The sequence below is a fragment of the Funiculus sociatus GB2-C1 genome (assembly GCF_039962115.1).
GTDB classification, from domain to species: domain Bacteria; phylum Cyanobacteriota; class Cyanobacteriia; order Cyanobacteriales; family FACHB-T130; genus Funiculus; species Funiculus sociatus.
The window spans coordinates 57,672-149,573 of the sequence record NZ_JAMPKJ010000007.1 but is presented as its reverse complement, the minus strand read 5'-3'; the positions used below and the strand labels follow the sequence as shown (position 1 = coordinate 149,573).

Sequence of the window (91,902 nt, the reverse complement as noted above, 5' to 3'; positions counted from 1 at the left end):
CTGTAGGCTTTGAGCGACTGATTGGGTTGATGAATTTATTGAGAGGAGCCGTTCCCACCACTGTGTCAGAGCCAGGTTTCTTATTTTCCTCTGCCTAGAGTGATGAAAGAGCGTTAGTCTCTAGTCATTAGTCAGAAAAGAGCTGTCAAGTTTAAAGCTTGAAACGTTGTCAGGTTATAACAACTTTCCAACTTTCCAACTCCAACGGACTAATGACTAACAACTTAAAACTAATGAGTTATGACTCTTTTGTATTGTGTCATCATCCCATAGAGAGAAGCCTTTTCCGGAAAAGTAGCGCCTTGGTTAATGCGATCGCCTTCGAGATGTCGATTTCGTAGTAGCTTCACAGCCGCGCCAGACACCCACTAACACACCCTGCACCTGAACGCTAGTTGCCTTCACCTTAATCGGGTCGTATTTGGGATTAGCTGGTTTAAGCGTAATCTGCTCTCCCTGGCGGTGATAGCGTTTTAACGTTGTGCCGACTCCTTCCACTCGCGCCGCGACAATGGTGCCATTTTTTACCCGATCTGGCTCTGGTACGGGTCGCATAATGACCATATCACCTTCGGCAATTTGGTCTTCTATCATGCTGTCTCCCACCACGCGGAGAGCAAAATAATCTGGCTGACGGAATAAGTCAGATATATCCAGATGCTCTACAGTGTCGGTGAAGGGTTCTACAAGACCGCCAGCAGCGATCGCTCCCAAAACTGGCACTCCATTCCCACCACGGACAATCCTAATTGTGCGCGCTTTTCCCTCCGCCCAATCGATATAACCTTTCGCACGCAAATGTTCCAGGCGGCTCTGAACTGGCGCTGGTGACTTTAGTTTCATCGCCAGCATCATCTGCCGAATTGAAGGCGCGTGTTGATGTTGACCAATGTAATCCACCAGCCAATCATAAAGTTGTTGCTGAGCATCAGTGAGAGATTCCATAAAACAAACTAACGGAATTAGTAATGTACGTCCTATAGAACATTCGTACTACTAAAACTTGCGTCTGTCTAGTAGTTAATGGCGTTTGCACAATTACCAATTAGGAATGATTCCATTATCCGCAATCAATCTGCGCCCAAGAGACTGACTAACAAAGCTTTTTGAGCGTGCATTCGATTTTCCGCCTGATCCCAAACCCGCGACTTTTCACCTTCCATCACCTCATCAGTAATTTCTTCTCCCCGATGAGCTGGTAAACAGTGCAGCACAATTGCACTAGGATCGGCAATACTCAACAGTTCATCGTTTACCTGGTAAGGTTGAAAAACTGGAATTCGAGCATTAGCTTCATCCTCTTGTCCCATACTTGCCCAGACATCGGTATAAAGCACGTGAGCGCCTTTAGCTGCTGCTTCGGGGTCGTTAGTAATTGTAACCTCAGCGCGATCGCCTGCAATTTTCTTCGCCTGCTCTACAACTGTCGCATCCGGTTGATACTGCTGTGGTGTCGCAATTCTTACATTCATCCCCACCAGCGCGCCACCCAAAAGCAGCGAGTTAGCCATATTATTGCCATCTCCCAGATAAGTCAAAGTCAGCCCAGCTAGACTCCCAAAACACTCCTGAAGCGTTAACAAATCAGCCAAAACCTGACAGGGATGCTCTAAATCCGACAAAGCATTAATAATCGGAATCTTGGCATAATTAGCAAAGGCTTGTAGATCCTCCTGCTTAAACGTCCGAATCGCCAGGATATTCAAATATCGATCCAACACCCGCGCCGTATCCGCCAACGGTTCCCCCCGGCTCACCTGAGTAACGTTAGGATTAAGGTCTATCACCTGACCGCCTAGTTGGTACATCGCCACCGAAAAGCTGACGCGAGTGCGTGTAGAAGCCTTGTAAAACAACAACCCCAGCACCTTATTGCATCGCAGATTCACTGTATGGGACTTCAGCCCAGCTGCCAGATGCAAAAGTTCCTTAATTTCCTCAGAACTGAGGTCTGCCAGGCTCAGTAAATCTCGTCCTTTCAATGCTTCCATGTTTATACCCGATGATTAAAGTGAAATACGTAGCAGGAGCCTCTGCTCTCGCAGAACCGGCTTCGGTGAGTACCAACGTATCGCGCCGTCTTGACTCAGCTTGGTGTTATTTATACCGTTTTAAAACCCTACCAGATTTTTATCGAATCAGTTCTGTGAGTCTCTGGTTAAGAGTCTCTGGCTGGGAATGCTGAGAATTGGTTAGTGTAAGCGGTGCTGTTTCTAGTTGTTGAGGAAGCGATCGCCTCCCTAACGCGCGTTCTCCGTCTCTTACTGGTAACGAGAAAAACAATCCAAAATCGATAGCGAAGACGCATCTGCCCAAAAATTCCGACCTCTGCAAAATCCCAAATCGATTGACTGAGGAATATAAAATACAAGAAAAACAAAATCAACCACAATAAAAGCGTTGCTACAGTCGCGATTAGCTTGAGTTTCTACCATCAACAAAAAACTGCCCTAATCCTCAGCTTATTTACCTTGGTTAAAAAAATGGTTGCAATAATTAACAAGCTGAAATATTGTCGATTAGGTCTGTTACGCATAGAATTTTTAATATATCAATTTAATAATTGAAGTTTATTTACTAAGCTGTTGTGCATTTAAGAGGACTAAATATAGGCTAGGGAAAGAGGTTTATTGTCCGCAGTCAGTGGCAACGGGCAATAAAAACCGGACGAAGGAGAAAAACGCTTAGTTAATATGACAATTAAAATACGTGACAGCTTATAACAGGCTAGTTTTGAAACCTAATTATACTTTTCAAATAATTCTAAATTTTATGGGATAGCGTTATGAGATTTCCCTTTGCTTTGAAGATAGGAATGGCTATCTCGATTCTGTCGGTAGGGGTTACTAGCACTAGCGTCTATTTTTATTATGCTAAGACCAAACAGATTGTTTTAAATCAAATGGCAGAACGGCTTAGAGATGTAGGCCGATCTGCTGCCTTTTTAGTTGATGATGAAGACAAAAAAAAGATTCAACGGCTAAGTTTGGCTATCGAGCGAGATTCTCTTCCCATAGAAGAGATAATTACCCAGCTAAAACCAGGAGATACTGCCGAATCATTGCCACCGGAGATTGCCCAAAAATATATGCAGTCTCAGGACTTCCAAGACATTATGCAAGTCTTGAAAAACATTCAAAAAAGTAGCAGTGAAAAAGTATATCCTCTGACATTTTTTAAGGAATTAACAGAAGATACATCTGATATACCGTTAATAAAATCAACTTCTCTTATAGTTAAAGTAGGGAAATCACAAAATGGTGATGTGGTAAAGTTTATTGCCGATACCGATCGCGAAGAAAGCCAAGACAAAAAAGGAAAAATTATTGGTCAGTTATACGCAACTAAGCAAGAAGAACTGCAAAAAGCTTTTGATGGGAAACCACAAGCGGGAAAAAAGTTTTACACAGATAGATGGGGACAATTCCTGACAGCAGCTATTCCGATTAAAGATGAAGATGGGAAAGTCATCGCAGTTATGGGATTAGAGTACGACGGGAGAATCGAAGCAAATCAGGTACAGAGATTGCGCTATATCTATCTTACTATTATTAGTAGTAGTTTTCTTCTTTCACTGTTAATAGCATTTTTACTGGCGCGTTGGCTGGGACACCCGATTGATAAATTACGCGAAGGCGCGGAAAAAGTACGCGATCGCAACTTTGACATATTTATTGATGTTCAAAGTAAAGACGAGTTGGGACTGCTAGCTGATGCCTTTAATTCGATGGTAGCTGAAATCCACGATTATGCCCAAAATCTGGAATTAAAAAATAAAACATTGTTACAAATAAATCAACTTAAAGATGAGTTTCTAATCAATACTTCCCACGAACTGCAAACACCTTTAGATGGAATAATCGGCATTGCCGAGTCTATGCTAGATGGAGCCGCTGGGCAGCTATCAGAAATCCAAAAGCAAAATTTATACATGATTGTACAAAGCAGTCAGCGACTGGCAAACATGGTAAATGATATTGTTGATTTGGAAAAACTAAAGCACAAAACGCTGGAACTGAAAATCAAACCTGTGGGAATGCGAGAAGTCACCGATATTGTTTTAGCACTCTCCAAACCCCTCACAGCAAACAAATCTTTGCAGTTAATTAATCAAATCGATCCAGCCGTCCCACTGGTAGAAGCTGACGAAAATCGAGTGCAGCAAATTTTGTATAACCTAGTCTGCAATGCGATTAAATTTACAGAATCCGGTGTTATAGAAGTTTCAGCTAGCATTAGGGCTGGGGATAGGGGATTGGTGATTGGTTCGATTCTTCCCCAGTCCCCAGTCCCCAGTCCCCAGCCGCTAATGCTAGCTATTACAGTTTCTGATACTGGTATCGGTATCCCAGAAAATAAACTGGAGAAAATTTTTGATGCTTTTGAATTTGCGGAAGAATCGACAAATAAACGTTACTTGGGGACGGGCATCCGCCTTGCTGTTACAAAACAACTGGTAGAGTTGCATAGTGGCACAATTCGCGTAGATTCTACTGTAGGGAAAGGTTCGCGGTTTACCTTTACTCTGCCACTGTCTCAAGTTCAATCTACACAGAACCTAGACCCTAAGCCAAAGGAACAGCTTAGCATAGGAAACAAGAATGAATCCCTGAACGGAGTTTCGCCTCCATTCAAAGCAAATTACCAGCAAGAGGCAAACAGTGTCTACAAACTGCGTACCACCGCCAAGGGAATACCCATAGGATTGCTGGCGTTGAGGCAAGTAGCTAACGAGTGGCAAGATTCTTCAAATTTGCCTTTTCCCTATTGCCCCTTGCCTGCCAAAAGTGAAACTTCTGTTGCTTCTTCCCCTAAAAAGAAAGTCTCTTCCGGCAATTTTACCATCCTGATTGTGGAGGACGATCCGGTTAATCTTCAGATACTGACTAACTATTTATCTTTAGAAAATTATACTGTTTTTCAAGCTAGCGATGGTATAGAAGCACTAGAAGCAATTGAAAATGGTTTGAAGCCTGACCTGATATTGCTCGATGTAATGATGCCAAAAATGTCTGGTTTTGAAGTTTGCAAAAAACTTCGCAAAACTTTTCCTGCTAATGAATTGCCGATTTTTATTGTTACATCTGCTAATACGGTTTCAAATGTAATTGAAATATTTGAGTCTGGCGCTAATGATTATTTGGTTAAACCTGTGGCAAAAAATGAGTTGTTAGCTAGAATTAAAACTCATATTGAACTTTCTAAAATTAATATTGCTTACAGGCGATTTGTCCCCCATGAATTTATCAGTTTATTGGGAGAAGACAGTATTGTTAATGTTCAACTTGGCGACCAAGTACAGAAAGAAATGACAATTCTCTTTTCTGATATTCGCGCTTTTACCACTCTTTCTGAGGGAATGTCGCCCAAAGAAAATTTTAATTTTATCAATTCTTACTTAAGTCGAGTTAGCCCGGTTATTCGCCAGAATAACGGCTTTATTGATAAATATATTGGAGATGCAGTGATGGCGCTTTTTCCGCAAAGTGCTGAAGACGCTTTGCAAGCAGCTATTGAAATGCAAAAACAGGTGAGTCTATATAATGTAGAACTCATAAAAAACGGTTCTCCGCCCATAGCCATCGGCATTGGCATCCATAGCGGTACTTTGATGCTGGGTACGATTGGGGATGAACAGCGTATGGAAGGAACGGTGATTTCCGATGCGGTGAATCTGGCTTCTCGCCTAGAAGATTTGACCAAAGTTTACGGAGCTTCTATCATTATTAGTGAAAAGACTTTGCTTGGTTTGGAAGATCCCACAAAATATAATTATAGGTTTTTAGATAGGGTTAATATTAAAGGGCGCAAAGATTTATCGCCAGTTTTTGAGGTTTTTGATAGTAATTCTGCGGAAATAAGAGAGGTAAAAAGCGGAACTAGAAGCCATTTTGAATTTGGCATTCATCTTTATTACAGTAAAAAGTTTGCTGAAGCTGAGCAAGTTTTTAGTAATGTTTTACAGCAAAATAACCAAGATAAAGCGGCTAGATTATATGTTAAACGTTGTCAAAGATTGCAAAAGCGGGGGACAGATGAAGGATGGCACGGGGTTGAGCCTTTTGATGAGGAATTTTAGGGACGGCTATCCACTTAAGCCGGGACAGTCCTTGGTAGGACTCTCGCCTTGCAGGGGAGGGCAGTTTCAGCCTCGATTTGAGGCGAGGCGGAGTCTCCCGGTTGGCATTCCCAAGCAGAGCCTGGGAACGAGAAAGTTTATTTTATCTTTAGCGTTAGCAATACCTGCAATAATTGCGGCGATGCCTAGCCGCGTGTTGGGAGCTGAGCAAATATTTATTTCCTTAGGCCCTTTGCAGTTGACTCTGCCAGTTTCGGCTTTGGAAGTGTATGCCAGGGAAGGCAAAATTAATGATGATTTAGCTTTTTATGCTAGGTATATAAAGCCCGAACAGCTGGCGCAGTTACGAAATATTTTGCTAACTCGCGCTGATGTGAGTCCTGTAGCTGTGGCACAATTTCTCTACACGCCGCAGGGAGAAGTGATACTGCGACGGGTGGGCGAGGTTATCCAAACGAAAGCTTTTCAACCGGGTTTTTATGCGATTCGAGCGGCTTTGATTCAAGCTGCGGCCGATCCGGAAGGCTTGACGCTGCTGAATGTGCTGCGGAATTTTCCGACTTACGCGGTTCGGATCAATTCAGAGCGTGGCTTTGAGATTCTTGGCGATTTGACAAATGCGATTCGGGAAACGCAGGTAGCGATCGCATCGGTGGAACAGCAAGCGATCGCTGAAGCATCAACTACACCATCAGATGAGAGGATATCTGCGCCGTTACCAACGGCGACATCCTTAAATTCCAGCCAAGGGCAGGATTTGCAACAACAAGGCCCTTTGAAATGGGAAAAGCAAACACTGCTTCTTAATGACTTTAGCCGCTCTCGCGCTTACGCGGTTGATGTTTACTTACCCCAACTGAGCGGACGTTCAGCACCCGTAATTGTGATTTCCCACGGATTGGGAAATGACCGCGCTTCGTTTGCTTATTTAGCTGAACACTTGGCATCCTATGGCTTTGCGGTTGCTGTACCGGAGCATCCAGGTAGTAATGCTGAACGAGTGCGAGAGTTATTTAGCGGGCTGGCTAATGAGGCGGGCCCTCCTTCTGAGGCGGTTGACCGACCTCTGGATGTAAAGTATTTGCTGGATCAACTGGGAGCAACGTATCAAGGGCGAATCAATTTGCAACAGGTCGGCGTTATCGGTCAGTCTTTTGGAGGTTACACGGCTTTGGCGCTGGCTGGGGCAGAAATTAATTTTGAGCAACTGCAAAAAGATTGTCCGGTATTGAATGAGACTTTGAATCTGTCGCTGTTGCTTCAGTGTCGGGCAATCAAGCTGCCGCCAGTTGATTATAATTTGCAGGACGGGCGAGTGAAAGCTGCGATCGCTATTAACCCTGTTACTAGCACCATCTTTGGAAAATCTGAGCTTGCTGATATCAAAGTTCCGGTGATGTTCGTTGCCAGCAGCAATGATACTGTCACTCCACCCTTAGCAGAACAGATTCTTCCCTTTACTTGGCTCACTACACCAGACAAGTATCTGGTTCTGCTCAAAGAAGGAACCCACTTTTCTACTATGGCAGAATCAGTTGCCAGTGGTGGTGTGATCCCGATTCCGGTATCAGTTATTGGGCCAGATCCGAAAATAGCTTTTGACTATATGAAACTATTGAGCCTTGCCTTTTTTAAAACATACGTTGCTGGAGAGCCAGATTATCAGCGTTACCTGAATGCTCAATATGCTCAATCTATTAGTCAAGAAGTGTTGCCTTTGAGTCTGCTTCAATCGCTGACGGCAGAACAGTTGAATATGAGAACTAACAGGCGACAGAGAACAGAAAATAGGGTTTCTCCAACTCCACAGGCAACACCTTAGAATTTATAAATTGTCTAGCGTATGGAGTCACGCGGCTATACAGACAAAACCCGCTTGTGCGGGTTATAAAGTCCGCCTACGCAGACTTCGTTTGTCTAATCGCAATTTCTAATCGCCGCGTACTTTACTTTTATAGGATTATTTTGTGCAAGGTTTTTTAAATTTAAACAAACCAACTGAATTTACCTCTCACGATTGCGTTGCTAAGGTGCGAAAACTTTTGCGCCTCAAGCGGGTGGGACATGGGGGAACTTTAGATCCTGCTGCTACGGGTGTTTTACCAATTGCGCTGGGAAAGGCGACGCGACTGTTGCAATATTTGCGGACAGATAAGGCTTATTGGGGAACGATTCGGCTGGGCGTGAGGACGACAACTGATGATTTGGAAGGGGAAATTATTAGCGCTGAACCTGTACAGGAATTAACCGTAGAACAGGTGAAAGCAGCCCTTGGGCAATTTGTGGGAAAGATTCAACAAATACCACCCAGTTATAGTGCGATTCAAATTGATGGAAAACGACTTTACGATTTGGCAAGGACGGGGGAAATAATAGATGTTCCAGCGCGACAAGTTGAAGTTTACAAGATAGAAATTTTGGAATGGCGAGAAGGCGATTTTCCAGAATTGGATGTAGCGATCGCGTGTGGTGCTGGAACCTATATTAGAGCGATCGCTCGCGATTTAGGAACATCTCTCAACATCGGCGGTACCCTTGCCGCTTTGACTCGCACTTCCAGTAGCGGCTTCAATCTAACAGATAGCCTAACTTTTGAAGAATTAGAAGCACAGCTAAAATTAGAAACCTTTAAACCGATTCCAGCAGTAGCAGCGCTGTCCCATCTTTCCACCCTCACCTTATCAGCAAAAGACGCTAAAGCATGGTGCCAAGGGCAACGGGTTTTTCCTCCAGATGCGCCTATTGGGGATGGCAAACCACTGCGGGTTAATGATGAAGATGGACGCTTTTTAGGCATTGGTTGTTTAGGGGCAACAGATGCTGGCTATCTGCTAATTTCCCAGATGGTTTTTGAGCCAATATCGTAGGGAATCGGTAGTAATAATATAGCAATTAAAATTTATTTATGAACCTCTTTCTTCTCTTTTCCTCTGCGTTTGGGCGGTTCTTCAAAAAAAATAGCTTTCCCAAATCAAATAGAATCGGCTTATCAATAAAAACATTATTAATTTATTGTGCCATCGTTACGAGTGTTTTTTTCAGTATAAATAAAGCTTCTGCTCAAGATAATCAATCTTTTGCGGAATTGAGTCAGCAAACCATTAGCAGATTAAACGGTAACTGTCAGGGTTCCACGCAGCTAAAGTATCAATCCCAAATTTTAACATCACCCGATAGTCTGAAATCAGTTTATATTAATATGGTTTTGAGGAGGGTGGGTCAGTACAGAAGCCGCAACACCAATGAGTTTTTAATAAAATGTAATTCCAATATTGCCGAAAAGATTGCCGAAGAATTAGTAATTCAAAACGCCGATGGTTCAGTTCAAATAAAGCTGGCTGCGGCTTTGGGAATATCAGAAAGATTGCAAAATTACTATGTTGTAGCTAATCCTATTTCTTTTTCACCTGATAACAGATATTTGATTGTACGGCTAGATGTTTTTGATGGTTTAAATAAATCATGGGTTAATCATATAATATTGGATACGCTCAACAATTATAGTGTTTTAGCATTTTCTAATTGCAACGGATTTGAAAGTAATTCCTATTTAGGATTTATTTCTTCTTCAGAAGTAGTTTTTGCCTGCGAGAATACCAGCGAACCGGGGCCAATTGAGGTAGTTGATTTGACTAAGCGATCGCGTCAGAAAATTTCCACCAATACCAATTCCAAAGAATTATTAAAAATTCTTGACCAAGTTCGCTCCTATGGTTTGGTTTCTGGTGAATTTGTCATTGTGAATGAGCAGCAATTTCCTCCAAGATAGTTATTAGCCTGACAATAAACAACTGACAAAAACATGACGCAGCAAGTAAAACCCTATGGTTCTTGGAAATCTCCCATCACCTCAGACTTGATGGTTTCGGAAACGATAGGATTGGGGCAAATTGCCATAGATGGCGAAGATGTGTACTGGATTGAGGGGCGACCTGCGGAAGCTGGACGGACTGTAATTGTGCGACGTACCCCCGACGGACAAACCATTGATATTGCGCCACCTCCCTTTAATGTCCGCACCCGCGTCAACGAATACGGCGGCGGTGCTTACTGCGTCGCTGATGGTATCGTGTATTTTTCCAACTTCGCGGATCAGCGCCTTTATCGCCTGATTCCCGGTTCCCAACCGCAACCTCTGACACCGGAGGCTAAAATGAGCTATGCGGATGCAATAATTGACCGACAGCGAAAGCGTCTGTATGCTGTGCGAGAAGACCACACGGGCGAGGGTAAAGAAGCTGTCAACACCTTAGTTAGCATCAATTTGGAAAATGGCGAAGATGTTCGGGTGTTGGTTTCTGGCAATGATTTTTACTCGTCGCCGCGCCTGAAACCAGATGGTTCTCAACTTGCTTGGTTAACTTGGAACCACCCGAATATGCCTTGGGATGGTACTGAATTATGGGTAGCCCAAATTAACCCAGATGGTTCCTTGGGGGAATCTCAATTGGTGGCTGGTGGTGCAGATGAATCGATTTTTCAGCCAGAGTGGTCGCCAGATGGCATTTTACACTTTGTTAGCGATCGCAGTGGCTGGTGGAATCTTTACAAAAAAGCCCCTCCCGTTGAAGGCGAAGGGTTGGGGTTAACTGAACCTTTGTGCGAAATGGAGGCGGAATTTGGACTTCCTCAGTGGATTTTTGGGATGTCCACTTATGCTTTTGAATCTGCTAATCGCATCATCTGTACTTACACCCAGCAGGGAATTTGGCATTTAGCGAGTCTCGACACGACGACCGGAAAACTACAGCAAATTGAAACGCCTTACACTGAGATTACTTCTTTAAAAGCTGTTGCTGGTCGTGTTGCATTCATTGCTGGTTCGCCAACAGAATTTAGTTCCATTGTCCAGCTGGATTTGACTACTGGACAGAGGTCGGTGTTGCGGCGTTCGAGTAAGTTGGAAATTGATACTGGGTATTTGTCTATTGCACAACCGATTGAATTTCCGACGGAAAATGGGTTAACAGCATACGGCTTCTACTATCCGCCCCAAAACCACGACTTTATGGCCCCAGAGGGCGAATTACCGCCCTTGGTAGTGAAAAGTCACGGTGGCCCGACAGCAGCAACTTCTAGCCAGTTAAATTTACGGATTCAATACTGGACAAGTCGCGGCTTTGCGTACCTGGATGTAAATTATGGTGGTAGCACTGGCTATGGAAGGGCTTATCATCAGCGTTTAGATGGGCTGTGGGGTGTTGTGGATGTGGATGATTGCGTCAATGGGGCGAAATATCTTTCCGAAAAAGGTTTGGTGGATGAAAATCGGATGGCGATCGCAGGCGGTAGCGCTGGGGGTTACACTACACTCTGCGCCTTAACTTTCCGCGATGTCTTCAAGGCGGGTGCGAGTTATTACGGTGTCAGCGACTTAGAAGCACTTTTAAGAGATACCCATAAATTTGAATCGCGCTACTTTGATCGCTTGATTGGGCCATACCCAGAACGGCAAGATATTTATCACGAGCGATCGCCTATCCACTTTACAGATAAGTTATCGTGTCCGATTATTTTCTTCCAAGGACTTGAGGATAAAGTTGTCCCGCCCAACCAAGCAGAGATGATGGTTGATGTGTTGCGTTCCAAGGGTTTACCCGTTGCTTATGTAGCCTTCGAGGGCGAACAGCATGGTTTCCGCCGCGCCGAGAATATCAAACGTGTCATCGATGGAGAGTTTTACTTTTATTCCCGCGTCTTTGGGTTTGAGTTAGCCCATCCGGTAGAACCAATAGCGATCGCTAATTTGTAAAAATGAATAGTGAGTCTATTGGCATCGAGAGGGGACACTATGACAGACGAACCAATTTTCAGAATTACCGAAGAGTTATTTCAGACACTTGTCGAATTCCAGCAGGAAATAGAAGAAAGTGGAGATGAGCCTCCCCAAATTAGCATAGAATCTCTTGAGCGTGCTTACTTGGCTGAAATTCCTAATAACACAGACGATTAAAAAGCAGTAGGGTGGGTTTTCATCCCACCCTACTAAATTTGAATAAAAACGTGCCTCTAACTCACAATGTTATTAACATAATATGTAAGATAAAATCTTTTCTCCCCAACCAGCAAAGGAAGATTATGTCTCCTCTGTATCCCGACGAAGAAGATCAAGATGATTTCCGCCTCATACCCCCCCACCGTCGCGAGACAACATGGACTGGGAAGCTACGGAAATTTCACAGTCAATTCGACAGCAGCATCCGTGCTAAGTTTCGGGATTGTCTATTTCGAGAAATAGAAGAAGACGGGGTAGTCACTTTCCAAATCCTTTGCCCTAATGAAGCGGTACAAAAACGCCTTATCCAGAAAAAACAGAAAATTGGCAACACGGTTAGATGGATCTGGCTGCAAAAAATTGACCGTTTGGCCATATGTGTAGATAATGGAGGATTGCAATGCCAAGTCTTTTCCCTCCAGAAATATCTGATTGAATAGTAAATGCAGAAAAAGCTGAAATATCCTCACCTTGTCGGTTCCAAATGGACAGCCCAACAAAAAACGTGGGGTTGGAGACACTTCCAAGTAGTTAATCGGAAAAACCAAGGCAAGTTTGTCTTTGCCGAAATGGTGGCTTCCTGCGACCCCAATGTGCGTTTCTGGACTAACGCCAAAATTTTGAAAAATCCTTCTGAGTGGCAAGCAGGTTGGCAAACCTTACACGAAATGAGGGAAACTGAAGAAATAATGGGAGAGTATTGAGGAGTTAACTTTTATTTTTGAGTTATAAATTAGGGAATTGGAAGTTAAGAATTTTAAATTCTTAGTTGTTACTCCTAAGTTCTAATTTTTAGCTCAAAACTCAGAATTTAAAAAAAATAGTAATTATGACTGCCGTTTCCCTGCAAAACGTCCACAAATTTTACAACAAAGTTCCCGTCGTCAACGACCTCTCCTTTACCATTGAATCTGGAGAAATGTTTGGCTTACTTGGCCCCAATGGTGCGGGGAAATCTACTACAATTCGGATGCTAACAACGCTCACAAAACCTAGCGATGGACGAGTTGAGGTAGCAGGTTATGATGTGGTGCGCCAACCGTTGCAGGTAAAGCAAAATATCGGCGTGGTGTTGCAACAAACCAGTGTGGATATGGATTTAACCGTGTGGGAAAATATGGAACTGCACGGACGAATGCACCACATCCCCACGAAGAAGCGTCAGCAGGATATCGATCGATGGCTGGAGTATGTGGAGTTGCACCAGAGGCGAGATAGTTTGGTAAAAACCCTCTCTGGCGGGATGAAGCGACGGTTGCAAATTGCGAGGTCGCTGTTACATGAACCGAAGATTTTGTTTTTGGATGAACCAACGGTAGGACTAGATCCGCAAACCCGCCGCCGCCTCTGGGAAATTATTCTGGATTTGAATAAGCAGGGGATGACGATGCTTTTGACGACGCATTATATGGATGAGGTGGAATATTTATGCGATCGCATTGGGATTATGGATGCTGGTAAACTGATAGAACTTGGCACCCTGGAGGAGCTACGCTCTAAACATGGTGAAGGGTTGGTGATGAAACAAGTAGGCGATCGCTTAGAATATCAGTTCTTCCCCAACTTAGAACAAGCTAACGCCTACCTTGACACCGCACCCAACAAAACTGGTATGATGGTTCGCCCCTCCAACTTAGAAGATATTTTTGTCGAACTCACCGGACGCCAACTAGACTAATTTTTTGTCAGTTGGCAACGGACAATTGACTAATGATGATGCCTAGCCTCGCTACGAAAATTGAAGCTATTCTCTACCTCAAAGGTAAACCCGTCTCTATTGCCGAAATTGCCGAGTATGCAGGATGCGATCGCGATGATGCTGAAGATTCGATTATTCAGCTTATGACCGATTACGCGCACCGTGACAGCGCCCTGGAAGTAGTTGAAACGCCTGAAGGCTACACCTTGCAATTGCGATCGCCTTTTCAATCCTTAGTCGAGACTTTAGTGCCGCTAGACTTAGGAATAGGCGCATTGAGGACATTAGCAGCGATCGCCCTTAAAGGTTCCATCACCCAATCTGAGTTAGTAGACTTGCGCGGATCGGGAGCATACCAGCACGTTCAGGAACTCGTCGAGTTCGGTTTTGTCACCAAACGCCGACAAGATGATGGGCGTTCCTACTGGCTACAGGTGACAGAAAAATTTCATCAGTATTTTGAAGTGGAACAACTTCCCCAACTGAGTCAGCTGGATGTCCCTACAGCCGTAAAGAATGACGAATTTCGGTAGTAATGCGCCGTTGCTGAATACTTTGGCGCGCTACCAGGATACTGTAAAGCACCCTACCCCTGAGAGTTGCTACGTCTTTTTTGAGCCAAAAATCTCTCCATCGACTTAGACAATCCGCGCTAAAGTACGACGTTGCAAAACAACACAATCGTTTAAAGTAGATAAAAGCCAATGAAATCCTGAGAAAATTCCAATGGTATTCAACCCCGATTTGCTCAATGGCGAACCTGAAGATACACAAGTCAATCAGTTGCTGAAATATATTCAGCACCAACCTCCTGAAGTTTTAGCGCGGGTTGCTAAATCCGTCACTCCTGAAATTAAGCAAATTATCTCCCAGAACGTTCAAGGGCTGGTGGGAATGCTACCTTCAGAAAATTTTCAGGTACAAATTACCACCGACAGAGAAAATTTAGCAGGTTTATTGGCATCAGCGATGATGACTGGATATTTCTTGCGCCAGATTGAACAACGCATGGAGTTAGAGGAAACGTTGACTGGATCTTCTACCTTGCCTAAGAAATCTTCCGGCGGCGAAAAATCCGCTGATTAAACCCGATCAATTAGTAACGCCCAAGCGAATAGCTGCTTTTAGCAGCATCTAGCAGCGATCGCGCTTCTATCTAGATTAAGGGTGCTGTTTTTTTGAAGTGCTAACAAACAGCTAGCGCCAGGGGTTTTTTCTAGGCTAAAGCCATCGCCCTCTTGTGGACGTAGGCCGCTTGCTATTCCAATTCAGCCCCCAGCAGCAAAGGCACTCAAAATCAACACAGAGAGTAAAATCCCAGGAGAGAGCATCAACACTAACGTTAACAGTTCATGCGGGGTCATCTTCTAACACACTACCAACGCTAATTTATCTGATTGCTATCCTAGCACGGCAGAAATTTTAGGGAGAGTAAACCCGATGAAGAATGATGTCAAATATTAAGGATAAAACTGGTTTGTTGATGGAAAGCCTTGTCCAATTTTGCAGGTAAATAGAAATTATATACATTGAATATTCAATAAATTAAAAATTTTTTATTTTATTTTAATTTTGGTATTTCTAATAGTTAATACCGGAGAATTCCAATCCTTGTAAAAACGGCGAATAAAATTCGTCTGCTAGATTTGCACGCATTAGGATGCTGCTACCGGGATTTTGTGCTACGCGCGATCGCTTACTGGATATCCCTACCCGATGTCTATGCTTGTTAAGTAATTGCACCTATACCAGTAGGCATAACTTGGACTGGATGTAAATATTTTATCTATAAGAATTTGCAATTCTTAAAACTTATTGTTAAATTGCAGAGAATATTATAAAAAGTCGCAGCCAGCCATGACTAACTTTTTCGGAATTATTCCTTCACCGCCACCAATCGCCGCCCAGTCTCGCGTGTTTGATCTGAAAGCACGACTGGACTGGGGCGAACCAGCGCTAACGATTATTGATGTAAGCGATCGCAGCTTTTTCAACATCAGCCATATCATGGGAGCTATTCCCATACCGATGAACGAATTAGTAAACCGCGCCTTATCTAGTTTAGAACTACATCGCGATATTTATGTATACGGCGAAACCGACGATGAAACAGCAGCAGCAGCGACAAAACTGCGTGCGGCTGGGTTTGAAAATGTGTCTGAACTTAGAGGCGGTGTAGCGGCTTGGAAGGCGGTTGGCTATCCAGTAGAAAGAAATCTATCTATAGATGTTTAAGCTTGACTAGAAAAGAACACTGCTATATCAGTGTTCAAAAATATCTTTATATTGCAGTAAATCTAGAGCTACTATAGTGGGCAAACACTTAAAGCACTCTTGGGCAATTTCCCAACGTTCTTCTCGTTGCAGCATAGCAATAAGTTTCTGCCGCACGCTCACTAGGTAACGCACATCATTCGCAGCATAGCGCAGCTGATCCTCAGAAAGATTCTCTGCATTACCCCAGTCGGAACTTTGAGAACTTTTATCAAGTTCCACCTTTTCTAATTCTTGCACCAATTCCTTAAGACCGTGGCGAGGGGAATAGGTTCTAGCAAGTTTGCTGGCGATTTTTGTGCAGAAGATCGGCTGAACGTGGATGCCGAGATGATAACGCAGCTGGGCGACATCGAAACGAGCAAAGTGGAAGATTTTCAGGACGCTTTGGGCTTCCATTAGCTTTTTTAAATTGGGTGCGTCTGTTTGTCCTTTGGCAATTTGCACTACTGTTACTCTATCTTTAGAGTCGCACAGCTGCACCAGACACAAGCGATCGCGCTGCGGTAACAATCCCATTGTTTCCGTATCCACAGCGATCGCTTCCTCTTGCAGATACTCAGAAAGTATATTGTCGGGAAAGTCGCGATCGCAAACCTGAAAATCTTCCAATTTCCTCTCCTTACACCATTACTGAATTAAACCCAACCAATTCCATTATCCAAAACCAAAAATACTATTACCCGCGTTTGATAAAAATCTGCGTCAAGTAATACTCACCCTTAGCATTCTGGACAACACCAATCCCAGTTAAATTAAAATCACCTTGAATATTTTTCAGATGACCGGGACTTTTTATCCAACCCTGAACCGCTTGGGTAACCGGATCGCTGTATCCTTGATTGTACGCCACATTCTCCGCCGCACTGCGATAGTTTATCGACGTGCCAATTTCCTTAACTCGCCCTTCAAAACCATCGTGACTAAAAGCAACTGTACCATTTGCCATTGCTTGACTGTGCGCCTTAGCCTCTTTGCTGATTTCAGCATTCAGAGTTAAGGGGGGCAAATTCTGGGACTGGCGATACTGATTTATCTGTTCGTGAACAGACTGTTCCAAGGTTGTGTAAGAACCAGAATTTGAGGTTGGTTGAGTCGCAGGCGTACTGGGTGGCGGCTGATTATTGAAGATATCGCAGCCACTCAGCCCAGCAGCCAGAAAAAGCATTCCCAAGGCTATCCGTGCGGATAATGGCATTACTTTTCTAGTGATTCCGTGTCTTTGAGCAACTTCGCGACTGTTTGTACATCCTTGTCACCGCGCCCAGAACAGTTGATGATAATGCGGGGATTGCCACTTAGTTGAGAGCAAAGAGTATCGAGGTATGCGATCGCGTGCGACGTTTCCAGCGCCGGAATAATCCCCTCCAACTGAGACATTCGCTTAAACGCCTCCAGCGCCTCAGCATCAGTCACGCTGTAATATTCTGCCCGACCTGCATCCTTGAGATAACTATGCTCCGGGCCAACACCAGGATAATCTAGCCCAGCGCTAATCGAATGGGCCTCCACAACCTGACCATCCTCATCTTGCAGCAAATAGCTCATTGCGCCGTGCAATACACCAACTCGCCCTTTTGTCAAGGTCGCTGCGTGTTTTTCTGTATTCACACCCTCACCAGCAGCCTCCACACCAATCAGCCGCACGCTAGGCTCATTCACAAACTCGTGAAATAGGCCCATTGCATTCGAGCCGCCGCCGACACAAGCTAGGAGAATATCTGGCAACCCGCCCCATTTTTCCATCGCTTGAGCGCGAGTTTCCTGACCAATTACCCTATGGAAATCTCGCACCATCATCGGGTAAGGATGCGGCCCCGCCACCGAACCCAAGATGTAATGAGTAGTTTCTACATTCGTCACCCAGTCCCGAATTGCTTCCGACGTGGCATCTTTGAGCGTTCCCGTCCCCGCTGCCACCGGGCGAACTTCCGCCCCCATCAGCCGCATCCGAAACACGTTCAGGGCTTGCCGTTCCATATCGTGAACGCCCATGTAGATGATGCAATCTAGTCCAAACCGGGCGCAAACCGTAGCTGTAGCCACGCCGTGCTGACCAGCACCCGTTTCGGCAATAATCCGTTGCTTGCCCATTCGCTTCGCCAACAATGCCTGAGCCAAAGCATTGTTAATTTTATGAGCGCCGGTGTGGTTCAAATCTTCTCGCTTCAGATAGATTTGCGGCCCCGTACCGTCTGGCTTAGCATAATGAGAAGTTAGCCGTTCGGCAAAGTAAAGTGGGCTTGGTCGTCCCACATAGTCCCGCAACAGTTCTGTGAGTTCCTGTTGGAAAGCTGGATCTTGGCGATATTCCTCAAAAGCAGCTTCTAGCTCCAAGAGCGCAGGCATCAGTGTTTCCGGCACGTACTTGCCGCCAAAACGTCCAAATCTTCCCAGCGCATCGGGTTGTTGTGCAGAGGCGTTGGCACTTTCTTGAGGATTGGGAGAAATGGGAGTACGTGTCACAGTTATTAAAGGGAATCACAGCATAAACTTCATTATAGTTGTAGGGTGGGCAAAAAAAGGCTCTGATGCAAAAGGTAAAAGGTAAAAAATAATTCTCGATTTTTCCCTTTTTCCTTCTCAACCCCCACTGTACTTAATGGTTAAAGAACCTCATTCCTAACTGCGATGTCCTCTTCTAACCGCAAATCCTCCGATTCCCAATCTGCTCAAAAGCGCGTTGTCTACTCGGAATTTGGCAACGGCGATAATTCTGCTGCTTTTGAAAGACCAATTGCCGAATTACCCTCAAATCAGCAAAATCTGAAAGTTCAGGCTTCTCGTAAAGGGCGCAAGGGAAAAACTGTGACGGTGATTAGTGGCTTTCAGGTGAAACCTGAAACTCTAGAAGCTCTCCTGAAGCAGCTAAAAACTCAGTGCGGCACTGGTGGCACTGTTAAAGATAATACTCTCGAAATTCAGGGCGATCATACGCAGAAACTCGTTGAGATTCTCACTAAATTAGGCTATAAAGCCAAAATTAGTGGCGGCTGATTTACTTAATTATATAAATTCAGGTGGTGGATAGAGGTTAGTAGCGATCGCTACTAACTTCTATCCGCATACCAATTTTTTGCGTTTATTAACAAATATTAAAATAATTCTAATTATTTAGGTATTTCATGGTAACTTTGCGAGTAAAACAGCTTGGGAGCTGCTTAAAATAGGTATTTTCTCTGTTTCAATTTTCCATCGCATCAGTATAAATATCTAATTAGGGAATTTACCTGTTCCTGCTAATTAAAAAAGGTATTTTTTGGTATTTTAATAACCATGAATGTTCCAGACAATGCGGAACTGCTACAATTGCTGGCGGAACACACCCCAGCAGCGATCGCGATATTCGACCGCGATATGCGTTACCTGATAACCAGTCGTCGCTGGCTAACAGATTATGGCTTAACAAACCAAGATATCATCGGTCGCTCTCATTACGAAGTCTTTCCCGAAATTCCCGATCGTTGGAAGCAGATCCACCAGCGCAGTTTGGCAGGAGAAGTTCAAAAGTGCGAAGCAGATCCCTTTCCCCGTGATGATGGCACAATTGATTGGGTGAATTGGGAACTGCATCCTTGGCGGCAATCTTCGGGTGAAATCGGTGGCATTTTGATGATGACACAGGTAATTACTGAAAGTCCTGCTGTTAAAGCCGTTAACACTAGCACAGAAGCAGCGCTAAAACAGGCAAAGGAAGCGTTAGAAATTATTGTTGAGGAGCGTACTGCTGAACTCAACAATGCTATTGATCAATTGCAAGTTGAAATTGCCCAACGGGCGCGGGTGGAGGAAGCACTAAAAGAGAGCGAACAGCGACTACAGGCAATTTTGGATAACTCCCCAGCCTTAATCTACCTGAAAGATACGCAAGGACGATACCTTTTGGTCAACCGCCAATACGAAGCTGTGTTCCACATCAACAAAGAAGAGTTAGAAGGTAAAACTGATTACGATATTTTCCCCAAGGAAATAGCAGACACATTTCGATATAACGACCAAAACGTGCTAGCAGCCAAAACTCCAATGGAGTTGGAGGAAGTTGCTTTGCAAGATGACAAACTTCACACTTACCTGGCGCTGAAGTTTCCCCTCTGCGACGAGAACAGTGTTCCCTACGCTCTGTGCGGCATTTCCACCGATATAACAGAACGCAAAGCTGTTGAGGAAGAATTAATCAAAGAAAGGAACTTCAGCCGCACCCTGATGGAAGCGTGTCCGGCTTTTTTTGTCACACTAAGCGCAGATGGAAAAGTTCAGATGATGAACCCAGCGATGCTAAACACATTGGGCTACACCTTAGAGGAGGTAGTGGGTAAAGATTACTTGCCGATGTTCGTCCCCGAAACTGAGCAGGCGGGAGTTTTAGAGACTTTAGAATGTCTCCTAAACTTTCGTGGATCAAACGTACATACAAACGAGGTACTAACCAAGACGGGTGAAAAGCGGTTGGTAGAGTGGCATGGTACGTTGGTCTTTAAAGAGACAGGCGAGGATGGCTGTCCCACAGTTGACTTTTTTATGGCGGTAGGGATTGACATTAGCGATCGCCAACAAGCTCTTGATGCACTTCGAGAAAGCGAGGAGCAATTTCGATTCACCTTTGAGCAAGCAGCTGTTGGCATCTGCCATATTTCTCTAGATGGACATTGGCTATTTGTCAATCAAAAAGTTTGCCATCTGCTGGGTTACACCCAAGAAGAACTAAAGGCGCTCACCTTTAAAGATGTCACCCACCCGGATGACCTCAATAGCGATTTGGAGTACATTCGCCAGCTGCTGGCTGGGGAGATTCAAAGTTACTCGATCCAGAAGCGTTACATCCGCCAAGATGGTTCCCTCGTCTGGGTGCAGCTAACTCCGATGCTGGTGCGCGAGGAGTCTGGCAAACCCAAATATTTTATTACCGTTATTCAAGACATTAGTTCGCGCATTGCCCTAGAAAAAGAATTAGCCTTACGCCAGAGATTATTTGATACCTTTTTCAACGCTGCACCCGCCGGACTTGGGATTTTTGACGATCAGCTGAGATACGTACAGATCAACGAAGCACTGGCAGAGATCAATGGAGTATCTAGACAGGAGCATTTTGGCAAGAGTTTAAGGGAAGTTGTACCAAGTGTCGCGCAAGCTCTAGAGCCAATGTATCAGCGGATATTAATCCACGGCGAATCATTTATCAACCAGGAAGTCAGCGCCAAAACACCAAAACAACCTGATGTAGTGCGGCATTGGATAACTTCTAATTTTCCCCTGTTTGGAGAAGATGACAGACCGCTAGGCGTTGGTGTAGTCGTCTTTGAAATTAGCGATCGCAAACGCGCGGAGGAAGCATTGCAAAAGAGCGAATATAGAAATCGCGCCTTGATCCAAGCACTTCCAGATTTGTTATTTCGCATGAGCTTTGATGGTACGTATCTCGACTTCCACGCGCCGACAGAAGATTCCCTCTTAATGCCTCCCAGCTTATTTATGGGCAAAAAGATACATGAGGTGATGCCCCCAGAGGTAGCTGAGTTTACCATGCAAAATCTTTTAACAGCGATCGCTACTGGTGAACCTCAAATTTATGAGTATCAGATACAGGCGATTGACGGCAAAATGCGCGATTACGAAGCTCGGTATGCCGCCAGTGGGGAAACTGAAGCCCTGGTAATTGTGCGCGACATTAGCGACAAGAAAGCCGCCGAACACGCCTTAAAAGCATCGGAAGCGCAATTGCGAGAACAGGCGCAAGAGTTACAAAAAACTTTGCGAGAATTGCAAAAAACCCAATTCCAGCTGATTCAATCAGAAAAAATGTCTTCTCTCGGTCAGCTAGTAGCAGGTGTAGCTCACGAAATTAACAACCCGGTAAGCTTCATCTATGGCAACATCACCCCCGCCACTGAATACGCTGAAGATTTGCTGCGCCTGCTGCAACTTTATCAAGAACAATATCCCAATCCCACAAGAGAAATCACAGAAGAAATAAAAGCTATCGACTTAGATTTTCTCAAAGGAGACTTTCCCAAAGTTCTCTCTTCAATGAAAATGGGAGCTACGCGCATCTGCGACATCGTTCTGTCATTACGAACTTTCTCCCGCCTCGACGAAGCCGAAATGAAAGAGGTAGATATCCACGAAGGTATCGAAAGTACGCTGATGATTCTGGAAAATCGCCTGCGAGTTCAACCAAATCGTCCCGAAATCCAAGTAATCAAAACTTATGGTAATCTGCCCAAAGTTGACTGCTACGCCGGACAACTCAATCAGGTATTTATGAATATTATTAGTAATGCTATTGATGCCTTGGAAATCGGGACTAGGGACTGGGGACTAGGGACTGGGGAAACAAGAATAGACCAGGAAGAAGAAGCCTTCTCCTCCTTATCCTCAGTTCCTACGATTCGGATTTGTACTGAAGTGCGAGGTAGCAATTATGTATCGATTCGGATTGCAGACAATGGTTCGGGAATAAACGAAGAAGTGCGACGACGAATTTTTGATCCCTTCTATACCACCAAACCTATTGGCAAAGGCACTGGTTTAGGATTGTCGATCAGTTACCAAATAGTAGTCGAGAAACATTCTGGATCTTTGCGCTGTTTTTCTCAGATGGGGAAAGGTACGGAATTTGTTATTAAAATTCCCATCCATCAGGTTCATTGTTAGTTATAAAGCAATACAGTTCACTTAGAAGCTGAAAATTTCAAATCTGCGATTTGTTGGGACAGGTGGATCAAACCCCAAGCACCAAGCTTCTGAATTGTAGGTTTAAAGCCTGAAATCAAATGTTTTATGGCAATATCTTTAGATACTCTATAACCCATAATTTACCTTTTTAAAGTTCTGAAGGTTTTAGCGGCAAAGACACTGTAAAACAAGTTTGATTTGCACTACTTTCCAACTGAATCGTACCTCCTAAAAGTGCCACTCGCTTTTGCACCAGCGCCAGTCCTAATCCAGTTCCCCCCTGCTTCCAAGGATCGGTGCTGGGGATGCGGTAGAATTTCTCAAAAATCCTCTCCCTCTCGCTTGCTGGAATTTCCACCCCAGTATTATTCACGCTCACTTCTATTCTTGCTTGTGCGGCACGAGCTGTGACGACAATCTTTTCTTGGGTTGGCGTGTACTTGCAGGCATTGGTCAGCAACTCGCTTAAAATTCGCCCTAAACTGGCGTGGTCGCAAACTAAGGGAGGCAGTTCCGGCTCGATGTTAATTTCTAAGTTTAGCTGGCGTTCTTGAGCTTGCTGAACAAAAGGCTCGATGACTTTGGGAAGCCATTCGAGCATTTCAATTGTTGTCAGCACTAGGGGTTGAACTTCGGTATCAAGTTTTTGCCATTCCAAGAGGTCATTAACTAGGTTGATTTCTCGTTCGCATTCGTTATGTAAAATATGGAAGTAGCGAGCTACTTTGTTTCTTTTTGCTGGTGGCTTGGATAGCTCTGCGAACAATCCGTGGTCTTTATTTAAGGCAATGCCTAACATCTGAATTGCCATTTTCATGTTAGCGACAGGCGATCGCAATTCATGGGGAACGGTACTTAAGAAGTCATCTTTGAGGCGAGTGAGTTTTTCCAGTTCTACTACTTGGCTTCGAGTTGCTTGGTAAAGTCGAGCTTGGCGAATTGCGATCGCGCACCCAGAAGCGACTTGCTGCGCTAATCTGATTTCTAACTCGTTAAAAGCCTCTTCGTGCCGCTTGTATAACCACAGATCCCCCAACACCCCTTGGTTATCAAAAATCGGACAAGCTAAGATAGCCACTTGTCCGCGAATCCCTGGCACTAAGTAACAAAACTGGAAATACGCACCTTGCAACAATTGAGTATCTTCGGCAAACAAGTGGGCAATTGATACGACTTCCCCTAGAGCGGACGGCAATCCTATTGTGTACTCATGGGTAATAGTCGCCGTGTGATCAGCATTGTATAAAGCTGTATCGCAGCCTTCAACACCCAGCACCAGAGTTAATTCCTGTACGGCGGTTTGCAAAATCTGGTTTTCATCGAGAGTATCGCGCAATTTGTCGGTAATAAGTTTAAGCATTGCTTCAAACTTGAGCGCCTGTTGTAGCGCCCAAGTGCGACGCAAAAGGGTTTGGCGAAGTAACATATTGTGGGGCGCTTGGCACTCTGTTACATCCGCTAGTTCGCCTTCCGGTTCTAGGGATTCTGCAAGCAAGTTTTCTAAATCTTCTTGGACGCACTCCAGCTTTCTTTGGTTAAGACAAACCACCGGATTGTATTTAGTCTCAGTAATATCTTGCAGGAACCAGCGCAATCCCACCACCTGATGAGGTTGCTGCACTTGGCGCACTGGCTCCACACTTAATACACCAGTAAACAGTTCGCCTTGGGCTTTGGCTAAGCCGATTTCCCAATTTTTGACAACCGCCCCTTGTTGCAATGCGCTAAGCTGAGCATGAAAGTCACCACGAGCATCGGCGGCGACAAACTCCACTAAAGAGTTACCCAGCAGGCACTCCTGAGAATTGTCCAACAATTGTGCTGCTGTCCGATTGGCTTCTAGAATTACCCCTTGTGGATTTGTCACCAGGTAGCCAATATCATTACTCGACGCGATCGCTACTATTGGATCATCGGAATCCGCTTGACGATGTAACTCCCGATCAGATTGATAATGCTGTCCTTGTGCGACGAGTTCTACACGAGTGTTGGTAGCCAATCTTCTTTGGCGCAATTGGTAGCGTGTCACTACTTGCATTTCTTGCAGTTGGCTGGATAATTTCTCTAGAACTTCCACTAGCGGCTGCTTTTGCGACTCCGATAACTCTTGGGTATACTGCCACAACTCCTGCAAGCGTTGTTGGGAGTCCTCTAAGAGCTGGTCAAGGTCATTTATCATTGCACCCCTCACTCGCTTGAACCAGGCTGCTCTAACAGCAGAATTACTCATAAAAATGACCGTTCGAGTTAACCGGATATCCTGAAATGATATCCAATGCGATCGCCACCTTAATTTGTCAACAGGATAACTTCATATTTTGCGATCGCGCCACTCACCTAAAATGACGACCCTCTACCAGCGAAAAAGTTCATTATTATAACTAATATTTATACTTTTTTACTTCACCAGCCATCCACAACATTTATTTTATGGCATCGCTCGGCTGTCGGGTATTTAATTTACCTTCAATAAGCGCCCGAAGGGAAAAGCGACCACTGGCTTTTACAGTTTTTAATTTTTAATTTCTTAGTTTGGCGTTGCTGAAAGAGGAATGAACTAGGCTAGCAAAGAAACTGTCCGATATTTCAAATAGTGGAGCAGCAAGCGGAGGGAACACTTCAACATCTCAACTGACTTGGAGTAGCACAAGGTTTTACGGTGCAGCCGTGCCTGGTAATGCCGCAAACGAGTATTCTCTCCCTCAACCCTCGTCATGTAGGTCTTGCTGACAATTTGATCACCCTCCTCAATGAACATGGGATATACCTTCCAGCCATCGATAACATAAAAGAAACATTGCCAGCATTTGACAAGACTCCACAAACACTTGAAGGTGGCACCACTGCGGTCGCCTATCACCCAGGCCAAAATTCCCGCTTGGTTGTGATTGACTGCGGTCCAAATCCACAGCTTGTTACGCTTGTTCCCCACAAAGGAAAAGCAGTTCGTCCAGCTCAGTTACCTCTGGAATTTCTTCAGATTCTGGGGCATCGCGCAGTTGATGTCCAGCCTCTCGAATCCAGTGCATCACAGTTGTATGGTGGATCTCGGTAACTCGTTCGATACCTCGTAGTCCCATGCCGTTGAGGTACATTTTGAGACAGAGTTGTTTGACATCGTTGGAATACTGCCAGGGGCGGTAATGCTCCAGGAACTGGCGACCACAGTGCTTGCATTTGTAGCATTGCCGCCCTTTACGATGACCATTCTTAGAAACCTCTGTTGCGTTACAGTTGGGGCAATTCATTTCAGCCAAATTCAGACAAAGAAGTATACCCTAGCTTATCCATTTTACAGGGAGAAACATTACTCTTTCAGCAATGCCCTTAGTTTTAATTGCTTAGAGCTGCTTTTCTATCTCAATAGAGATGGCTCAGCCCAGTATCGATGCTACTGTTGAAAAGTATCAACCATAACTCTTATACGGAGGGTATTATGGATTTTTTCCGCATACTCATAGCCATTTTTATTCCACCTCTTGGAGTTTTCTTGCAAGTAGGGATTGGCACAGACTTTTGGATTAATCTCGTTTTGACTTTTCTAGGTTATGTACCAGGGATTATCCATGCAATATGGGTTATTGTCAGAAAATAGCCATAATCCCTGCTTTTTCCTAACATTTGCATACCCACAATAAAACCAAAAAGGAGCCTTAAACGATCAGGCTCCTTAAATTAAGTTTAATTTCCAGCCAGGAAGGAAACTTAATCAACCGCACCAGGTAGCTTCGGTGCCACTAAAGCTTGAGAATACAGAGGTGCTTGTTTTTGGGCAACCAGCGTCAGCACATTACGCGCCTGCGCTGCAACTGCAACAGTCTTAACATCATAGGTTTGAGTCGCCACCTTGGGATACAAACCAATTCCGATGATGGGAATTAACAAGCAAGCAGTGATAAACACTTCGCGAGGCTTAGCATCCATCGCCACTAATGTCGCCAATTCTGGATTAGACTGCCCGTAGAATACTTGACGCAGCAAATCCAGTAAATACATTGGTGTAAGAATCAATCCCACCGCCGCCAGCAGCACCACCACAACTTTGAAAATGGGGCTGTAAACATCGCTTGTCGTCAAGCCTAAAAATACCGTCAGTTCGCCCACAAAACCGCTCATTCCCGGTAACGCTAGGGAAGCCATCGAACCCACTGTGAACAAGGCAAACACCTTGGGCATTTGTTTGGCAAGTCCCCCCATTTTATCCATCATCAAGCTGTGGGTGCGGTCGTAGGTAACGCCTGAGAGGAAGAATAACGCCGCCGCAATTAAGCCGTGGGAAACCATTTGCAGCACCGCACCATTCAAACCCAAATCTGTGAACGAGGCGATACCAATCAGCACAAAGCCCATGTGGGAAATTGAAGAATAAGCCAACCGCCGTTTCAGATTGGTTTGGGCAAAAGCGGTCAAAGCGCCGTAGATAATGTTAACCATGCCCAGAATTACTAGCACTGGCGCGAAGTAAGCATGGGCATTGGGTAGCATTTCCATGTTCATGCGAATCAGCGCATAGCCGCCCATTTTCAGCAACACCCCAGCCAAAATCATCGATACGGGGGCTGAAGCTTCGCCGTGGGCATCTGGTAGCCAAGTGTGGAGGGGGAAAATCGGCAGTTTGACACCAAAGGCAATCAAGAATCCAGCATAAGCGGCTAATTCTAATGCTTTGGGGTAATGCTTGGCTGCTAGCGCCGCCATGTCAAAGGTGACTGTATCGCCTGAAAATGCCATCAAGAAGTCTGATACCAGAATGAATACAGACGCCAAGGCGGTGTAGAGGATAAACTTGGTGGCTGCATATCGGCGCTTTTCTCCGCCCCAGATGGAGATCAGCAGGTACACTGGCACTAACTCCAGTTCCCACATCATGAAGAATAAGAGCATATCCTGGGCGGCAAAGACACCAATCTGCGTGCTTAACATCACCAGCATCAGGAAGTAAAACAAGCGCGGCTTTTTGGTAACTTTCCAACCCGCAAATATAGCTAGGGTGGTGACTAAGCCAGTTAAGACAATTAGTGGCATTGACAACCCATCGACCGCCATTGACCAGTTCAGTCCCAGTTGCGGTACCCAGGCGTAGTTTTCTACCAGTTGAAAGCCTGGGTTATTTAGGTCGTAGTGATACCAAAAGGCATAAACCATCAGGGCAAAGTCTACAAACGCTACCCCAAGGGCGTACCAGCGAACAGTTTTGCCTTCTTTATCAGGTAGTACCGGGATGGCAAAAGAAGCTAGTAAGGGCAGCAGAACAATAGTGGTTATCCACGGGAATTGTGCGTTCATTATCTAGAACCTACGCAAGATTGAGGGGTATACCAGGGGTTTCAGGTTGCGTATGGCAGGTACTTGCTTTGGCTACCTGTACTTGTCCCGTAAAATTTTCCTTAATTGACTGAACTAAAAAGTGACGTCTTAGGAATAAATACTTACAATATGAATATATACCTTAACTAACTAAAGTAACAAGCTGTTAATTTAAATAAATTTATGTTAAGCATCAAACGATAAAAAAAAGACGTGCACCTTGACACCCCACACCTCCTAACTTCTATGCTCTGCATGGGAATTCCTTTACAGTGTGAGCATTCTGATGAAGTAGTGTATGGGAGTAGAGCCTAGATATTCTATGTATGCGTTCCCAGCCTCACCCTAGAAACGAGACAAATGTGATATTTAGGAAGGTCAACCGTTAGCATCACGAAGAACAGGCTTTCCTGTAGATATAGCCTGTTCAATAATATCGGCAGCTCGACGAACTCCTCCAGCACGGTGAATCGCTGCTTGTAACCTGGTAGCATTCTGCTTGTAAGAATCTTGAGTCAGCACCCGTTGTATAGCTGCTCGTAACTTGGGAACGCTCAACCGAGACAACTGCACAACTTCGCCACAACCCGTCCAAGCTATACGCGCTGCTACTCCCGGCTGATCGTTGGCAATTGGAATCGCTACCATTGGCACCCCATTACTCAAAGATTCCAAAGTAGTATTCATGCCTGCATGGGTAATCGTCAGGGCGGCGTTTTGTAGTAATTCTAGTTGGGGTGCATATTCTACAACCAAGGGTGAACCAGGCAGTCCTGGGAGCGATTCTGGGCTAGTTGAACCACCCAAAGAAAGCACTAACTGAGCATCCAATCCTTCACAAGCTGCGGCAAGATCGCGGAAAATATCCAGCAGGCGATTTTGTACAGTTCCCATAGAGGCGTAAATGAAGGGTTTTCCCGTTAACTTTTCAAAGGGAAAAGATACAGGTTCTCGGCTGGCTGGATTGTGATATGGGCCAGTAAAATGAAAGACTTTAGGTAAATTCTGCCTTGGGAATTCAAACTCAGCTGGCTGTTGACTCAATTGCGCTAGTTGCGAGTATTGATCGTTCGAGTGAAAGTAGAGGGGTAAATTCCACCTTTGGCGATACTCGCTTATCACGTCTCGGACTGGCTTAGTGATGCGATTGAATAGATTGTAAGCTGCTTTGTTCCGCAGACGCGCCCACAATGCAGTGTTATAACTCCAAGGTGAAGAAAATGGGGGAACGCCGTCTTCTTGATTAACCATCATGGCGCTGCACACAGTAATGAAAGGAATCTCTAGGAATTCTGCTACCGTCCCTCCCCCATATGAAATTTGGTCTACTAACAATGCTTCTACGCCTGCTACTTTGAGGGCTGCCGGAGCCTCCTGAAGCAGCATAGCAGCACTCTGTTGGATCAGACTGATGGTATAGCGCAAGGCAGCGAGTCCGCTTAGTTTCCCCAGTTCTCCCAAAGATTGCTTAGTTATCCCGTGTGGGAACTCGGATTCTCCAATTGCCCAAAAGTCCAATCCGGCTGCAAGTGCCTTGGGTTGGGCATCCTCAATCCCGAAGACAGTGACGCGATGACCGCGAGAAAGCAGTTCGCGTCCTAAAGTGGTCATTGGGTTGAGGTGTCCTGTTGCTGTAGGACAGATGATGCCATAGTGAGTCATATCAAATAGTGGTAATTGGTAATTTGTATTAGCTACTCATTTGTTGCAGCACTTGTTTTATCACATCCCGTGGCACTTGGTCGGTTACAATTGCTGCTCCAATTTGCGTCGGGAGGACAAAGCGCACTTTTCCGGCTTTAACTTTTTTATCGGTCGAGAGAGCGTCTACAATTGCTTCAATATCTAGTCCTGGTGGTAACGCAGTAGGTAATCCGGCTTTTTGGATTAAGGCGTTTTGACGCTCTGAGGCTAACTTATCCCACATCTGTAGGGTTACGGCAATTTCACCCGCTGCTACCATGCCAATAGCTACAGCTTCACCGTGATTAACTACGCGGTATTCGGTTAAGCTTTCGACTGCATGACCGATGGTGTGACCGTAGTTGAGAATTGCTCTGAGTCCAGCTTCTTTTTCATCTTTGCTTACTACATCAGCTTTGGCTTGGCAAGAGCGAGTCAGGATTTCTTGTAATAAACCTGGGTCTAGATTGTCCAGACAGTCGAGATATTGCGATCGCTCCATCTGAGAAAATAATTCTGCATCCCAGATAATCCCGTACTTAATCACTTCTGCGATTCCAGCCCGAAACTCGCGCACTGGCAAGGTTTTCAGCACTTCTGGATCGATTAAAACTTCTCGCGGTTGATGGAAAGCACCAATTAAATTCTTCCCTTGGGGATGATTAACTCCCGTTTTCCCCCCAATTGACGCATCAACCATCGCCAACAGCGTTGTCGGTACTTGCACAAAGTTAATCCCGCGCAACCAAGTGGCAGAGGCAAAGCCAGTCATATCGCCAATTACGCCGCCGCCCAAAGCTACCATAGTTGAGGAACGTTCTAAACGATTTTCTAAGGCAGCGTCGTAGATTTTTTGTAGTGAGTCGAGAGTTTTGTAGCTTTCCCCAGCTGGGAGAGTAATTTGTGCGACTTCAAAACCAGCTTCTTTGAGGGATGCGATCGCCACTTCCCCGTAATATTGAAAAATTACCGGGTTAGAAACGACTAATACTTTCTTACCCAGGTTTAGCGAGATCATTCTGTCGCCGAGTTTTGCCAGATTGCCAGATGCGATCGCAATCTCGTAAGATTCCTGTGGTAAATTAACCCCAATAACCGATTCCATAAGTCTTCCCCATCAAAGAGCGATCGCTTGTCGGCTGTATTCTACTCCAGTTGATGATTCAATAGTTCATAGTCGATATTAGGTTAACGCGAAAAATGGATATCTCTGCTGCGATCGCTTACATTTTGATTTTGGGTGCTGCCTTTGGTGCAGCTTTAGCGCTATTTTTCGGTCTTCGCGCCATCAAGCTGATTTAACTAGGGCTGGGGACTGGGTAAGATTCTTTCCAATTCCCAATCCCCTATCCCCAATTCCCAATTTTCCTCAAACTTTCACTAGCCTAGAATCCTGCTTTCTACTCTCGCATCGATTCTGAGTAGCCAGACGCGCCATCTGGATTGTTTTTGGGAAAACTCCTACCAACTGAGCCAAAATTTCATCCGGCATTTGGATAGTTGCTTCGGGTCCAAAGTATCTCTCAAATAGCCTTAAAATCGCCACGGCACGGTGCAACGGTACGCAATGCTCCATCGCTTTTTGATTCAAGCGAATCCATTGCTGCCGGATGACATAAGCTTTTTGACGTTCTGCAAGAGACTCTGGGTAAACCACAGACGGATTGCCGATGGGGATTACCCGACGGCAATTGATATCAAACAAACTGCCAACAGCTGCGCCTGGGCCTGCCATTTCCGCATGATGCCGATGGCAGATGATTAAAGCACTACCAGGAAAACCGTTGACCTTAAGCAGTTGCCCACTCTTCAACTGATTTAAGATTTCTGTGGGTTGAGCGATCGCGATGGGGACGAGAGCTTTGTCTGGCATCGTAGGTCACAGAATCTTCTATTTTTAGTTTTATACATTTCTTTATATACGGAAGTGATTAAAACCGTGTGAGGGGTGTGATACCTATCTTTTCTTTAAGTGATCCTCCTCACAACATTTTTGTTACAAACAGACTATTTGTGCAAGAAATGCAGTTAGCAAGGGAATTATGCCGCCCAACCTGTACTCGTCTCTACATGATGCCGAGGACGCGCGAAAAACTATGCCTGTGTTCTCTCTCTGATTAAGTTCGTCTGGCGGCATCCAAGAGCGCCTGAAATTACTCTATTGTCGCCAGAGGTAATATTGCTGTTTTAGCGTTCTGGTTGAGGAGCAGTTTGCCTGTAGCACTGACACTAAAATCTTTTCCTGGCGTGAATCCTTTGCCAATCAACTGCTTGCAGACAGCGACTGAAGTAATTCTGCGGATTTGTTGCATAACATCGCTAGGAATCAGATGTTTTATAGTCCAGATAACTGATTCGGTGTCAAACCACATCAAACGCTCAATACTCACCAGCATCACACCAGCTACATCTTCAAGCGTCATCTGAGTTTTGAGATTGGCGATTAGGTCTTCCCCTATCTGGCTGTTACGGGTCATCATTGCCGCAGCCATCTTGCCAATTTCTTGTTCCAACTCTAAACAGTTCATTTCTGCCATTTGAGTTTTCTTCCTGATTGTTTTCGCAGTTCTGCCAAGTATACCCAAAGAAAGACGTAAATATTCCGTTAGATGGATGTAAAGAAAAGTTTTTTTTCTATAATTATATGAACCCTGTTTATAATTCGACCTAAAAAAGCAAACAGTAGCCTTTGACGGCAGAAGCGATCGCTTAGTGCATAGATTGGCATAAATGTCAAAGCTTCCTGAGCGAGAAGGGAATTGGGAATTGGGAAAAAGTCTTACCTAGTTCATAGTTCCTAGTCCCTAATCCCCAGTCCCCAGCCCCCAGTCCCCAGCCCCCAACCCCCTTAGTTAAAAAAAAACCCCTGGTTAGGGGTAGTTGTTGTCTCTACTGGTGAATACTTATCAATGTTGAGTCCCAGGTACTGTGGAGTAAGTCTAATCTGAGTTTTTAATCAACATCACTTGTAAAATCGGGACAATGGAACAAACTCATCGCAGTCTTCTTACCCGAAGTGGGTATTAGCGTGTTCTACACGGTCAATGCTGACGATTCCGAAAATCTGTAACCGTTGAGTGCGACGCGAGTGTTGAGTGCGTACAACTCAACTGTCAAATACGGTGAGAACTGTCTAGCGAGAACCGAATTGCCGTGTTGGGAAATTGTCGTCAGATTTTTCCATCTTTTCGATGGCTGTCAAACCGATGTATGAACCCGCCAGCAGCAATCCTGCTGAAACTAGATAGGCGTTTTCAATAATCCGAAGTGCGGTTTCAAAGGTAATGTAGGTAGTCATTGGTTCGTCTTTTCAGCTTTGGGCTGTTGTTTATCTTCCCTTATTACTCCACACCTTGGCTATGAATTTCCTCAGAAAGATCACTAGATTCTGCTTCAAGCCAAAAAATTTCCCCGTAATTATACGGCTAAGACTTGACTGCCTGAGAAGTAAAGGTAATATAAGCTAGCTATAAACTACGTAAAAACACTGAGGTGAACTACCAAGGGAGTGCTTTCCTAAAGCAGCATCGAAGAGAGGCTTTGCACTTTTATACCATCTCGTTACTAACTTTCGTCTCAAAAAAAAGCGTTCCCAGGCCACACAGCCCAGGAACGAGAGCAAAGGTAAAGGCTGAGACTGGGAACCAGAGGAAGGAGAATGTTTTCCTTTTCCTTCTATACCAAGCACCTTTCGATAGTCGCTAGGACAGACTCAGATAGTGCCGAGAGATCATAACCGCCTTCAAGACCAAAAAGGATGCGACGAGTTACTTGCAGACAATAATCTGTGAATACGCCAAAATCTTGCGGTTTCAAGTTAATGCTGGCTAACGGATCGTCTGCATTTGCGTCGTAGCCTGCACTGACAATCAACAAATCTGGCTGAAAGTCGGTTAAAAAAGGCAGGATTTTTTGTTCAAAACGCGGTTTATAATCAGCGATCGCGCTGCCGGGAGGTAATGGTAAATTTAGTACGTTGTTGTAGTTTCCTCGTTCAGAGGCTTTTCCAGTGCCGGGATAGCAAGGATATTGATGCAGGGAACAGTAGGCAATTTTGGGATGGGTTTCGACAATATCTTGCGTACCGTTGCCGTGATGAACGTCCCAGTCGAGGATGGCAACGCGGTTGATTCCTGGTTGTTCAAGGGCGTGGTAAGCTGCGATCGCGGCATTCGAGAACAAGCAAAACCCCATCCCGGCGATTCTCTCGGCATGATGTCCAGGGGGACGCGCTAGCACAAAGGCTGGGTTTCCGGTTTCGAGTACCCTATCCACTCCATCCAGCCACGCACTCACGGCTAATAAGGCGACATCGTAACTCTGGGGGGAAACCAGGGTATCGCCGTCCAAGTGTCCGCCGCCGTTTTCGGCGATACGCTGGACTCTCTCGATGTGATCTTGAGTGTGAACTTGTTGTAATATAGGCGCGATCGCCCTATCTTTCACTGGTGTCGGCAGCTGCCAATCAATTTGAGATGCCCAAGGAGCAGCATTTATTGCTTGTACAATTGCTGTTAGGCGTGCTGGTCTTTCGGGGTGAAATCGTCCAGTGTTGTGATTGAGAAAGTCATCCGAGTAGATTACTGGCAGCATAGTCGGAGAAAATTAGGCAGCATTGATGCTTTTTGGCATTGTATCTATCCTAATTATTTGTCTTCCTCCGATAAATCTTGTTTATAAATATTGTCTATCATATCTGTTCCGCCTGGGTCGTTAAGCGATTGCATTTGCGGTGCCACAGCCGGGTTATTGATCAGGTATTGTGGATCTTCTTCCATCAGAGTTTCGTTGATTGATGGAGGCTGTTTAATTTTAGCGATCGCTTCTTTGACTTCTGGCTCTAATTCTTTGTCTTGTTCGTTCATGTTTTCTTCTTGTGCGCTCATAGCTAATTTCAGGCTTCTATTTGCATTTCTCTGTTTCAGCTTAAGCTTGCCTCTGGTAAGGCACCCACTACCTTGAGGCTTAAATTGAAATCTTTGATATCCTTAGATTCAATAAATCCAGGGATTACACGCTTGGGTATTGCAGCGACTTGGCATTTTCCTCGGTACACTCTAAACAACATTGATGATTTTGCCTAGGCTATCCTGTACGGGATGATTGGGGCGATCGCTGCATGGGTGTTTATGGCAATTTTTCGCGGCTGCGATCGCATCTTTGCCCGCATCGCTGGCCCGATTTATCTCCGCACCACACTCGCAGGTCTGGGATTGGGCATCTTAGCGGTATCTTTCCCCCTAACTCGTTATTTTGGACACGAAGAGTTAGATACCGTCTTGGTGGGTAACTTTTCTGCTGTTTTCCTCTTTACTCTAACTTTGGCAAAGATGGCTGCGATCGGCGTTACTGTCACTGGAGGTTGGCGGGGTGGGTTTATCATCCCTCTGTTTTTTACAGGTGCGTGTTTGGGGAAAGCGATCGCAATTTTAATTCCCGCACTCAATCCTTCTCTAGCCATGATTTGCACAATGGCAGCGTTAAACGCAGCAGTGACGCGAACACCGATAAGTACCACTTTATTGCTGACGAAACTTGCCAATATCAGCCCTTTAACGCCAATCTTGTTCGCTAGTTTGATTGGCTTCTTTCTCGCACCCAAAGCACCTTTGATTGCTTCTCAACTCAAGACTCAACAAGAAGCGATCGCAGAATAGTCATTGGTCAATATTCATCAGCAGCTATTGCTTTGTCAGTATGAGATCGCGCATTAGGCTGATCACTTTTCTCGCCATAGCGACCAATCAATAAAAACCCTCATTCCCCGCACGCACAGCGGACGTAAGATAATCCTGTTCGGTTCCTGTTTCGGGGAGGGTTGGGGAGGAGTTTTTCGACACACCAATTGTCAATGACTAACGCCCAATAAAAGCCAAAATGTGATAAAATTTTCATATAATTTGTCATTCTTTAGAATTAAGGCTGAAATAATCGCAATTTTTTGCGTATTATCTGCCATTCTTCTACATTTTTGGAGCTTTTTCATAGTATGACCACTTCCCAGGAGCGGATTATCCCAACGGATTTAGGGAATGAGATGTCCCGGTCTTACCTGGAATACGCAATGAGCGTAATTGTCGGTAGGGCGCTGCCAGATGCCAGGGATGGTCTGAAACCCGTACATCGTCGCATTCTCTACGCAATGCACGAACTGGGGCTTACCCACGATCGTCCTTTCCGCAAGTGTGCAAGGGTGGTGGGAGAAGTGCTGGGTAAATACCACCCCCACGGTGATACTGCGGTATACGATGCTTTGGTACGGATGGCGCAGGATTTCTCCATGCGCGACCCCCTGATTAACGGACACGGCAACTTTGGTTCAGTTGACAACGATCCGCCCGCGGCAATGCGATACACTGAATGCCGCCTAAGATCCCTCACAGGTGCCGCCCTTTTACAGGATATTGAGTCGGAAACTGTAGATTTTGGGGATAACTTCGATGGTTCCCAGCAAGAACCGCTGGTATTACCGTCGCGCATTCCCCAAATGTTGCTCAATGGTTCCAGTGGTATTGCGGTGGGGATGGCAACGAACATTCCACCGCACAATCTGGGAGAGTTGATTGATGGGTTAATGGCGCTAATCCAGAATCCAGAAATTACCGACCTCCAGTTGATGCAGTATATTCCGGGGCCAGATTTTCCCACAGGAGCGCAGATTCTGGGAGTATCTGGGATTAAGGAAGCTTATACAACTGGGCGCGGATCGATTACGATGCGGGGTGTCGCTGAAATAGACACCATTGAACATCGGGGACGACCGGATCGGGAAGCGATTATTATCACTCAGTTGCCTTACCAAACGAATAAGGCAGCGTTGATTGAGAAAATCGCCGACATGGTGAATGATAAGAAGCTGGAAGGAATTGCAGATATTCGGGATGAAAGCGATCGCGATGGGATGAGAATCGTGATCGAACTCAAGCGAGACGCTTATCCCCGCGTTGTCCTCAATAACTTGTACAAGCAAACGCCCCTGCAAGCCAACTTTGGGGCGAATATGCTGGCGCTGGTGAATGGGGAACCCCAAACGCTCACAATCAGACAGTTCCTCACTGTTTTCCTAGATTTCCGGATTGAGTGCATCACCCGCCGCACCCGCTACGAACTGCGGAAAGCAGAAGAAAGAGATCATCTGCTGCAAGGGTTACTGATTGCCTTGTTGCACCTAGATGAGATGATTGAGTTGATCCGCCGCGCCGCCGACACACCAACGGCAAAGACGCAGATGATTGACAACTACGGGCTTTCTGAGGCGCAAGCGGATGCAATTTTACAGATGCAGTTGCGGCGACTAACTGCACTGGAAGCTGAGAAAATTCGCTTAGAACACGATGAGTTACAAGCGCAGATTGCCGATTTGCAAGATATTTTGGCACGTCGCGAACGTATCTTAGAAATCATCCAAACCGAGGTGACGGAAATCAAAACCGTCCACGCGACACCTCGCCGCACCGTCATCGAACACGCGGAAGGTGAAATTGACGACACCGACTTAATCGCCAACGAAAAAGCCTTGATTCTGCTAACAGAACAAGGTTATCTCAAGCGGATGCCAGTTAACACCTTTGAAGCGCAAAGCCGCAACACCAGAGGTAAAAAAGGTACTGGCATGAAAGAGGATGATGGGGTTGAACATTTCCTCACCTGCTGTGACCACGATAGCGTTTTATTCTTTAGCGATCGCGGGGTTGTCTACTGCCTCAAAGCTTACCAAATCCCAGCTTCTTCTCGCACAGCACGGGGTATCCCCATCGTGCAAATGCTGCCCATCCCCCGCGACGAAAAAATTACCTCAATCGTGTCGGTGAGCGAATTTAGCCGGGAAGAATACCTGGTAATGCTAACTAAAGGCGGCTACATCAAAAAGACAGAATTAGCTGCTTTCAGTAACATCCGCTCCAATGGCTTAATCGCCATCTCCTTAGAAGAGGGAGATCAATTGCGGTGGGTGCGACGCGCTAGAGTGGATGATAGCATCATCATCGGATCGCGCCAAGGCATGGCAATTCACTTCCGCACTAATCACGAGCAACTGCGTCCCTTGGGTCGCGCTACTCGCGGAGTCAGAGCAATGGCTCTCCGCACTGGAGATGAACTGATAGGCATGGATATACTGCCAAGTCAAGTAGTCGCCAAAATAGCGGAGATTGAAGAAGCGGAACCAGCGGAAGACGCTCCCATCCTCAACGGTAACGGGCCGTGGGTGCTAGTAATTACAACAGGCGGATATGGGAAACGGGTGCCAGTTGGTCAATTCCGGCTGCAAAATCGCGCTGGGATGGGATTAGTTGCTACTAAGTTCCGCAAGCCTAACGATAAACTAGCTGCTCTGCGAACGATCAATGAAGGTGATGAGCTAATGATGGTGACAAGCCGAGGCATTATCATCCGTCAAGCAACAGATGCGATTTCCCTGCAATCAAGAATGGCAACAGGGGTGAGAGTGCAACGACTTGATGAGGATGATGCGATCGCGGCGGCGGCTTTAGTTCCCCCCTCTACTGGTGATGAGGAAGAAGTTCCAGAAGAATAAACCATGAAGGAGGAAGGATGAATGATGTTAAACATATTTCGCCTTCCTCCTGCTTTGACAAAGCGCATTTCTTGGCGTTCACTCATTGCCTTAGCTAGTGGTATCTTGATGGGGTTAACCACCGCACCAGTAGGTGCGTGGTTTTTTGCTTGGATTGCCTTAGCGCCCCTGTGGGTTTTGGTTGTCGAAGAACGGAAAAAGTTAGAAGTAAAAGAGCAAAAGAAACGAAAATTCTTTCTTTTACCTTTTGCAGCCCCTCTTTTTAAGGGGGGTTGGGCGGATCTCCTTTTGCCTTTACTTTGGGGAATCGGCTATCACGGCGTAGCTTTATTTTGGATTACCGGGATTCACCCGATGACGTGGTTAGGAGTTCCGTGGCTGGCGAGTTTAGCGATCGCATTCTTCTGCTGGACTTTTATCACCCTTTGGGGAGCCGCATTAGTTACAACTTGGGCAACTTGTCAAGCTTGGATTAATCGAAACTCAAAAATTTCTGCTTTACTTCGTGTTCTAATTGGAACAGCTTTGTGGTGCGGACTTGAAAGTCTTTGGGGTTCCGGAAGCTTGTGGTGGACTTCCCTTTCCTTCACCCAAAGCCCTCACAATCTGGCAATTTTACACCTCGGTCAAATCTCAGGCCCCAACACAGTAACAGCAGCAATCGTCGCAATAAATGGCTTAATTGCGGAAGCCTTCATTAACCGCAAACAACGCCAAGAAAAAACTAATTCTACCTCTTCCTCTATATCTTCTGCGCCTGGAAGGTTTCTTCTCCACCCAGGCTATTTAGCTATTGCGGTTGGAATATTTGTAGGATTGCATCTCATAGGATTTGGATTGTACAGCCGTCCCCTACTTAAACCGCCAGCAGCAGCATTAAAAGTAGGAATTATTCAAGGAAATATTCCTAATAAAATTAAATTTGATCGGGCTGGTTGGGAGCGTGCTATAGAAGGATACACCAGCGGTTATAAAGCTTTAGCACCAGAAGTTGATGCAGTTATAATCCCAGAAACCGCATTGCCCTTCGTATGGAATCAACCAGAAAGAGTTGGCAGTTCCTTCTACTCAGCTATTAAGGAAAACAGTGTCGTTGCCTGGGTGGGAGGATTTGGTAAACAGGGAAATAACCTGACAAATAGCTTATTTACTATCACTGGCAAAGGTGAAATTTTCAGCCAATACGACAAAGTTAAACTGGTGCCTTTGGGAGAATATATTCCCTTCGAGCAATTTTTAGGAAAGATTATTGATAAACTTTCCCCTTTAGATGCTCAGCTAATTCATGGTAAACAAAACCAAATATTTAATACACCTTTTGGTAGTGCCATCATCGGGATTTGTTATGACTCCGCCTTCCCCGAACTTTTCCGACATCAAGCAGCTGCGGGTGGGCAATTTATTCTTACAGCGTCTAACGATGCTCATTACACCTCAACGATGATGGGTCAACATCATGCCCAAGATTTGATGAGGGCGATTGAAACTGATCGCTGGGCTGTCCGCGCTACGAATACTGGATTTTCTGGCGTCATAGATCCCCACGGCAGAACTCAGTGGATTTCTAGAATGAATACCTATGAGATTCACGCACATACAATTTACCGCAGACAAACGGAAACTTTGTATGTGCGTTGGGGTGATTGGTTAACACCATTTTTGTTGATTGGGGGCGCGATCGCGTGGTTACTCAACACCTTCTGGCGAAATAATTATCGTCCGAGAGACTGATGCCAAACCAAAGTTTTGAAAGGCTACTATCGAAGTGCGATCGCATTTCGTAGATGAGAGGCAGTGGCATGAGTGACTTAGATCGACGGAAGCTTTTATCTGGGCTATGTCATGGAGCAATCTTTTTGAGTTCCACTATCGTATCTATCGGCATACCCATTGCAATATTGTTCATCATCGATGATCCAGTGGTCAAAGAGAACGCCAGAGAATCCCTCAACTTTCACATCAATCTTTATATTTATTCAGCCATTTGTCTGATGCTGAGTTTTATCGTAATCGGTATACCACTGTTTATTTTGCTAGGCATTGCAAGTTTTGTGATGCCAATTATCGCTCTTGTCAAGGTTCTCAGCAATCCTAATAAACCCTACCGTTACCCGTTGATTTTTCGCTTAGTGCAGTAGCAAATAATAGCGAAGCGATCGGTGTAGATCCAGATTTACTAGCTTAAAAAAAGACTTTTGGTAAACCGCGATCGCTTACTTCCTCAACCTTATGTATTACCGCTAATAGAATTTCCTTGGGCATCCGCCATCTGCTGCACATCAGCAATGATTTGCCTAACCTTCTCTACACCTGGAGACGTGAGTTGTTGAAAAACTGCTAAAGATTCCTGCAAGTAGGTTAGCGCTGTGGTGAAATCTCCCTGTTCATACGCCAATAACAACCCAATCAGCAAAAACACTAATGCCTGAGCTTGATGATTGTCGAGTAATTTGTACAGTTCGAGAGACTGCTGATAAAACTCAATGGCTTGCTGGTACTGCTCTAGAGCATTGTAAACACCGCCCAGATTATTGAGAGTTATGGCTTTTAATTCACGATCGCCGATTTCTCGTGCAATTGCCAAGCACTGCTGATAAAACTCAATGGCTTGCTGGTACTGCTCTAGGGCATTGTAAATACCACCGAGATCATTGAGAGTTATACCTTCAATTTTACGATCGCCGATTTCTCGTGCAATTGCCAAGCACTGCTGATAAAACTCAATTGCCTGCTGGTACTGCTCTAGGGCATTGTAAACACCGCCGAGATCATTGAGAGTTATGACTTCAAATTTACGATCGCCGATTTCTCGTGCAATTGCCAAGCACTGCTGATAAAACTCAATTGCCTGCTGGTACTGCTCTAGGGCATTGTAAACACCGCCGAGATCATTGAGAGTTATACCTTCAATTTTGCGAGTACCGATTTCCCTTGCAATTGCTAAGGACTGCTGATAAGACTCAATAGCTTGCTGGTACTGCTCTAACAAAGAGTAAGCCTTGCCCAGATTATATAGAATTATGACTTCAAGCAGGCGATTGCCAGCTTCCCTGGCAATTAAGAGTGACTGTTCTATAAGGGCGATCGCTTGCTCATCTTGATTATGAAGGGCGTAGGCAGCTCCTAATTTATACAGAACAGTAGCTTTTTCATTCTTTAAATCCTCATTTTTATTTACTAATTTAAGTGCTTTTTCTAAGCATTCTGCCGTTTTTGTGAATTCACCTCGGCTGTGATAAGCCTCTCCTAACTGAGTCAAAATTTGCATTTGTGTCTGTAAATTTTCTTCTTTTTCATGACAGCCAGAAGGACTGTATTCCATCAAAAGTCTCTGTAACAAATCAATTCGTTCTTGCTTTTCAGTGAACTCTAATTCATGGAGTATTTTATCAGAGTGGAGAGTTTTGAAAAGGGCATCATCTTTAGTAGATTGAACTGTATTAAAATGAAAAACGCCTGATTTCCACGCCCAAAAATCAGGTGCAAATTTAGCTAGACGAGTAATCGCATAATCTGGTAAGCAAAAAAGAATAGGATGAGGGACGCTCTTAGTAAAGGAATCCCGAACAAAGTTGAGATCCTGTAGCACGGGTGGGTATTCCCCAAAAATCCCAATTGATTTTTCTAACCCTTGCAGGATTAAAACTAATTTTTTCTCAGGGTCAATATTTATATTTGGAAGCCTTTGGATTATTGCATCTCTCAAAAAGCGCAGTTCCGGGTTGTTAAAATTTAGCAACTCAAACTGAATATCTTTGAATTTAGGATGCTTTTTGAGTGCTTCCATCAAAGTATCTAAATCTTTTGAAAAGTTAATTTCTATAAACCCAATTATAAAACCTTCTGCAAAATCTATAAATGTCAATAGTTCAGATAATTGCTGCTGATTTATAGAAATAAAACTATTGAAATTTGAAGCTAATTCAGATAACTTCAGGTAAGCATTAAGGATATTGGAGACCTTGTTTAAGAGCTTTTTGGAAGGCATCTATTTGCTTAATCACTGGGTTAACGTAGTTCCACCGATTGTTGCCGTTATATTCTAAAACAGATGTATTAAACAGCATCAATTGCCCTATTTCGTCTTTATTAATATCTTTATTTATGCAAACTTGTGCTAAGAGAGGATAGTGTTCTGTAGGAATAACCCGCTCAAAATTAAATTGTTCCTGTTTAACTGCATAGGTGACATCTTCAACCGTAATTTTATTGTGACCGCGAGTGCTAGCAGTTTGGCAAGCAGTTCGCATCATCTGCATTAACTGGCGGACATGACCACCGCTGGCTTTTGCCAAATTTAGTAAGGGTTCGCGGGATTCAAATACAGCCTCAATTTCGACTCGATGCTCAATCAAACTGGCAACCGCGTCTAGTGCTTTTTGGTTATAGTCTAAATCTACGCGATCGCGTTCAAATTCATAAATATTTACCATTGGCACAATGTTGGGTTTATCGAAAACGTTATTTAAGTTTTTTTCTGAATAAAGTATAGAAATAGGTACCGTGTAGATAATCGTGCAGTGTAGTTCTTGCAACTGTGCTGCATAATCAAAAAACAAATGATTGCCAACATTCGGTGGTACTCGATCTAAATTGTCAAAAATTATCAAAAATCCTTTGGAATGCGGAAATTTAGTTCGTAATTTTTTATAACCATCAATCACTAAAAGATTAATATCACTTTTGAGGCGAGAAATATCTCTTTCTAGAGCTTCTCTAATTGATATCTTTTTCTTTTCAGAACCTTTAATTTGAGCAGTTATTTTAGCTAATAATTTAGCAATAAAAGGAATTTCTGCACCGGCTTCTGCTGTTGTTTCTATACCAACAGAGTTTTCTATAGTTGTTTCCGTCTCCTCAGTAATATCTTTAAACCAGGACTCAAAGCTATTTAGAAGTTGAGCATCAAACTTTAAACCCAAAGTGCGTAATTCATACTCAACAAGCTTGATAATCACCAAATACAAATCTGTATAACGAGCATCGTTAATATCAATTTCTTCATCTGATTCTAAGTAAATCACCCGATAATCAGATTCCCATCGACTCTTAATGCGTCTCAGCTCTGTACTCTTACCGCAGCCTCTATGCCCTGTAAATAAAAGTGTAGTAAATTCTCCAGCTTCTTGAAAGTCTAAAATGGTGCTAACATCTTCAACCGCCTGAGTTTTCCGTACCGTTGATAGGTGAACATAGTATCGCTGGATGTTTTCACCTTCTAGCGGGCGTACATCACAAACCCGATACGCAGCTTTAAGAGTCGTAGCACGATTGGGAGGAAGTGGAACCATCGGGTTAGCCTAGTTGTAGTAACTGAATAGAGCTATAAAAATTTATATAGCCAAATTCTAGGCGATTTACTGTGCCATCTCAAACCCTATCGTGTCTTGCGGCAAAATCTACAATAGCGATGAGCAAGTAGCGCTTGCATACATACGCTTCGCGATCGCTCCTTCCTCAAAATCTAGCAAAGAGCGATCGCACTCTCCCAAAGGAAAATGCGATCGCTCTTTAGTTATTGCCCGATGCTACTGGTTCATCTGTGTCCCAGGAGTCATCTGCGTCCCAGGAGTCATCTGGGTTCCACGGTTCATCTGCGTCCCAGGAGTCATCTGGGTTCCACGGTTCATCTGCGTCCCAGGAGTCGTCTGGGTTCCACGGTTCATCTGCGTCCCAGGAGTCGTCTGGGTTCCACGGTTCATCTGCATACCCGGTCTTGCAGGGGTATCATCGTTTCTTCCAGCAAATGTGTTGCGTGTCATCGTCGCCGCCATTTGCAAATGGCCCTGCACCCTTGGCAAAATCCTAGCAGCAAAAGTTCTCAGATCCGGATCTTGTCCCAGCAGCACTTGACGCTGGTACACAGCCTGACTTTCCATGTGACCGTTAAGCCCGCCCTCCATCATATAGGCTTTATCGAAATTCTCTCCAGACAACTGCTGAAGCTGCATCATTGCTGCTTCATATTTTGGCCCGGGAGTGGTTGGAGGAGTGATACCCTTCTGGGCAGCCAAGCTCATAAGTTCTTTATTGGCTCGCGTATGCTCGTCAATCATCCGCTGTGCGAACTGCTTTACCTCAGCGTTCGTTGACTTTCGTAACGCCAGTTGCCCAAGTTGTACTTCTGCTATTCCCCCGTGAGCAGCATCGATAACAAATTGCCTGTCTAAGGCGCTAAGTTGGCCGTTTCTTTGCGACATTCCAGGTGCTGGTGACATCCCAGGTGCTGGTGACATCCCAGGTGCTGGTGACATTCCAGGTGCTGGTGACATTCCAGGTGCTGGCGACATTCCAGGCGCTGGTGACATCCCAGGTGCTGGCGATGTGGGTCGGCTTGTTTGAGCTACGGCTGAGTAACCCAAAGACGCAAATAATCCGGCTGCCACCAGGGCGGCAGTTGCTGTTGCCCGTCTAATCATTGTCAAAGTTCCTTACCTTTCTGAGTTTATATGTGTCCTAATACATTAATTAATCTGGTGAGAGACTAACAATTTTAGGACGGTTTTAAAGCGCCATTTTTTTGTTTTCTACCCAGACTAGGAGGAACATCTGAGCAGTCAACCATCTATTGTTAATGATGCTTTACTTTTGATAAATTCCCTCTTTCTTTAGGTATGTGTGTTTACAAATTAAAACTAAAACTTAATTCTAAAGATAACTATTAAACACCTAACTATAGATAGATGAAGGTTTATCAAAAGGCGAAATCAAAAAAACCTTTAAAAGCAGTGCTTGGGCAATATCCAAGTGACAAAGACGCTCTTGTGTAGCGAAAAGCTTGCATTGAACAATTTCGGAGTGGTAGCGTCACAGAGCTAGTTAAATTTACATGGAAGCTGCAATATAGCCCAAATGATGAAGCGATCGCTCCTTAGCCTCACTATCGGCTTAACTTTCCTAGAATCAGTCGTTCCAGTCGCCTTGGCCGCGCCACCCAGAAGCCCAGACCAAACTGTAGAATGTGAAATTTTGGTTGCGGGCGGCGGACTTTCCGGTGCCGCAACAGCATATGAAGCCTTGCTATCCGGGCGAACAGTTTGCTTAACTGAGATTACCGACTGGGTAGGCGGACAGATTTCCGCCCAAGGAACTTCGGCACTAGATGAACGCCCCACCCAGCGCCAGCAGCTATTTTATTCTCGCGGTTACTTGGATTTGCGGCAGCGGATCAAGAGTAAATATGGAGAACTCAACCCAGGCGACTGTTGGGTAAGCGAATCCTGCTTTTTGCCCAAAGATGCTCATAACATACTCTTCAATCAGTTAAAAGATGCCGCCAGACGGGGAAAAGGTACGCTGAAATGGTTTCCCTCGACGGTGGTTAAGGAACTAGACATCAACCAAAGTGGGAAACTGATTCAAGGCGCGATCGCTATCCAGCATCGTCCCGTTAAAGGCGCACCACGGCTAAACACTTCACCGCTGTCTCAAACCATCGAAGATTCCTATCGCTACGAAAACTCCCCTCAGTTTGAAAAAAGTATTGTCCGCTTCGTACCCCAGCAGCGGAAAAAGCAAACCGGGGGAACAGCCCCTGATTGGTATGTAGTTGATGCAACGGAAACCGGGGAACTGATAGGCTTGGCGGACGTTCCCTATCGGCTAGGTATCGACCCCCGATCTTACCTAGAACCATCGTCCTCTAGCGAAACAGGCGATCGCTACTGCACCCAAGGCTTTACCTACACCTTTGCGATGGAGGCAACTAAAGAACCGCAAGCCCACACTCCGCCGTCGTTTTACCAACAATATGCGCCTTACTACAGCTATGAATTACAGCGATTGGCGGACTTTGGGCTTGTCTTTACTTATCGCCGCATTTGGAGTCCGAAAGAGGGACAACAAACCAAATTCGGGGGCGTTACTTATAGCGCACCAGCACCTGGCGACATCTCAATGCAGAACTGGACTTGGGGTAACGACTACCGCCCTGGAACTGCCGAAGATAACCTAATTTACAGCCGCGATCAATTGCAAGCTAGCGGACAGCTACAGCCCGGAGGGTGGATGGGAGGACTGCGGACAGAAACCCTCCGTAAAGGCGAAGAAAATGCCTTGGGATATTTCCATTGGTTGGTAGCCGGAACTACTGATTCTCAACTAGGCGCAAACGTTAAGCAGCCGCAACCAAATAATCGCTATTTGAGTGGGCTAGATTCCCCGATGGGAACAGCACATGGCTTGTCTAAGTACCCATATATGCGGGAAGGACGGCGGATTATTGGACGGCCTGGTTGGGGACATCCCCAAGGCTTTACCTTGTGGGAAATTGATATTTCTCGCCGCGACTACAACGATGAATATTACCGCAATACTCTCTCACCACAAACTTATCGTAGTTTACGGGCAGCATTGGCTGGTTTTGAAGCAGCAAGTGCGATCGCAGGCACCAAGCCTCTAGATCAAATCATGCGGCGCAGTCGTTCCACGATTTACCCGGATTCTATCGGTATTGGTCACTATGCGATTGACTTCCATCCTTGCATGACTATGAGTCCCGCAGAAACTCCAGGCAACAAAGAACGTGAGGGCGAACGGCGGGGTGCAGGACAAGCGTATCCGTTCCAAATTCCACTCAGAGCATTAATTCCCCAAAAAATCGACAATATGTTAGTCGCTGGGAAAAGTATTGCTACCAGCCACATCGCCGCCGCCGCCTATCGGGTGCATTCCTTTGAATGGTCAGCTGGTGCAGCTGCGGGAACAACAGCCGCTTTTGCCTTGGAAAACGGAATAATGCCTTATCAGCTAGTAGATGAACTGCCTCGTCCGGAACCGCAATTAGAAGCGCTCAAACGTCGTTTGCAGAAAAATAGCAACCCAATTACTTTTCCAGATACCTCAATTTTTAACCAGAATTGGGAAGAGTGGAAGTAATATTTGCTAATGGCTAATGGTTAATGGCTAATGGCTAATGGCTAATGGCTAATTGTTTTTTATTAAAATAGCAATCCTATCTGAGGCATAAAATTCTTTCTTTTTCTTTTTAGAGTGCCTCGGCGGTTCGTTTTTTTACAAACCAATTAGGATTGCTATATTAGCAATTAGCAATTAGCAATTATTTTGCCGTTTCTACAGGCGCAGCCAACCACCCATCGCTGACACCAGCTTCCCGCAGCCGCATAGCACCGATATTGCGGCTGAGTACCGCTAACCCTGCCAAGTGAGCTTGCAAGCCTGCCGTACTAGCGCAGCAATCGGTTAGTATAATTGGTTCTACGCTGATGTCAAAAAGATCCATTGCAATTTTTAACACGCACATATCGGTATCGATACCGACGATGAAGATGCGCTTAATATCCTGCTTTGAGAGATAGTCTGCCAAAGAATCCGGCAGCCCGCATAGTCCCGACTTGGAAAAAATGAGGTCTTCTTCTGCAAAAGTTTCGAGTTCCGGGACAATGTTTGTGTCTGGTTCGTGGTTGCAGCCGTCCCAGTCGAGGAAGCGACTATATGGCCCATTTTCCGAGTTGATAAACCGAGTAAACAAAAGCGGTGTATAGTGCGATCGCGCGATCGCGCGGGCGATGCGTTGTGGGATGTGATGCGTGAATTCGTTGATGAAACCGGGTTGCACATCAACGACCAGTAATGGCTCGGACATTTAAATGGTCTTATATAAATTGAGGAGTCTATCTTTCATAATTAGAAGAGTTATTAAAGGAAATTTCTACCCCTCTAAAGTTATAAACCCACTTTTGTAGCCTAATTCTAGGTTAGGTTGAGGCAACCGAAACCAAACAAAGGCTCATTAATGATTGCTAGTGGCTAATTGAAGAATTACCATTAGCCATTAGCGATTAGCCATTAGCTACTTTTCAGACCAAATTGGCAATTGATTAATTTCTTCTAGGGTTAACTCCACATAGGTGATGTCATTTTCCTGGGCAATTTCTTGACCAAAATAGCCTTCTGGGCCATCGTGGGTGTGGGGGCCGCTGATACTAGCTGTATACTTGCCTCGCAGACGAGCTTGATTATATTCGCTGCCAACGTTCCACAGCCAGCGCGACGGGAAAATAATGCCGCCTATATCTTCAACCCAATCTCGACGGCCTCGCAGATGGTAGAAATGTTCGCTGGCACTAAAGCCAGTTCTGCCATTAAACACGCCACCAATCGAAACTATAATAATTTTTGCATCTAGCCACTTGTTAAGATAGCTAGCGGCACCCAAGGAAACTTCTACACCGCCACTCGTACCAGCGAGAATAATTTTAAAAGGTTTATTCTGAACCTGTGCGATAGGATACTTCGCATTCATCCGTTCGATGATGGCATCGGCAATCCCCTGATTATAAACCTCGCCATAACGAGGATCGGCTGAGATTGCGAATCGCCAGATATTGCGAATTTTGATCAGCACGTTTGCTATTCCAAACAAACCATCTGCCTTATTAGCAAAGTTCCATAGGGGCGCTAGCACTCGCTGACCTCCTAAACTTTTATTAGCTGCTGAGTAGGGGAAAACATCCCCTACGGCTACGCAGTTGGGATTAATTTTAACTATCCGGTCTAGAAACTCTTCTTCTCCGGGAGTTAATTCATTAGCAGAAAAATCTCCCACTCCTGAAAGATAAACAATGTAACAATTTATTTGGGAAGATTTAACAACAGAAGTTACCGCATTGTTAGGTGGCAGGGTATAGGGCTGGTTTTTCTTCAATCCTACAGTTTCAGCCCCTTGCCCTAGCCACCACATCAGTGTTCCCACAGGCGATATGATTCCCCAAATTAGGAGGATGAATCCCGCTAGGATCAATAACCTTAAGGTTCCACCCCGAAGCCATAGAAGTATCCGCCCAATTAGTTGCAGCATTCAAGAATGTCTAGTTACCTGATTTCATTATCATGCCGCAAAGGTTGAACTTTTTTTTGTAATCTGCTGTCTGAAACTGTATGCTATCAAGTTGTCAGCAATTGCGATCGCAGGGATTCAACGTGAGTGACCAGAAATCAAAAGGCAGTTTTGGAAAGACGCTTTGGAAGGCTCTCTCTTTGGATGCAAATTTTTATGAAAATGCTCCCAATAATCCAACAACGAATCGCATAGCCCGCACGATGGTGATTTTCGCCGCAGTGTCTCACGCTTTGGGCAGTGCAGTCATTTTATTAATTAATCGGGCATCGCTTCCTGTGCTAGTTGTTGCACTTTTGATAGATGGCATCAGCGTCATGGCAGGCTATTATTTTTGGACTCTAACTATCTCCAAGATCGGGGATTGGCTAAAGCCGAATCACGTAGCGTTTGGGGATTTGTTGATTCCGATTGGCTTTGCCTATGCTCCCCAAGTGCTGAACTTCTTAACGTTGATTCCTTTGCTGGGGCGGGGTATTGAGTTGGGGCTATCTGTCTGGAGTTTGCTGGCTGTTATTGTTGCAGTACGCCAAGGTTTAGATATTACTACGGTTTGGGCGGCGTCGATCTGTTTGGTGGGGTGGCCTCTGATTCAGATAGCGATTGGCTCTGTACAGGTACTTCAACAGGATTTAGTAGGGCGCTTTTAAGGGATTAAAAATTTAAAATGTCAGACAAGGGTGGTGCGGGACGTATTACCCGAAGCGTCGCCAGCTTAGAAGTTGGGGGAGGTTAGGCTTTGGTTTGCGGGATTTGTGTAATAAATCGTTAAAATGAGATAAATAGCTGTAAGTTAATTTTGTTAAAGTATTTTCGGAAACTGCCTTATGACTAGCAGACTTTCAGCGGTTGACGCGATCGCCTCTGCACCAATTCAAGCTCCTGAACGGTCTAGTCAAGTTGTCCGCAAACAATATCCCAATTACAAAGTCATCGTTTTGGACGATGATTTCAATACGTTTGAACACGTTCACGAGTGCTTGGTGAAGTATATTCCCCAGATGACGAGCGATCGCGCTTGGGAACACACCTACGAAGTCCACTTTGAAGGTCAAGCACTCGTTTGGGTTGGCCCCCAAGAGCAAGCAGAACTTTACCACGAGCAACTTTCTCGCGCTGGGTTAACTATGGCTCCTCTGGAAGCGGCGTGAAAAAGATAGCTAATGGCTAATAAACAATTAGCCATTAGCTATTAGCCTTTAGCCGTTAGTTATAATTGCCATTGCTTTTTCAACTGCTTGCAAGGCTTGGTCTATTTCTTGAGCTGATACAATTAGCGGCGGCACAAAGCGGATTACTTTGGGGCCTGCGGGGACGAGTAACACACCGTTAGCGATCGCTTCTTTGAGGACATCAGCACTCGTTAGCTGAGTTTCGGTATTTAATTCCATACCGTTAATTAAACCCCAACCGCGCACTTCGCTAATTTGGTCGGGATATTTAGATGCGATCGCTTTCAACCCGGCCCTTAACTGTTCGCCGCGTTCTTGCACATTAGCAAGCAGATTTTCTTTCTCTAAGGTTTGACAAACAGTTAAAGCCACAGCACAGGCAAAAGGGTTTCCGCCAAAGGTGCTGGCATGATCTCCCGGCTGGAAGACATCGCAGAACTTCTTGCACATTGTGGCACCAATCGGGATGCCGCCGCCTAATCCTTTAGCAGAAGTGAAGATATCCGGCTCAATTCCCAGATTTTCATATCCCCAGAATTTGCCGCTGCGACCCATCCCGACTTGCACTTCATCTAAAATCAGCAAGATGTCGTTGTCATCGCAGATTTTCCGCAATTCTTGGAAGTATTCGACATCGCCGGGACGCACGCCACCTTCTCCCTGCAAAGCTTCCAGCATAATTGCGGTGACGTTTTGATCGCCTTCGTCGAGGGTAGCGATCGCATTCTTGATCGCCCCAATATCGTTGTAAGGCACGTAGAAAAATCCCGGCATCAACGGGGCAAAATTTTTCTGATACTTCGGTTGACCTGTGGCGGTAATCGTCGCCAACGTGCGCCCGTGGAAGCTGGCGTGAGCAGTCAAAATAATCGGCTTTTGTATCCCTTTGACCGTGTGGGCGTATTTCCGAGCCAGTTTGATTGCCCCCTCGTTTGCTTCAGCCCCAGAATTGCAGAAAAACACCCGATCTGCACAAGAATGCTCAATTAGCCATTTTGCCAATTCCCCTTGCACCGGGATGTAATACAAGTTAGAGACATGGTGCAGCGTCTGAATTTGCCGCGTTACGGTTTCCACCAAGGCTGGGTGAGCGTGTCCGAGGGTACAAGTGGCAATTCCGGCAACAAAGTCCAAATATTCGCGCCCCTCGGTATCCCATAGGCGGCAACCCGCACCCCGTTCTAAAGCTAGAGGATAGCGCCCGTAGGTACTCATCACGGAGGTGTCAAAGCCTTCTGGATCATACGGAACAGACACACCTGACTCTGCCGGAATTGAGGGATTTTCAACCAGAGTTTCTAGACTCACTGCTTACTCCTAAAATTTTTTATCCTTATTTGGCAATCTTAAAGGGAATTTTCAAAAAGTTGTGTTTAAAGAGAACTATAAATGCTGAGAAAACAGAAACAGGCTTACTTGCGAAAGGTTAGCTGAGACGGTTAACATCGTCCACACGACTCCGGGTTGAGCCTACGATTGACCGTGAGCATTGCACTTTGTCCAATTTGCTCCCCGAAAAGGGTGATTTTGGGGAAGTACAAGCTGCGATCGCTCCTCACGTTCGTTTGTACCAATCAGCTAAATCAGATGATGCGTCTTTTATCCTTAGCGAACCCCCCCGTCTGGTGCTTTCCGCAGCCGTTTATTCTCGCTAATCTTAACGAAACAAACCAGCAGCCTCAAGCAAACATTGCAGAGTTAGTCCCGATTCTGATTATTCTCCTGCTAATTGCCACAGTTGTTGCCCTGGTGACGCAACGGCTTCGCGTTCCCTACGTCACGGGTTTAGTGTTGGCAGGTTTGCCGATTACCGAGCTATTTTCTCGTCGGATTGGACTAGATCCTTCTCTGGTTTTGAATCTTTTTCTGCCAATCCTCATCTTTGAAGCTGGCATCAATACAGATGTTAGCCGTCTCCGAAGCACGTTTAAACCAATTGCCCTCTTAGCTGGCCCAGGGGCTATACTTTCCTCTGGGATTATTGCCGTTCTGTTGAAATTTGGACTGGGGCTAGCTTGGATACCGGCGCTACTAATTGGAGTCATTCTCGCAAACACTGATACGGTTTCAATGATTGCCGTTTTTAAGGAGATACCTGTACCCTCCCGGCTTTCGACGATCGTTGAAGGAGAAACCCTATTCAATGATGCTGCCGCCCTAGTTTCATTTAACCTGATTCTGACAGTGTATTCGACAGGTTCGCTCACGATATTAGAAGGAATCCAACAACTGTTATTTGTTGCCGTGGGAGGCAGTATCGTCGGCTTAGTCTTGGGCTACTTAAGCATACCTGTATTTATTCGTTTACACGATCCGCTTAGCAGTCTCTTACTGACAGTTGCAGTTGCATTAGGAACCTTTCAGATTGGGCAATCTTTGGGGGTATCTGGTGCTGTGGCTGTGGTTGTGGCTGGATTAATTTTCGGGAACATTGGGCTTTCTCGCAGCACGTCTGCTTCCGAACGAATTGCGTTGTTGAGTTTCTGGGACTATGCCAGTTTTGCGGTCAATACTTTTATTTTTCTGCTGATTGGTGTAGAAATAAATCCAGTGACCTTCTGGAGGACTTTGCCAGCGGTTCTGCTTGCCGTTTTAGCCTACCAAATCGCGCGAGTTCTCACTGTCTATCCTCTGTTGGCTGGGGTACGTTTGTTTGACCGTCCGATTCCATTCCGTTGGCAGCACGTCCTGTTTTTAGGTAACATCAAAGGCTCTCTTTCAATGGCTCTTGCCCTCAGTTTACCTACAACACTACCGGGGCGAGAGCAGTTGATCGCTTTAGTGTTTGGTGCGGTGCTGATATCTCTCGTTGGGCAGGGGGTAAGTTTACCTTGGTTTGTACGGCGGTTGCAGTTATCTCAGTTCTCAGATTCTCGCCAGCAGGTTGAGGAATTGCAAGCTCAGTTGATTGCTTCTAAGGCGGCTCAAGATGAACTGGATAGTCTATTGAAAAAAGGGGTTTTGCCAAAAAGTGTTTACGAAGAAATCCGAGCCGCATATCAGGTACGAGTGGCAGGGGCAGAAAAAGCGCTGCGGAATCTTTATAATCGTCGTCCGGGACAATTAGTTGAAGGCGATCGCTCGAAACTTGACGCCATTAGACGACGATTGCTATTGGCAGAAAAAGGAGCGTTGAATGAGGCAATTCGGCAGCGAATTCTCTCTGAGGGAATTGTGCAAGGGCGGATAAAAACGATTGATGAACAACTGATGAAACTAGAAGATGATTAGGTACAACCGTTGATAAAATCAATGGCTTGATGTAATGACCCTGGCTTCGTCACCATTAATATCGTCGCTCCCGGTTCTAACACTGTACTCCCGTTGGGAATCTCTAAATCCATGTGGGGATGGGATTGATAACCAATAATTAAAGAGCCTGTAGGAAATTGGGGTTCTTGAGCGATTTCAGCAACGGTAAGACCGACAACATAGCACTTTTCTGGAATCGAGAGTTTTAAAACTTCTATTTGACCCTGCTCAAAGTGCATCATTGATTCTACTTCAGGATACTCAATCGCATTCACCATTGTGGAAACTCCTAAATCGACGGTACTGATGATATGAGAAGCCCCGACAAGGCGTAGAGGTTCGGCAAAATCACGGTGGCGCATTCGACTCACAATATGGGAAACGCCGTAGTGTTTAGCGAGAGTGACCATTGCTAGATTTAAGGCATCGTGCCGGAGAACGGCTGCTACGGCATCAGCTTTGTGAATCCCGGCTTCTAATAGCACTTCGGTACTGACAGCACTGCCTTCAAAAGCCATTGCGCCGACTTCTTCGCGGGCATAACGGCAGGCACTCGGATCGATATCAATTACGGCGACGGTATGCCCCAGCTCTACTAGCCGTTCCGCCAAATCCAACCCAACAAGTCCGGCTCCGCCAATGAGTACGTACATAGTTGATCTCTACGAATGTTGACTTTATGTTTCACTTTACAAGTTGGGAACAGTTATCCTGCGATGGAATCCTCATTTTTTTTACCCCTATTTTGACCTAAGTGAGTACAGGAACTGTACGCGATTCTCGGACAGCACTTGAACAAAAATATCGACGTATCCGCCAAGAGCTAATTGGCGGGACGATCGCTCTCGGCGGCGTAGCCCTCGGCGGCACTCTCTGGTATAAGCTGGTTGAGGGCTGGTCGTGGTCAGACGCAGCATATATGACTGTGATCACCTTGGCAACTGTGGGGTATGGGGAAACTAATCCTTTAGGCGATCGCGGTCGGCTGTTTACCATTACCCTGATTTTGATGGGTGTGGTCAGCATTGGTTATATCGTCAATCGGTTTACAGAAGCCCTGATCCAAGGCTACTTTCAAGAAGGAATACTACTGAGGCAACGGAGGCGTTTGGTGGATTCCTTAAATGAACATTACATCCTTTGTGGATTTGGTCGCACCGGGCGGCACATTGCTGTAGAATTTGCTGCCGAGGGAATTCCGTTTGTGATTATTGACTCTCAGCCAGAGCAAGTAGAGGAGTCTCAGGGGCTGGGTTATATTGCCGTACAGGGCGATGCTACTCTGGATGATACTCTGCATCGGGTACGAATTGAGCGGGCGATTTGTTTGGTGGCGGCGTTACCTTCGGATGCGGAAAATCTTTATACGGTGCTTTCGGCAAAAACGCTGAATCCGCAAATTCGCGCGATCGCGCGTGCTAGTACGGAAGAAGCTGTACAAAAGTTGCAACGCGCTGGGGCTGATGCTGTTGTTTCTCCTTATATTACTGGCGGTAGACGCATGGCTGCTGCTGCCCTTAGACCCCAGGTGATGGATTTTGTGGATGGGATTCTCACAGGGACAGATCGGGCTTTTTATATGGAAGAGTTTCTGATCGATCCCCAAAGTTGTCCGGTTGTTGGGCAATCTTTAAGGGAAGCGAGGTTGCGATCGCAATCTGGTGCTTTAGTTCTCGCGATTCGTCGCGCTGATGGCACTCTTATTGGCGGCCCCACTGGGGAAACTCAATTAATGCCTAAAGATTTACTAATTTGCATGGGTACGGCTGAACAATTGCGAATGCTCAGTCAAATTCTTATTCCCATCAGTTCCCGCAAGTTCCGCCCACCTAAACACACTTAAAATTAAGCTTGTGGCCAATTACTAATTACCAATTATGTCCTTCATTAATCCTAAAACTGATTATGCTTTCAAGAAAATCTTTGGTTCTCCGCAAAGTAAGAAGCTTCTGATCAGTTTCTTAAATGCTCTCCTCTATGATGCTCAACCTGCCGTCAAAGATTTAGAAATCATCGCTCCTTGTCAAGTTACCCGCGTTTCTGGCTTAAAAGTGCAATAGTAAACAAAATCTTTTTTCAATTTTTGGCTAATAAAAGGTAAAAGGTAAAAAGAAGGACTTTTTTACCTTTTACCTTTTACCTTTTACCTCCGCCGTTCTCTAAACACAATCATGTTTTGCCGCATCGTCACGTTATAACCGCTGAAAAAGTTTTGTCCTAAAAGTGGCGCTCCGGCTACTAAAACTGTAAAATCTTCTATTACAGCACCGCCTACGTCAATAGAAGATACACGTCCTACTGGTACTTCAATAGTCTCACCATTAGCTACTTTTACTCGTGTTGTACCAGTCTTGCGAAACCCTATTTGATTTGCCATCTGTGGGGTAATTATTGTTACACTTGCTCCAGTATCTACCATCATCGGGAATCTACGCCTGTTGTTAAAAGTAACTTCAACTACGGGTATTCCCGACTGCCGTCCTATAATTGGAACTTCAAATATCTGTTGGTTCCTTCTTTGTTCCAAACGCTCTCTTCTTTGAGCCAATTGGTTTGTGCTTGCGGGACGTTCATTTAGAGATGAGTCTAAAGCAGCTGCTAAAACTTTTTCAGAGGTGTCCCCATAACTGTTATAGGCAACAGTGGTAAATGCTAGTGTGCCAGATAGTAAAAGGAGTGTGGCACCAAATCGAGAATGTTTTTGGATCATGGTGTGTAATAGATGCGCTTAAGAGCGTCAAAAAGTGAGTTTTACAAAGCTAAATTTTACACTACGCTGAACTTGCAATTCGCGTAAGCAACAACTGTTTGGCTTTACTGAAGTTATGGTAAAAACAGTAACAAGAAATACCTAACTTCTCAGGAGCGGCATGACATCAGTAATCACTTTTGTTTATCGCCACAAAGTCAGAAGAGCCAAATTTATCTACAACTGAAGTCGCAGTTTTCCAGATTATTTGGCAAATTTATTTGCCAAACTCCAGATGATCCGACGCACACCGCTGACGAAAGAGCTAATCAACAAGAGCTTTCATCGATTATTAATCTAGCTTTAGGGCGTTAACTGGCACTTCGTCCCAAGAATCAACTGTCCGCAATCTAGCAATCCAACCTGCACATTTTTGAACTTCAGTCAAGTTCTGTTTATAGGAATCATGACAATCTTTTGCCTGCTCCTCATTACAACAGGCAATGCAAGCATGGATCATACCAGACGGATCGATTTGTTCGTTTACCCAAATGGTCATTAGGCCATTCCCCCTGAATTTTAAATGGATGGACTGGTTGAGTAGAGTTATTTGTTCAACTCAAGAAAAATCGCTTACCTCAAGGGCTGCACTCGCGCTTGTTCGAGGGATTTTATATTGATTTGTGCTTAATCTACTTATACCAAGTCGCGTTATCTCATACACCAGACCGTAATCGCAAGGCAAAGGTGTTTTGCAATTGTGGATTCACTTGTAAACTAATTGACCTGCATTGATACCAACACCATCAACCACAGATATACAATACCACCGTTAAATCTTAGACAAAATTGGGAACTCTAAGAAAGGAACCGGAGGCGGTAGCCTTCTTAGCGCATCACTCAACTCTTGGCTCAGCGGAGGGAAACGTCACCAAGCGTTCTGGACAGCGATCAATCCCCAAGACAAGCGCAGGAGTTAAGAATCGCCATCCTATTAGATTAACTGCGAAAGGCAGTAGGACTCTAGTTCAGTCACAAATTTAGTTTTATGAAATCTCGACTTCTCCGCTTTGCGTCCCTTTTCTTGCTAAGCCTGGTACTCGTCACAGCTTGCAATGGTACGACAATCGTAACTTCCCGCCCAGAACAGCCGCCCTTGGAAGTCGGCTACAATCTGTGGCCTGGACTGTTTCCGATAGCGATCGCATCTGAAAAAGAATTCTTCACGGCTCAAGGGGTGAAAGTCAAACCCGTCTATATCCAAAACTTTTTAGATTCGGTGTCTGAGTTCGCTGCTGGAAAATATGATGGAGTCGCCCTCACAGTAGGTAGCCTGATGAGCATTATTGGGAAAAACCCAGATGTGCAGATTGCGATCGCAACTGATGAATCGGCTGGTTCGGACTCAATTGTAGCTCGCCCGGATGTTAAAAGTGTCGCTGACTTGAAAGGCAAGCGGCTCGGAGTCAGGTTAGGCGAAGGAGAATTATTTGTGAGCGAAATGCTCCAGCAACATGGTTTGACTACCGATGATGTAACCCTAGTCAACGTAGAAGGAGAATCGGTTCCAGCACGTTTTAAGAGCGGTGATATTCAAGCAGGACATACTTGGGAACCGTACCTATCTGAAGTTACCCAATCTGGAGGGCGAGTATTATTCAGCAGTAAGGATACACCCGGTTTAATTTCAAGTGTAATTGTGTTTCGCACCTCGGTAGTACGCGATCGCCCAAAAGACGTTCAAGCATTTATTCGCGCCTGGTTTCAAGCTCAAGACTATTGGCAGGCAAATCCCGAAGAAAGTAAAGCACTGATTGCGAAAACGCTCTCCATCAAACCCGAAGAAGTTTCTACTGAGGGTGTCAAGTTGTACACCTTAAAAGACAACTTAAAAGCGTTTACTCCCGGTTCTACAACCAAGTCGTTGTACCATACCGCAAAATTGTACGCTGACTTCTATATTCGCACCGGAGGGCTAACCACTGCCCCAGATATTCAAAAACTGATTAATCCTTCTTTTGTGCAGCCGTTGCAGGCAGGAAAATGACAAAAAAATAGCATTATTTCATGCATTTAAACATCAAAAGTCATTTAATATGAAATTTCAATTTTTCCGCTTTGTGTCTCTTTTATTGCTCAGCATTGTGCTGGTTACAGCCTGCAATGGTAGAACCTCTATAACCTCTAAGCCTGAGCTTCCACCCCTGCGAATTGCCTACAATCTGTGGCCTGGATATTTCCCGATGGAAATAGCTTCAGAACAAGGATTTTTCGCAGAACAGGGGGTGGAAGTTGAACCTGTGTATTCAGAAAACTATTTAGGGGTTGTTTCTGATTTTAGTGCAGGTAAATATGATGGCATCATCGTAACATTGGGTGGTGTGATGAGCATCATTGGGAAAAACCCAGATATCCACATTGTCTTGGAAACCGATCAATCGGCTGGTGCTGACACCGTAGTGGTGCATCGGGATATTAAAAGTATGGCTGACTTGAAGGGCAAGCGAATCGGCGTGAAGTTAGGCGACTACGGAGAATTGTTTGTTGTCAAGATGCTGGAGAGCAATGGTCTTACTACCGATGACGTAACGCTAGTCGATATAGAAGGAGAAGCGATTCCAGCACACATAAAAAGCGGTGATATTCAAGCCGGACAAACTTGGTATCCCTACACATTAGAGGCAGTGAAAGCCGGAGCGCAGGTACTATTTACCAGTAAGCAAACGCCTAGGTTGATTCCGAATGTCATTGTGTTTCGTAGCAATATAATACGCGATCGCCCTGGACAGATAAGAGCATTTGTCCGAGCTTGGTTCCAAGCCCAAGATTACTGGAAAGCAAATCCCCAAGCAAGCAAAGCACTGATTGCTAAGCGGCTGAAGATTAAACCTGAGACCGTTTCAACCGATAACATTCAGCTGTCCACCTTGAAAGAAAACTTAAAGGCGTTTACTCCCGGCTCCACAGAAGAGTCGTTGTACCATACCACCAAATTGTATGCCGACTTCTCGATTCGCACCGGGGGGCTAAGCACTGCACCAGATATTCAAAAACTGATTGTTCCTTCATTTATACAGCAGTTGCAATCGGGAAGTTGACACAAAAGCCAATATGATTACATTTACTCACACGCATCAATGCAGGTCTGAATGAAATCTCGATTTCTTCGTTTTGTATCTTTTTTTCTGTTGAGCATTTTACTCATTACAGCTTGCAATCGTACAACAACGGTGACTTCCCGCCCAGAAAGTCCGCCTTTGAAAGTTGTTTACACTCTGTGGCCTGGGTATTTTCCGATAGCGATCGCTCAAGAAAAAGGGTTCCTGGCGGCTGGTGGGGTGAAAGTTGAACCTGTGTATTCAGAAAACTATCTACAGTCTATCTCTGATTTCAGTGCTGGCAAATACGATGGGATTACCCTGGCTTTGGGTAGCCTGATGAGCATTATTGAGAAAAACTCAGAGGTGCAGATTGTGCTGGTGACGGATCAATCGGCTGGTGCTGACACCGTAGTGGTGCAACGCAATATTAAAAGTGTGGCTGACTTGAAGGGCAAGCGAATCGGCGTGAAGTTAGGCGACTACGGAGAATTGTTTGTTGTCAAGATGCTGGAGAGCAATGGTCTTACTACCGATGACGTGACGCTAGTCGATATAGAAGGAGAAGCGATTCCAGCACACATAAAAAGCGGTGATATTCAAGCCGGACAAACTTGGTATCCCTACACATTAGAGGCAGTGAAAGCCGGAGCGCAGGTACTATTTACCAGTAAGCAAACGCCTAGGTTGATTCCGAATGTCATTGTGTTTCGCAGCAATATAATACGCGATCGCCCTGGACAGATAAGAGCATTTGTCCGAGCTTGGTTCCAAGCCCAAGATTACTGGAAAGCAAATCCCCAAGCAAGCAAAGCACTGATTGCTAAGCGGCTGAAGATTAAACCTGAGACCGTTTCAACCGATAACATTCAGCTTTCCACCTTGAAAGAAAACTTAAAGGCGTTTACTCCCGGCTCCACAGAAGAGTCGTTGTACCATACCACCAAATTGTATGCCGACTTCTCGATTCGCACCGGGGGGCTAAGCACTACACCAGATATTCAAAAACTGATTAATCCCTCTTTTGTACAGCAGTTGCAATCGGGAAACTGACACTTAATTAATATACTCCCATGCCGTTACAAAATCAATCGGTCTGTATGAAATCTCGATTTTTTCGCTTTCTATCTCTTTTCTTGTTAAGCATTGTACTCATCACCTCCTGTAATAGTACGACAACTGTTAGTTCCCGAAGCGAGCTTCCGACCCTGAGAGTTATCTACAATCTGTGGCCTGGAAATTTTCCGATAGCGATCGCTTACGAAAAAGGTTTCTTCACGGCTCAAGGGGTGAAAGTTGAACCCGTCTATATAGAAAACTACATAGAATCAATCTCTGCCTTCAGTGCTGACAGAACCGACGGGATCGCTACCTCTTTGGGTAGCATCATCAACATTATTGGGAAAAACCCTGACGTGCAGATTACTCAGGTGACGGATCAATCAGCGGGTGCGGACGTTTTGGTGGTGCAGCGCGATATTAAAAGTATGAAGGACTTAAAAGGCAAGCGAATCGGCACGAAATTAGGTGATTTTGGAGAATTATTTATCAGCACCTTGCTGCACAAAAATCACCTCACCACTAATGACGTGACTCTCGTCAATGTAGAACCAGAATCGGTTCCAGCGGGTTTACAAAGTGGTGACATTCAAGCTGGAAATACGTGGCAACCCTACACAGGGCAAGCGGTTAAAGCCGGGGCAAAGGTGCTACTTAGCACTAAGCAAACACCTGGATTGCTTCCGAATGTCATCGCATTTCGCACTTCGGTAGTACGCGATCGCCCTCTTCAAATACAAGCATTTATCCGAGCTTGGTTCCAAGCCCAAGATTACTGGAAGGCTCATCCAGAAGAAAGTAATGCACTGATTGCCAAAAAACTAAACCTCAAACCTGAAGAAGTTTCCACCGATGGAGTCCAGTTATACACTTTGCAAGACAATTTAAAAGCCTTTACTCCCGGTTCTACATCCGAGTCGCTGTATCATACAGCCAAATTCTACGCCGACTTCTATACTCGCACTGGAGGGCTAAACGCTGCACTAGATATTCAAAAACTGATCGAGCCGTCCTTTGTACAGCAATTACAAAAGGTAAATTGACTGTGAAACAGTTCCAACTTTATACCCTACGCACTAAGCTGATCTTTTCTTTCTTGGGTGTGGCGCTCCTCCCCTTGCTAGTACTGGCATTCTTGAATCAGCGAACCATGCAAAAGGAGCTGACAAAAAATGCCAATCAAACCCTCCTAACATCTGCCTCCCAAACGGCCCTGAGTATAGATGCCTTTATCTCCTCTAATCTAGATGCTGTCCGGGTTGAAGCTCAGTTGCCAGTCTTAGCGAAGTATTTAAGTTTACCTGCTAACCAGAGACAAAGTATCGCTTCAGAAGTCGAGGGCGCTTTGCGATCGCTCAGCCGTAAAGATACGTTGAATATCTCATCATACGCGCTGCTCGATCGCCAGGGGCGAGCTGTCATTGATACGTATACACCAGATATTGGTATAGATAAATCTGACCGAGATTACTTTGAACGACCGTTTAAAACTGGCTTACCCTATGTCTCGCCCATCGAGTTTTCCCCAACGACTAATGAGGTCAGTTTGTACTTCAGTAGTCCGGTACGGAATGCCTCTGGAAATATTATTGGTGTCTTGCATATCTGTTATAAGGCTGCCGTGATTCAGCGATTGGTTAGCCAAAATACCGACCTAGTGAGAGGAAGCGCATCTTTTGCGATTTTGCTGGACGAAAACCATATCCGTTTAGCTCACAGCAAAGCACCTGAGTTAAATTTTAAATCGGTAACACCACTCCCACCAGCTAAAGTGAAAGCTCTACAAGCAGAAGGACGGTTGCCGAAGGGTAAAACGGCAGACTTCTCGACAAATTTGCCTGCTTTTGAGCAAGGTCTAGATAACGCTGCAACATCCCCTTACTTTACAACTGCCTTATCCTCTACAAACAACGAGCCGAACGCAGCAGCAGTTACCAAGCTAAAGACGCAGCCGTGGTTTGTGGTTTTCGTCCAGCCTCAATCGGTATTTCTCGCGCCTATCGAAGCCCAAATCCGCGACACGCTGTTGCTGGCTGCGATCATTGCAGGTTTAGTCATTATCGCGGCGATTACGATCGGAGAGCTCCTGACTCAGCCGTTGATTAATCTGGCTGGGACAGTGACTCAATTCACTGCTGGCAACCTCAATGCTCGTACTTCTATCAAATCAAAGGATGAAATTGGGGTGCTAGCTTTGAGTTTCAATGGGATGGCAGAACAAGTCGGTAAATTGCTTCAAGGCTTAGAAGAGCGTACCCGCGAACTGGAAGTCAGTCAACACGTTACGGTTGCCGTCAGCGAACTGTCGAAAGCGATCCTAGACCCGGAACTGCTATTGCGGGAAGCGATCGCCTTGATGCAAAATCGCTTTGGTTTACACTATGTTCAGATATATCTATTAGATCAAACAAACAGCAAACTGGTTAGGTGGGCTGATTCTGGCAGTTACGATATACTCAGGCAAGACGAAAGTGCCTATATCTCGCTGGAGTGCGATCGCTCTATTGTCGCTCATGCCGCCAGAACACACCAACCTGTCTGGGTGGATGATATCAGTAATCTATTGACAGAAAAAGAATTACAACCTGGTCAAGGGGGTTCCGAGGTAGCAATCCCGCTGATCAGTCGTGGCACGCTTTTGGGGGTGCTTAATATCCAAGATTACCAAAGCGATCGCTTCAGCCAAACCGATCTCGATACATTCAACACTTTGGCTGGACAAATCGCCACGGCTTGGGAAAATGCTCGTTTATTTGAAAAAATTCAAAAAGCTGAAGCTAAATACCGAGACAAAGCTAAAGAGTTGGAACAAACATTATACGAGTTAAAACAAACTCAAACCCAATTGATTCAAACGGAAAAAATGTCTAGTTTGGGTCAATTAGTGGCTGGCGTAGCCCATGAAATTAATAATCCGGTTAACTTCATCTATGGCAATGTTACCCCTGCGAATGAATACCTGCAAGATTTATTGCAATTGCTGGATTTGTATCAGCAGCACTACCCCGATCCTGCCCCGGAAATTCAAACGCATATTGAAGACATTGAGCTTAACTACCTGACCGAGGACTTTCAGAAAATCTTGTCCTCTATGAGAGTGGGAGCTGAGCGTATACGTCAAATTGTTCTTTCTCTAAGAAACTTTTCTCGTTTGGATGAAGCGGACATGAAAGAAGTTGATATTCACGAGGGCATTGATAGTACGCTAGTGATTTTGCAAAATCAACTCAAAAATAAACCGGGGCATCCTGAAATTCAGGTGATTAAAGAATATGGCGAATTGCCCTTGGTCGAGTGCTATGCCGGACAAATCAATCAAGTATTTATGAATTTACTCACGAATGCGATTGATTCTCTAGATGAGTACAACCGTAAGCGATCGCTAGAAGAAATTAAAGACGATCCCGGCACTATCTGGATTTGCACCAAGGTTGTAGACCGCAATCAAGTAGAAATCCGGATTATAGACAATGGTTTAGGTATTACACCAGAGGTTAAGCAAAGACTATTCGATCCTTTCTTCACCACGAAAACTGTTGGTAAAGGGACTGGGCTTGGCTTAGCGATTAGCTACCAAATTATTGTTGAAAAACATAAGGGAAATTTAGAGTGTATTTCTGTACCCGGAAAAGGGGCTGAATTGGCGATAAAGATTCCGATTAGAGTTTAAAATAAGTGTTTTTTTAAGAGAGCGATCGCGTTTAGCAATCTCATACCACTAATTCTCTATTAGATACACATAGTACACTGTTTTTGTCAACCTGCTATTAGAAACCTAACCCCCAACCCTTTTCCCGGAATAGCTGCTTTAATCTTTACCAGGGGTTACATAGATCGAATGCCAGAGTCAATCATTCATTCCGGGCGCTCGTCCATGCAGATTAGTGAAATCAAATGCCTACGCCTCCGCCCTAGTATTAGTAAGCTTTCTATTACTAATTAATGCGGTAATATCTTCTTGGTTAGCCGAGCGTTTTCGGCAATCACGAATTTGGGTAACGTAAGTCTGACGGGGGACAACCCCGTCAGACGGCTGTGTCCTCGATCCGCTTTCTAGTGAAGTGGTAGAGGATTTAATCGTCACCCATAATCTGGCACAGGCAAAGCGCATTGCTGATGGTGTGGCGCTATTTTGGGTTCAAAATGGCGCTGGACAATTGATCGAATCCGGTTCAGTTACCCAGATATTTGCATCCCCACAGCACCCTCTAACGGCTGCCTACGTCACTGGCAGAAGAGGTTAATGGTGCAGATGCTAGGTTGGTGAGGGATTCGCCAGCCACTCGGCAAATCCGCCAGTCGGGTAAGACATCTGCACCAATGCGCTCATAGAAAGCGATCGCGGGTTGATTCCAATCCAGCACGCTCCACTCCATCCGGCCGCAGCCACGGTCAACTGCAAGCTTTGCCAAATAGCTAAAAATCTGTTTACCAATACCTTGACGACGATATGCGGGGAGAACAAACAAGTCTTCCAGATAAATTCCCGGCTTGGTGAGAAACGTCGAATAGTTATGAAAAAACAGGGCAAACCCGACCGCTTGCCCATTATATTCAGCTATAATCGCCTCCACATAGGGTTTAGAGCCGAATAAGTGTTCTTTCAGGTCGTTAGCATTGCCAGTGACAGCATGAGATAGTTTTTCATACTCTGCCAGCCTCTCAATCAAGCGAAACAGCACTGGCACATCAGCTGGAGTAGCTGGGCGCAAATTCAAATCATTGATCATTTGTTAATAGCTAATAGCTAATAGCTAATTGTAAATTACCATTAGCTATTAGCTATTAACTTAACTAAGCCAGCCTTTCAAGCGTTTAGCGACTTGAGGACGGCGCAGTTTCCGCATTGCTTTGCTTTGAATCTGACGCACTCGTTCGCGGGAAAGATTGAACAAACAGCCGACTTCTTCTAATGTGTAGGGTTCGCTGCTAGTTAAACCATACCGCAGAGAGATGACATCTTTTTCGCGCTCTGTGAGAACGTCTCCTAAGACTTCCCAAATTTCCTGACGCATCATCGCTTCGCTCATTTGTTCTTCAGGAGATTGGTTATCACCATCTTCCAGAAGATCCATCAGTTCGGTTTCTTCACCCTTACCTATGCGATGATTTAGAGAAAGCGATCGCCTCCGCAACTGCAACAACTGCCGCAACTGATTTGGCTCAATTTCTAGAGCCTTCGCCATTTCCTCTTCTGTCGGATTGCGGTGCAATTCTTGCTTTAATTCCCGCTGCGCTTTTTTGAGTTTATTCAGCTTCTCAACAATGTGGATTGGCAAGCGAATTGTCCGAGCATCATTCGCAATTGTCCGGGTAATTGCTTGACGAATCCACCAATAGGCATAGGTAGAAAACTTATAACCTTTGTCTGGGTCGAATTTTTCCGTCGCGCGGTTTAATCCGAGTGCGCCTTCCTGAATCAAATCCAGAAATTGAACGCCCCGATTTAAATAACGTTTAGCAATAGAAACAACCAAGCGCAGGTTTGAGCGAATCATCTTCCTTTTCGCTACTCTACCGCGATAAAGGTGATGCTCAAGCTGCCTTTCCGTCATGCCATCTGCTGCTGCTATTTCTGCCTTTGTAGGCTTGCGTCCCAACTCCTCTTGCAATTTTTCTTGAAGCGCCTCTATTTTTACTAAAAATTGGACGCGATGCGCTAACTCTACTTCTTCCTCTGGTTTCAGAAGTGGATAGCGTGCCATCTCTTTAAAGAAAGCTCCCACTGTGTCGTCGGAAACGGTTTTGCGGTAGCCGGAAGGGCGACCAGCCGCTAATTTATCCACTTCCTCTGAGATTTCAGCTTCGACACTGCCTATTTCATCAGATTCCTCTAGATGGTGTTGGGGAATATCTGCAAAATCGTTATCAGATATAGATTCCAGAGCGTCACTTGGGTTCAGTTCAGCAATATTCATAACAAGGTCTGAGTCGGTATTGGATAAAGCGAGTGTGTTTAGATGATTGCTCTCTTTGTACATATCCATGACGGACTGAAGACAAGCTCTATAAGCAAAGAATCAAGGCTCAATTTTTATTTCTCCTTTTTACTTCTCTGCTATTTTTGTTGTTCGTTTATCTGATAATGACTTAAGCAAATCAGCTACCAGTATTGAAACAATCAAAATGTCTTTTTCCCACCTGTTGAGAAAGCAAATTGCTTTTTTAGGCTACCAAAATATTCTTTTCTGATTGTTCTCCTGATTACAGAATATATAATTCCTTTAGATTTGGTGGAGATTCGGATAAAAAATCAGGAGAAATGAAGGTAAAGCTTTAGTCTATCAGACGGTTGCCTTTAGCTTTCACGTCGTGGATAAAATTCCTTGAAATAACTTATAGCAAATGCTTATGTTTGGGATTTTTGATAGTTTTGCTGCCTCCTGTTGTAACTAAGCGATTCTAAAAGTTTTTAAAATTTAATTGGTTATGCCAACAGGATCTCATATAATTATTAGCTTCGCTCTCTATCAATAGGGAGAAAAACACACATGCGCTCTTTGCATGATAGATAGAGGGTAGCAAATTTACTTAGGACTGGGGGTTAGGGACTAGGCGCTGGGGACTAGGGGCTAGGGAATAGGGGCTGGGGACTAGGGATTAAATAAGACTCATTGATGTCAATTTAAGAAGAGCTTGGCGGTTAAAACCGCAGCTATACAGACAAAACCCCGATGGTGCGAGGGTTTCAAAAGTCTTGATTTTCCGTTAGCCAAGGCAGGCGGATTTGGTTTTTGTAGCCGCGAATTCATTCGCCGGGGCTTAAGTTGACTTTTCCCAATCCCCAATCCCCAATCCCCAGTTCCCAATCCCCAATCCCTGAAAGGTCAACAGCCAGCTAAAATTAACTGGTTACAGTAAGCGCCAGGAAGGGGTTTGCCGGGTGATGGCATCCGACTGCCAAGGTGGAGGGGAAAGAGTATGTCGTCAAATCCCAATTTCGTGCTACAAGGCAGTGCGCTGGAGAGTAGAGCGTCCTACCAGTCTGGTTCTCCAGAGAATCGGTGGGTTGAAGTGCTGGTAGATTGTCCAGAGGCAGAAGCGCAAAAGAAATTGTATACGTACCGCTTGCCAAGTGAGTTGCAAGTGCAGCCGGGGGATATTCTGAGTGTGCCGTTTGGGGCGCAGGTGCTGGGAGCGATCGCTATCCGCATAAAAGACGCACCACCACCGGAACTGAATAGCGCCAAAATAAAGGATGTTGAGGATGTGGTCAGTGCTGGGTTTTTCCCGCCTAGCTACTGGCAGCTGCTCAACCGAGTAGCTGAATATTACTATACTCAGTTAATTCAAGTGATTCGGGTAGCATTGCCACCAGGATTGCTAGGGCGATCGCAGCGAAGAATCCGCCTTATTAAAAAAGACAAGGGAGATTTCCCAATCCCCAATCCCCAATCCCCAATCCCCAATCCCCAATACCTTAGTCCACTGGCTCGCCAAATTCTAGAAATCCTGCAAGCTCAAAGTGCTGGAGACTATAGTTTCGCCTACCTGCAACGTCAAGTCAGAGGAGCATATCGAGCAGTACGGGAGTTATTGCGGAATAACTTGGTAGAAAGTTACCTAGAACCGCCAAGAAAAGGACGCCCAAAGTTACAGAAAGCAGTAACGCTAGTTGTGGATGTCTTCCCGATGGATGTGACACAACGCCAACGAGAAATTTTGGAAGTGCTGCGAAGACGCGGCGGTGATTTATGGCTGACAGAGTTGCTGCAAATTTGCAACGCCAGTTCATCCACTGTCAAGACCCTGGAGCAAAAAGGTTGCGTTGTAATTCAAGAGCGGGAGATGTTGCGGAGTGCAGCAGAACCCGCTTTAGCTGAGGATCAACCGAAAGAGTTGACAAATGACCAAGCTCAGGCATTGGAAGTTATCACAAATTTATCTGGGTTTGCTGAGGTGCTGTTGCATGGGGTGACGGGGAGCGGGAAGACAGAGGTATATTTACAAGCGATCGCGCCCATCTTAGAATCAGGGCAATCAGCACTCGTTCTAGTGCCAGAAATTGGTCTTACGCCTCAGCTAACCGACCGATTCCGCGCCCGTTTTGGCAATAAAGTCTGCGTTTATCACAGCGCCCTTTCCGATGGCGAACGTTATGATACTTGGCGGCAAATGCTCGCAGGTGCAGCTCAAGTAGTAATTGGCACCCGTTCAGCCATCTTTGCCCCCTTACCGCGACTGGGGCTGATAATCTTAGATGAAGAACACGACTCCAGCTTTAAGCAAGACCAACCAGCGCCAACCTACCACGCCCGCACCGTCGCTACTTGGCGTGCTGAGTTGGAAAATTGCCCCCTACTTTTAGGTTCCGCCACACCCTCTTTAGAAACCTGGGTGAATATTAACCAGGGGTTCAGCCGAGAGTCTGGGATTGAGGGAAGCCCCAATCCCCAATCCCCAATCCCTAATCCCCAATCCCCAATCACCCATTACCTCTCATTACCAGAACGCATTCAATCGCGTCCGCTACCACCTGTAGAAGTAGTAGATATGCGCTCTGAGTTGCAGCAGGGGAATCGATCCATTTTTAGTCGGTCGCTGACTGAGGGACTGCAACAACTGCAAGAACGAGGACAGCAGGGGATTTTATTTATCCATCGGCGGGGACACAGTACCTTTGTTTCTTGTCGCAGTTGTGGGTATGTGGTGGAGTGTCCGCACTGCGATGTTTCTCTGGCGTATCACCACACCCATGAGGATGCGGCGGAATTGTTACGATGTCACTACTGTAACTTTGTGCGATCGCATCCTCAATCCTGTCCCGAATGCGGTTCCCCCTACCTGAAATTTTTCGGCAGCGGTACCCAGCGAGTCGCCCAAGAATTAGCGCAAGCTTTCCCCCAATTGCGTTTCATCCGATTCGATAGCGACACCACCCGCACCAAAGGTGCTCACCGAACCCTGCTGACCCGCTTTGCTAATGGGGAAGCCGATTTGTTAGTGGGGACTCAAATGCTTACCAAAGGCCTAGATTTAGCTCAGGTGACACTCGTGGGAGTTGTCGCTGCCGATGGTTTGCTAAATCTACCCGACTACCGAGCTTCAGAAAGAGCATTTCAAACCTTGACACAAGTTGCAGGTCGTGCTGGTCGAGGCAATGACCCCGGTCGAGTAATTATTCAAACTTACACCCCAGAGCATCAAGTAATTCAGGCAGTACGCCGTCACGAGTACCAGTCTTTTATCGAGACAGAATTACAACAACGAGAGGCGCTGAACTATCCCCCCTACGGGCGTTTAATTCTATTGCGGCTAAGCAGCACTGATGCCGCGCAAGTTCAGGAAACTGCCGAAATGTTGGCAGCAACGCTTACTCAGAAAGATGAGGATAGCACTGGTTACGAGATATTAGGGCCAGCACCCGCTAGTATCTTACGGGTGGCGAATCGATACAGATGGCAAATTATGCTGAAGTTTGCGCCGGATTCGCTGCCACATTTGCCAGATTTTAATCAATTGCGTCTTCTTTGCCCGTCCTCTGTCAGCTTGACAATTGATGTTGACCCACTGAATTTGATGTGATGGGTGATGGAAAGTTAGAAGTTATTAACTCTTAACTCCTAGCTATTTCCAATTACCAATCCCCTAAGTTAGCTCGTCGGGATTAACGCCCATTGCTCTTAACCTTTCTGCCAAGCGTTCAGCGCGTTCTTCTGCCAGTTGGTTACGCTCCCACCCTGTGAGCAGGAGCTTCCCTTCGTGATCCCACCAACGCAACCACGGGAGTTCCATATTCATATATTGACCCTGCCAAATGCCCAATTCTACCCCTAAAGGCTCGATGGGATAGTGTCCGCGCTCGTTAGGCTGCATCACATGATAGCGCCCGTTAATTAATTGGTACACTTCCACTCGTGCCAGATTTACTTCATAGATGCCATAGAAGGGAACGCGAATCGCCTGCTCGTAAACCCAAAATTTGCCAGTTATCGGCGTTCTGTCTCGTTCTTGGGAACCATCCCCTGAGACAAACTCCAGCACAATCAGAGGTGCAACGTATTCTTGCCACAAGACATAAGAACGCCGCACTTTACCATTCAAAGTTGGCGGGACATTCGGCACATAAAACCAGTCTGGTGCTTCTGCTCCTCTTTCTGGGGGTTCTGTTATCCGCCAATAGATACCGCTATCTTGACCGATGCAGTATTGACTATCGGGATGCAGTTGCACTAAGACTGGCTCTATAGAGTCTGTCAGTAGAATGCTCTGAGGATGTTCTTGTAAGTTTTTCACAAATGTGCCATCCGACTCTGGTAACTGAGTGTGGTCGGGAAGGGTGAAACCGACGGCAAATGGTGTCTCGGCTGAGGTCATGGGCTGCCCTCTGGATGTAGCGGTTTACCAATTAATATTGCACATTTCTAGAATATAGTTTTCATTACAAGTAGATAAAATTAATTTGAATTTGGCACAGCGAGTAGGGAAAATTAAAAAGATATTTCAGTTCTTATTGCTTAAATGATGCGCGTAATTGGTTTGATAAGCGGCACATCAGTGGATGGTATTGATGCTGCTTTAGTGGAAATTTCTGGTAAAGACTTGGATATAGAAGTGACTTTGTTAGCTGGAGCTACCTATCCTTATCCAGATGCTTTGTCCAAGCAAATTCTAGAAGTTTGTGGCGGAGCATCTTTGTCAATGGCAGAATTTGCCCAATTAGATGATGCGATCGCATACGTTTTTGCACAAGCCGCCCAAAACATCCAAAACGGCAACCCGACCGCCGAATTAATTGGCTCCCATGGCCAAAATGTTTACCACCGCCCGCCCACAGACGATTTGGAATTGCCGATTTTAGATTCTGGATTAAAAAAAATCCCAAATCCCAAATCCAAAATGGGGTACAGTCTGCAATTAGGTCGGGGTGCCTTAATTGCCCATCTGACAGGCATTCCAACTGTAAATAATTTCCGGGCTGCGGATATTGCCGTCGGTGGACAAGGTGCGCCTATGGTGCCAGCAGTAGATGCTTATTTATTGAGCCACCCCGACAAGCACCGATGTGTCCAAAATATCGGCGGTATCGGTAATGTCGCTTATCTACCAGCGCGTCAGGGCAACTGGCTAGAAGACATCCGAGGCTGGGACACCGGGCCGGGAAATGCGCTTCTAGACTTAACGGTGCAGCATTTTACCAATGGAAGCAAAACCTACGATCAAGACGGTGCGTGGGCGGCAACAGGTACTCCCTGTAAGGCGTTGGTTGACCAATGGCTAAGCCAAGACTACTTCCAGCAGTCACCCCCCAAATCTACGGGTCGAGAGCTATTTAGCTTTGAATATCTACAACACTGTATAGCAGACGCTTCGGCTTATGAGCTTAGTACCGCTGACTTGTTGGCAACGCTGACTGAACTCACCGCTGCGTCAATTGTCCACAGCTACCGGACTTTTCTGCCTCGGATGCCCGACGAGGTGTTATTGTGTGGTGGCGGCAGCCGCAATCTTTACTTAAAGCAACGCCTACAAGCAACTCTGGAGCCTGTTCCGGTGTTAACAACGGATGAAGCTGGTGTGAATGCCGATTTTAAAGAAGCGATCGCCTTCGCCGTTTTAGCATACTGGCGTAATCTAGGAATTCCCGGCAACCTTCCCCAAGTCACAGGTGCTAAGAAAGCAGTGCTGTTGGGCGATGTCCATCTTCCCCACAACTCAAAAGACGCAAGGTGAGGAATTATTAATTCAAAACTCAAAACAACAGACGCGATTTATTGCGTCTGTACAATCCCAGTTCTTCGCTCTCGTGAGTAATAATACTAAAATCAGCGAGGGCATAAAGCCACAAAAGTATATGGGATTATTCGTCACAATAGTCCGGTTATACTAAATTTACTTGCCGCTTTTAATCTAATTTTATCCGGGAACGGCAATAGGGTTAATTTGGATATCTAGAGGTGGTGGCATCATGGGATGAGAGTGATCAGAGGTTGAGTTCAAAAATTCTCCCACTCTCCCACTCTTCCCTGAACCCACGCCCGATCCCAACCGTATTGCCTGCAACGGAAGAATAGTTCCTGGCGGTGTTTCATATAGGCAGCAAGGTAGACAAGCGTGGGTCACACGTTTTTAATGGAGGCAGGACGCTGGAGGCTACAGGGAACTTGGCTGGAGCGCAACGAGATGCCAATCACCGTGAGAGGCAGAACCTTAGTAGCTTGGGGTAGAGAAAATTGGTTCACAATGGTGACAATGCTGAGCTTTCCTAGTACCGATCGCCAGGAAATTTCTTTGCAGTATCGCGGGCGTTTTGATGCAGGCGATCGCCAATATACCTTTGTCCTACAGCACAATGTCTTAGGTCGCGTTGAAGGCGAGGGCTGGGTTACGCCAGAATCCATTGTTCAGCGCTACTGGGTATTAGGCGATCGCCAACGGCGCAGTGGCTTTGAAACCCTGCACAGGATGAGCGACAACACCTACTACCTATCCAGTGGCATCATGGCAGGTCATTTTTTAACCAGCACGATGGAGGGTACCCTAGAGCGTCTGCCAGAATCAAACTATTCTTAATCGCTCACTCGCTTTGGGGTGCGGGCAGTCAGCAAAAAGTATAAAGTGTGAAGTATAAAGTGTGAAATATTAAAGTATGAAATATCAACCAGTAAATTTCCACCTCTAGTTTTTCCTCGCTCTTTGTCTAGAAACTCATAACCGTTTCATTTTATAGACTTGAGGCTTCGCCCTTAAGCTTTCATCTTTTAGAATTTACGCCCTCGCCTCCTTACCTATAGGGATTAGGGCAAATAAATGATGCGGTGTAAGTTCTGTCGTTAAGACTTGAAACTTCCTGGTTTTTGGTAAAAGCCGTTATAGCATTTTGGATTAGAAATTGGGAATTGGTAATTGATCTTCTCCCCAATCCCCAGTCCCCAATCCCCAATCCCCAGTCCCCAATCCCTCCCCGACAGATGCTCCGCGTTTTAGGAGCCTAACTATGACGCCAGATCCCAACAATGGTCGCTTACTCGCTAATCGCTATCAACTCGTGGAGTTGGTAGGTAAAGGCGCAATGGGCAGAGTTTATCAAGCCAAAGATATGTTACTGGGAGGTGTCACCGTAGCCGTCAAGTTTCTCTCCCAGACACTGCTGAATCAAAAAATGCGCGATCGCTTCGAGCGAGAAGCCACTATCTGCGCTGTATTAGGAGAACAAAGCATACACATTGTCCGAGTTAGAGATTATGGCGTAGACGAAACAGAAATCCCGTTCTACGTGATGGAATTTCTGCAAGGAGATAGCCTTAGCGACGTTCTCAGAGATCGTCCCCTATCCGTGCCGAGGTTTTTAAATACAACTCGCCAAATTTGTTTAGGGTTACAACGCGCTCACCAAGGCATCCTTTTAGATGGCGAACTCTGCCCAATTATTCATCGGGATATTAAGCCGAGCAATATTTCCATCGTTCAAGACACCACTTTAGGTGAATTGGTCAAGATTTTGGATTTTGGCATCGCCAAACTACTCCAATCAGATAGTTCTCAGACCAACTCATTTATGGGTACTCTGGCGTATTGTTCTCCCGAACAAATGGAAGGTAGAGAACTCGATAATCGCTCTGATATTTACAGTCTGGGCGTGATGATGTTTGAAATGCTCACAGGTGAAATGCCCTTAATGGCAGAAACTCACTCATTTGGCGGTTGGTACAAAGCCCATCACTTCATGCCCCCTCGAAGCTTTGAGTCCGTTAACCCCGATCTGAAATTGCCAAAGGCATTAGAAAATTTGGTACTTAGCTGTCTATCCAAAGCACCAAGCGATCGCCCGCAAACCGCCGCTCAAGTCTTACAAGCATTACAACCTTTAGAACAACGCTTTGGTCAAGGTCGGCAACTTGGTCAGCGCATCGGTGCAGTTTTATCCAAACTACCAGTTGTCGCTGAGGCTAAACCCAAGAATCTACCCTCAGCTGATGAAGTCTGTCGCTTAACTTCCTGGCCCAAGAACAAACCCATTGCAGAAATTGTATTTCCCCATCTGCTTCGCACTAGCCAAGAGAGTTTAGCAACCCTCTGGGTAATGCTGCATAAACAAGAAATTCACAATCGTGTCATCAGCACCCGCTACAACCAGTTTCTGTTTTTGATGTCTCCCCATCCAATGCTGCTGTGGATTACCGCCCTCTACAACCGCGAACTTGGCCCGCGTTGGCTCTCTTGCTACCTAGATTTAAAAACCCCGATGGGTCAGCAAATGGTGCGACAGTTAGGCGAAAGCGGGTGCTACCGTATTTTATTCTTTGCCCTAGAAGAACCCCCTCGCTGTGCTAATGTGATGACCTCCACGATTGCCCCTCTGCAACGCCAAATGCTGCAAGAATGGGCGAATACCAGTCAGACTTTAGTATCAGCAGCCCAACCGCAGATGAGTAAAAGTCTTCTCAAGCAGGAGTTCGAGAAGCTAAAGCCGAAGATTCTGATCAAGCTTGAATCTATTCAAACATCAGATTATTCTTCAGATATATCAGGATGATAAAAAGTTAAAAATAATTGTAGGTTGGGCCTGTGCGCCTTTGTTACCCAGCACTCAAAAATGCGTTTAGGTTTTAGTTTCGTTACCTCAAACTAACCAACACTGTTTGAGTTTTTAGCTAAAAAATTGGTGTAAATTAAGCAACTTCCAAATTCCAGACCGGAATATTTTCTTGCTGAAGTGCGTAATTGAACAAACTAATCAAAAAATCTAATCTTGTACTTCAGCAAATAAAATAAGTAGCAGTTTTAACGGTAAACAGTTTTAAAAGATACGCTTTATCGAAACTTGAACTAAAGTTGACGCCCCGGCATCCCCAGCTTCTTTCCTTCTTGGAACAAAGCAAGAGACGGAGGTCGCCTACTGCGACACGAGATGCTCTACTCAAATTGAGCATTTGGCTCTAAGCCCCATTGGTGCTTTAGAAGATGCTTGTATGTCGCTTCGCGCATCATCATTTGTTCGTAGAGCTTGACCAAGAAGTGCTGAGCCTGTTCCCGGCTCATATTCTCCACCTGAGTTTCAAAAGAGCGAATACTGAATTGTTGTTCTAGAGACAGTTGTATAGGCTGGTTCATAGCTAACTCCAACTTTAGAGTGAGTGTGTTGTTTAGTAGATGAAGCACCGAAGTAGTAAAGCTTGACGGGGGCGAACAGGTTTTGTTTCTGCTCTTATTACGAAAGATAACAATTATTTGACAAAATGCCCATCTCTCTTCGTGTGTACTTCTGTTATACCAAAAGAATGAAAACCAGCCCGGAGACTTTAACTCCAGGGCTGATGTAGTTTTATCAAGTTGTCAAAGGCAAAATTGCTCAATACGAACAAATGACTGAGTAAATCTACTCAGTCATTTGTTCGTAGCCGTTAGCTCTAGTTATAGGTAGCTGACTAAGGACTAATCACCGCTTGAGGGGCCAAGTGCCACAATCACCACGGTGATATTGTCTCTACCCCCTTTATCTTTAGCCGCCTGAACGAGGTTCTCGGCTGCCTTTTCCAAGGAGGGCAATTTAAGGTAAGTCCCAATCAGATTATCCGAAAGTTCTTCGGTAAGTCCGTCACTACACAGCAGCAGCTTGTCGTCCGCTTGCACATCCATCGGTTGGATATCAATCTGGCGCAAATCCTTACGACCTAGACACTGGGACAAAACGTGACGCCAGGGGTGCATCTTAGCTTGTTCTGGGGTCAATTCCCCCGCTTTCATCGCTCGCGCTACCCAGGTATGATCCTCAGTAATTTGCTCTAGCTTGGAGCTTCGGAGCCGATAAAGGCGAGAGTCCCCAATATGAGCTACCCAGGACTGATTTTCCCGGAAAACCACCACTACGCCCGTCGTACCCATGTCTGAGCGCTCTGGATGATCGTCTTGATCCTGAATTATGGCTTGATTCGCCTCGAAAAAGGCTTTTTCTAATAAAGCTTGAGAAGACTCACTTGAATGCCAATGCTCATTCAAATAGGTATGAATGGTGTGAGTAGCGATTTGACTCGCCTCTTGGCCTCCTGCGTGTCCTCCCATGCCATCAGCAACAATGAAAAATTTCCCATCAGGATCGATGTGGTAATCATCCTGGTTTACGGAACGAACAAGTCCCGGATCGGAGAGTCCCGTGAAGCGACATATCATAAATGATCTGCTGGCGTCAGCAACTTTACTTTACAGTAATCAAAACATACGATCAAATCGGTCGAGGCGCATGAGCTGGCGGATCAGGACAAACCCCAGAGCCACTGAAACCAGAATAACTGCCACCGCCAGCCCGACATGACCATTAACGAATAGGATGGTGGCTGACAGGGTGAAAGCACTGATTAGTAAAGTATAGTTGGTTAAGAGCTGAATACTGCTCATCCGCCGCATAATTCGGTCTGATTCTATAGATCGCACCCGAATTCGCAGGTCGCCGCGCTCTAATTTTTCAATCGTATCTTCAATGCGCCGGGGCAAACTCAAAGCTGAACTGCTGACTTGAGCTGCTTGACGCCCCAGTTCATTGAGAAAACTGTTGCGATCGCTTCCATTACTCTCTGTCATAATCTGCATTGCAAAAGGTCTTGCAACCTCCATAAAGTTAAATTCTGGGTCTAAGCCCTTTCCTACACCTTCTAAAGTAGAGAACGCTCGCATCACAAAGGTGAAAGTTGCTGGGAAGCGAAACGGTTGGTCGTAGGCAATTTCATAGAGGTCTTCGCTAATGGCAGCTACTGATTGGTTTTCAAACGGCTTATCCATGAAGTGATCCAGCATATACTGAACCGAGCGCCGTACTGGCCCCATATCGTCTGTTGGCGCTAAAGCCCCCAGTTCGACCAGAGATGTTACTACTCTGTCAGCATCTTTTTGGGCAATGCCAAAAAGCGTTTCCATTAGTTGTTCGCGGATGTTGGACTTGATGCGTCCCATCATCCCGAAGTCATAGAAAATCAAGGAACCTTCGGCACTTACTGCTATATTCCCTGGGTGCGGGTCGGCGTGAAAAAACCCGTCGTTGAGGAGTTGTTGCAGGTAAGCTCTTGCGCCCATTTGAGCGAGTTCCTTCCTGTCTAGTCCAGCTGCTTCTAAGGCTTCATAGTGGCTAATTTTAATCCCCGGAATATACTCCAAAGTCACTACCCGTGGAGACGTATACCGCCAATAGACACGCGGTACTTTTACCCAATCATAGCCGCGAAAGTTACGACGAAATGTATCGGCGTTACTGCCTTCATTTAGGTAATCAATTTCTTCCCAGAGAATTCGGCAGCACTCTTCATAGATTCCCAACCAGTCGCGGCCCCGGCCCCACTCTGGATGATTTTGAAAGAAACGGGCAATTCCTTTGAGGATTTGCAAATCAATGTTAAACAGCTGCCGCAATGCTGGACGCTGTACTTTGACTACGACTTCTTCGCCGCTATGTAGAGTTCCTTTGTGTACTTGCCCCAGACTAGCTGCGGCGAGGGGAATTGGGTCAAAACTTTTGTAAAGCTCTGGAATTTTTTTCCCTAAATCCTTTTCAACAATCGCTACTGCTTGTTCGTAGCTAAAAGCGGGTACTTTATCTTGCAGCTTGGAAAGTTCCTCTACATATTCTGAGGGGAACAAATCGGCCCTGGTAGAGAACAGCTGCCCGACTTTAATGAAAGTCGGGCCTAAATCCAAGAAAGTTTCTCGAATCCAGATTGCTTGCGCTGTGCGTCTTTGGGCTTGTTTTGCCTCGGTGATTCCGCCGGGATAGCTCCAAGATTTGTTGTAGCGCCAGATTCTAAACATGAGGCTTAAAACAAAGCCCCAAATGTCTACAAAGCGGCGTTGGCGGGAATAGCGATCGCTACTCCATCGGTAAGCCTGATCCGTGTGGGCTTTACCGACAGCCCGCTGTTTACTTGTCACAACAGCCGCTTTTGCCTTGGATTTCACAGGGTCACTAGGATAGGCTGACACTCGGATTCCTAAAAACTTGGTTTATTAAAGGTCTTGGCGCACAGAAATGGAGTTTTGAGTTTTGATTTGGATAATTAACAACCAACAAAACTGAATTTTTACTCAGAACACACAGGCGAGATGCCTGTGCTACACATTCACACAGAACGGCTGCGATAGCGCTGTAACTCGGAACGGAAACGAGCAACTTCTGCTCTGAGTTCATCAATTGTCGCTTGCAAATCTACAGGCTGGCTACCCTGCGGCACAATGGTTGTAGTGGTTCGCCCCCGCATGACAGTTTCCATTTGAGCATCCGAGCGTTCGGTGACTTTTATGGTAAATTGCCGCAGAGACTCTCGTTGTTCGGCATCAAATTTACCAATTTCCGAAAAAGCATTGGTGAGAGCGTTCTCTACCTGCTCGTTAACTGCTTCCGCCACTGCTCTGCCAACAAAAAAGGCATGAACTACAGGATTATTCATGGAAAATTTTAATGTGCGTCCGTTACAAATTATAACTTGATTGCTCTCAATACTACCTATAGCTGAGGTTACAGCTCAGGTGGCAGTGTCACTGGAGCGGGTGCCACTGGGATGACAATAGCAGATGGCGGTGATAGCAAGCTATTTTGAGGAGTAGGCTCAGGGATATCTGAGATCGGCCAGTCGTTGCGGGCGGGAAAGGATTGCTCGGTGTGTAGGATAGAAGAACCGGGTGATATGGCGGCGTGATAGCGAATTGCCAAGCCAAACCCAGCACCAGCACAGGTAGCGATCGCAGCTGTCATCATTAACGTCTTGGGTGGGGTGAGCTTTAGCGGTTTTAAGTTTGGTAGGGCTGGGGTAATCTTTACCTTACTGAGTTTTGTAGATAGGCGATGAATTGCCTCTTGAGGTTTAACATTCGGTAAGGATATTTTCAGTTTGACTGGGGCGATGGGGCGCTTCGTCTTTACTGGAGTTTTGGATTTTTTCGGGGCTGTGCTGACTTGTGTTTTGTAGGGGCGGGATTTCCCTGCCAATTTTGGGCTTAAATTCCAGTTCACCCCTTTGGTAATATCTTGTTCTTGCTTCTGCTTCTGTGGGGCTGGGGGCTGGGAACTGGGGACTGGGGACTGGGGACTGGGGGCTGGCTGAGGCCGGACGGGTATTGGGGGAATCTCTGGGATACTGATAGAAGGCAGCAGCGCAAGCCAATTTTCTACCGTTTGGGGACGAGATTCGGCTTTCATTTCCAAGCCACTCCCAAGGGCAGCGATCGCTTCTTCGCCCAGATTTGGTTGCAACTGTCGCAAATCTGGCAGAGGAATTTTCTCTCTTAACGATGCCGGAATTGGGGGTTCCCCTGTCAGCAAGCAATACAGAGTTGCCGCTAAAGCATAAATATCTGTTGCTGGAGTACGCTTTTTCTTGGGAAAATACTGTTCAATTGCGGCATAACCAGGACTCACCAAGCTGGCGTGAGTTTGGATCATTCCTGGTGTAAGCTCTTCGGCAATACCAATTACCAGCACCACATCATCAGTATCCTGACGACGGATGATGTTTTGCGGTTTGATATCCCGGTGCAGTAAACCTGCTTTGTGGACTAAACTCAGGGCATCGCCAATTTGACGAATATAGTCTATGGCTTTTTCTTCTGGCAGTGGCTTAATATCTGTGATTTCCGCCAGAGTCTGCCCCTCGATGTACTCCATTACGATAAAAGACTGTCGGGATTCTTGAAAAAGGTCGAGAACCCTAACTAGGTGAGGATGCTTGACTTTAGCAAGGCGACGGGCGCTACTCTCAAATTGCTGCCTAAATCGCTCAAAATTGGGATGAGTCCATAGGCTCTCATTGAGGGTTTTGATGACGACCGTTTGCCCTGATTTGACATGAGTCGCCCGGTAGGTAATCCCAAAGATACCTTGGCCCAGGGGGGTGTCAAGAATATATTTACCGTTCTTCAGGACTGCGCCAGCCGTTAAGTTCATTAAGTAATTGTTACGGTGTTCCCAACTATGCTACCGCCAAGCAAAGCGATTATATATTAAAAATTAAGAATTATAAGTTAAAGGAAGGATTTTTAACTTATAATTGTGACCTTTTATTTTTTCCGACAAATCTACCCGGCTTTGGTGTGGCTTTAAAGTGGATAATACTTTGCAAGGAAACTTTCGGCATCAGCGCGATCGCGTATTTCTCCGTCGAGAGTTGCCGCTAAGAGATGATCCAGCATTTGCTTGAACTCGCGCCCCGGCTTGTAGCCCAATGCCTTCAGGTCGTTACCATTCAACGGCGGCTGTATATGAGCATATTGGGTCAAATATTTCCAAATAAGTCGCCGGATCGGACGCTGACTCTGCACAGCAATTAAAATCAAAGTTGGCAAGCCGTATTGCTTCAGCACTCGCGTAATTTCGCTGGGGTGAATGCACGCTGGCAAAGATTCCGCGACATTAGCTTGATCCAGATCCAGCTGTTGTAGCCGCTTGATACTGTCATCGGGTAGCTGGAGATTTTTGGCGACTTTCGGGCGATATTCCGGCGCAAGGTGAGCAATTAAAACTTCCAGCCGCATCTGCCAATGGTCAAGGGTTTTCTCTGGGTCGAAGCGACGCAAACACCGCTCTAGTAAACGCACTTGCTTCCACAACTGGTGATCTAGTTCTAGGGTAGAATGCAGGCACTTGAGTGCTTCTAGATCGCCCAGTAACTTTAAAGCCCCTTTCCAGTAGGGAGCCTGTAAGATGTATTTCAGCTCTGCCTTAAGCCGTGTTTGTAGGGCGGGTGCTTTACTATTTTCGATAAGCGATCGCTCGTAAATTCCACTGTCCAACGCATAGCGGATATAGCGTTCCGTCTGGGTTTCCATCTGAAATCCTAGCCGCACCGCAAACCGCACCGCACGATAAATTCGGGTAGGATCTTCGATAAAACTATTGGCGTGGAGAACGCGAATTTGACGCGATCGCAAATCCCGCAAACCGCCAAAAAAATCCAACAATTCACCTGCACGAGGTGACGTAAGTCTCACAGCTAAAGCATTGATAGTGAAATCCCGCCGATACAAGTCTTGGCGAATCGAACTAGCCTCAACTTCTGGATTCGCCGCCGGGTAAGGATAAAACTCTGTCCGCGCCGTGGCGATATCCACCCAGAGAGAGTCTAACACTGGATCGAGGTGCCACAACAGCGCCGCAGTTTGAAATTGACCGTGGACTTCCAGACGCGCCTCTGGGTAAGTATTTTGGAGTGCCTTAGCTAGTTCCACACCAGCACCGACATCAGCGGAACGGTGGAAGCCATCAACCACCATGTCGATATCTGACAGCAACAAAGTTTCATCAGGATCGGCTAGTAATAAATCTCGCACGGCACCGCCGACAAGGTATAAATGCCAACCGCGTTTTTGAGCTTGTTCGGACGCTTTGGCGAGGAATTCCCAGAGAGGAGGCGCAAGGCGATCGCGTAACTGAGTGCTGAATGATGTAGAGACGCGATATATTGCCTCTTGAGTGTTGAGTGTTTTATTGTACTCACCCTTCAGCCCTGGTTCCTCAGTCCTATCTTGGTGCAATTGGCGCAAAACATCGGTGCGCGTGACAATTCCCACTAACTGCCCATTATCTAACACTGGCAAGCGTCCGACATCGTAAGTCACCATGATGGACTCAATCTCTGGCAGCGACGTATCCGGGGTAATCGTGTTTAAATTCGTAGTCATGTAGCCTTTGACTGGTGCATGACTAAAGCCGTGATGCAGTGCCAGATCGATATCTCGCCGGGAAATAATTCCTACTAGGGGGATTGGGGATTGGGGATTGGGGATTGGGGATTGGGGATTGGGGATTGGAGTTTCCCCCAGTCTTTGACTCTCGTGTTGAGCTTCTACCACACACAGACCAGAATGCCCGTAACGTAATAAAATACGCTGAGCTTGCTCAATTGTGGTGTCAGGGCGAATCGTCCGGACTGGCGATGACATTAATTCCCGTGCTGTAGGTGGCTGGGGAATTTGCGCGATAAGTTCATTTACTAACCGTTCGAGAGTTGCTTGGGGATCGACTCCGCGAGTTGTCACCGATGCAGCTTGAGAATGTCCGCCACCGCCCAACGGTTGGAACAATTCATTAAGATTGGTGCCTTCAATACGCGATCGCCCAATCACAGTCAATCTTTCTTCACCAGCATCTCCTACTGGAAACGTAGCTGCTAGCAACAAAGCATCACTTTCGGTAATATCAATAAGTCGAGAGGCAATGCTTGACAATCCAGGCACAAAGTCAGCAGTTTGCAGCAGCACCCAGGAAACTTTATAGTCCTCAACAGTTGATTGCAAGTTGTCCAGCGCCGAAGCGAATAATTCCTGCAATTGGGGAGACAAGCCGGGATCGACGTACTGGGCGATTACCGACAAACTTGCCCCTTGTTCCATCAACCAAGCTAATGCGATCGCATCTCTGGCTGTCGTTCCCTCATAAGTCAGCGAACCAGTATCAACGTGAATCCCCAAAGCCATCACCGTCGCTTCTGAGGCGGAAAGCTGAATTTCTGCCTGCTTTAGCTGTTCTACAATTAAAGTCGTCGTGGCTCCTACCCGATCGATATAGGTGCTAGTGGCGGGAATATCGCTTTCAATGTCTTGGTGATGGTCATAGACGACAACTTCCGCCAAATCTGGTAAATCGAGCCATTCGGCGGCTTTACCAATGCGATCGCGCTTTTGAGTATCCACCACTGTTATCGACCGAATCTGTTCCGGACGCACAGACCGTCTTTCTATCAACGCATACTCATCCCGATGCAACGCCAAAAAATCCCGCACTGCTGGATGACTTCCGCCAGTCAGCACTATCTTCGCTCCCGGAGAAAGGCTCGTTAGCCCCACAGCTGCTGCTAAAGCGTCAAAATCCGCTGTAGTGTGGCACAAAATTAGGTGCATAATCATTACTTAATAGTTAATAGTCAATAGCCCTTAGTCATTAGGCATTAGTCCTTAGTCCATTGGTGTCAACTTAACCCCTGGCGAATCGAATTCGCGGCTACAAAAACGAAGTCCGCCTGCCTTGGCTAACGCTCTGATCAAGATTCTTAGAACCCGCGCAGGCGGGTTTCGTTTATATAACTGCGGTTTCAACCGCCAAGCTAACGTTAAGTTGACACCAATAGTCCTTAGTCCTTTCCCAATGACCAATACGTATGTTTCTTTTTTGCATCAGAGCCTTTTGCATGAGAGCCTTTTTTTGATACGGTACTACTAATCGCGGTTAATTTTAGCCAGTCCGTCGCTGTCTTGGGAGAAGAAGAGATGACAATTTTATTTCAGTTGGTACTAGGTGCTTTAGTTTTGTTGTCATTCATTATGGTCATTGGTGTCCCAGTCGCCTATGCCTCGCCTCAGAACTGGGATCAGTCAAAACGGCTTATTGTCCTCGGTTCTGGTGCCTGGATTGCTTTGGTACTTCTGACCGGGGGGCTGAGCTTTTTTGTAGTTTAAAAGTCACACTTAATTCAGTGGTCAGTGGTCACGGAAACGTTCCAACGCTTACAGATAACTGATGAGTGACCACAGACCACAGACCACAGACCACAGACCACAGACAAAAAGCTCATATTTAAAAACATGGCAGTTTTCGAGGGAACGTTTACTCAGACTCAATCCCTACGGTTTGCGCTCGTCATTGGTCGCTTTAACGACATGGTGACAACCAAACTGCTAGAGGGTTGCCAAGATTGTCTGAAGCGCCACGGCATTGATGTCAATCCTGAAGGCACTCAAGTTGACTATGTTTGGGTGCCTGGTAGTTTCGAGGTGCCTCTGGTGGCTAACCAGTTGGCGCTCTCGCGCCGATACGATGCCATAATTTGCCTGGGCGCAGTCATCCGGGGTCAAACTCCCCACTTTGATTATGTTGCCTCGGAAGTCTCTAAGGGAATTGCCGCCGCTGGGTTTCAAACTGGGGTGCCGATAATTTTTGGCATCCTGACAGTGGATACTATGCAGCAAGCCTTGGAACGGGCAGGTATCAAAAATAATAATGGCTGGAATTATGCCATGAATGCTATAGAAATGGCGAGTCTAATGCAGCATATCAAAGGCAATGTGGGGACATCTGCCTACGGTGACAATGCTGCTCATGTGGTAACAACTCAGGCGCTGCCATCGTCGAACCGCGCGATCGCCGCTGAGTCAACTGTTGAACACAAATCTTCGTCCATATAGCGATCACTGCCAAGAAGGCTCAAGGATTGTTCGTCAATGATGTTCGCGCCGCTTTCAAAATAATGCGATCGCGTCCCTGGTTTTTTGCCTGATAAAGTGCCTCATCCGCCATAGCAATTAAAATTTCCGGCAAACAATCCTCAGTAGGAATGGCGCTAGAAACACCCAAACTTAGGGTAACGTAGTCGCTCACCTTTGATTGAGCGTGGGGTAGTTTAAGTTGTTGCACCTCCAGGCGAATTGCCTGCGCCACTGCGGTTGCTCCCTGAGCAGAGGTATTAGGCAAGATTGCCGCAAACTCTTCGCCACCATAGCGAGCCACCAAGTCTGCTGGACGCTTAACTGCACGGCTTGCGGCTTTAGCCAACTGTTGCAAGCAATCATCGCCGGACTGATGCCCATAACAATCGTTGTATCGTTTGAAATAGTCTACATCGAACAAAATTAAGGATAAAGGCTGTTGTTCCCGTGCTGCCCGTTTCCATTCGTGGAAGAGATAGTCATCAAAACGACGACGATTGGCAAGCTGGGTTAAGCCATCTATACTGGCAAGGCGTTCTAATTCCAAGTTTGCCTGTCTGAGAGCCGCTTCTGCTTTTTTGTGCTGAATCATCGAACCAAATTGGGTTGCGATCGCATTAACCAGGGAAAGCGATCGCTCATCCGGTGCCATTTCATGCCTTTGGAAAAACACTAATACTGCCAGAACTTGATGCCCGATAGTGCATCCGCGCCGCTTCGCGAACCCAATCGGAATTCCCAGCGCACCTTTGAGTCCCGCTTCCGCAGCAATTCCACTACGACGAAAAATCCGATTGTTCTCCCGCGAAACATCTGCTATCCATTCCAGTTGTTGAGAAAGCCAAACCCGTCCGGCAAGTCCCTCGCCCAGAGCAAAGCCAAACGTTTCGCTTTGCTGTCGAAATTTATTCAATAGGACATCGCTGGCATACCAAGCGCCACTGTATTCTATTACAGTTCCCTCCTCATTTGGAATCCAAGCTTCCCCGAAATCCCAACCAATAGTTTGACAAACGTTTGCCAAAATCGCTTCTAATGCCTCTTCCACATCAGTAGCTTCACTAATTGCTTGAGTCGTAGTCAACAAAAGTTGCAATTGGGCATTTTGGGCTTGCAACTCTAACTGAAACCGCCGCAAACGCAATTGATTTTCAATGCGTGCCAAAACCTCGACATATTCAAAAGGTTTTGTGATGTAATCCACCGCACCCAACATAAACGCAGTCACTTTATCAAAGTTTGCATCCAAAGCACTAATAAATATCGTCGGGATATCACAAGTTTGCTTGGAAGCTTTTAGGCGCTGGCAAACTTCATATCCATCCATGCCTGGCATTTTGATATCAAGTAAAATCAAATCAGGAGGACTTGAACGGACAGATTCAAGAGCCAGTTTCCCATTAGGAGAAACTCGCACTTTATACCCCTGACTCGACAAAATTTGAGTTAATAAAGTAATATTTTCAGGTGTATCGTCTACGACTAATATGTTAGCTTTAGATTTAAAATGCTGCCCCTGCTTCATAAGTTTTTTATGGTAATAGGTAATAATAAATAGGTTGGGAAGCCACCTCCTCCCCTGTGTTCCCCACGTTGAGGGGCGTGGCGTTTGAGGAACGAAACCCAATATCATCTAATAAACAGTTGGGTTTCTAATTAAAAACTTTACCCAACATCATCTAATAAATGGTTGGGTTTCCCTATGGCTCAGCCCAACCTACGAATTACATATCCTAGATTAATTCTTCTAAAGTTACTTTCGACCCCGAAGAAAGTAAGTTTTCATTTCCCCTTTACCTTTAATTAGTACAGTCCCTCGTTCTTGAAAAATAAATTTCTCCTTTAACCGCTCATAAACTGTTGCCGTTACCTGAGTTTCACCGGGAATACCGCTTGACTCCATACGAGAAGCAACATTAACTGTATCACCCCAGAGATCGTAGCTGAATTTACTCAAACCAATAACCCCAGCTACTACCGGGCCGATATTAATACCAATACGCAGACGAAAATTATCGTTGCTTTGGGCGTTGAATCTAGCAAGAGCAGCTTGCATATCTAGTGCCATTTGCGCGGTTGCTTCAACATGATCTAATCGGGGTATTGGTAGTCCTCCAACTACCATGTAAGCGTCCCCAATTGTTTTAATTTTTTCCAGTCCGTGTTGTTTAGATAATAAGTCGAAATCACTAAAAATATGATTCAAAATTTCTACTAATTCGGTGGGACTTTGGTTAGAAGCAAAATCAGTAAAACCTACCAAATCGGCAAACATGACACTAACATCCGAAAAGCTATCAGCAATTACCTGGTGTTTTTTTTGTAACCGTTCAGCAATAGGCTTTGGCAAGATATTTAATAGGAGTTTGTCGGTTTGTTGTTGGGCTATTTTTCGGGCGGTAATGTCTGAAACTGTTCCTTCGTAGTAGAGTAGCTTTCCTTTAGAGTCACGCACTGCACGAGCATTTTCAGAAATCCAAATAATCTTGCCGTCTTTGCGGTAAACTTGAGATTCAAATCCTAGTACAGCATGGTTTACTTCCATTGCTTCCCTAAAATCGCGCCGCCGATTAGGGTCTACATAAAGCTGCTGTTCGACATTTTCGAGACTTGTCATCAAATCTGCCGGAGAGTCGTAACCGTAAATTTTTGCTAGTGCTAGATTGGCACTCAGGTAACGTCCACAAGGTGTAGTTTGGTAGATACCCTCTACCGCATTTTCAACAATACTGTGATAGCGTTCTTGCGTAATTCGCAGTATTTCTTCAGTTTGCTTGCGTTGAATTAGAGAAGCCAACTGTGTCGCAACTGCGGCTACTAAATTTATAATTCGGGAATTGATGGTCGCAAAATTTTTGTTGAAAAAAATTAAAATTGCTAATACTTCATCATCGAGTATAATAGGAACACCAAAACTAGATTTTAAGCCAAACTTAACAATTTGAGGATACCGAATAAATAGGTCTTTTTCTATAAAAACATCTTCTATCCACTCTGCTTGTTTTGATGCCCAAATTCTACCTTGAAAACCAACATTGGGAGCAGAAGCCACTGTTAAGCTGTGATTTTTAAACTCGAATAAACTAACCTCGCTACCATACCAAGCTTGGCTGCATTCTAAAACTTTGTTATCATCAGGAATCCAAGCTTCTCCATAATCCCATTGGATTGTCATACACACTAAACGCAAGACAGCTTGCAAAGCTGAGCGAACATCATCTTGGTGACTAATGGCTTGGGTTGTTGCAAGTAAAAGACGAGTTTCAACTTCTGCTTGTCGGCGTGCGTCTAGGTGCTGTTGCAGTAGTGTATTCTGCTCTATCATTTGTAACTGGAGTTCACGCAGGCGTAGTTGATTCTCGATTCGAGCTAAAACTTCTAAAGGCTCAAAAGGTTTTGTAATATAGTCCACTCCGCCGACTGTAAAGGCATTAACCTTATTTATAGCTTCATCTAAAGCACTGATAAAAATTACTGGAATATCACGAGTTTGCTTTGAAGCTTTCAGATGTTGGCAAACTTCATAACCATTCATTTCTGGCATATTGATGTCGAGCAAAATTAGATCAGGAGGATTGCTCTGACAAGAGTTTAGGGCAAACTTTCCACTAGGGGCAACTCTCACTTTATAGCCATTTTTAGATAAAATTTGAGTTAACAGTTTTAAATTGACTTGGTTATCATCTACTACTAAAAGATTACCTTTAGATGTAATAGCCTCTGTTGATTTCATGTTTTACCCCCAGGTTGAAGTAAAGTTAATAATTGGTCAAATTGATATTGGTTTGCTAAAGAAAGTAGAGCATTTGCCAAAACTTCATTTTGTAGATGCACTTGTTCTAAGAGTGTCGTAATTTGTTCCAAGTCTCCCTCAACGATCGCCTGACGCAACCTCGCCAATAAATCTTTAGGCAAAACGGCGATATCGGCGGCACTCAACGCTAACGGCTTGGCTGAAATTGCATTGGGTACAGCAGTTGATTCCTCATAAATAAAGGATACGTTTAAATGTTTGTGTAGGGTCTCAAAGATATCTTTTTCTTGGAAAGGTTTGCGGATAAAATCATCGCAGCCCGCTTCCAAAACAGCCGCTTTCTCAAATTCCAAGGCACTAGCAGTTAGGGCAATAATAACTGTACGGTGATTGGACGGGAATTGGGAATCGGGAAATCTTGCTTCCCTTGTCCCCAGTATTTTTTGCCTAGCTTGAATGCGTCGAGTCGCTTCATAACCGTCCATCACTGGCATTCGGATATCCATGAAAATTAAGTGAGGTTGCCAGCTTTCCCAGATTTCTAATGCTTCGGAACCATTGTTCGCTGTTTGCAGTTCAAAGCTCACCAAATTGAGGAGTTTAATCAACAATTGACGATTATAATCATTGTCATCTACAACGAGTATTCTATAGCAAGGTTGGTTGGGGGCTACGGCAATGACGCGGCGGCTTTGGTGCTGGTTTTCAACCTTGCTTGGGGCAACAATGCCCGCTGAAATGTCAAATTTAAACGTTGTACCTTGTATAGGTCTAGTAGTTTTGTTTTCTTTCGATTTATACGGAAATTGCTGGATTGTGGAAGCGGGAGATAAGGCGGAATTTTTATTAGAAATTGAAATATTGAGTTCCCAGTCAGCCAAACTGGGAGTGAAGGCTTTGCCGCGACTGATGACGGTCATTTCACCTCCCATTAAGCGAATGAATTGGTAGCTGATACTTAATCCTAAGCCTGTCCCTTCCTGAACTTGTTGACCGGATACGGTTTGCACGAAGGGTTGAAATAGATTGTGGAATTCATCGACAGCAATACCAACTCCTGTGTCTGAAATTTCAAAGGTGATTAGGGCTTGGGAAGAAGAGTTTTGAGAATTCAAAATTGAGAAATCAGAACTATTCTCAGCCTCCAAATTTACTCTGAGTAACACACTTCCGTGGGCGGTGAATTTAACTGCATTACTGAGCAGGTTAATCAGCACTTGCCGCAATTTTACTTCATCGGTGCGAATATGTTGGGGGACAGCAGAGGCAAGTTCAAATATTAACTGTAAGCCTTTATCTTTGGCTTTTAAAGAAAATATATTTTCGACATCAGCTAGTAAGAGGTAGAGGTCGAAGTTACTTTCATTAAGCGCCATGCGTCCGGCTTCAATCTTGGAGAGATCAAGCACTTGGTTGATCAGGGTGAGTAGATGCTCGCCGCTACGATGAATGATGCCGAGATTTTCTTGTTGTTCGGTAGAGAGATTTGTGGAGCGATTTAGCAGTTGGGAGAAGCCGAGAATGGCGTTGAGGGGGGTTCGCAATTCGTGGCTCATGTTGGCTAGGAAGCTGCTTTTAGCGCGGTTGGCGGCTTCGGCAGCATCATGAGCTAGTTGAAGTTCTTGTTGTACTCGTTTGCGATCGCTAATGTCTCGTCCTTCTGAGATGAGTAGTGTCACCTCTCCGGCTTCGTCGAGTATGGGACGGAGTGAAAAATCGATAGCAAGAACCCGATCCTCGCGGCCCAAAACGTCAACTTCATAACGAATAAATTCACCTTTTGCAGCTTGGGCGATCGCTACTTTTAATTGTGCTTGCGTTTCCGGGGAAATTGTCCACCATCTTGCTTCCCAGAACGGCTTACCGACAACATCCGACCGGGTAGCGCCCGCAAAATCCAAGGCTGTTTGGTTGGCTTCCAAAAGAATTCCATCCGGTTGAAGCAGCCCCACAAACTGAAAAGCTTGATCGAAGATAGCACGAAATCTTTTTTCACTTTCGCTCAGTGCTTCTTCTACTTGTTTGCGATCGCTAATATCCCGCCCTACGGCTTGGTATTCAACAATGCGACCATAATCATCAAATATCGCCCGGTTAATCCACTGCGTCCAACGCACCTTCCCCCGAGCAACCACCCGATTTTCGTTGGTGACGACGGGATTTTCCTGACTAACGCAATTGATGATTTGAGCCACATATTCGCGGTCTTGTTCAAACACAACAGGTTCGTAGTGATTGTTAATGAGTTCTTCCCGTGTTATCCCAAAAAACCGACAGAAGGCTTCATTGACAAAGCTTACCGTGCCGTCTGGCAATAACCGGACAATCAGTTCCGTCTGCTGTTCGAGGATAGCGCGATAACGGGCTTCTGATTGCCGCAATGCCGCTTCCGTTTGTTTTATTTCGGTAATATCTGTGGAAATCCCGCAGATGGCATAAATACTGCCGTCGTGATGTTTAAGGGGAACTTTTACAGCCAAAAAGTGACGCTCTTTGTTGTTAACAACACCGACTTCATCAAAACGAAGTACAACACCACTTTCAATAACCTGCCTATCATTCTGTCTGATGGATTGGGCCATCTCTTTTGAGTAGAATTGGAAATCATTTGTCCCGATAATTTCTGCTTCGGGAATGCCAAATAACTCTACGCATAAACGATTGGCGTAGATGTAGTTGCTGTTTAAATCTTTGATGTGGATAGATGCACCAACATTTTCTATAATTGCCGATAGTTTTTGTTTACTGTTTTGTAATGACAATTCTATCTGCTTGCGTTCGGCAATTTCCTGCTGTAATTGTGCGTTGGTTTGGGCTAGTTGAGCCGTGCGTTCAGCAACCTGGAGTTCTAGAGTTAGGTTGTAATCAGCTAAGAGTTGTTCTGCCTGTTTGCGAGAGGTGATATCAATGAGCAAACCATCCCAGACGATATCGCCATTGGGCTGCCGTTCGGGGCGGGAGGAGCCTTGTACCAACTTGAGGCGACCGGAGGGAGTAATAATGCGATACTCCATTAACCAGGGCTGTAGGGTCTGCGCTGACACCGTAATGCTTTCCCACAGAGGCGCGACATCATCAGGATGGACGATATCAAACGCAAGTCGGGCATCCTGCACCACTGCCTCTGGTTTTTGTTCGTAGAGTTCGTAAGTGCCTGAACTGGCATAGGTAAATTCGTGTGTCTTGTCAGGATGCAGCACGTAGCGATAAATAACACCAGGTAAATTTTCTGCAAGGCGACGGAACTTGGCTTCGCTTTGTTGCAGGGCAGCTTCTACCTGTTTGCGCTCCGTGATATCGGTGATAGTTCCTATGTAACTAATGACATTGCCATCAGCATCTTTTTGAGTGATCGCTTGCCCAAATACCCAGATAACGCTGCCATCCGGTCGCGCAAAGCGGTACTCGCATTTAAAGGGGATATTTCGCTGTAGCAAATTAGACCAAGTAGCCATGACGCGATCGCGATCGCCGGGGTGTAGATTCTTCGCCCAACCCGCCCCAAAAGCTTCTTCTTGAGAAACTCCGATCATTTCAAAACTGCGCTCATTCCCATACAGGCAATTGCCTTGGGCATCGTGGCGGAAAATTCCGACAGGGGCTGCTTTTGCTAAAGCAGCATAGCGTTGTTCGCTTTCTTGCAGTGCTTCCTGGGCTT

General features: G+C 45.5%; 72 protein-coding genes and 3 pseudogenes (1 of these 75 cut by a window edge). 39 read left to right on the top strand and 36 right to left on the bottom strand.

Annotated elements, in window-relative coordinates:
* Positions 1 to 306: 306 nt before the first annotated feature.
* Both lexA and argF read right to left on the bottom strand, forming a co-directional pair.
* A complete protein-coding gene (gene lexA, locus NDI42_RS05730; RefSeq protein WP_190451927.1) occupies positions 307 to 945 on the bottom strand; it encodes a transcriptional repressor LexA in 639 nt (212 codons plus the stop codon).
* 125 nt (positions 946 to 1,070) lie between these two features.
* Positions 1,071 to 1,991: an ornithine carbamoyltransferase gene (gene argF / locus NDI42_RS05725; protein ID WP_190451926.1), complete on the bottom strand. Its 921-nt coding sequence runs from the start codon at positions 1,989 to 1,991 to the stop codon at positions 1,071 to 1,073.
* 11 nt (positions 1,992 to 2,002) lie between these two features.
* Between argF and NDI42_RS05720 the strand changes: the two genes are divergently transcribed.
* The 13 genes from NDI42_RS05720 to NDI42_RS05660 all read left to right on the top strand — a co-directional run bounded on the left by NDI42_RS05720 (position 2,003) and on the right by NDI42_RS05660 (position 16,008).
* Positions 2,003 to 2,185 (top strand): hypothetical protein, encoded by a 183-nt coding sequence (locus NDI42_RS05720; RefSeq protein ID WP_348231374.1) that lies wholly within the window; start codon positions 2,003 to 2,005, stop codon positions 2,183 to 2,185.
* Between the two features lie 600 nt (positions 2,186 to 2,785).
* Complete coding sequence (locus NDI42_RS05715) at positions 2,786 to 6,079, top strand: response regulator (protein WP_199310996.1); 3,294 nt, start codon at positions 2,786 to 2,788, stop codon at positions 6,077 to 6,079.
* Complete coding sequence (locus tag NDI42_RS05710; protein ID WP_242017504.1) at positions 5,997 to 7,901, top strand: alpha/beta hydrolase; 1,905 nt, start codon at positions 5,997 to 5,999, stop codon at positions 7,899 to 7,901. Before NDI42_RS05715 ends, NDI42_RS05710 begins: the two co-directional genes overlap by 83 nt.
* 145 nt (positions 7,902 to 8,046) lie before the next feature.
* A complete protein-coding gene (gene truB, locus NDI42_RS05705; protein WP_190451924.1) occupies positions 8,047 to 8,946 on the top strand; it encodes a tRNA pseudouridine(55) synthase TruB in 900 nt (299 codons plus the stop codon).
* A gap of 38 nt (positions 8,947 to 8,984) precedes the next feature.
* On the top strand, positions 8,985 to 9,848 hold the full coding sequence (locus tag NDI42_RS05700) for a hypothetical protein (RefSeq protein WP_190451922.1): 864 nt from the start codon (positions 8,985 to 8,987) through the stop codon (positions 9,846 to 9,848).
* Between the two features lie 33 nt (positions 9,849 to 9,881).
* Positions 9,882 to 11,831, top strand: a complete 1,950-nt coding sequence (locus tag NDI42_RS05695; RefSeq protein ID WP_190451920.1) for a S9 family peptidase — start codon at positions 9,882 to 9,884, stop codon at positions 11,829 to 11,831.
* 39 nt (positions 11,832 to 11,870) lie between these two features.
* Positions 11,871 to 12,032, top strand: coding sequence for a hypothetical protein (locus tag NDI42_RS05690; RefSeq protein ID WP_190451918.1), 162 nt, complete (start codon positions 11,871 to 11,873; stop codon positions 12,030 to 12,032).
* 125 nt (positions 12,033 to 12,157) lie between these two features.
* Positions 12,158 to 12,514 carry a hypothetical protein gene (locus NDI42_RS05685; RefSeq protein WP_190451916.1) on the top strand — a complete coding sequence of 119 codons (357 nt, stop codon included), beginning with the start codon at positions 12,158 to 12,160 and terminating at the stop codon, positions 12,512 to 12,514.
* A 3-nt stretch (positions 12,515 to 12,517) separates the two neighbouring features.
* Positions 12,518 to 12,778 carry a TIGR02450 family Trp-rich protein gene (locus NDI42_RS05680; RefSeq protein WP_190425189.1) on the top strand — a complete coding sequence of 87 codons (261 nt, stop codon included), beginning with the start codon at positions 12,518 to 12,520 and terminating at the stop codon, positions 12,776 to 12,778.
* 122 nt (positions 12,779 to 12,900) lie between these two features.
* Positions 12,901 to 13,752 carry an ATP-binding cassette domain-containing protein gene (locus NDI42_RS05675; RefSeq protein WP_190451946.1) on the top strand — a complete coding sequence of 284 codons (852 nt, stop codon included), beginning with the start codon at positions 12,901 to 12,903 and terminating at the stop codon, positions 13,750 to 13,752.
* A gap of 38 nt (positions 13,753 to 13,790) precedes the next feature.
* Positions 13,791 to 14,306, top strand: coding sequence for an SMC-Scp complex subunit ScpB (gene scpB, locus NDI42_RS05670; RefSeq protein ID WP_190425267.1), 516 nt, complete (start codon positions 13,791 to 13,793; stop codon positions 14,304 to 14,306).
* A 193-nt stretch (positions 14,307 to 14,499) separates the two neighbouring features.
* Entirely contained in the window at positions 14,500 to 14,859 is a 360-nt protein-coding gene (locus tag NDI42_RS05665) for a DUF760 domain-containing protein (protein ID WP_190425192.1), read from the top strand.
* Positions 14,860 to 15,630: 771 nt separating this feature from the next.
* A complete protein-coding gene (locus NDI42_RS05660) occupies positions 15,631 to 16,008 on the top strand; it encodes a rhodanese-like domain-containing protein (RefSeq protein ID WP_190451914.1) in 378 nt (125 codons plus the stop codon).
* Positions 16,009 to 16,035: 27 nt separating this feature from the next.
* Here NDI42_RS05660 and NDI42_RS05655 read toward each other — a convergent pair whose 3' ends face one another.
* The 3 genes from NDI42_RS05655 to trpB all read right to left on the bottom strand — a co-directional run bounded on the left by NDI42_RS05655 (position 16,036) and on the right by trpB (position 18,513).
* Positions 16,036 to 16,659, bottom strand: coding sequence for a ribonuclease H-like domain-containing protein (locus tag NDI42_RS05655; RefSeq protein WP_190425199.1), 624 nt, complete (start codon positions 16,657 to 16,659; stop codon positions 16,036 to 16,038).
* 67 nt (positions 16,660 to 16,726) lie between these two features.
* Positions 16,727 to 17,245 (bottom strand): CAP domain-containing protein, encoded by a 519-nt coding sequence (locus NDI42_RS05650; RefSeq protein ID WP_190451912.1) that lies wholly within the window; start codon positions 17,243 to 17,245, stop codon positions 16,727 to 16,729.
* A complete protein-coding gene (gene trpB, locus NDI42_RS05645) occupies positions 17,245 to 18,513 on the bottom strand; it encodes a tryptophan synthase subunit beta (protein WP_190451910.1) in 1,269 nt (422 codons plus the stop codon). Before trpB ends, NDI42_RS05650 begins: the two co-directional genes overlap by 1 nt.
* Positions 18,514 to 18,678: 165 nt before the next feature.
* Between trpB and NDI42_RS05640 the strand changes: the two genes are divergently transcribed.
* Both NDI42_RS05640 and NDI42_RS05635 read left to right on the top strand, forming a co-directional pair.
* Positions 18,679 to 19,044 carry a translation initiation factor gene (locus tag NDI42_RS05640; RefSeq protein WP_190451908.1) on the top strand — a complete coding sequence of 122 codons (366 nt, stop codon included), beginning with the start codon at positions 18,679 to 18,681 and terminating at the stop codon, positions 19,042 to 19,044.
* Between the two features lie 279 nt (positions 19,045 to 19,323).
* On the top strand, positions 19,324 to 22,698 hold the full coding sequence (locus NDI42_RS05635) for a PAS domain-containing sensor histidine kinase (protein ID WP_190451906.1): 3,375 nt from the start codon (positions 19,324 to 19,326) through the stop codon (positions 22,696 to 22,698).
* Between the two features lie 169 nt (positions 22,699 to 22,867).
* Here the strand turns inward: NDI42_RS05635 and NDI42_RS05630 are convergent, their stop codons facing one another.
* Both NDI42_RS05630 and NDI42_RS05625 read right to left on the bottom strand, forming a co-directional pair.
* The gene (locus NDI42_RS05630) at positions 22,868 to 24,949 is read right to left on the bottom strand and encodes a sensor histidine kinase (RefSeq protein ID WP_190451905.1); all 2,082 of its coding nucleotides are present in this window, start codon (positions 24,947 to 24,949) and stop codon (positions 22,868 to 22,870) included.
* Between the two features lie 327 nt (positions 24,950 to 25,276).
* Positions 25,277 to 25,967 (bottom strand): IS1 family transposase gene (locus NDI42_RS05625; RefSeq protein WP_399315996.1). Its coding sequence is split into 2 segments (ribosomal slippage): positions 25,277 to 25,660 and positions 25,662 to 25,967, totalling 690 coding nucleotides; the frame shifts between segments, so codons are not numbered across the junction.
* Between the two features lie 188 nt (positions 25,968 to 26,155).
* Here NDI42_RS05625 and NDI42_RS05620 point away from each other — a divergent pair.
* Positions 26,156 to 26,314, top strand: coding sequence for a YqaE/Pmp3 family membrane protein (locus NDI42_RS05620; protein ID WP_190451901.1), 159 nt, complete (start codon positions 26,156 to 26,158; stop codon positions 26,312 to 26,314).
* Positions 26,315 to 26,424: 110 nt separating this feature from the next.
* Here NDI42_RS05620 and NDI42_RS05615 read toward each other — a convergent pair whose 3' ends face one another.
* The 3 genes from NDI42_RS05615 to aroB all read right to left on the bottom strand — a co-directional run bounded on the left by NDI42_RS05615 (position 26,425) and on the right by aroB (position 30,814).
* A complete protein-coding gene (locus NDI42_RS05615; protein WP_190451899.1) occupies positions 26,425 to 28,005 on the bottom strand; it encodes an NAD(P)H-quinone oxidoreductase subunit 4 in 1,581 nt (526 codons plus the stop codon).
* Between the two features lie 399 nt (positions 28,006 to 28,404).
* Positions 28,405 to 29,688 (bottom strand): glycosyltransferase, encoded by a 1,284-nt coding sequence (locus NDI42_RS05610; protein ID WP_190451897.1) that lies wholly within the window; start codon positions 29,686 to 29,688, stop codon positions 28,405 to 28,407.
* A 28-nt stretch (positions 29,689 to 29,716) separates the two neighbouring features.
* On the bottom strand, positions 29,717 to 30,814 hold the full coding sequence (gene aroB / locus NDI42_RS05605) for a 3-dehydroquinate synthase (protein WP_190451895.1): 1,098 nt from the start codon (positions 30,812 to 30,814) through the stop codon (positions 29,717 to 29,719).
* A 95-nt stretch (positions 30,815 to 30,909) separates the two neighbouring features.
* On the opposite strand from aroB, the gene petL reads away from it, so the two are divergent.
* Positions 30,910 to 31,011 carry a cytochrome b6-f complex subunit PetL gene (gene petL / locus NDI42_RS05600; RefSeq protein ID WP_199300788.1) on the top strand — a complete coding sequence of 34 codons (102 nt, stop codon included), beginning with the start codon at positions 30,910 to 30,912 and terminating at the stop codon, positions 31,009 to 31,011.
* Positions 31,012 to 31,078: 67 nt separating this feature from the next.
* Here the strand turns inward: petL and NDI42_RS05595 are convergent, their stop codons facing one another.
* The 5 genes from NDI42_RS05595 to NDI42_RS05575 all read right to left on the bottom strand — a co-directional run bounded on the left by NDI42_RS05595 (position 31,079) and on the right by NDI42_RS05575 (position 34,595).
* Positions 31,079 to 31,582: a hypothetical protein gene (locus NDI42_RS05595; protein ID WP_190451893.1), complete on the bottom strand. Its 504-nt coding sequence runs from the start codon at positions 31,580 to 31,582 to the stop codon at positions 31,079 to 31,081.
* 280 nt (positions 31,583 to 31,862) lie between these two features.
* Positions 31,863 to 32,246: a hypothetical protein gene (locus tag NDI42_RS05590; protein ID WP_199295367.1), complete on the bottom strand. Its 384-nt coding sequence runs from the start codon at positions 32,244 to 32,246 to the stop codon at positions 31,863 to 31,865.
* A 596-nt stretch (positions 32,247 to 32,842) separates the two neighbouring features.
* Complete coding sequence (locus NDI42_RS05585; protein ID WP_190425234.1) at positions 32,843 to 33,007, bottom strand: hypothetical protein; 165 nt, start codon at positions 33,005 to 33,007, stop codon at positions 32,843 to 32,845.
* 377 nt (positions 33,008 to 33,384) lie between these two features.
* Positions 33,385 to 34,302: a histone deacetylase family protein gene (locus NDI42_RS05580; RefSeq protein WP_190451891.1), complete on the bottom strand. Its 918-nt coding sequence runs from the start codon at positions 34,300 to 34,302 to the stop codon at positions 33,385 to 33,387.
* 53 nt (positions 34,303 to 34,355) lie between these two features.
* On the bottom strand, positions 34,356 to 34,595 hold the full coding sequence (locus NDI42_RS05575) for a hypothetical protein (RefSeq protein WP_190451889.1): 240 nt from the start codon (positions 34,593 to 34,595) through the stop codon (positions 34,356 to 34,358).
* Positions 34,596 to 34,718: 123 nt separating this feature from the next.
* Between NDI42_RS05575 and NDI42_RS05570 the strand changes: the two are divergent.
* The 4 genes and pseudogenes from NDI42_RS05570 to NDI42_RS05555 form a co-directional block, all read left to right on the top strand.
* Positions 34,719 to 35,366 (top strand): annotated as a pseudogene (locus NDI42_RS05570) (chloride channel protein); the annotation flags it as partial.
* A 332-nt stretch (positions 35,367 to 35,698) separates the two neighbouring features.
* Positions 35,699 to 38,245, top strand: a complete 2,547-nt coding sequence (gene gyrA / locus NDI42_RS05565; RefSeq protein ID WP_190451885.1) for a DNA gyrase subunit A — start codon at positions 35,699 to 35,701, stop codon at positions 38,243 to 38,245.
* 24 nt (positions 38,246 to 38,269) lie between these two features.
* Positions 38,270 to 39,976 (top strand): apolipoprotein N-acyltransferase, encoded by a 1,707-nt coding sequence (gene lnt, locus NDI42_RS05560; protein WP_348231376.1) that lies wholly within the window; start codon positions 38,270 to 38,272, stop codon positions 39,974 to 39,976.
* A 68-nt stretch (positions 39,977 to 40,044) separates the two neighbouring features.
* Entirely contained in the window at positions 40,045 to 40,383 is a 339-nt protein-coding gene (locus NDI42_RS05555) for a DUF4870 domain-containing protein (RefSeq protein ID WP_190451881.1), read from the top strand.
* A gap of 89 nt (positions 40,384 to 40,472) precedes the next feature.
* On the opposite strand, the gene NDI42_RS05550 is transcribed toward NDI42_RS05555, so the two are convergent.
* The 3 genes from NDI42_RS05550 to NDI42_RS05540 form a co-directional block, all read right to left on the bottom strand.
* Positions 40,473 to 42,233, bottom strand: a complete 1,761-nt coding sequence (locus NDI42_RS05550) for a tetratricopeptide repeat protein (protein ID WP_206755899.1) — start codon at positions 42,231 to 42,233, stop codon at positions 40,473 to 40,475.
* Entirely contained in the window at positions 42,190 to 43,536 is a 1,347-nt protein-coding gene (locus NDI42_RS05545) for an AAA family ATPase (protein ID WP_190451876.1), read from the bottom strand. Before NDI42_RS05545 ends, NDI42_RS05550 begins: the two co-directional genes overlap by 44 nt.
* Before the next feature lie 237 nt (positions 43,537 to 43,773).
* Positions 43,774 to 44,664 (bottom strand): DUF4142 domain-containing protein, encoded by an 891-nt coding sequence (locus NDI42_RS05540; protein WP_190451874.1) that lies wholly within the window; start codon positions 44,662 to 44,664, stop codon positions 43,774 to 43,776.
* Between the two features lie 436 nt (positions 44,665 to 45,100).
* Here NDI42_RS05540 and NDI42_RS05535 point away from each other — a divergent pair, with 436 nt between their 5' ends.
* On the top strand, positions 45,101 to 47,122 hold the full coding sequence (locus NDI42_RS05535; RefSeq protein WP_190451943.1) for an FAD-dependent oxidoreductase: 2,022 nt from the start codon (positions 45,101 to 45,103) through the stop codon (positions 47,120 to 47,122).
* Positions 47,123 to 47,303: 181 nt separating this feature from the next.
* Here the strand turns inward: NDI42_RS05535 and NDI42_RS05530 are convergent, their stop codons facing one another.
* The gene (locus tag NDI42_RS05530) at positions 47,304 to 47,849 is read right to left on the bottom strand and encodes a cysteine hydrolase family protein (RefSeq protein ID WP_190422489.1); all 546 of its coding nucleotides are present in this window, start codon (positions 47,847 to 47,849) and stop codon (positions 47,304 to 47,306) included.
* 207 nt (positions 47,850 to 48,056) lie between these two features.
* Positions 48,057 to 49,064, bottom strand: a complete 1,008-nt coding sequence (locus NDI42_RS05525; protein ID WP_190422491.1) for a hypothetical protein — start codon at positions 49,062 to 49,064, stop codon at positions 48,057 to 48,059.
* Between the two features lie 80 nt (positions 49,065 to 49,144).
* Between NDI42_RS05525 and NDI42_RS05520 the strand changes: the two genes are divergently transcribed.
* Positions 49,145 to 49,753: a hypothetical protein gene (locus NDI42_RS05520; protein WP_199295496.1), complete on the top strand. Its 609-nt coding sequence runs from the start codon at positions 49,145 to 49,147 to the stop codon at positions 49,751 to 49,753.
* Positions 49,754 to 49,930: 177 nt separating this feature from the next.
* On the top strand, positions 49,931 to 50,254 hold the full coding sequence (gene clpS / locus NDI42_RS05515) for an ATP-dependent Clp protease adapter ClpS (RefSeq protein WP_190422493.1): 324 nt from the start codon (positions 49,931 to 49,933) through the stop codon (positions 50,252 to 50,254).
* A 48-nt stretch (positions 50,255 to 50,302) separates the two neighbouring features.
* Here clpS and NDI42_RS05510 read toward each other — a convergent pair whose 3' ends face one another.
* Complete coding sequence (locus NDI42_RS05510; protein WP_190451872.1) at positions 50,303 to 51,583, bottom strand: acetylornithine/succinylornithine family transaminase; 1,281 nt, start codon at positions 51,581 to 51,583, stop codon at positions 50,303 to 50,305.
* A gap of 279 nt (positions 51,584 to 51,862) precedes the next feature.
* On the opposite strand from NDI42_RS05510, the gene NDI42_RS05505 reads away from it, so the two are divergent.
* Positions 51,863 to 53,506 (top strand): cation:proton antiporter domain-containing protein, encoded by a 1,644-nt coding sequence (locus tag NDI42_RS05505; protein ID WP_199311004.1) that lies wholly within the window; start codon positions 51,863 to 51,865, stop codon positions 53,504 to 53,506.
* Here NDI42_RS05505 and NDI42_RS05500 read toward each other — a convergent pair.
* On the bottom strand, positions 53,503 to 54,180 hold the full coding sequence (locus tag NDI42_RS05500) for a potassium channel family protein (RefSeq protein WP_190451870.1): 678 nt from the start codon (positions 54,178 to 54,180) through the stop codon (positions 53,503 to 53,505). The two genes, NDI42_RS05505 and NDI42_RS05500, sit on opposite strands and share 4 nt — an antisense overlap.
* Positions 54,181 to 54,281: 101 nt before the next feature.
* Here NDI42_RS05500 and NDI42_RS05495 point away from each other — a divergent pair, with 101 nt between their 5' ends.
* Positions 54,282 to 55,370 (top strand): NAD-binding protein, encoded by a 1,089-nt coding sequence (locus NDI42_RS05495; protein ID WP_190451868.1) that lies wholly within the window; start codon positions 54,282 to 54,284, stop codon positions 55,368 to 55,370.
* Positions 55,371 to 55,404: 34 nt separating this feature from the next.
* Positions 55,405 to 55,578 (top strand): annotated as a pseudogene (locus tag NDI42_RS05490) (PD-(D/E)XK nuclease family transposase); the annotation flags it as partial.
* A gap of 92 nt (positions 55,579 to 55,670) precedes the next feature.
* Here NDI42_RS05490 and NDI42_RS05485 read toward each other — a convergent pair.
* The gene (locus tag NDI42_RS05485; protein WP_190422501.1) at positions 55,671 to 56,237 is read right to left on the bottom strand and encodes a retropepsin-like aspartic protease family protein; all 567 of its coding nucleotides are present in this window, start codon (positions 56,235 to 56,237) and stop codon (positions 55,671 to 55,673) included.
* 331 nt (positions 56,238 to 56,568) lie between these two features.
* The gene (locus tag NDI42_RS05480; RefSeq protein ID WP_190422503.1) at positions 56,569 to 56,775 is read right to left on the bottom strand and encodes a glycogen debranching protein; all 207 of its coding nucleotides are present in this window, start codon (positions 56,773 to 56,775) and stop codon (positions 56,569 to 56,571) included.
* Between the two features lie 489 nt (positions 56,776 to 57,264).
* Between NDI42_RS05480 and NDI42_RS05475 the strand changes: the two genes are divergently transcribed.
* The 6 genes and pseudogenes from NDI42_RS05475 to NDI42_RS05450 all read left to right on the top strand — a co-directional run.
* Positions 57,265 to 58,263: an ABC transporter substrate-binding protein gene (locus tag NDI42_RS05475; protein ID WP_190451866.1), complete on the top strand. Its 999-nt coding sequence runs from the start codon at positions 57,265 to 57,267 to the stop codon at positions 58,261 to 58,263.
* Positions 58,264 to 58,312: 49 nt separating this feature from the next.
* Complete coding sequence (locus NDI42_RS05470; protein WP_190451864.1) at positions 58,313 to 59,314, top strand: ABC transporter substrate-binding protein; 1,002 nt, start codon at positions 58,313 to 58,315, stop codon at positions 59,312 to 59,314.
* A 51-nt stretch (positions 59,315 to 59,365) separates the two neighbouring features.
* Entirely contained in the window at positions 59,366 to 60,367 is a 1,002-nt protein-coding gene (locus NDI42_RS05465; RefSeq protein ID WP_190451862.1) for an ABC transporter substrate-binding protein, read from the top strand.
* 47 nt (positions 60,368 to 60,414) lie between these two features.
* Positions 60,415 to 61,416: an ABC transporter substrate-binding protein gene (locus NDI42_RS05460; protein WP_190451860.1), complete on the top strand. Its 1,002-nt coding sequence runs from the start codon at positions 60,415 to 60,417 to the stop codon at positions 61,414 to 61,416.
* A gap of 2 nt (positions 61,417 to 61,418) precedes the next feature.
* Complete coding sequence (locus NDI42_RS05455) at positions 61,419 to 64,043, top strand: ATP-binding protein (RefSeq protein ID WP_190451859.1); 2,625 nt, start codon at positions 61,419 to 61,421, stop codon at positions 64,041 to 64,043.
* A gap of 370 nt (positions 64,044 to 64,413) precedes the next feature.
* Positions 64,414 to 64,617 (top strand): annotated as a pseudogene (locus tag NDI42_RS05450) (phosphate ABC transporter ATP-binding protein); the annotation flags it as partial.
* Here the strand turns inward: NDI42_RS05450 and NDI42_RS05445 are convergent.
* Positions 64,582 to 65,103 (bottom strand): GNAT family N-acetyltransferase, encoded by a 522-nt coding sequence (locus NDI42_RS05445; protein WP_190422522.1) that lies wholly within the window; start codon positions 65,101 to 65,103, stop codon positions 64,582 to 64,584. The pseudogene NDI42_RS05450 and the gene NDI42_RS05445 overlap by 36 nt on opposite strands.
* A gap of 60 nt (positions 65,104 to 65,163) precedes the next feature.
* The gene (locus NDI42_RS05440; RefSeq protein ID WP_190451858.1) at positions 65,164 to 66,291 is read right to left on the bottom strand and encodes an RNA polymerase sigma factor, RpoD/SigA family; all 1,128 of its coding nucleotides are present in this window, start codon (positions 66,289 to 66,291) and stop codon (positions 65,164 to 65,166) included.
* A gap of 1,003 nt (positions 66,292 to 67,294) precedes the next feature.
* Between NDI42_RS05440 and priA the strand changes: the two genes are divergently transcribed.
* Entirely contained in the window at positions 67,295 to 69,898 is a 2,604-nt protein-coding gene (gene priA / locus NDI42_RS05435; RefSeq protein ID WP_190451857.1) for a primosomal protein N', read from the top strand.
* Positions 69,899 to 69,961: 63 nt separating this feature from the next.
* On the opposite strand, the gene NDI42_RS05430 is transcribed toward priA, so the two are convergent.
* Positions 69,962 to 70,690, bottom strand: coding sequence for a Uma2 family endonuclease (locus tag NDI42_RS05430; RefSeq protein ID WP_190451856.1), 729 nt, complete (start codon positions 70,688 to 70,690; stop codon positions 69,962 to 69,964).
* Positions 70,691 to 70,834: 144 nt separating this feature from the next.
* Between NDI42_RS05430 and NDI42_RS05425 the strand changes: the two genes are divergently transcribed.
* From NDI42_RS05425 to NDI42_RS05415, 3 genes are all read left to right on the top strand, one after another.
* Positions 70,835 to 72,046, top strand: a complete 1,212-nt coding sequence (locus NDI42_RS05425; protein ID WP_190451854.1) for an anhydro-N-acetylmuramic acid kinase — start codon at positions 70,835 to 70,837, stop codon at positions 72,044 to 72,046.
* A gap of 381 nt (positions 72,047 to 72,427) precedes the next feature.
* Positions 72,428 to 72,886: a hypothetical protein gene (locus NDI42_RS05420; RefSeq protein WP_190451852.1), complete on the top strand. Its 459-nt coding sequence runs from the start codon at positions 72,428 to 72,430 to the stop codon at positions 72,884 to 72,886.
* 424 nt (positions 72,887 to 73,310) lie between these two features.
* Positions 73,311 to 74,849: a serine/threonine protein kinase gene (locus NDI42_RS05415; protein WP_190451850.1), complete on the top strand. Its 1,539-nt coding sequence runs from the start codon at positions 73,311 to 73,313 to the stop codon at positions 74,847 to 74,849.
* Between the two features lie 380 nt (positions 74,850 to 75,229).
* Here the strand turns inward: NDI42_RS05415 and NDI42_RS05410 are convergent, their stop codons facing one another.
* The 6 genes from NDI42_RS05410 to NDI42_RS05385 form a co-directional block, all read right to left on the bottom strand.
* Positions 75,230 to 75,427 (bottom strand): NblA/ycf18 family protein, encoded by a 198-nt coding sequence (locus NDI42_RS05410; protein ID WP_190422536.1) that lies wholly within the window; start codon positions 75,425 to 75,427, stop codon positions 75,230 to 75,232.
* Positions 75,428 to 75,748: 321 nt separating this feature from the next.
* Positions 75,749 to 76,483, bottom strand: a complete 735-nt coding sequence (locus NDI42_RS05405) for a Stp1/IreP family PP2C-type Ser/Thr phosphatase (RefSeq protein WP_190451848.1) — start codon at positions 76,481 to 76,483, stop codon at positions 75,749 to 75,751.
* 39 nt (positions 76,484 to 76,522) lie between these two features.
* A complete protein-coding gene (locus NDI42_RS05400; RefSeq protein ID WP_313930728.1) occupies positions 76,523 to 78,229 on the bottom strand; it encodes an ABC1 kinase family protein in 1,707 nt (568 codons plus the stop codon).
* A 188-nt stretch (positions 78,230 to 78,417) separates the two neighbouring features.
* Positions 78,418 to 78,744, bottom strand: a complete 327-nt coding sequence (locus tag NDI42_RS05395) for a DUF6825 family protein (protein ID WP_190422540.1) — start codon at positions 78,742 to 78,744, stop codon at positions 78,418 to 78,420.
* Positions 78,745 to 78,812: 68 nt separating this feature from the next.
* On the bottom strand, positions 78,813 to 80,237 hold the full coding sequence (locus NDI42_RS05390; protein ID WP_190451846.1) for a serine/threonine protein kinase: 1,425 nt from the start codon (positions 80,235 to 80,237) through the stop codon (positions 78,813 to 78,815).
* 152 nt (positions 80,238 to 80,389) lie between these two features.
* Positions 80,390 to 83,188 carry a CBS domain-containing protein gene (locus NDI42_RS05385; protein ID WP_190451844.1) on the bottom strand — a complete coding sequence of 933 codons (2,799 nt, stop codon included), beginning with the start codon at positions 83,186 to 83,188 and terminating at the stop codon, positions 80,390 to 80,392.
* A 366-nt stretch (positions 83,189 to 83,554) separates the two neighbouring features.
* Here NDI42_RS05385 and psbZ point away from each other — a divergent pair, with 366 nt between their 5' ends.
* Together psbZ and ribH are read left to right on the top strand one after the other, a co-directional pair.
* Positions 83,555 to 83,743, top strand: coding sequence for a photosystem II reaction center protein PsbZ (psbZ, locus tag NDI42_RS05380; protein ID WP_190422543.1), 189 nt, complete (start codon positions 83,555 to 83,557; stop codon positions 83,741 to 83,743).
* Positions 83,744 to 83,869: 126 nt separating this feature from the next.
* Entirely contained in the window at positions 83,870 to 84,469 is a 600-nt protein-coding gene (gene ribH, locus NDI42_RS05375) for a 6,7-dimethyl-8-ribityllumazine synthase (RefSeq protein WP_190451836.1), read from the top strand.
* A 19-nt stretch (positions 84,470 to 84,488) separates the two neighbouring features.
* On the opposite strand, the gene NDI42_RS05370 is transcribed toward ribH, so the two are convergent.
* The 3 genes from NDI42_RS05370 to NDI42_RS05360 all read right to left on the bottom strand — a co-directional run.
* Entirely contained in the window at positions 84,489 to 86,015 is a 1,527-nt protein-coding gene (locus tag NDI42_RS05370; RefSeq protein ID WP_190451835.1) for a diguanylate cyclase domain-containing protein, read from the bottom strand.
* 228 nt (positions 86,016 to 86,243) lie between these two features.
* Positions 86,244 to 88,223, bottom strand: coding sequence for an adenylate/guanylate cyclase domain-containing protein (locus NDI42_RS05365; RefSeq protein ID WP_190451830.1), 1,980 nt, complete (start codon positions 88,221 to 88,223; stop codon positions 86,244 to 86,246).
* Positions 88,220 to 91,902, bottom strand: the 3' portion of a protein-coding gene (locus NDI42_RS05360; RefSeq protein ID WP_190451829.1) for a PAS domain S-box protein. 1,699 nt of this gene lie beyond the right edge of the window; only the last 3,683 of its 5,382 coding nucleotides appear in the window; the start codon falls outside the window, past its right edge — the gene reads right to left on this strand; the stop codon is at positions 88,220 to 88,222. Before NDI42_RS05360 ends, NDI42_RS05365 begins: the two co-directional genes overlap by 4 nt.

Excerpts from the sequence above, each read along its gene's own strand:
- NDI42_RS05660 (WP_190451914.1), top strand. The coding sequence starts at position 15,631 with ATGACTAACTTTTTCGGAATTATTCCTTCACCGCCACCAATCGCCGCC.
- NDI42_RS05525 (WP_190422491.1), bottom strand. The coding sequence starts at position 49,064 with ATGCTGCAACTAATTGGGCGGATACTTCTATGGCTTCGGGGTGGAACC.
- NDI42_RS05370 (WP_190451835.1), bottom strand. The coding sequence starts at position 86,015 with ATGAAGCAGGGGCAGCATTTTAAATCTAAAGCTAACATATTAGTCGTA.
- NDI42_RS05545 (WP_190451876.1), bottom strand. The coding sequence starts at position 43,536 with ATGGTTCCACTTCCTCCCAATCGTGCTACGACTCTTAAAGCTGCGTAT.
- NDI42_RS05500 (WP_190451870.1), bottom strand. The coding sequence starts at position 54,180 with ATGTACGTACTCATTGGCGGAGCCGGACTTGTTGGGTTGGATTTGGCG.
- NDI42_RS05385 (WP_190451844.1), bottom strand. The coding sequence starts at position 83,188 with ATGCACCTAATTTTGTGCCACACTACAGCGGATTTTGACGCTTTAGCA.
- NDI42_RS05695 (WP_190451920.1), top strand. The coding sequence starts at position 9,882 with ATGACGCAGCAAGTAAAACCCTATGGTTCTTGGAAATCTCCCATCACC.
- NDI42_RS05395 (WP_190422540.1), bottom strand. The coding sequence starts at position 78,744 with ATGAATAATCCTGTAGTTCATGCCTTTTTTGTTGGCAGAGCAGTGGCG.
- NDI42_RS05595 (WP_190451893.1), bottom strand. The coding sequence starts at position 31,582 with ATGCCAGACAAAGCTCTCGTCCCCATCGCGATCGCTCAACCCACAGAA.
- NDI42_RS05585 (WP_190425234.1), bottom strand. The coding sequence starts at position 33,007 with ATGACTACCTACATTACCTTTGAAACCGCACTTCGGATTATTGAAAAC.
- NDI42_RS05425 (WP_190451854.1), top strand. The coding sequence starts at position 70,835 with ATGATGCGCGTAATTGGTTTGATAAGCGGCACATCAGTGGATGGTATT.
- NDI42_RS05715 (WP_199310996.1), top strand. The coding sequence starts at position 2,786 with ATGAGATTTCCCTTTGCTTTGAAGATAGGAATGGCTATCTCGATTCTG.
- NDI42_RS05550 (WP_206755899.1), bottom strand. The coding sequence starts at position 42,233 with ATGCCTTCCAAAAAGCTCTTAAACAAGGTCTCCAATATCCTTAATGCT.
- NDI42_RS05575 (WP_190451889.1), bottom strand. The coding sequence starts at position 34,595 with ATGAGCGCACAAGAAGAAAACATGAACGAACAAGACAAAGAATTAGAG.
- NDI42_RS05505 (WP_199311004.1), top strand. The coding sequence starts at position 51,863 with ATGATGCGTCTTTTATCCTTAGCGAACCCCCCCGTCTGGTGCTTTCCG.
- NDI42_RS05620 (WP_190451901.1), top strand. The coding sequence starts at position 26,156 with ATGGATTTTTTCCGCATACTCATAGCCATTTTTATTCCACCTCTTGGA.
- petL (WP_199300788.1), top strand. The coding sequence starts at position 30,910 with ATGGATATCTCTGCTGCGATCGCTTACATTTTGATTTTGGGTGCTGCC.
- NDI42_RS05635 (WP_190451906.1), top strand. The coding sequence starts at position 19,324 with ATGAATGTTCCAGACAATGCGGAACTGCTACAATTGCTGGCGGAACAC.
- NDI42_RS05460 (WP_190451860.1), top strand. The coding sequence starts at position 60,415 with ATGAAATCTCGATTTTTTCGCTTTCTATCTCTTTTCTTGTTAAGCATT.
- scpB (WP_190425267.1), top strand. The coding sequence starts at position 13,791 with ATGCCTAGCCTCGCTACGAAAATTGAAGCTATTCTCTACCTCAAAGGT.
- ribH (WP_190451836.1), top strand. The coding sequence starts at position 83,870 with ATGGCAGTTTTCGAGGGAACGTTTACTCAGACTCAATCCCTACGGTTT.
- priA (WP_190451857.1), top strand. The coding sequence starts at position 67,295 with ATGTCGTCAAATCCCAATTTCGTGCTACAAGGCAGTGCGCTGGAGAGT.
- NDI42_RS05540 (WP_190451874.1), bottom strand. The coding sequence starts at position 44,664 with ATGATTAGACGGGCAACAGCAACTGCCGCCCTGGTGGCAGCCGGATTA.
- NDI42_RS05440 (WP_190451858.1), bottom strand. The coding sequence starts at position 66,291 with ATGAATATTGCTGAACTGAACCCAAGTGACGCTCTGGAATCTATATCT.
- NDI42_RS05580 (WP_190451891.1), bottom strand. The coding sequence starts at position 34,302 with ATGCTGCCAGTAATCTACTCGGATGACTTTCTCAATCACAACACTGGA.
- NDI42_RS05405 (WP_190451848.1), bottom strand. The coding sequence starts at position 76,483 with ATGATATGTCGCTTCACGGGACTCTCCGATCCGGGACTTGTTCGTTCC.
- NDI42_RS05665 (WP_190425192.1), top strand. The coding sequence starts at position 14,500 with ATGGTATTCAACCCCGATTTGCTCAATGGCGAACCTGAAGATACACAA.
- NDI42_RS05475 (WP_190451866.1), top strand. The coding sequence starts at position 57,265 with ATGAAATCTCGACTTCTCCGCTTTGCGTCCCTTTTCTTGCTAAGCCTG.
- lnt (WP_348231376.1), top strand. The coding sequence starts at position 38,270 with ATGTTAAACATATTTCGCCTTCCTCCTGCTTTGACAAAGCGCATTTCT.
- NDI42_RS05720 (WP_348231374.1), top strand. The coding sequence starts at position 2,003 with ATGATTAAAGTGAAATACGTAGCAGGAGCCTCTGCTCTCGCAGAACCG.
- NDI42_RS05465 (WP_190451862.1), top strand. The coding sequence starts at position 59,366 with ATGAAATCTCGATTTCTTCGTTTTGTATCTTTTTTTCTGTTGAGCATT.
- NDI42_RS05555 (WP_190451881.1), top strand. The coding sequence starts at position 40,045 with ATGAGTGACTTAGATCGACGGAAGCTTTTATCTGGGCTATGTCATGGA.
- NDI42_RS05410 (WP_190422536.1), bottom strand. The coding sequence starts at position 75,427 with ATGAACCAGCCTATACAACTGTCTCTAGAACAACAATTCAGTATTCGC.
- NDI42_RS05445 (WP_190422522.1), bottom strand. The coding sequence starts at position 65,103 with ATGATCAATGATTTGAATTTGCGCCCAGCTACTCCAGCTGATGTGCCA.
- NDI42_RS05520 (WP_199295496.1), top strand. The coding sequence starts at position 49,145 with ATGCTATCAAGTTGTCAGCAATTGCGATCGCAGGGATTCAACGTGAGT.
- argF (WP_190451926.1), bottom strand. The coding sequence starts at position 1,991 with ATGGAAGCATTGAAAGGACGAGATTTACTGAGCCTGGCAGACCTCAGT.
- aroB (WP_190451895.1), bottom strand. The coding sequence starts at position 30,814 with ATGGAATCGGTTATTGGGGTTAATTTACCACAGGAATCTTACGAGATT.
- NDI42_RS05710 (WP_242017504.1), top strand. The coding sequence starts at position 5,997 with ATGTTAAACGTTGTCAAAGATTGCAAAAGCGGGGGACAGATGAAGGAT.
- NDI42_RS05430 (WP_190451856.1), bottom strand. The coding sequence starts at position 70,690 with ATGACCTCAGCCGAGACACCATTTGCCGTCGGTTTCACCCTTCCCGAC.
- NDI42_RS05610 (WP_190451897.1), bottom strand. The coding sequence starts at position 29,688 with ATGACTCACTATGGCATCATCTGTCCTACAGCAACAGGACACCTCAAC.
- NDI42_RS05480 (WP_190422503.1), bottom strand. The coding sequence starts at position 56,775 with ATGACCATTTGGGTAAACGAACAAATCGATCCGTCTGGTATGATCCAT.
- NDI42_RS05650 (WP_190451912.1), bottom strand. The coding sequence starts at position 17,245 with ATGCCATTATCCGCACGGATAGCCTTGGGAATGCTTTTTCTGGCTGCT.
- psbZ (WP_190422543.1), top strand. The coding sequence starts at position 83,555 with ATGACAATTTTATTTCAGTTGGTACTAGGTGCTTTAGTTTTGTTGTCA.
- NDI42_RS05640 (WP_190451908.1), top strand. The coding sequence starts at position 18,679 with ATGTCCTCTTCTAACCGCAAATCCTCCGATTCCCAATCTGCTCAAAAG.
- NDI42_RS05390 (WP_190451846.1), bottom strand. The coding sequence starts at position 80,237 with ATGAACTTAACGGCTGGCGCAGTCCTGAAGAACGGTAAATATATTCTT.
- NDI42_RS05690 (WP_190451918.1), top strand. The coding sequence starts at position 11,871 with ATGACAGACGAACCAATTTTCAGAATTACCGAAGAGTTATTTCAGACA.
- NDI42_RS05700 (WP_190451922.1), top strand. The coding sequence starts at position 8,985 with ATGAACCTCTTTCTTCTCTTTTCCTCTGCGTTTGGGCGGTTCTTCAAA.
- NDI42_RS05470 (WP_190451864.1), top strand. The coding sequence starts at position 58,313 with ATGAAATTTCAATTTTTCCGCTTTGTGTCTCTTTTATTGCTCAGCATT.
- clpS (WP_190422493.1), top strand. The coding sequence starts at position 49,931 with ATGACTAGCAGACTTTCAGCGGTTGACGCGATCGCCTCTGCACCAATT.
- NDI42_RS05685 (WP_190451916.1), top strand. The coding sequence starts at position 12,158 with ATGTCTCCTCTGTATCCCGACGAAGAAGATCAAGATGATTTCCGCCTC.
- NDI42_RS05530 (WP_190422489.1), bottom strand. The coding sequence starts at position 47,849 with ATGTCCGAGCCATTACTGGTCGTTGATGTGCAACCCGGTTTCATCAAC.
- lexA (WP_190451927.1), bottom strand. The coding sequence starts at position 945 with ATGGAATCTCTCACTGATGCTCAGCAACAACTTTATGATTGGCTGGTG.
- NDI42_RS05365 (WP_190451830.1), bottom strand. The coding sequence starts at position 88,223 with ATGAAATCAACAGAGGCTATTACATCTAAAGGTAATCTTTTAGTAGTA.
- NDI42_RS05615 (WP_190451899.1), bottom strand. The coding sequence starts at position 28,005 with ATGAACGCACAATTCCCGTGGATAACCACTATTGTTCTGCTGCCCTTA.
- NDI42_RS05680 (WP_190425189.1), top strand. The coding sequence starts at position 12,518 with ATGCAGAAAAAGCTGAAATATCCTCACCTTGTCGGTTCCAAATGGACA.
- gyrA (WP_190451885.1), top strand. The coding sequence starts at position 35,699 with ATGACCACTTCCCAGGAGCGGATTATCCCAACGGATTTAGGGAATGAG.
- NDI42_RS05535 (WP_190451943.1), top strand. The coding sequence starts at position 45,101 with ATGAAGCGATCGCTCCTTAGCCTCACTATCGGCTTAACTTTCCTAGAA.
- NDI42_RS05630 (WP_190451905.1), bottom strand. The coding sequence starts at position 24,949 with ATGAGTAATTCTGCTGTTAGAGCAGCCTGGTTCAAGCGAGTGAGGGGT.
- NDI42_RS05415 (WP_190451850.1), top strand. The coding sequence starts at position 73,311 with ATGACGCCAGATCCCAACAATGGTCGCTTACTCGCTAATCGCTATCAA.
- NDI42_RS05485 (WP_190422501.1), bottom strand. The coding sequence starts at position 56,237 with ATGATCCAAAAACATTCTCGATTTGGTGCCACACTCCTTTTACTATCT.
- NDI42_RS05590 (WP_199295367.1), bottom strand. The coding sequence starts at position 32,246 with ATGGCAGAAATGAACTGTTTAGAGTTGGAACAAGAAATTGGCAAGATG.